Annotated in this window: 114 protein-coding genes (1 of these 114 cut by a window edge); 55 read left to right on the top strand and 59 right to left on the bottom strand. The window is 61.7% G+C overall.

What is annotated here, in order from left to right; translation table 11 throughout:
* From H7C86_RS18050 to H7C86_RS18035, 4 genes are all read left to right on the top strand, one after another.
* Window positions 1-401, top strand: the 3' portion of a protein-coding gene (locus H7C86_RS18050; RefSeq protein ID WP_220463464.1) for a DUF5682 family protein. 1786 nt of this gene lie to the left of the window's left edge; only the last 401 of its 2187 coding nucleotides appear in the window; its start codon lies off the left edge, out of view; the stop codon is at window positions 399-401.
* Window positions 398-1561: a VWA domain-containing protein gene (locus H7C86_RS18045; protein WP_046379481.1), complete on the top strand. Its 1164-nt coding sequence runs from the start codon at window positions 398-400 to the stop codon at window positions 1559-1561. The genes H7C86_RS18050 and H7C86_RS18045 overlap by 4 nt, the downstream gene beginning before the upstream one ends.
* Before the next feature lie 92 nt (window positions 1562-1653).
* Entirely contained in the window at window positions 1654-3276 is a 1623-nt protein-coding gene (locus tag H7C86_RS18040) for an MFS transporter (protein ID WP_020971136.1), read from the top strand.
* Between the two features lie 237 nt (window positions 3277-3513).
* On the top strand, window positions 3514-5850 hold the full coding sequence (locus tag H7C86_RS18035) for a bifunctional diguanylate cyclase/phosphodiesterase (RefSeq protein WP_021331710.1): 2337 nt from the start codon (window positions 3514-3516) through the stop codon (window positions 5848-5850).
* Between the two features lies 1 nt (window position 5851).
* On the opposite strand, the gene H7C86_RS18030 is transcribed toward H7C86_RS18035, so the two are convergent.
* Together H7C86_RS18030 and H7C86_RS18025 are read right to left on the bottom strand one after the other, a co-directional pair.
* Window positions 5852-6976 carry a GGDEF domain-containing protein gene (locus tag H7C86_RS18030; protein ID WP_249347384.1) on the bottom strand — a complete coding sequence of 375 codons (1125 nt, stop codon included), beginning with the start codon at window positions 6974-6976 and terminating at the stop codon, window positions 5852-5854.
* A gap of 287 nt (window positions 6977-7263) precedes the next feature.
* Entirely contained in the window at window positions 7264-8070 is an 807-nt protein-coding gene (locus H7C86_RS18025; RefSeq protein WP_182261957.1) for an alpha/beta fold hydrolase, read from the bottom strand.
* A gap of 75 nt (window positions 8071-8145) precedes the next feature.
* Here H7C86_RS18025 and H7C86_RS18020 point away from each other — a divergent pair, with 75 nt between their 5' ends.
* Window positions 8146-8907 (top strand): DUF2127 domain-containing protein, encoded by a 762-nt coding sequence (locus H7C86_RS18020; protein ID WP_182261956.1) that lies wholly within the window; start codon window positions 8146-8148, stop codon window positions 8905-8907.
* On the opposite strand, the gene H7C86_RS18015 is transcribed toward H7C86_RS18020, so the two are convergent.
* Together H7C86_RS18015 and H7C86_RS18010 are read right to left on the bottom strand one after the other, a co-directional pair.
* Window positions 8891-10030: a cation:proton antiporter gene (locus H7C86_RS18015; RefSeq protein ID WP_020909485.1), complete on the bottom strand. Its 1140-nt coding sequence runs from the start codon at window positions 10028-10030 to the stop codon at window positions 8891-8893. The genes H7C86_RS18020 and H7C86_RS18015 overlap by 17 nt on opposite strands.
* A gap of 7 nt (window positions 10031-10037) precedes the next feature.
* Window positions 10038-10499 carry a hypothetical protein gene (locus H7C86_RS18010; RefSeq protein ID WP_256063942.1) on the bottom strand — a complete coding sequence of 154 codons (462 nt, stop codon included), beginning with the start codon at window positions 10497-10499 and terminating at the stop codon, window positions 10038-10040.
* 149 nt (window positions 10500-10648) lie between these two features.
* Between H7C86_RS18010 and H7C86_RS18005 the strand changes: the two genes are divergently transcribed.
* Together H7C86_RS18005 and H7C86_RS18000 are read left to right on the top strand one after the other, a co-directional pair.
* Window positions 10649-11095 (top strand): cupredoxin domain-containing protein, encoded by a 447-nt coding sequence (locus H7C86_RS18005; protein WP_047890232.1) that lies wholly within the window; start codon window positions 10649-10651, stop codon window positions 11093-11095.
* Between the two features lie 82 nt (window positions 11096-11177).
* Complete coding sequence (locus H7C86_RS18000; protein WP_182261955.1) at window positions 11178-12968, top strand: CocE/NonD family hydrolase; 1791 nt, start codon at window positions 11178-11180, stop codon at window positions 12966-12968.
* Between the two features lie 18 nt (window positions 12969-12986).
* Here the strand turns inward: H7C86_RS18000 and paaI are convergent, their stop codons facing one another.
* From paaI to H7C86_RS17980, 4 genes are all read right to left on the bottom strand, one after another.
* Window positions 12987-13355 carry a hydroxyphenylacetyl-CoA thioesterase PaaI gene (gene paaI, locus H7C86_RS17995; RefSeq protein WP_044480147.1) on the bottom strand — a complete coding sequence of 123 codons (369 nt, stop codon included), beginning with the start codon at window positions 13353-13355 and terminating at the stop codon, window positions 12987-12989.
* A 66-nt stretch (window positions 13356-13421) separates the two neighbouring features.
* Entirely contained in the window at window positions 13422-13733 is a 312-nt protein-coding gene (locus H7C86_RS17990) for an EthD family reductase (protein WP_182261954.1), read from the bottom strand.
* Window positions 13734-13739: 6 nt separating this feature from the next.
* Window positions 13740-15782, bottom strand: a complete 2043-nt coding sequence (gene paaZ / locus H7C86_RS17985; protein WP_141488236.1) for a phenylacetic acid degradation bifunctional protein PaaZ — start codon at window positions 15780-15782, stop codon at window positions 13740-13742.
* Between the two features lie 88 nt (window positions 15783-15870).
* Entirely contained in the window at window positions 15871-16482 is a 612-nt protein-coding gene (locus H7C86_RS17980; RefSeq protein WP_019745762.1) for a TetR/AcrR family transcriptional regulator, read from the bottom strand.
* A gap of 107 nt (window positions 16483-16589) precedes the next feature.
* Here H7C86_RS17980 and H7C86_RS17975 point away from each other — a divergent pair, with 107 nt between their 5' ends.
* The 9 genes from H7C86_RS17975 (at window position 16590) to paaK (ending at window position 24242) form a co-directional block, all read left to right on the top strand.
* Window positions 16590-17318 (top strand): enoyl-CoA hydratase/isomerase family protein, encoded by a 729-nt coding sequence (locus H7C86_RS17975; RefSeq protein WP_031330720.1) that lies wholly within the window; start codon window positions 16590-16592, stop codon window positions 17316-17318.
* Window positions 17315-18172, top strand: a complete 858-nt coding sequence (locus H7C86_RS17970) for a 3-hydroxyacyl-CoA dehydrogenase family protein (protein ID WP_182261953.1) — start codon at window positions 17315-17317, stop codon at window positions 18170-18172. The genes H7C86_RS17975 and H7C86_RS17970 overlap by 4 nt, the downstream gene beginning before the upstream one ends.
* A 27-nt stretch (window positions 18173-18199) precedes the next feature.
* A complete protein-coding gene (locus tag H7C86_RS17965) occupies window positions 18200-18985 on the top strand; it encodes an enoyl-CoA hydratase/isomerase family protein (RefSeq protein ID WP_097386718.1) in 786 nt (261 codons plus the stop codon).
* Between the two features lie 92 nt (window positions 18986-19077).
* Window positions 19078-20046 (top strand): 1,2-phenylacetyl-CoA epoxidase subunit PaaA, encoded by a 969-nt coding sequence (gene paaA / locus H7C86_RS17960; protein ID WP_007730621.1) that lies wholly within the window; start codon window positions 19078-19080, stop codon window positions 20044-20046.
* On the top strand, window positions 20043-20360 hold the full coding sequence (gene paaB, locus H7C86_RS17955) for a 1,2-phenylacetyl-CoA epoxidase subunit PaaB (RefSeq protein WP_020909477.1): 318 nt from the start codon (window positions 20043-20045) through the stop codon (window positions 20358-20360). The genes paaA and paaB overlap by 4 nt, the downstream gene beginning before the upstream one ends.
* Before the next feature lie 28 nt (window positions 20361-20388).
* Complete coding sequence (gene paaC / locus H7C86_RS17950) at window positions 20389-21306, top strand: 1,2-phenylacetyl-CoA epoxidase subunit PaaC (RefSeq protein WP_007730623.1); 918 nt, start codon at window positions 20389-20391, stop codon at window positions 21304-21306.
* A 50-nt stretch (window positions 21307-21356) separates the two neighbouring features.
* Window positions 21357-21815, top strand: coding sequence for a 1,2-phenylacetyl-CoA epoxidase subunit PaaD (paaD, locus tag H7C86_RS17945; protein ID WP_044480149.1), 459 nt, complete (start codon window positions 21357-21359; stop codon window positions 21813-21815).
* 4 nt (window positions 21816-21819) lie between these two features.
* Window positions 21820-22899 (top strand): 1,2-phenylacetyl-CoA epoxidase subunit PaaE, encoded by a 1080-nt coding sequence (gene paaE / locus H7C86_RS17940; protein WP_182261952.1) that lies wholly within the window; start codon window positions 21820-21822, stop codon window positions 22897-22899.
* A gap of 41 nt (window positions 22900-22940) precedes the next feature.
* Complete coding sequence (paaK, locus tag H7C86_RS17935; protein WP_019745754.1) at window positions 22941-24242, top strand: phenylacetate--CoA ligase PaaK; 1302 nt, start codon at window positions 22941-22943, stop codon at window positions 24240-24242.
* Window positions 24243-24244: 2 nt separating this feature from the next.
* Here paaK and H7C86_RS17930 read toward each other — a convergent pair whose 3' ends face one another.
* The 11 genes from H7C86_RS17930 to H7C86_RS17880 all read right to left on the bottom strand — a co-directional run bounded on the left by H7C86_RS17930 (window position 24245) and on the right by H7C86_RS17880 (window position 33165).
* Entirely contained in the window at window positions 24245-24868 is a 624-nt protein-coding gene (locus H7C86_RS17930) for a LysE family translocator (protein WP_019745753.1), read from the bottom strand.
* A 92-nt stretch (window positions 24869-24960) separates the two neighbouring features.
* Window positions 24961-26154, bottom strand: coding sequence for a globin domain-containing protein (locus H7C86_RS17925; RefSeq protein ID WP_182261951.1), 1194 nt, complete (start codon window positions 26152-26154; stop codon window positions 24961-24963).
* Between the two features lie 32 nt (window positions 26155-26186).
* Window positions 26187-26636 (bottom strand): Rrf2 family transcriptional regulator, encoded by a 450-nt coding sequence (locus tag H7C86_RS17920; protein ID WP_060939846.1) that lies wholly within the window; start codon window positions 26634-26636, stop codon window positions 26187-26189.
* A 119-nt stretch (window positions 26637-26755) separates the two neighbouring features.
* Window positions 26756-27883 (bottom strand): galactokinase, encoded by a 1128-nt coding sequence (gene galK / locus H7C86_RS17915; RefSeq protein ID WP_182261950.1) that lies wholly within the window; start codon window positions 27881-27883, stop codon window positions 26756-26758.
* Entirely contained in the window at window positions 27883-28983 is a 1101-nt protein-coding gene (gene galT, locus H7C86_RS17910; RefSeq protein WP_182261949.1) for a galactose-1-phosphate uridylyltransferase, read from the bottom strand. Before galT ends, galK begins: the two co-directional genes overlap by 1 nt.
* On the bottom strand, window positions 28980-29606 hold the full coding sequence (locus H7C86_RS17905; RefSeq protein WP_020909470.1) for an SMI1/KNR4 family protein: 627 nt from the start codon (window positions 29604-29606) through the stop codon (window positions 28980-28982). Before H7C86_RS17905 ends, galT begins: the two co-directional genes overlap by 4 nt.
* Window positions 29607-29627: 21 nt before the next feature.
* Window positions 29628-30212 (bottom strand): TetR/AcrR family transcriptional regulator, encoded by a 585-nt coding sequence (locus H7C86_RS17900; RefSeq protein ID WP_019745748.1) that lies wholly within the window; start codon window positions 30210-30212, stop codon window positions 29628-29630.
* Window positions 30209-31258, bottom strand: a complete 1050-nt coding sequence (locus H7C86_RS17895; RefSeq protein WP_182261948.1) for a saccharopine dehydrogenase family protein — start codon at window positions 31256-31258, stop codon at window positions 30209-30211. Before H7C86_RS17895 ends, H7C86_RS17900 begins: the two co-directional genes overlap by 4 nt.
* Before the next feature lie 54 nt (window positions 31259-31312).
* Window positions 31313-31666, bottom strand: a complete 354-nt coding sequence (locus H7C86_RS17890; protein WP_020971115.1) for a VOC family protein — start codon at window positions 31664-31666, stop codon at window positions 31313-31315.
* A 106-nt stretch (window positions 31667-31772) separates the two neighbouring features.
* Window positions 31773-32507: a signal peptidase I gene (lepB, locus tag H7C86_RS17885; protein ID WP_182261947.1), complete on the bottom strand. Its 735-nt coding sequence runs from the start codon at window positions 32505-32507 to the stop codon at window positions 31773-31775.
* A gap of 85 nt (window positions 32508-32592) precedes the next feature.
* A complete protein-coding gene (locus H7C86_RS17880) occupies window positions 32593-33165 on the bottom strand; it encodes a transglycosylase family protein (RefSeq protein ID WP_092764842.1) in 573 nt (190 codons plus the stop codon).
* Between the two features lie 592 nt (window positions 33166-33757).
* Here H7C86_RS17880 and H7C86_RS17875 point away from each other — a divergent pair.
* Window positions 33758-35269 carry an anion permease gene (locus H7C86_RS17875; protein WP_041816313.1) on the top strand — a complete coding sequence of 504 codons (1512 nt, stop codon included), beginning with the start codon at window positions 33758-33760 and terminating at the stop codon, window positions 35267-35269.
* A 3-nt stretch (window positions 35270-35272) separates the two neighbouring features.
* On the opposite strand, the gene H7C86_RS17870 is transcribed toward H7C86_RS17875, so the two are convergent.
* The 3 genes from H7C86_RS17870 to H7C86_RS17860 are packed head-to-tail and all read right to left on the bottom strand — an operon-like array spanning window position 35273 to window position 38721.
* Window positions 35273-36022 carry a succinate dehydrogenase/fumarate reductase iron-sulfur subunit gene (locus H7C86_RS17870; protein WP_182261946.1) on the bottom strand — a complete coding sequence of 250 codons (750 nt, stop codon included), beginning with the start codon at window positions 36020-36022 and terminating at the stop codon, window positions 35273-35275.
* Window positions 36019-37971: a fumarate reductase/succinate dehydrogenase flavoprotein subunit gene (locus tag H7C86_RS17865; protein WP_182261945.1), complete on the bottom strand. Its 1953-nt coding sequence runs from the start codon at window positions 37969-37971 to the stop codon at window positions 36019-36021. Before H7C86_RS17865 ends, H7C86_RS17870 begins: the two co-directional genes overlap by 4 nt.
* Entirely contained in the window at window positions 37972-38721 is a 750-nt protein-coding gene (locus H7C86_RS17860; protein ID WP_182261944.1) for a succinate dehydrogenase cytochrome b subunit, read from the bottom strand.
* Window positions 38722-38877: 156 nt separating this feature from the next.
* Here H7C86_RS17860 and H7C86_RS17855 point away from each other — a divergent pair, with 156 nt between their 5' ends.
* Together H7C86_RS17855 and H7C86_RS17850 are read left to right on the top strand one after the other, a co-directional pair.
* Window positions 38878-40206 (top strand): lipase family protein, encoded by a 1329-nt coding sequence (locus tag H7C86_RS17855; RefSeq protein ID WP_182261943.1) that lies wholly within the window; start codon window positions 38878-38880, stop codon window positions 40204-40206.
* Window positions 40207-40208: 2 nt separating this feature from the next.
* Window positions 40209-41459, top strand: coding sequence for a Tat pathway signal protein (locus tag H7C86_RS17850; RefSeq protein ID WP_225989586.1), 1251 nt, complete (start codon window positions 40209-40211; stop codon window positions 41457-41459).
* A gap of 51 nt (window positions 41460-41510) precedes the next feature.
* Here H7C86_RS17850 and H7C86_RS17845 read toward each other — a convergent pair whose 3' ends face one another.
* Both H7C86_RS17845 and H7C86_RS17840 read right to left on the bottom strand, forming a co-directional pair.
* Window positions 41511-42887: an MFS transporter gene (locus tag H7C86_RS17845; protein WP_020971108.1), complete on the bottom strand. Its 1377-nt coding sequence runs from the start codon at window positions 42885-42887 to the stop codon at window positions 41511-41513.
* Window positions 42888-42939: 52 nt separating this feature from the next.
* Window positions 42940-43815, bottom strand: a complete 876-nt coding sequence (locus H7C86_RS17840; protein ID WP_182261942.1) for an SGNH/GDSL hydrolase family protein — start codon at window positions 43813-43815, stop codon at window positions 42940-42942.
* A 137-nt stretch (window positions 43816-43952) separates the two neighbouring features.
* On the opposite strand from H7C86_RS17840, the gene H7C86_RS17835 reads away from it, so the two are divergent.
* Complete coding sequence (locus tag H7C86_RS17835; RefSeq protein ID WP_182261941.1) at window positions 43953-45236, top strand: CdaR family transcriptional regulator; 1284 nt, start codon at window positions 43953-43955, stop codon at window positions 45234-45236.
* A gap of 465 nt (window positions 45237-45701) precedes the next feature.
* Entirely contained in the window at window positions 45702-46340 is a 639-nt protein-coding gene (locus H7C86_RS17830; RefSeq protein ID WP_153211440.1) for a YdcF family protein, read from the top strand.
* Window positions 46341-46413: 73 nt separating this feature from the next.
* On the opposite strand, the gene H7C86_RS17825 is transcribed toward H7C86_RS17830, so the two are convergent.
* The 4 genes from H7C86_RS17825 to H7C86_RS17810 form a co-directional block, all read right to left on the bottom strand.
* A complete protein-coding gene (locus H7C86_RS17825) occupies window positions 46414-48078 on the bottom strand; it encodes a DHA2 family efflux MFS transporter permease subunit (protein WP_372461249.1) in 1665 nt (554 codons plus the stop codon).
* Window positions 48079-48126: 48 nt separating this feature from the next.
* The gene (locus H7C86_RS17820) at window positions 48127-48585 is read right to left on the bottom strand and encodes a MarR family winged helix-turn-helix transcriptional regulator (protein ID WP_182261940.1); all 459 of its coding nucleotides are present in this window, start codon (window positions 48583-48585) and stop codon (window positions 48127-48129) included.
* Window positions 48586-48656: 71 nt separating this feature from the next.
* Complete coding sequence (locus H7C86_RS17815; protein ID WP_019745731.1) at window positions 48657-49088, bottom strand: MarR family winged helix-turn-helix transcriptional regulator; 432 nt, start codon at window positions 49086-49088, stop codon at window positions 48657-48659.
* A 145-nt stretch (window positions 49089-49233) separates the two neighbouring features.
* Window positions 49234-49902 carry a DsbA family protein gene (locus H7C86_RS17810; protein WP_182261939.1) on the bottom strand — a complete coding sequence of 223 codons (669 nt, stop codon included), beginning with the start codon at window positions 49900-49902 and terminating at the stop codon, window positions 49234-49236.
* Between the two features lie 139 nt (window positions 49903-50041).
* Between H7C86_RS17810 and H7C86_RS17805 the strand changes: the two genes are divergently transcribed.
* Window positions 50042-50869, top strand: coding sequence for an AraC family transcriptional regulator (locus H7C86_RS17805; protein WP_019745729.1), 828 nt, complete (start codon window positions 50042-50044; stop codon window positions 50867-50869).
* Here H7C86_RS17805 and H7C86_RS17800 read toward each other — a convergent pair.
* Window positions 50856-51851, bottom strand: coding sequence for an ABC transporter substrate-binding protein (locus H7C86_RS17800; RefSeq protein WP_019745728.1), 996 nt, complete (start codon window positions 51849-51851; stop codon window positions 50856-50858). The two genes, H7C86_RS17805 and H7C86_RS17800, sit on opposite strands and share 14 nt — an antisense overlap.
* A gap of 6 nt (window positions 51852-51857) precedes the next feature.
* Entirely contained in the window at window positions 51858-53252 is a 1395-nt protein-coding gene (locus tag H7C86_RS17795; protein WP_182261938.1) for an MFS transporter, read from the bottom strand.
* 119 nt (window positions 53253-53371) lie between these two features.
* Here H7C86_RS17795 and H7C86_RS17790 point away from each other — a divergent pair, with 119 nt between their 5' ends.
* Complete coding sequence (locus H7C86_RS17790; RefSeq protein WP_060937839.1) at window positions 53372-54034, top strand: TetR/AcrR family transcriptional regulator; 663 nt, start codon at window positions 53372-53374, stop codon at window positions 54032-54034.
* Between the two features lie 6 nt (window positions 54035-54040).
* Here the strand turns inward: H7C86_RS17790 and H7C86_RS17785 are convergent, their stop codons facing one another.
* Complete coding sequence (locus tag H7C86_RS17785) at window positions 54041-55261, bottom strand: SfnB family sulfur acquisition oxidoreductase (RefSeq protein WP_060937840.1); 1221 nt, start codon at window positions 55259-55261, stop codon at window positions 54041-54043.
* 98 nt (window positions 55262-55359) lie between these two features.
* Between H7C86_RS17785 and sfnG the strand changes: the two genes are divergently transcribed.
* Window positions 55360-56484, top strand: a complete 1125-nt coding sequence (gene sfnG / locus H7C86_RS17780; protein ID WP_182261937.1) for a dimethylsulfone monooxygenase SfnG — start codon at window positions 55360-55362, stop codon at window positions 56482-56484.
* Between the two features lie 12 nt (window positions 56485-56496).
* On the opposite strand, the gene H7C86_RS17775 is transcribed toward sfnG, so the two are convergent.
* Window positions 56497-58023: an aldehyde dehydrogenase family protein gene (locus H7C86_RS17775; protein WP_080909933.1), complete on the bottom strand. Its 1527-nt coding sequence runs from the start codon at window positions 58021-58023 to the stop codon at window positions 56497-56499.
* A 127-nt stretch (window positions 58024-58150) separates the two neighbouring features.
* On the opposite strand from H7C86_RS17775, the gene H7C86_RS17770 reads away from it, so the two are divergent.
* Entirely contained in the window at window positions 58151-59293 is a 1143-nt protein-coding gene (locus tag H7C86_RS17770; RefSeq protein ID WP_007730792.1) for an acyl-CoA dehydrogenase family protein, read from the top strand.
* A 9-nt stretch (window positions 59294-59302) separates the two neighbouring features.
* Complete coding sequence (locus H7C86_RS17765) at window positions 59303-59995, top strand: GntR family transcriptional regulator (RefSeq protein ID WP_019745722.1); 693 nt, start codon at window positions 59303-59305, stop codon at window positions 59993-59995.
* A gap of 9 nt (window positions 59996-60004) precedes the next feature.
* Here the strand turns inward: H7C86_RS17765 and H7C86_RS17760 are convergent, their stop codons facing one another.
* Window positions 60005-60625: a TetR/AcrR family transcriptional regulator gene (locus H7C86_RS17760; RefSeq protein ID WP_259349234.1), complete on the bottom strand. Its 621-nt coding sequence runs from the start codon at window positions 60623-60625 to the stop codon at window positions 60005-60007.
* A 116-nt stretch (window positions 60626-60741) separates the two neighbouring features.
* Here H7C86_RS17760 and H7C86_RS17755 point away from each other — a divergent pair, with 116 nt between their 5' ends.
* The 3 genes from H7C86_RS17755 to H7C86_RS17745 all read left to right on the top strand — a co-directional run bounded on the left by H7C86_RS17755 (window position 60742) and on the right by H7C86_RS17745 (window position 64187).
* Window positions 60742-61611 (top strand): oxygenase MpaB family protein, encoded by an 870-nt coding sequence (locus H7C86_RS17755; RefSeq protein WP_182261964.1) that lies wholly within the window; start codon window positions 60742-60744, stop codon window positions 61609-61611.
* 104 nt (window positions 61612-61715) lie between these two features.
* Window positions 61716-62855, top strand: a complete 1140-nt coding sequence (locus H7C86_RS17750) for a serine hydrolase domain-containing protein (RefSeq protein WP_020971091.1) — start codon at window positions 61716-61718, stop codon at window positions 62853-62855.
* Window positions 62856-63092: 237 nt separating this feature from the next.
* The gene (locus H7C86_RS17745; RefSeq protein WP_042953148.1) at window positions 63093-64187 is read left to right on the top strand and encodes a GGDEF domain-containing protein; all 1095 of its coding nucleotides are present in this window, start codon (window positions 63093-63095) and stop codon (window positions 64185-64187) included.
* 9 nt (window positions 64188-64196) lie between these two features.
* On the opposite strand, the gene H7C86_RS17740 is transcribed toward H7C86_RS17745, so the two are convergent.
* Window positions 64197-64409: a hypothetical protein gene (locus tag H7C86_RS17740; RefSeq protein ID WP_020971089.1), complete on the bottom strand. Its 213-nt coding sequence runs from the start codon at window positions 64407-64409 to the stop codon at window positions 64197-64199.
* A 32-nt stretch (window positions 64410-64441) separates the two neighbouring features.
* A complete protein-coding gene (locus H7C86_RS17735; RefSeq protein WP_069145434.1) occupies window positions 64442-65872 on the bottom strand; it encodes an MFS transporter in 1431 nt (476 codons plus the stop codon).
* 63 nt (window positions 65873-65935) lie between these two features.
* On the opposite strand from H7C86_RS17735, the gene soxR reads away from it, so the two are divergent.
* Window positions 65936-66376: a redox-sensitive transcriptional activator SoxR gene (gene soxR, locus H7C86_RS17730; protein WP_020909439.1), complete on the top strand. Its 441-nt coding sequence runs from the start codon at window positions 65936-65938 to the stop codon at window positions 66374-66376.
* Window positions 66377-66388: 12 nt separating this feature from the next.
* Here soxR and H7C86_RS17725 read toward each other — a convergent pair whose 3' ends face one another.
* The 15 genes from H7C86_RS17725 to H7C86_RS17655 form a co-directional block, all read right to left on the bottom strand.
* Window positions 66389-67195 (bottom strand): ABC transporter ATP-binding protein, encoded by an 807-nt coding sequence (locus H7C86_RS17725; RefSeq protein ID WP_020909438.1) that lies wholly within the window; start codon window positions 67193-67195, stop codon window positions 66389-66391.
* A 15-nt stretch (window positions 67196-67210) separates the two neighbouring features.
* Window positions 67211-67915, bottom strand: a complete 705-nt coding sequence (locus H7C86_RS17720) for a FadR/GntR family transcriptional regulator (RefSeq protein ID WP_182261935.1) — start codon at window positions 67913-67915, stop codon at window positions 67211-67213.
* Window positions 67916-68001: 86 nt separating this feature from the next.
* On the bottom strand, window positions 68002-69078 hold the full coding sequence (locus tag H7C86_RS17715; protein WP_182261934.1) for an alcohol dehydrogenase catalytic domain-containing protein: 1077 nt from the start codon (window positions 69076-69078) through the stop codon (window positions 68002-68004).
* A 1-nt stretch (window position 69079) separates the two neighbouring features.
* Window positions 69080-70600, bottom strand: coding sequence for an aldehyde dehydrogenase (locus H7C86_RS17710; RefSeq protein WP_182261933.1), 1521 nt, complete (start codon window positions 70598-70600; stop codon window positions 69080-69082).
* Window positions 70601-70602: 2 nt separating this feature from the next.
* Window positions 70603-71403 (bottom strand): alpha/beta fold hydrolase, encoded by an 801-nt coding sequence (locus tag H7C86_RS17705; protein WP_182261932.1) that lies wholly within the window; start codon window positions 71401-71403, stop codon window positions 70603-70605.
* Window positions 71400-72149 (bottom strand): alpha/beta fold hydrolase, encoded by a 750-nt coding sequence (locus tag H7C86_RS17700; protein WP_182261931.1) that lies wholly within the window; start codon window positions 72147-72149, stop codon window positions 71400-71402. The genes H7C86_RS17705 and H7C86_RS17700 overlap by 4 nt, the downstream gene beginning before the upstream one ends.
* On the bottom strand, window positions 72146-73651 hold the full coding sequence (locus H7C86_RS17695) for a carotenoid oxygenase family protein (RefSeq protein WP_182261930.1): 1506 nt from the start codon (window positions 73649-73651) through the stop codon (window positions 72146-72148). The genes H7C86_RS17700 and H7C86_RS17695 overlap by 4 nt, the downstream gene beginning before the upstream one ends.
* Window positions 73644-74729, bottom strand: coding sequence for a branched-chain amino acid ABC transporter permease (locus tag H7C86_RS17690; RefSeq protein WP_182261929.1), 1086 nt, complete (start codon window positions 74727-74729; stop codon window positions 73644-73646). Before H7C86_RS17690 ends, H7C86_RS17695 begins: the two co-directional genes overlap by 8 nt.
* Entirely contained in the window at window positions 74726-75670 is a 945-nt protein-coding gene (locus tag H7C86_RS17685; RefSeq protein ID WP_051730416.1) for a branched-chain amino acid ABC transporter permease, read from the bottom strand. The genes H7C86_RS17690 and H7C86_RS17685 overlap by 4 nt, the downstream gene beginning before the upstream one ends.
* Window position 75671: 1 nt before the next feature.
* The gene (locus H7C86_RS17680) at window positions 75672-76385 is read right to left on the bottom strand and encodes an ABC transporter ATP-binding protein (RefSeq protein ID WP_033233641.1); all 714 of its coding nucleotides are present in this window, start codon (window positions 76383-76385) and stop codon (window positions 75672-75674) included.
* Window positions 76382-77155, bottom strand: coding sequence for an ABC transporter ATP-binding protein (locus H7C86_RS17675; RefSeq protein WP_042446319.1), 774 nt, complete (start codon window positions 77153-77155; stop codon window positions 76382-76384). Before H7C86_RS17675 ends, H7C86_RS17680 begins: the two co-directional genes overlap by 4 nt.
* 25 nt (window positions 77156-77180) lie before the next feature.
* Window positions 77181-78521: an ABC transporter substrate-binding protein gene (locus H7C86_RS17670; protein WP_182261928.1), complete on the bottom strand. Its 1341-nt coding sequence runs from the start codon at window positions 78519-78521 to the stop codon at window positions 77181-77183.
* A gap of 243 nt (window positions 78522-78764) precedes the next feature.
* On the bottom strand, window positions 78765-79466 hold the full coding sequence (locus tag H7C86_RS17665) for a FadR/GntR family transcriptional regulator (RefSeq protein ID WP_051730415.1): 702 nt from the start codon (window positions 79464-79466) through the stop codon (window positions 78765-78767).
* Window positions 79467-79680: 214 nt separating this feature from the next.
* Window positions 79681-79848 (bottom strand): helix-turn-helix domain-containing protein, encoded by a 168-nt coding sequence (locus tag H7C86_RS37940; RefSeq protein WP_372461251.1) that lies wholly within the window; start codon window positions 79846-79848, stop codon window positions 79681-79683.
* Window positions 79845-80405 (bottom strand): QsdR family transcriptional regulator, encoded by a 561-nt coding sequence (locus H7C86_RS17655; protein WP_003943195.1) that lies wholly within the window; start codon window positions 80403-80405, stop codon window positions 79845-79847. Before H7C86_RS17655 ends, H7C86_RS37940 begins: the two co-directional genes overlap by 4 nt.
* Window positions 80406-80563: 158 nt before the next feature.
* Here H7C86_RS17655 and H7C86_RS17650 point away from each other — a divergent pair, with 158 nt between their 5' ends.
* The 6 genes from H7C86_RS17650 to H7C86_RS17625 all read left to right on the top strand — a co-directional run bounded on the left by H7C86_RS17650 (window position 80564) and on the right by H7C86_RS17625 (window position 86594).
* Complete coding sequence (locus tag H7C86_RS17650) at window positions 80564-81535, top strand: phosphotriesterase (RefSeq protein ID WP_019745711.1); 972 nt, start codon at window positions 80564-80566, stop codon at window positions 81533-81535.
* 3 nt (window positions 81536-81538) lie between these two features.
* The gene (locus H7C86_RS17645) at window positions 81539-83194 is read left to right on the top strand and encodes an AMP-binding protein (RefSeq protein ID WP_182261927.1); all 1656 of its coding nucleotides are present in this window, start codon (window positions 81539-81541) and stop codon (window positions 83192-83194) included.
* Between the two features lie 250 nt (window positions 83195-83444).
* Window positions 83445-84836, top strand: a complete 1392-nt coding sequence (locus H7C86_RS17640; RefSeq protein WP_019745709.1) for an MFS transporter — start codon at window positions 83445-83447, stop codon at window positions 84834-84836.
* A gap of 68 nt (window positions 84837-84904) precedes the next feature.
* On the top strand, window positions 84905-85579 hold the full coding sequence (locus H7C86_RS17635) for a TetR/AcrR family transcriptional regulator (RefSeq protein WP_182261926.1): 675 nt from the start codon (window positions 84905-84907) through the stop codon (window positions 85577-85579).
* 38 nt (window positions 85580-85617) lie between these two features.
* A complete protein-coding gene (locus H7C86_RS17630) occupies window positions 85618-86250 on the top strand; it encodes an HAD family phosphatase (RefSeq protein WP_030243853.1) in 633 nt (210 codons plus the stop codon).
* A 56-nt stretch (window positions 86251-86306) separates the two neighbouring features.
* Window positions 86307-86594, top strand: a complete 288-nt coding sequence (locus tag H7C86_RS17625; RefSeq protein ID WP_019745706.1) for a putative quinol monooxygenase — start codon at window positions 86307-86309, stop codon at window positions 86592-86594.
* A 52-nt stretch (window positions 86595-86646) separates the two neighbouring features.
* Here the strand turns inward: H7C86_RS17625 and H7C86_RS17620 are convergent, their stop codons facing one another.
* A complete protein-coding gene (locus tag H7C86_RS17620) occupies window positions 86647-88167 on the bottom strand; it encodes an AMP-binding protein (protein WP_092764811.1) in 1521 nt (506 codons plus the stop codon).
* A 104-nt stretch (window positions 88168-88271) separates the two neighbouring features.
* Between H7C86_RS17620 and H7C86_RS17615 the strand changes: the two genes are divergently transcribed.
* A complete protein-coding gene (locus tag H7C86_RS17615) occupies window positions 88272-88985 on the top strand; it encodes a TetR/AcrR family transcriptional regulator (protein ID WP_019745704.1) in 714 nt (237 codons plus the stop codon).
* Between the two features lie 75 nt (window positions 88986-89060).
* Here H7C86_RS17615 and H7C86_RS17610 read toward each other — a convergent pair whose 3' ends face one another.
* A complete protein-coding gene (locus H7C86_RS17610) occupies window positions 89061-89537 on the bottom strand; it encodes a MaoC family dehydratase (RefSeq protein WP_003942878.1) in 477 nt (158 codons plus the stop codon).
* Window positions 89538-89695: 158 nt separating this feature from the next.
* On the opposite strand from H7C86_RS17610, the gene H7C86_RS17605 reads away from it, so the two are divergent.
* The 12 genes from H7C86_RS17605 to H7C86_RS17550 all read left to right on the top strand — a co-directional run bounded on the left by H7C86_RS17605 (window position 89696) and on the right by H7C86_RS17550 (window position 101917).
* Complete coding sequence (locus H7C86_RS17605) at window positions 89696-90517, top strand: SDR family oxidoreductase (RefSeq protein ID WP_020909431.1); 822 nt, start codon at window positions 89696-89698, stop codon at window positions 90515-90517.
* The gene (locus H7C86_RS17600) at window positions 90514-91317 is read left to right on the top strand and encodes an enoyl-CoA hydratase-related protein (protein ID WP_019745702.1); all 804 of its coding nucleotides are present in this window, start codon (window positions 90514-90516) and stop codon (window positions 91315-91317) included. The genes H7C86_RS17605 and H7C86_RS17600 overlap by 4 nt, the downstream gene beginning before the upstream one ends.
* A complete protein-coding gene (locus tag H7C86_RS17595; protein ID WP_019745701.1) occupies window positions 91304-92524 on the top strand; it encodes an acyl-CoA dehydrogenase family protein in 1221 nt (406 codons plus the stop codon). The genes H7C86_RS17600 and H7C86_RS17595 overlap by 14 nt, the downstream gene beginning before the upstream one ends.
* A 1-nt stretch (window position 92525) precedes the next feature.
* Complete coding sequence (locus H7C86_RS17590; RefSeq protein WP_019745700.1) at window positions 92526-93308, top strand: SDR family oxidoreductase; 783 nt, start codon at window positions 92526-92528, stop codon at window positions 93306-93308.
* Window positions 93301-94335: a phosphotransferase family protein gene (locus H7C86_RS17585; RefSeq protein WP_029537145.1), complete on the top strand. Its 1035-nt coding sequence runs from the start codon at window positions 93301-93303 to the stop codon at window positions 94333-94335. The genes H7C86_RS17590 and H7C86_RS17585 overlap by 8 nt, the downstream gene beginning before the upstream one ends.
* Window positions 94336-94380: 45 nt before the next feature.
* Window positions 94381-95139, top strand: coding sequence for a 3-oxoacyl-ACP reductase FabG (fabG, locus tag H7C86_RS17580; RefSeq protein ID WP_020909429.1), 759 nt, complete (start codon window positions 94381-94383; stop codon window positions 95137-95139).
* A gap of 41 nt (window positions 95140-95180) precedes the next feature.
* On the top strand, window positions 95181-96374 hold the full coding sequence (locus H7C86_RS17575; protein WP_182261925.1) for an acyl-CoA dehydrogenase family protein: 1194 nt from the start codon (window positions 95181-95183) through the stop codon (window positions 96372-96374).
* Entirely contained in the window at window positions 96371-97468 is a 1098-nt protein-coding gene (locus H7C86_RS17570; protein WP_021345810.1) for an acyl-CoA dehydrogenase family protein, read from the top strand. Before H7C86_RS17575 ends, H7C86_RS17570 begins: the two co-directional genes overlap by 4 nt.
* Before the next feature lie 31 nt (window positions 97469-97499).
* On the top strand, window positions 97500-98483 hold the full coding sequence (locus H7C86_RS17565) for an NADPH:quinone oxidoreductase family protein (RefSeq protein ID WP_003943088.1): 984 nt from the start codon (window positions 97500-97502) through the stop codon (window positions 98481-98483).
* Between the two features lie 79 nt (window positions 98484-98562).
* Window positions 98563-99762 (top strand): acetyl-CoA C-acyltransferase, encoded by a 1200-nt coding sequence (locus H7C86_RS17560; protein WP_029256469.1) that lies wholly within the window; start codon window positions 98563-98565, stop codon window positions 99760-99762.
* The gene (locus H7C86_RS17555; RefSeq protein ID WP_020909426.1) at window positions 99759-100544 is read left to right on the top strand and encodes a RhlG family 3-oxoacyl-ACP reductase; all 786 of its coding nucleotides are present in this window, start codon (window positions 99759-99761) and stop codon (window positions 100542-100544) included. Before H7C86_RS17560 ends, H7C86_RS17555 begins: the two co-directional genes overlap by 4 nt.
* A 173-nt stretch (window positions 100545-100717) precedes the next feature.
* On the top strand, window positions 100718-101917 hold the full coding sequence (locus H7C86_RS17550; RefSeq protein WP_019745693.1) for a DUF4185 domain-containing protein: 1200 nt from the start codon (window positions 100718-100720) through the stop codon (window positions 101915-101917).
* Window positions 101918-101955: 38 nt separating this feature from the next.
* Here the strand turns inward: H7C86_RS17550 and H7C86_RS17545 are convergent, their stop codons facing one another.
* The 6 genes from H7C86_RS17545 to H7C86_RS17520 all read right to left on the bottom strand — a co-directional run bounded on the left by H7C86_RS17545 (window position 101956) and on the right by H7C86_RS17520 (window position 107291).
* Window positions 101956-103995, bottom strand: coding sequence for a YhgE/Pip domain-containing protein (locus H7C86_RS17545; protein WP_020971076.1), 2040 nt, complete (start codon window positions 103993-103995; stop codon window positions 101956-101958).
* A gap of 133 nt (window positions 103996-104128) precedes the next feature.
* Complete coding sequence (locus H7C86_RS17540) at window positions 104129-104725, bottom strand: SRPBCC domain-containing protein (protein WP_020909424.1); 597 nt, start codon at window positions 104723-104725, stop codon at window positions 104129-104131.
* Window positions 104722-105099: a helix-turn-helix transcriptional regulator gene (locus H7C86_RS17535; RefSeq protein WP_021345802.1), complete on the bottom strand. Its 378-nt coding sequence runs from the start codon at window positions 105097-105099 to the stop codon at window positions 104722-104724. The genes H7C86_RS17540 and H7C86_RS17535 overlap by 4 nt, the downstream gene beginning before the upstream one ends.
* A 62-nt stretch (window positions 105100-105161) precedes the next feature.
* Window positions 105162-105845, bottom strand: a complete 684-nt coding sequence (locus H7C86_RS17530; protein ID WP_019745689.1) for a GntR family transcriptional regulator — start codon at window positions 105843-105845, stop codon at window positions 105162-105164.
* Window positions 105846-105881: 36 nt separating this feature from the next.
* Window positions 105882-106658 carry an aspartate/glutamate racemase family protein gene (locus tag H7C86_RS17525; RefSeq protein WP_020971074.1) on the bottom strand — a complete coding sequence of 259 codons (777 nt, stop codon included), beginning with the start codon at window positions 106656-106658 and terminating at the stop codon, window positions 105882-105884.
* Between the two features lie 129 nt (window positions 106659-106787).
* A complete protein-coding gene (locus H7C86_RS17520) occupies window positions 106788-107291 on the bottom strand; it encodes a PASTA domain-containing protein (RefSeq protein ID WP_084325447.1) in 504 nt (167 codons plus the stop codon).
* A gap of 131 nt (window positions 107292-107422) precedes the next feature.
* On the opposite strand from H7C86_RS17520, the gene H7C86_RS37275 reads away from it, so the two are divergent.
* The 6 genes from H7C86_RS37275 to H7C86_RS17495 all read left to right on the top strand — a co-directional run bounded on the left by H7C86_RS37275 (window position 107423) and on the right by H7C86_RS17495 (window position 112561).
* A complete protein-coding gene (locus H7C86_RS37275) occupies window positions 107423-107917 on the top strand; it encodes a type 1 glutamine amidotransferase (protein ID WP_259349233.1) in 495 nt (164 codons plus the stop codon).
* Window positions 107918-107956: 39 nt separating this feature from the next.
* The gene (locus H7C86_RS37270) at window positions 107957-108127 is read left to right on the top strand and encodes a hypothetical protein (protein ID WP_259349232.1); all 171 of its coding nucleotides are present in this window, start codon (window positions 107957-107959) and stop codon (window positions 108125-108127) included.
* 119 nt (window positions 108128-108246) lie between these two features.
* The gene (locus H7C86_RS17510) at window positions 108247-109416 is read left to right on the top strand and encodes a DUF4185 domain-containing protein (RefSeq protein WP_019745686.1); all 1170 of its coding nucleotides are present in this window, start codon (window positions 108247-108249) and stop codon (window positions 109414-109416) included.
* 22 nt (window positions 109417-109438) lie between these two features.
* Window positions 109439-110701, top strand: coding sequence for a response regulator transcription factor family protein (locus H7C86_RS17505; protein WP_019745685.1), 1263 nt, complete (start codon window positions 109439-109441; stop codon window positions 110699-110701).
* A 148-nt stretch (window positions 110702-110849) separates the two neighbouring features.
* Window positions 110850-111938, top strand: coding sequence for an S-(hydroxymethyl)mycothiol dehydrogenase (locus tag H7C86_RS17500; protein WP_007730860.1), 1089 nt, complete (start codon window positions 110850-110852; stop codon window positions 111936-111938).
* Window positions 111935-112561 (top strand): MBL fold metallo-hydrolase, encoded by a 627-nt coding sequence (locus H7C86_RS17495; RefSeq protein ID WP_007730862.1) that lies wholly within the window; start codon window positions 111935-111937, stop codon window positions 112559-112561. Before H7C86_RS17500 ends, H7C86_RS17495 begins: the two co-directional genes overlap by 4 nt.
* Window positions 112562-112610: 49 nt before the next feature.
* Here the strand turns inward: H7C86_RS17495 and H7C86_RS17490 are convergent, their stop codons facing one another.
* The gene (locus tag H7C86_RS17490; RefSeq protein ID WP_182261924.1) at window positions 112611-113567 is read right to left on the bottom strand and encodes a phosphotransferase enzyme family protein; all 957 of its coding nucleotides are present in this window, start codon (window positions 113565-113567) and stop codon (window positions 112611-112613) included.
* Window positions 113568-114364: the final 797 nt, after the last annotated feature.

Genomic DNA, 114364 nt, shown 5'->3' with positions numbered 1-114364 from the left:
TACTCGTCGGACGGATGGTGCGGCTACTGCGCGACAGCGGTTCGATCACGGAAACCGCTGCAGCCCAGCGCTTGTCTCGGGCCCTGTCCGTGGGCAGCGCGCCGACCGCCAAAGCCGGGTGGGTCGACGGGTTTCTCGGCGGCGGAGGGCTTGTGCTCGTTCACGATCGAGCGTTGCTCACGCTGATCGACACGTGGGTCCGCCAACTTCGTGAGCAGGACTTCATCGACACGCTTCCGTTGCTTCGACGCACGTTCGGAGCCTTCGAGGCAGGGGAGCGTCGAGCGATCGGTCAGGCGGTCAGAGGTGGACGACGCGTCGAGACGACAGTGGAGACCGATACTCGACGCGGCCGAGCGGCAATGGCGGTCGTTGCCGAGATACTGGGAGCGCGCGTATGAGCGACGACGATCAGCGCCTTCGGCGCTGGAGATTGATGCTCGGGGAATCCGCCGAAGAATCGACGGGAGGGCTGGGCCAACCGGGCGACAGTCGAATGGATGCAGCTCTCGCAGCGCTCTACGACTCGTCCGGCCCGACCAAGGGGCGCCGCCGCTCAGCCGGATTGGGGGCGTCGGCGCCGTCCGTCGCCAGATGGCTCGGCGATATCCGGACGTACTTTCCCAGCACGGTGGTGCAGGTGATGCAGAAGGACGCAATCGACCGACTGGGTTTGGCGCAGTTGCTGCTCGAACCGGAACTGCTCGATGCCGTCGAGCCAGATGTACATCTGGTCGGGACGCTGCTGAGCCTCAACCAGGTCATGCCGGAGGCCAGCAAGGCCACTGCTCGAATGGTCGTCGGGAAGGTGGTTCGGGAAGTCGAAGAGCGAATCGCGCAGAAAACGAAGGCCGCGGTGACCGGGGCACTCAATCGTTCGGCCAGAACGTCGAATCCGAAGTTGCGTGACATCGACTGGGACCGAACCATCCGAGCAAATCTGTCGCACTACCTGCCGGAGTATCGAACCGTCGTCCCCGAGCGGCTCGTCGGATACGGCCGCAAGTCGAAATCTGTGCAGCGCGACGTGGTCCTGGCGATCGACCAATCGGGTTCGATGGCGTCCAGCGTCGTCTACGCGTCCGTGTTCGGCGCGGTGTTGGCGTCGATGCAAGCGCTGAAGACTTCGCTCGTGGTTTTCGACACCGCCGTCGTCGATCTGACGGACAAACTGTCCGACCCCGTCGACGTCCTGTTCGGGACCCAACTTGGTGGGGGCACGGACATCAACCGCGCAATCGCGTACAGCCAGTCGCTGATCTCGCGTCCTGCCGAGTCGATGTTTGTTCTGATCTCGGACCTCTACGAGGGCGGTATTCGGAACGAGATGCTGCGGCGCATGGCGGCCATGAAGAATGCCGGCGTTCAGGTTGTGGTTCTGCTGGCGCTCTCGGACGACGGCGCTCCATCGTTCGATCACGACAATGCAGCGGCGCTGAGTGCCCTCGGGATTCCCGCGTTTGCGTGCACGCCGGACAAGTTTCCGGAACTGCTCGCGGTCGCTCTGGAACGCGGCGACGTGTCGGCCTGGGCGGATCAACTCGCACTCGAACAGCGCTGACTCGAACGGCACTGACTCAAACAGCCTCGAACAGCCTCAAACAGCACTGACCGGTCTGCTTCGAAGACCTGAGCACCGGGTACACCCGCACGATGGGTGACGGACAGGTTGCTGGTTCGACTACGCAGGCGGGTTCGGGGCTGGTTCTCACGGTGTTGGCGAGCAGCCAGTTCCTGATGACCCTGGACAGCTCGGTCATGAATGTTTCGATGGCGACCGTCGCCGAGGACGTCGGCACGAGTATCACCGGCATTCAAACCGCGATCACGCTGTACACCCTGGTCATGGCGACTCTGATGATCACGGGTAGCAAAGTCGGTTCGATGATGGGCCGTCGCCGAGCCTTCGCACTCGGCTTGGTCATCTACGGCGCTGGTTCTCTGACGACTGCGCTCGCTCCGAATCTCGTGGTCCTGTTGATCGGTTGGTCGTTCCTCGAAGGCGTCGGCGCGGCGCTCATCATGCCCGCGATCGTTGCGCTCGTCGCCACCAACTTCCCGGCGGAGAAGCGTCCGGCGGCCTACGGCCTCGTCGCTGCAGCAGGCGCGATAGCCGTGGCAGTGGGGCCGCTGATCGGCGGCGCGGCGACGACATTTGCGTCGTGGCGTTACGTGTTCGTCGGCGAAGTCGTGATCGTCGTCCTGATCTTGCTGGTGCTCAGCAAGGTGGTCGACGTCCCACCGTCGAAGTCGCGCCTCGACTACTTCGGTTCGATCCTGTCCGTGGTGGGACTGGGAATGATCGTCTTCGGTGTGCTGCGTTCGAGCGAGTGGGGCTGGGTGCAGGCCAAACCTGGCGGGCCGCAGCTGGTGGGGTTGTCTCCGGTGGTGTGGCTGCTGATCGTCGGGCTCCTTGTCGTTTACGGATTCCTGCGATGGGAGGGGCGCCTGGCCGCTGCGGGGAAGGAGCCTCTGCTCGATCCGGCGATGCTGAGAAACCGCGAACTCAGTGGCGGGCTGTCGATGTTCTTCGCGCAGTTTCTGGTGCAGGCGGGCGTGTTCTTCGCGGTTCCTTTGTTCTTGTCCGTAGTTCTGGAGCTCAGCGCTCTCGAGACCGGAATTCGCATCCTGCCGTTGTCGGCGGCGCTCGTCGTGGCGGCGATCGGTATTCCGAAGCTACGGCCTACCGCGAACCCGCGACGCGTGGTCCGAGTCGGATTGTTGGTCATGGTCGTCGGCATTCTGATGCTCGTGGCAGGCATGGACCCCGGCGCCAATGCGGCGATCGTGATGATTCCCATGCTGTTCATGGGTTTCGGCTTGGGGTGCCTGTCTTCGCAGCTCGGAGCCGTCACGGTGTCCTCGGTCCCGGACGAACGCAGCACCGAGGTCGGCGGGTTGCAGAACACCGCCACCAACCTCGGCGCTTCCTTGGGAACTGCCCTGATCGGATCGGTTCTCATTGCCACTCTCACGACGTCGGCGATCGCCGGAATCGAAGACAATCCGGCGGTTCCGACATCGGTGCAGCAGCAAGCGAGCACCGACATGGCCTCGGGGGTGCCGTTCCTGTCGACGACGCAACTCCGATCCGCTCTCAGTGACGCCGGCGTCGCCGAGTCCACGGCGGATGCGATCGTGGACGTGAACGAAGAAGCCAGGCTGGACGCGTTGCGTGTCGCTTTTGCCGTGGCAGCGCTGCTCGCAATCGCCGCGTTGTTCCCGACCGCTCGAATCCCCCGCGTCGCGGTCGGCGACAAACGTGGTTCGAGCTAAGAATCAGCAATCGCGGATCGACCTGGACGATCGACGGAACGACCTCTGGATATAGTGATCTGCGCACAATCGATTCGTCAGATGGCTACCGTTGTGAAGGAAACAAGCAGCGAGTCTGAAACACTGACGTTTCACCGGATAAGGGTTCGGTGGGGAGCCAGGGGAGGTTCGGATGGCCAGGCGAGCGGATTCGACGCCCGCTGATGGCGCCTGCGCTGGTGTCGGGATGCCTCACTGATGAACCGTCTGAGTCGATTGAGTCGATTGAGTCGGCAAGATCCTGCTTCGGAGACCGACTGCAACAGCCTGTTTCGCCGTCAGATCGACGAGGCTGCGGCCGTCGCGCCGTTCGCCAATCTTGCGTACATGGCGAGTTTGGTCGTGATTCTGACCTACACCGTCCCGCCCGGACGTCAGACGCTCAGGTGGTTGGGCGGCGCCCTCATCTTTCTTGTCCTCGCGAATTCGATTCGAGTATGGATACCGCTTCGCTGGCGACCGTCGAAGCACACACCGCGCTACGACTACGTGGGTCTGCTCGTCGAAGTGATCGTTGTCGCGACCCTAGACGTCGCACTTTTTGCCCTGCTCTTTCACGACATGGACGTCTTCCGCGACTTGGTTCTGATCGCGACGATGGCAGGAATCATGGGCGCCGGGACCGTGACGTTCTCCAGTCTGAGATCGGTGAGCCTGACCTGGATCTACATTCACGGCCTCGGCGTCTTCACTGTTCTCATCGTCCACGCCGAACCCCACTTTCGCGTACTTGCGATTCAGTTGTGCATCTACATGTTTGCGCTCACCGTAGGGGCGGTCTATCTGTCGGCCTCGTTCCAGAGACGTTGTCTCGCAGAGTTTCAGGCGGAATCCGAGCGTCAGACGGTGGCGTTGTTGCTCGACGGTTTCGAAGGCGGTTCCCGCGACTGGCTGTGGGAGTGCGACACCAACGGCCGGTTCTCCCACACCTCGGCACGTCTCGCCGAGGTCGCAGGTATGACGGTGGACGAGTTGCAGCAACTCACCTTCGGGCAACTCCTCACCAGACTCCAGATCGCGTCGAGTCCGGAGGGGCGTGCGGCCGCGGCCCAGATGATCGACAAACTCGAATCGAGTGCCCCCTTCCGGGACACCGTCGTGCCGGTGCATGTCGACGGTAGGCGGCGCTGGTGGTCTCTTTCCGGTAATCCACGGGTCCTCGAATCCGGCGTGATTCTGGGTTGGCGCGGTGTCGGTTCCGACATCACGGAGAGGTATGTCCACGAGCAGGAGATCCTTCGGCTTGCGGCCACCGACTCGTTGACCGGGTTGCCGAACCGTCGTGCGTTCGGTGTGGCGCTCGAGGAAGCGATCAATTCTCGGGCGCCGGACAAGCAGGTTCTCGTCGGGATTCTCGACCTCGACAATTTCAAATCGGTCAACGACACCCTTGGACATCCGATCGGGGACCAATTACTTCTCGAAGTCACGAAACGCCTGCGCAAGGTCGTAGGTTCGGACATGTGCTCGCGGATGGGCGGCGACGAATTCGGGCTGATCGTCTGCACGTCGTCGCGCGACGATCCCGGGGTGATCTTCGATCGGTACCTGGAAGTGCTGCACGAACCATTCTTCGTCGAAGGCAATCGAATAGAAGTGCGGGCCACGATCGGTTACTCCAGCGCGCCCGAGGATTCAACAGACGCCGACGGATTGGTGATGCTGGCGGATCTGGCTCTGTACGAAGCGAAGTCGACGGGGCGCAATCGAGTAGGCAAGTTCTCGCCGCTGCTGCGGGCGAGGGCATCGGCGCGGGCGACTGCGCTCCACGAGCTGGACAGAGGGATCGAGGAAGGGCAGTTCGATCTCCACTATCAGCCTCAAGTCGATACTCAGACCGGTGAAGTGGTGGCCTTCGAGGCTCTTCTACGGTGGAACCATCCCAGCCGCGGCCTCATCGGGCCCAGCCAGTTCATCTCGGTGGCGGAGGAAACCGGAATGATCATTCCCCTCGGTGCGCAGGCAATGGCGATGGCGACCGCGGCTGCTGCGGGTTGGCCGACCGGAATCGGCGTCTCGGTCAACGTTTCACCAGTGCAGTTGGTGTCGCGAGAGTTCGGTGCGATGGTGAAGAAAGCTCTGACGGATTCGGGCTTGGCTCCGCATCTGCTGCAGCTCGAAATCACCGAGACAGGTGTTGTGGACGATCGCGCGATCCGGGATCTCTACAAGCTGCGTGAGCTCGGGGTTACCGTCGCACTCGACGATTTCGGGACCGGCTATTCTTCCTTCGCCACGCTCCAGAGACTTCCAATCGACGTTCTCAAGATCGATCGCATGCTGGTCACCGACTCGGACGATCCGAAGATGTCCGTGGTGAAGTCCATCGTCGAATTGGCCGCGGCCCTCGGTATGAAATCGTTGGCCGAGGGCGTCGAGACCATCGAGCAGTTCCGCCGCGTTCAGTGGGTCGGGTGTGACCTGGTCCAGGGCTATCACATCAGCAAGGCTCTGACCGCTGAGCGGGTCGATGTGTATCTTGCCGCCACGGACACGGAAACCGGGCGCAGCGTCCACCCACTTACGTGGCTGTGAATCAGATCTGAGCCGAGCGGATCGTATTACCGCCTGCCGCTTTCGCTTGATACATCATCGAATCCGCGACATTTGTCGCCGCCAGGATTGCGGAAGCACCGCCGCTCCACGCCTTCGATTCGGCGGTCATCATCACAGCTCCGACGCTCACCGTTGTGGGGATCGCGTCGGAACAATCCGACAGTGCCGCGTTTATCCCTTCGATCAACAGGATTGTCGATTCGGGATCACCGGCAATGACAGCCAGATATTCTTCTCCGCCCGTACGAGCGATGATTCCGTGTTCGCCGAGATGTGTGCTCAATCGGTTCGCGGTTCTTCTGATGACATGATCGCCTTCGGCATGACCGTGAAGATCATTCACCGTCTTGAATTTGTCGATATCGACGACGACGAAAGCGAGAGACGAAGAATCGTCTCGGGTGCTCTCGAAGAGATCGCCGACTGCTCCCTCCAGTCCCCGACGGTTGAACAGGCCAGTGAGGGGATCCCGGTCCGAATACTGGGCATCGCGGTAGAGAGTGCGCCAGGTCAGGTGCGCAAAAATGGGAACGAGTGTGACAGCTCCGAAAAGAACGGTGCCACGGGCCAGAAGCGTCGTGATATCGACGTCGCCTTCTAGATAGGCAAGAACAAAAACGGTAGTCGTGATGGTCGTCGACCAAACGACATGAGCGACAAGCCACCTTGCGCTGACAAAAAGAGTCGCAAAGGTTCCGGTGACGGCGAAGACGGTGCAACCGAACGTCGCGGACGAGCGATCCGGCACCAGAAGGACTGCGGCCGCGATCCCGAGATCTGCGAATATCCCGAAAGCAAGCAACCCCCGGCGTCCGGGGAATGGTTGTGTGAACCAGCATGCGGCGATTCCCACACACGTGCAGATCATGAAAATCGAAAGTGCTTTGCCGGGTGTGGTCGGCGGCGTATCCGGGCCGATCAATTTGTAGAACGCGGAGAGTCCGAAGATGATCGTCATCATTCCGAGCAAGGTTCGGAAGATCGGGATGATTGCTCGGCCGGATCTCTGGTGCTTTATCCACTCGTAGTCGTGTGGTTCGTTGAACCATTCGTGAAGTGTTTGCCAAGAACTGTGCCCTTCGGAGGCGATGACAGGGCTCGGCATGCTGTCCATTTTGCCTTGGATTCAGGTAAAGAGAAAATCTGTGTTCGACCGGTTCTACCGGTTCGATTTTTTTCGGGGAAGAGGTTCTCTTATCGAGTCGAGCGCTTACTCGATGCTTGTTTCAAGCCTTCTTCGAACTGCTGTGTGCGTTGTTCGAGGCGGTCGCGAACGATACGACTTTTCGCGTACGAGACCTTCTCACGCTGTAAGCGACGCGGATGCCTCCCAGTACGACCCAGAGTGGGCGAAATTTCGTTGGGACGGATAGCCGGATTTCAGAATTCCAGTTATTTCGCGAAACTGGCGAGGAACCGCTGCAACAGTGGGTTGTAGATCTCGGGTGCTTCCCAGAACGCTGCATGCCCGACTCCCGGGATCACGTGATACGTGCCCTCCCAGAGATTCGCGAAGGTCAACGACGCGACATAGGACGTGTTCACGAACGGGTCCTCGGCGCCGTCGATCACCGCGAGAGGCACAGACGCCATTGCAACCAGAGCCTTCTGATCCGATTCGCGGCCGGCGCCGAATGCGTCGAACATGATCTTGCGAGCGCGCCCGTCCGTGCGTATCGCGGCGTCGAGGGCAGACTGCTCGAAGGGAACGGCGGTCATCCGTGCGTAGAGTTCGGCTTCCTGCGCGGTGATGACCTCGGTGCCGCCGATGGACAATCCGTCGCCGGCATTGAATGCGTCGCCGAGCGTCTCGGGATTTGCCGGTGGCGTACCGGTGATGACGATTCCGGTGAGCCCGGGGAATTTCGCGATCAACTCGAGGGCGATGTGTCCGCCGAGCGACCACCCGACGACAACCGCTCGTTCGACGCCGAGTTCGGCCAGAACATCGACGATGGCGTCGGCGTAACCGTTCTGCGTGTACGCGGCTTCGGGTTCGCTCGCGTCCTCGGAGTCGCCGTGGCCGAGCAGGTCCAGAGTGATCATGCGGTAGTCGCCCGCCCAGCCGGCGTCGACCTGATGACGGAAGATGGAGCGGCTGGCCGAGTTTCCGTGGATGAAGACAACCGGGAAACCATCGGTGGCACTGTCGTCGACTGCCATGACGCCATGCCGGGTTTCGATCTTGGTGGTTGTCATCGGAATCCTCATCGTTCGAAGTGCACGGTCAGCGGGTATCCACGCTACCGGGCATATGCGGCATAGAGTTCACCCGTGGACTTCGCATTGCGCTCGTGCAGTTGGCACGGTCACGAGACCTACGCTCCGGACGAACCTGAGCTGCGGGATCGACTACATGTGGAGACAGCGGTAGGACAGGCTTGGCGGTGCCTACGTTGCGGCAACTTCGTCCCGGGAGCGCCGCGAGCGTACGGGCCGGCGGACGCCGCTCCCGAGGTTCCGCGGGGACGGCTGCTTCGCGACCGGTTGATCATGCGACTTCTTGCCACCGAGAGAATGTTCCGCGCTCTGGGGTTGGTTCTTCTGGCGATCGGGGTGTTCAAACTCAGATCGTCGAAGGGGCGCGTCGAGGACGCCTTCGAGAACGAATTGCCGTTGATCAGACCATTGGCCCGCCAGCTGGGTTGGAACATCGACGATTCCAAACTGGTCCATCACATCGAGCAGGCGTTTTCGTTGTCGGCGACGACGCTCACCTGGATCGCGGTCGGTCTGTTGGTCTACGCGGGCCTGCAAGTGATCGAGGCCGTCGGGCTGTGGATGGTCAAACGCTGGGGCGAGTACTTCGCAGTGGTGGCGACCAGCTTGTTCCTGCCCCTCGAAATCTACGAATTGACCGAGAAGATCACGTGGTTGAGGGCCGGGCTGCTGCTGGTGAACGTCGCCGCCGTCGTGTGGCTGATCTGGAGCAAGCGGCTATTCGGTGTCCGCGGCGGCGGCGCGGCGTATCACGCCGAACATTCGGAGGAGAGCCTGCTGACGGTGGAGCGGGCCGCGGTCAAACAGGCTTCGTGAGACCGGCTTTCGACGCGGCGGCACCAGCCAGTGTTGCTGCCCCGATCGTGATCATGGCGGCGAGGAGGATGGCTGCGGGTTCACCGTCGCCCATCACCCCCAATTGAGTGCCCACCGTCACTGCGGCAACCGGTACTCCCAGTTGTGCGGCGGACAGCACGCCGAGGGGGAGCGGGAGACCGAGGGCGCGTATCGCGGCGTGAACCACGAGAGTTGCTCCGCCCAAGACCAATCCGAGCCAGATGGCGGACGGATGAGTGACGAGGTCGCGCAGATTGATCGCCGCTCCCAACCAGACGAAGAAGAGGGGCGCGAAGAAGCCGTCGGTGATCGCGAAGAGTTGTTTGGCGAGGCGGCGGGGTTCACCGATCGCGGCCAGGACCAGTCCGAAGGCGAAGCCCGCGAGCATGATCGACACGTGAGTGCTGGAGGCCAGCGCTGCCAGAGAAAAGAGGATCACCAGATTGATCCGGAGTTCGAGTGCAAACTTTCGTTTCTCCGAGAACTTGTGGAGCTTGCGCCAATGGCCGGACCGGTGGAAGGCTCGCAGTACGAAGAACAAGGCAACCGCACACGCCGCCACCGCCAATGCGCCGACACCGGCACGAGGGGCATTGTCCGGATCGATCACCAGAGGCAGCGCGACAATGCAGACGGTGTCCGCGATCGCGACCTGGGCAGTCATCTGCAGAACCGAGGTTCCACCGAGCCCCAGCGAATCGACGATGGGGAGAATCAACGCCGCGGACGACGACGCGATCAGGACCGCGTACAGCGCGGCGTGACCGGTGCCGAATGCCGTCGCCGCACCGTAGCCGGCAACCACCGACAGCAGTCCGACGACAACCGAGCGAACGGCACCCTTGCCGATTGCCGCACGAACTGCCGGATCGCGGACCGGGACGTGTGAGCCGGCCACCATCATCGTGAGCGCGAACCCGATATCGGCCAGGAACGTGAAAGTCTGGTCCGAAGAGTCGAGCAGCCCGAAACCGGTGACACCGAAGACGACGCCCGCGGCAAGTTCGCCGACCACCACGGGGACATGCCAACTGACGCGAGCGCCGAGCAGCGGACCGAGGATGCCGGCCAGCGCGACGAGGGCAAGGATGCCGAAGGTCATCGACGACCTACGGCGTCACTGTCGAGGGAGCGATCTTTGCAGGGATGCCGGTGTTCTCGTCCACGTGGTAGCTCGCACAGACACGGTGGTAGCCGTCGGCGATTTGCGCCGGTACTCCGGCGCGGAAGTCTCCCTGCACCAGCAGGATCGGAGACAGCGCGATCCCCTTGCGGATCTTCAACAGGTCGGCAGCAACGTGCGGGTTGTCGACCGGGAGCAGGGGTAGCCCGGCGGCCCGCAGGATGTCCTTGGCCTTCTTCGAGACCAGCGTCGCCGTCTTGAGGGCGTACACGAGAGCTTGGACCTGAACCGGTGTCGCGCCCAACTGGAGGTAATCGCGGGCCGCCGGGTAGTCGTGCTCGTCCGGCAGGTCCTTCCAGAGAACGGCAGGAGCCTTCTCGGCTACCTTCGGCTCTGCTGTCTTGGGAGCCTTCGGCTGGGCTGCCTTCGACGTTTTGCTCTTGGCCATCTGTGCTGTTTCCTTCAGTGTCGGTCCGCGAGTGGAGCTGGTGCAGAAATCGTGCACTATCAGCGCAGCAGGCACCACATCGGAGCTGTTTGGCCCCCTAGGCGGCGGGTAATCAGCAGACTGCGGGGGAACGAGCAGGAGGCGAAGCAATGAAGCGGATTCTCGCAGTGCTCGCAGCGCTGATCCTGGCGGTGTTCGCACTGACCGCGTGCAGTGACAACAACGATTCGTCGGACAACGATTCGGCCGATCACGACGGCATGGCGATGACCAGCATGGCGATGACCAGCATGCCGACCAGTATGTCGATGCCGAGCATGCCTCTGGGTATGTCGACGCCGGGAGCGTCGTCGATGGGAATCGTGATCAGCGGTTTCGGATATTCGACGCCGGAGTCGGTGATGCCCGGACAGGTACTGACCATTCAGAACAACGACACCGTCGAGCACTCGGTCACGTCCGATACCGCAGGGTTGTTCAACGAGGACATCGAAGCGGGTGAGACCGAAACCATCACGGTGCCGAACGAGCCTGGAACGTACACATTCCACTGCACCTACCATCCGAGTATGCGCGGCACCTTGACGGTCAAGTAGAGGTCGGCCCCGTCCGGCGTAGCTTTTGCTGCGGAAACTTCGGCGGCGCGCACCCGATCAGGCTGGTGGAGAACAGATCCGGGTGTACGGTTTTCAGGTGCGCCGGAGAATAGCGATCAGTGTCGTCACGCTCGTGGTTTGTGCCCTCGGCTTTTCGCCGCCGGCGCTCGCGGATTCACCGAACGGCTCGTATTCGTCACAGCTGCTGTACTTCTCGGTCGATGTCGGGCCTGAACTCTCGACTCCGTGCACCGTCGTCGGTGAACTTTTTGTTCCCGACGGCGTCGATGCGGACAACCCAGCGCCCGCGATCCTGACCACCAACGGGTTCGGTGGTTCGTACAAGGACCAGATTCCCGCGCTGCAGAACTTCGCCGAGAACGGGTATGTCGGACTGACCTATTCGGGATTGGGTTTCGGTGGCTCGAGTTGCAAGATCACACTCGATTCTCCCGCGTACGACGGCGTCGCCGCCTCCCAGTTGGTCAGCTTCCTCGGCGGCCAAGAAGGGATTGCCTTCACGGATCAGGCTCTGACGCAGCCCTATCCGGCGCTCACCGCGGTGGTACAGGACTCCGTCGATCACCTCGGTGCACCGTCGACGAACGACCCGCGGGTCGGAATGACGGGTGGCTCCTACGGCGGCGGGATTCAATTCGCCGCCGCGAGTGTCGATCCCCGTATCGACACGATCATCCCCATGATCACCTGGAACGATCTCTCGTATTCCTTGGCGCCCAACAGCAAGGGAATCATCTCCGGTGTGTCGACAGCGGAGCCGGGAGCAGCGAAGGTGCTCTTTGCATCGCTGCTCTTCGGCGCGGGCATCGCGAATCCCGGAGTGGACGGCTACATCGCAGATCCCGCACGGCTACCCGGCTGCCCGAACTACGTCCCTTACATGTGCAACGCGATCGCCGAGGCGGTGGTGACCGGCGACATCGGACCGCAGGTAGTGAGTGAGCTCCGAGCGTCGTCGGTCTCGTCGTTCGTCGACCGGATCAACATTCCAGTACTGCTTGCTCAGGGACAACAGGACACCCTGTTCGATCTGAACGAGGCAACCGCGACTTACGACGCGCTGAAGGATCGTGGCGTCGATGCCAAGATGATCTGGCATTCGTGGGGGCACAGCCACTTGGCCGCTGCGCCCGGCGAATTCAGCTTTTCCGCTCCCGACGAAGACGCGCAATACGAAACCGGTCGCTTCATGGACTGGTTCGATCACTACCTCAAGGACGAGAACACGGAGACGGGACCGGAATTCGCGTATTTCCGTAACTGGATCGACTACGAGGGAAACGCGGCGCCGGCATACGCGACGTCCGACACCGTCGATGTCGGGACCGCCCGCGCCTTCCATCTGTCCGCTGACGGGGGACTGCTGCCGGACGGCACGCCGGTGATACCTGGTCCGAAGACGATCGTCACGGCACCGGGTGGGCTGCCGACGGGCATAGAGCCGCTCAATATCAATCCGGCCGGAAACATTCCGAATGCACAGATTCCGGGAACCGAGGCGCTCTGGACCACTGCGCCGATGACCGAGGCGATGGACGTGGTGGGAGCCCCCACTGTGACGCTGCGTGTTGCGGCGCCCGGACAGCCGGTGGTGTTCGCGAAACTCTACGACGTGGCCCCGGACGGAACTTCCTCGCTGATCAACGGACTGATTGCGCCCATACGCATCAGTGATCCGTCCCAGCCGGTCCCGGTGACGATGCCGGCGATAGTGCATCGATTCGAGCCAGGGCATTCCGTGCGTCTCGCGATCACCGGTGGCGACATCAGTTTCCGTGGGGGACTGCAAGGTATGCCGGTGACGATCTTTGCCGACGGTTCCGGCCCCCTCGAACTTCCCGTCGTGAGCTGAAACACCGTGGGCTGAATTTCAGCGAGAAATGGTTCGACTGTCGCCGCGGAACTCGGCCACGACGGTGTCGCCGTTGCGAACGGTCACGTCGTAGATCCCACTTCGACCGCCTCGTGCCTTCTCGGTGGCGATCGCGGTCAAGGTGTCGCCCAGACGGGTCGGACGTAGAAATCGGATGTCCGCGCGCGCTGCAACGGCTGAATCCTCGTAGCCGTTGCAGGCGAGCGCAAACGCGGTGTCCGCGAGCAGGAAAACATAACCGCCGTGTGTGATTCCGTGACCGTTCACCATGGTTTCGCCCACGGTGACGGTCACGGTTGCGCTACCGGGCGCCAGCTCGGAAATCTCGATACCGAGTGCCTGCGACGCCTGGTCCGCGTCGAACATCTCTCTGGCGGTGATGCTTCCTGTACTCACGAGACAACTCCTGTGGGATCGGAGAATTGCAGGGGTCTAGAGGACCGAGACAACTTCCTGGACGTACATGTCGACTGTGCCGGTGGCAAAGTTTGCGACATCTTTTCCAGCGGCGCCCATCTCCGGGGACTTCAGGCCGCTCTGCATCGTCTCGAGATCGGGAAACACCAGGTTGGCGACGGCGTAGAAGACTGGATCGGAGCCGTCAAGCGTCGAGCACTTGCTGAACGTGAAGTCCGAGAGCCCTGGCACTGCGCTGGCGAGCGGGACGTGGATCTCGTTGTAGTACTTGTCGAAAGCCTCCGGATCGGTGGGGCGTCCGTAACATACTGCTACTCGATAGGCCATGTGCTTTCAATTCCCTTCGGGGCGAGTCTTGGCTACCAGAGTCAGGACGTCGTATGTCGCGACCGGATCGTTGTCCTGGTTCGTCACCACGGCATCCCAACGAACCTCACCGTAGTCGGCGCTGCTGCGAGGTGTGATGGTCTTGGCTGTGAGGGTGACCGTCAGGCTGTCTTCGGCTTTCACCGGGGTCAGGAACCTGAGGCTGTCCACGCCGAAGTTCGCGAGAACCGGGCCGGGAGCCGGGTCGACGAACAGACCGGCAGCGAGTGAGACAACCAGATAGCCGTGTGCGACGATGCCGCCGAACAGCGGGTTCGCCGCTGCGGCCACCGGATCGGTGTGTGCGTAGAAGGTGTCACCGGTGAACTCTGCAAAATGATCGATGTCTGCGAGTGTGACCTGGCGCGGACCGCCGACAACGGTGTCGCCGATCTTCAACTCGGCGAGACTCTTTCGGAATGGATGTTCGGATCCGGTCGTGCGCGCTGACCCGGTGAACCAGCGCTCGCCGACCGCGGTGAGCACGTCGGGTGTGCCCTGCACGGCCGTCCGCTGCATGTGGTGTAGAACTCCGCGGATGCCACCCAGCTCCTCACCGCCGCCGGCACGGCCCGGACCGCCGTGTACGAGGACTGGAAGGGGAGAGCCGTGGCCGGTGGATTCCTTGGCATCGTCGCGGTTCAGGACGAGCACTCTGCCGTGAAAAGCTGCGAGGCCCAGCACCAGTCGACGTGCGATGTCGGTGTCGGCAGTGACCACCGAGGCGACGAGGCTTCCCTCGCCACGGGCCGCGAGTTCGATCGCATGATCGATGCCGTCGTATCCGATGACGGTGCTGACGGGTCCGAAGGCCTCCAGCTCGTGTACCTCGTGCGCATTCTCTTCCGCCCGGAGAAGGACAGGGGAAAGGAAGGCCCCTGACTGGCCGTCGGCACCGACCACGTCGACGTTGTCCGGGTCTCCGAATACGATAGTTGCCGACTTCGTCAGACCGCGAATGGATTTCAAGACTTCATCGCGCTGCTCGATGCTGGCGAGCGCACCCATCGTGACGCCGTCGGCATCGGGGTGTCCCACGACCACTTTGTTCAGTCGCTCGGATGCGGCATCGACAACGGCGTCGACCAGCGAGACCGGCACCAGGGCGCGCCGGATCGCCGTGCACTTCTGACCCGCCTTGACTGTCATTTCGGTGGCGAGTTGTTTGACGTACAAATCGAATTCGGGCGTTCCTGGTACGGCGTCCTCGCCAAGGATCGACGCGTTGAGTGAATCGGCCTCGGCATTGAAATGGACGCCCTTGCCGACGACGTTCGGGTGAGCACGCAGCGTTGCGGCGGTGTCGGCGGATCCGGTGAATGCCACTGAGTCCTGCCCGCCGAGGTGATCGAGGAGGCCCCGTGCACTACCGGAGAGCAGTTGGACGGAACCCTCCGGGAGCAAGCCTGATTCGATGATGCGCCGGAAGACGAGTTCGGTGAGATATGCCGTGGAACTGGCAGGTTTGACGATGGACGGCACACCCGCGATGAATGCCGGTGCCAGCTTCTCCAGGAAACCCCACACCGGGAAATTGAAGGCGTTGATCTGTACGGCGACGCCGCGGCGTGACGTATAGATGTGTTGCCCGAGGAAAGTTCCGCCCTTGCCCAGAGCTTCGACGTTTCCATCCAGAAAGACTGTGCTGTCGGGCAATTCGCGCCGAGCCTTGCTCGCGTAGCTCAGCAGGGTTCCGAATCCACCGTCGATGTCCACGCCGGAATCTCGCGTCGTCGCGCCGGTGGCAGTGGAGAGTGCGTAGAACTCGGCTTTTCCTGCCATCAACGTGAGGGCGAGAGCCTTGAGCGCGCCGGCACGTTCATGGAAGGTCATCGCAGACAGTGCAGGCCCGCCGACCTCGCGTGCGTACGTAACCATCTCGGCGAGGTCGACGCCGGTTGCGGAGATCCGGGCCACCTCTGATCCGTCCACTGCGCTCGGCAACGGGGTACCTGCGTCCGGTGCGGCGTACCAGCGACCGGCTACATAGCTTTCCAACAGTCTGCTCACGATAACTCCATCTCACCGTACGTTCGGTCGGTAATTACGATCGCCCGGTAACGCCGCGTTGTCAAGGATTCGGCAGAACTGCCTGGAATCAGGCCTTGCGAAGTCCGTCGAAAGTGACGGCGACGACCGCGTCGGCAATGTCGGAGACGGACTCGCCCGCTCGGGGTTTGTACCACTCGATCAGTGAGTTGACGGTGCCGAACATCAGCTTGCTGGCGAGGGCCGGTTCGATGTCCGGGCGCAGGTCTCCCTCCGCTGCGGCGGACGAGACGAGGCCTCCGACAAAGTTGTCGAATTCGCGTCGACGGGCGAGTGCGGCCCGCTCGACCGTCGTGTTGCCGCGGACGCGCAGGAGCAGGGTGACGTACGGAAGCTCTGCGACCAGCACCTCTACGCTGCGCCGGACCAGGTATTCGAGCCGGTCGATGTACGGACCGGTGGTGGCGCCTTCTTCGGTCGTGACCGCAAACAGGGCGTTGAGTGCACGCGAAAGTGCGAGTTCGAGAAGTTCCGACTTGCCGGACACGTGGTGGTAGATCGAGGACTTCGTGATGCCGAGCTTCTTGGCGAGCACCTCCATGCTGGCGCCGTCGTAGCCCTTGTCGTTGAACACCTTTACAGCCACGGCTAAGAGCGAATCGAGGTCGTAGCCGGGACGTCCGGGGAGGCCGGTGCGTCGAGTGGGGCGTGCCGTAGTCATGCCCCCATCTTCTCAGTTCGGGCAAAGCTGTGCACCAACCTCGTTTTCACCCTTGCCAAACGACCGAATGTTCGGTTATTAATGTAAGAGAGCGAGAAGGAGCGAATGTGAACACCCTGCACGTGGACGAGCGCGAGGATCGCGTCGTGGTCACCCTCGACAGGCCCGCGCAACGCAACGCGATCAACGCGGAAATGATCGACGAACTGCATCAGGTTTGTGGACGCCTCGAACGGGATCCGAAGCTGCTCCTGCTTGCCGGGCGCGGAGACCACTTCGCGGGCGGCGCTGACATCGCGGAGCTCCGAGCGCGCGGACGAGAGGAAGCGTTTGCGGGTATCAACCGGACCCTGTTCGACCGTATCGGAAAGCTCCCGCTGCCCACCGTGGCCGCCGTGAGCGGCTATGCGCTCGGCGGCGGGGCAGAGTTGACCTACGCCTGTGACATTCGCGTCGCGACAACGACGGCGGTCTTCGGTAATCCCGAGCCCAATCTCGGCATAATGGCAGCCGCCGGCGCCAGCTATCGGCTGCCGAAGCTCGTCGGAGTCTCGATCGCGAAGCAAGTGCTCCTCGGTGCCAGGAACCTCGACGCCGAGCAGGCGCTACGAGCGGGCCTGGTTGTCGAGGTGACCGAACCGAACTGCCATGTCGACGCAGCGCATCGGCTGCTCGACCGTATTTCCCGACTGTCCCCGCTGGCACTGCGATTGACGAAGATCATCGTCGACGCGCCGGGATCGCATCCGTTTGCCGACGACATCGCCCAAGCCGTCCTGTTCGAGAGTTCGGACAAGCGTGATCGCATGACGGCCTTCCTGGAGAAGAAATCATGACTGAAGCAGTTGCACCGAAGACCGTCGGAGTCATCGGCGGTGGACGTATGGGTGCAGGTATCGCCCAGGTGTTCGCCGGTCTCGGCGGGGCGGTCACCATCGCGGAGAGCGGCGACGCCGAGGCAGCGTTACAGCGTGTTTCCACCGGCCTCGACCGCGCCCACGAGCGAGGGAAACTCGGCGACCAGGATCCCGCGACGGTCCTCGCGCGCGTGAGCGTCGTAGGCGCAGTGAGCTCCTTACCCCCGTCGCTCGACCTGATCGTCGAGGCGGTCCCGGAAATTGCGGCCCTCAAGGTCGAGGTGCTCGCCGCTGCGGAAACCGTTGCCGGAGAACGCACCGTGATCGCCAGCAACACCAGTTCCATGTCGATCGCCGAACTCGGCGCAGCGCTGACGGATCCGAGCCGGTTCATCGGTATGCACTTCTTCAATCCAGTCCCGGCGTCGCTGTTGGTCGAGATCGTCCGGGCGCCTCAGACCCGCCCCGAGGTTGTCGACTCGGTACGGGCATGGGTGTCGATGCTCGGCAAGGCCGAGGTGCTCGTCAACGACTCACCTGGTTTTGCAACCAGCCGGCTTGGCGTCGGTCTCGGGCTCGAAGCCATCCGCATGCTCGAAGAAGGTGTGGCGGACGCGGAATCGATCGACCGGGCCATGGAATTGGGGTATCGGCATCCGATGGGGCCGCTGCGTTCGACAGATCTGGTCGGGTTGGATGTGCGGCTGGCGATCGCCGAACACCTCGCGAGCACTCTCGGTGATCGATTTACACCTCCAGCATTGTTGCGAGAGAAGGTGGCTCGCGGCGAGTTGGGGCACAAGACGGGACAGGGTTTTCACACATGGAGCTGAACCGAACTGCCTGCGAAAGGAACATCGATGACTGACGTGATCCGCTTGGAGATCGAGCGAGGTTTGGCGACAATTACTCTCGACCGACCTGAGGCCGCCAATGCCGTTAACGGCGAAATGAAGTCTCAGCTGCTCGAAACATTGCTGCAGGTCCGCGCGGACGCAGAGGTTCGAGCGGTGTTGATTCTCGCCGAAGGCAAGAACTTCTGCGTCGGTCAGGATCTGGGCGAGCACGCCGCAGCATTGGATGCTGATCCGGCGCACGCGATGGATACCGTCGCCGCGCACTACAACCCCATCGTCACGGCGCTGTCGACGCTCTCTGTCCCGGTAGTGGTGGGTATCGGTGGGGCCTGCGTCGGGGCCGGGTTGGGGATCGCGTTGGCCGGAGACATCCGTGTCGTGGGGGCTCGCGCGAGCTTTGCGACGGCATTCACCGGCATCGGTCTGGCCAGTGACTCCGGGCTCAGTCATGCGCTCGTGCACGCGCTCGGACCTAGCCGTGCCAGTGGCCTGATGTTGCTCGGCGACAAGTTCGACGCGCAGAGCGCACTGGAGTGGGGCTTGGTTCATCGCGTGGTGGCCGACGAGGACGTCGCAGCTGAGGCTCGGGTACTTGCCCGTCGACTTGCCGACGGACCCACCGCGGCCTTCGCTCACGTGAAATCGCTGATCCGTGCCGTTGCTCCTGGGCTTTCCCAGGCGCTGGAGGCGGAGGCGAACGCGCAGGTGGAGCTGGGTTCCACGGCAGATCATCAAGGCGCGGTCACGGCTTTCCTGTCGAAGCAGAAGCCGGTTTTCGAGGGCCGCTGATTTCTGGTGGGTCGAAAGATTCTCTTGTGCGCTGGGACACCTCGGTGCATACTAGTTACCAACCGATCATTCGGTAATAAAAGGTAGGTACGATGACCAACGTGGAAGCTCCACAAGACCTGCAGAACCTGTTCGACGAGACGATCGCGGCAGACCAGCGCATCGAGCCTCGCGACTGGATGCCGGACGGCTACCGCAAGACTCTGATTCGTCAGGTTGCCCAGCATGCCCACTCCGAGATCATCGGAATGCAGCCCGAGGGAAACTGGCTCACCCGTGCGCCTTCGTTGCGACGCAAGGCGATCTTGATGGCGAAGGTCCAGGACGAGGCCGGGCACGGTCTGTATCTCTACTCCGCGGCCGAGACGCTCGGTGCCGATCGTGGCGATCTGACCACCAAACTGATCGAGGGAAAGCAGAAGTACTCCTCGATCTTCAACTATCCGACGCTGACCTACGCCGACGTGGGTGTGATCGGCTGGCTGGTCGACGGAGCCGCTATCTGCAATCAGGTTCCGCTGTGCCGCAGCTCCTTCGGGCCGTATGCGCGCGCGATGATCCGGGTATGCAAGGAGGAATCGTTCCATCAGCGGCAAGGCTTCGAGTTGTTGGCGACGATGATGCGCGGCACGGAAGCTCAACGTGCGATGGTGCAGGAAGCCGTCGACCGATGGTGGTGGCCCGCTCTGATGATGTTCGGACCGCCGGACGACGAATCGCCGAACACCGAGCAGTCGATGAAGTGGCGCATCAAGCGGCACACGAACGACGAACTGCGGCAGCGATTCGTGGACATGTCGATACCGCAGGCCGAGATACTCGGTGTGACCTTCCCTGATCCCGACCTGCGCTGGAACCCCGAGCGTGGCGCACACGATTTCGGCGAGCCGGACTGGAGCGAATTCATGGATGTGGTCCGCGGCAACGGAGCGGCGAGCGTCGAGCGGATCACCAATCGGAAAGCCGCACACGACAACGGGGCCTGGGTTCGCGACGCCGCCTACGCCTTTGCACAGCGCGAGAGACTCGCGCACGATCGCACGACTGGGGAAACATCATGAGCGAGAACGATCAGGTACAGGGCGATCAGGTGCGGGGCGAATGGCCTTTGTACGAGGTATTTCTGAGGGGAAAGCGCGGACTGAACCACGTGCATGTCGGATCCCTGCGCGCGGCAGACGACCAGATGGCGCTACGCCACGCGCGCGACGTCTACACCAGACGTAACGAAGGCGTGAGTATCTGGGTCGTGCCATCCGCGAAAATCGTGGCTTCGAGTCCGGCAGAAAAGGATCCGTTCTTCGCGCCGAGCGGCGACAAGGTCTACCGGCACCCGACCTTCTACGACATTCCGGACTCCGTTCCGCACATGTGAGAATCACTTCGACTTCGAGGACCAACAGATGAACGATCACGACAGTGCCTACGACGGCCTGGTCGACGGTGACGGCCACGGTCAGTGGGCGTTCGGAACAAGCTTCGACGACCCCCTCGCCGGAGTCGACACCACGGTGCCCGGCGATGTCGATCTCGGTGCGCTGGCGCGCTACTGCCTCATGCTTGGCGACGACGCGCTCGTCAGTTCGCAACGACTCGCCGAATGGTCTACGCGAGCACCGGAACTCGAAGAAGAGGTAGCTCTCGCCAACGTCGGCCTGGACTTGATCGGGCAGGCCAGGCTGCTGCTGGCTCGCGCGGCAGCAGCCGATTCCACTGTGGTTCCGTTCATCTCGGATACGTCGCCGGTGCCGGCCGAAGATGCGCTCGCCTTCTTTCGTGATCAGTTCGGGTTCCGCAACGTGAGACTGGTGGAACTCGCCAACGGCGACTTCGCGCACACGGTCGTTCGGCTACTCGTGTTCTCGACCTGGCGGCTGGCGCTGTTCGATCGGCTGCGCATGTCGCGCGATCCGGTTCTCGCAGCTGTGGCGAACAAAGGTGTCAAGGAACTGACCTATCACCGCGACTACGCGGCAAGATGGGTCGTCACCTTGGGCGCCGGCACGGCAGAATCCAAGCGTCGGACGGCCGACGCCCTGCTCGAGATCTTCCCGTTCGTGGACGAACTCTTTGTTCCCACCCAGGACGAACTCGTTTTGGCAGAAGTTGGCGTCGGAGTGGATCCGCGTACTGTTCGGCCGGAGTTCGACGCTGTTCTTGCCCAGGTCCTCCATGCGGCCGAAATGGAAGAGCCCCCTTCACGTTTCTCCGGTTTCGTCGGCGGCCGCGGTGGACGTGCCGGACTGCACACCGGGGCGCTGGGACTACTTCTTGCCGAAATGCAGAGCGTCGCTCGGGAGCACCCGGAAGGGGTGTGGTGACCGTGGCTGCCACCACCGTCTCTTCCGCGCAGGAGATCGTCGCCTCGGTGATGGATCCGGAGATGCCACTGCTTACTCTGGCCGACCTCGGCGTCATCCGATCGGTCGACGTCGAAGCGAACTTCGTCTGTGTGACAATCACTCCCACCTATTCTGGGTGTCCCGCAATGGCGACGATGCGAGACGACATCGAGCACAAGCTGAACGATGCGGGATACGGCAGCGTCCAGATCAAGACTCAACTGTCGCCGCCTTGGAGTTCGGATTGGATCAGCGAAGAGGGGCTCGCGAAACTTCGGACGGCTGGGTACTCGGTGCCGGGGGCAGCGCCGCGCCGCACCTCGGGGCCGATCGCATTGACCTTGACGGCCAAGCCCCGCGACATCCTCTGCCCCCAGTGCGGTTCGGCAAACACCAGACTGAGTTCGGAATTCGGTGCGACCCTGTGCAAAGCGCTGTATCGCTGCCTCGACTGCCTCGAGCCGTTCGATCACGTGAAGGAGATCTGAACAGATGAGTACCGCAACGACGAACCGGAACAAACCCTTTCACCCGTTGACGGTTGCCGGTGTCGAATCACTGTGCGACGACGCAGTTGCCGTCACCTTCGACGTGCCTGCCGATATCGCCGATCAATTCGATTTCGGCGCCGGGCAGTCACTGACACTGCGGCGGATGATCGACGGCGTCGAACACCGGCGTTCCTACTCGATCTGTGCACCGGTAGGGGCGTCTCCACGTGTGGGGGTTCGCGAAGTAGCAGACGGACTCTTCTCCACCTGGTTGGTGCGCGACGTCAAGGCCGGGGATCAAATCGACGTCCAGGGCCCCTCGGGCAATTTTGTCGCCGATCCGGCATTGGGTGGACGGCACGTTCTGATCGCGGCGGGCTCTGGCATCACGCCTATGCTTTCCATCGCTGCAACACTTTTGGCGAACCCCGAGGCCGACGTCACCCTGCTGTACGGGAACAGGCGTACTCGTTCGGTGATGTTCGCCGAAGAAATCGCCGACCTGAAGGACCGGTACGGTGCACGCCTGGACGTCATTCACGTTCTCTCTCGCGAGCCGCGGGAGGTCGAGTTGTTCTCGGGCCGTCTCGACGCCGACCGGTTGCGTGAGATCTTCACCTCTCTCGTGCCGTGCGACCAAGTCGACGGCTTCTGGTTGTGTGGCCCCTTCGGGATGGTCAACGACGCCCAGGAAGTGCTGGTCGGCTTGGGAATTGCCAAGGATCGCATCCATCACGAGCTGTTCTACGTCGACGACGTCGCTCCGCCGGTCGCAGTGCATCGTGAGCGCGGAATTGCCGGACCGAGCAGCGAGGTGACTATTACTCTCGACGGTCGATCGACCACCGCGACGTTGCCACGCGACCAGTCGATTCTCGATGCGGCTGAACAGTACCGCTCGGATCTGCCCTTTGCCTGCAAGGGCGGAGTGTGCGGAACCTGCCGCGCCAAGGTCACCTGCGGTGATGTCGAGATGCGCAGGAACTACGCACTCGAAGACTACGAAGTCGACGCGGGTTTCGTGCTGACCTGCCAGACCTTTCCTGTCGGTGAACAGATAACAGTCGATTTCGACGCCTGACCGCCCGCACAGCGCCCTCACTGAGCCCACCGGAGACAATCATGACCGAACTCGCCACTGCTACTTCGCAAGAAATCGAATTTGCCAGCCGGGACCGCATTTCGACGCTCCAACTCGAGCGGATGCAATGGTCACTGATGCACGCATACACCAATGTTCCGCACTACCGCAAAGCTTTCGACGACGCCGGCGTCCACCCGAGCGACTTGAAGGATCTGAGCGATCTCGCGAAGTTCCCCTTCACCACCAAAGCGGATCTGCGTGAGAACTATCCGTTCAAGATGTTTGCGGTGCCCCAGGACAAGGTCTCGCGAATTCACGCGTCTTCGGGGACCACCGGCCGCCCGACGGTGGTGGGGTACACGAGCAACGACCTGAACAACTGGGCCGATCTCATCGCGCGCAGTCTCTCGGCCGGCGGCGTGCGGTCTTCGGACAAGGTGCACGTGGCTTACGGGTACGGTCTGTTCACCGGCGGGTTGGGAGCACACTACGGTGCGGAGCGTTTGGGCTGCACGGTCATTCCCATGTCCGGTGGCATGACCGAGCGGCAGATCCAACTGATCGAGGACTTCGAACCCGACGCGATCATGGTGACGCCGTCGTACATGTTGACCATCGTGGATGCGATGATCAAGAAGGGTATTGATCCTTCGAAAACCTCGCTGCGGGTTGGAGTTTTCGGAGCGGAGCCGTGGACCGAACAGATGCGTACCGAGCTCGAACAACAACTCGACATGCACGCCGTCGACATCTACGGACTCTCCGAGATCATGGGCCCGGGCGTGGCAATGGAATGTGTGGAAACCAAAGACGGGCTCCATATCTGGGAAGACCACTTCTACCCGGAGATCATCGACCCGGTCACGGGTGAGGTGCTGCCGGACGGAGAGGAAGGTGAGCTCGTTTTCACCTCGCTCACCAAGGAAGCGCTGCCTATCATTCGCTACCGAACCAGGGACCTGACCCGTCTGTTGCCCGGGACGGCGCGCTCGATGCGACGGATGCAGAAGGTCACCGGCCGGACCGACGACATGATCATCCTGCGTGGGGTCAATCTGTTCCCCACACAGATCGAAGAACTGATCCTGACGGTCCCCGCCCTCGCGCCTCAATTCCAGTGTGTGCTGGAGCGTCCGGGTCGTATGGACACCCTGACAGTTCGCGTCGAGGCTCGCCCAGACGCGGCAATTTCGGACCATGCGGCAGCGTCGTCTGCATTGCAGAAGCTGGTGAAGAACAAGATCGGTGTCACGGTCGAGGTAAACGTTCTCGAACCCGGCGGACTCGAACGCTCGATCGGTAAAGCGCGTCGGCTGATCGACCAACGCCCGAAGGACTGAAATTACTCCAGGGCCATGCGGGTGGCGAAGATTCCGAGAATGCCACCAGCTAGCCACTTCTGAGCCCGCATCCACACCGGGCGTGCCACGAGGAAGGTCGACACGGCCGCCGCACAGCACACGATCAACGCGTTGACGGTGACTGCGACCAGGATCTGCACGCCGCCGAGTACGAGTGCCTGTTGCCAGACCGGGCCCGCAGTGGGATCGACGAACTGGGGGATCAGGGCCGCGTACATCAGCGCAATCTTGGGATTGAGCAGATTGGTGGTCAACCCCATCCCGAACAGACGGCCGCTACCGTGGCGGTCGACTTCGCCCACCTCGAAGGCGGACTTCCCACCTGGTCGGAGCGTAGACCAGGCGAGATAGGCCAGATACAGGGCGCCGCCGATTTTCACCGCGGTGAACACCGTGGGTACGGCGAAGAGAACCGCTGTCAGTCCAGCGCACGTGGCGGCGAGGTAGACCAGGAAACCGGTTGCGACTCCGCCGAGCGAGATCAAGCCTGCCCGGCGGCCCTGGCTGATGCTGCGTGACACCAGGTAGATCATGTTGGGGCCCGGTGTCAGAACCATCGCCAGGGCTATCAGCGCGACTCCCGTCATCGACGCTGACGTGATCATGTCGGTCTCCCACTACTCGGTACGTATGTTTCGTCGAGTACACAAGGGATTACCGTGGCGCGCCAAGGTCCAGTTCGCAGGCAGTGGTCCGCTCAGGTGTTGGCCCAGCTGTCGGGCCCGAAGACCTCGTAGTGGATATTCTTTGCCGGAACATCCCTTTCGAGCAACGATGCGCGCATCGCCAACATGAACGGCATCGGCCCGCAGAGGAAGGCTTGGGTATCGGGCTCCACTGCAATGTCTTGCAAATCCGCCCGTCCTTCGTGAACCGATCCGAACGCCACGTGCGTGCCGAGATCCTCGTACCAACGATGCAAAGTTGCGGCGGGAATCTTGTCGACGAGTGTGCTGAGTTCTGCTCGGTGCGCATGATCGGCGATGGATCGATCCGCATGAATGACAGAGACCGAACGCTCGGCGCCGGTGTCCACGAGATGATTGAGCATCCCGATCATCGGTGTGCAACCGATTCCGGCCGATGCGAGTAGGAGAGGTGAGTTGTCATCCGGCATGGTGAGATCACCGAAAGGCGTGGTGACGGAGAGTTCCTGCCCTTCGAATACGTTGTTGTAGAGGAAGTTCGACACTTCGCCATCAGGAGTGCCGGAGATTCGCTTGACGCTGATCCGCCAGTCTGCGCTGCTCGGTATCGAACACAGGCTGTATTGGCGGATCTGGCGAGCGCCGTCGGGCAGCGTAACCCCGACCGAAAGATACTGTCCGGGTGCGAAGGTGGGGAGTGCACTGCCGTCTAGCGAAGTGAGCGTCAGGGAGACGGTATCGGCGGACTGAAGAACTCGTTCGCTGATCCTGACCGTGCGCCAGACGTCACCGGCGTCGACGCCGGCGAGTTGGTAGAGGCCACGCTCCATCGTGATGAGGGTTTCCGCCATCAGCCAGTAGACTTCGTCCCAGGCTGCTGCGACGTCGGGAGTGACTGCATCGCCTAGTATTTCGACGATCGCGGCAAAGAGGTGTTCGTGCACGATTGCGTACTGGTCGGGCGTGATTCCCAGCGACGCGTGCTTGTGCGCGATGCGTGAGAGTATGAGATCGACCTTGGCGCTGTCCGGCTCGAGCTGAAGCGTCGCGAATGCCGCGATGGCGCCGGCGAGAGCCTTCTGCTGTTCGCCCTGTTTCTGATTGCCGCGATTGAACAAATCACGTTCGAGTTCAGGATGTGCGTCGAACATCCTGCGGTAGAACAGGGTTGTGATATCGCCGATGGCGGCGCCGACCACGGGAAGGGTGGCGCGAATGACCTCGGTTGACTGTGGGGAAAGCATGAGCTGCTCCGTTCGGTCGAAATTGACGTTGATCAGCTTGCTTCGTCGCTCCGAGTGGTGAGGCGAAGCAGAACAGTTTTGGACGGCTGCCGGATGACGTCTTCGATCGTGACCGCGTCGAGCGAGACGAAAAACGCTTCCTGCGCTTCTCGCAAAGCGCTCCGAAGGAGGCAGCCGCCGCGCAGTGGGCACGGTTTGTCGCCTTCGCAGTCGACGACTTCACCCGACCCTTCGAGGCGTCTGGCCAGCCAGCCGATGGTGGCGGTGCGGCCGAGTTCGGTGATGGAAAGCCCACCGCCGCGACCACGCCTGGTTGTGACGATGCCCAACTCGCCGAGCCGCGTAACCACCTTGGTGGCATGGGAGTACGACACGTTGAGCTGCTGCGCAATTACCCGGGTACTGGGGGAGGCATCGGCGTCGAGTACGGCCAACCGCATGACGACGCGCAATCCCAGATCGGTGAACTGCGTCAGTTGCATGACCTGAACCTACATAATTCGCATCTGAGATGACTATTTATGTGAGGGGGATCTCGAGGTGCCCCAACCAGGGCGAACGGTACGTTCGGCGCCTCCAGTGCGCTGAACGTGCCGTTCGCTCAGAGGCGGGCGGCCGAACCCCCGGCAACGACGCCGAGAAAGTGGGGTGCTCGCCAACCCCGCGCCGCAAAGTCGCGGCTCACCGAAGCGATGACCTCCGCATGACTTCCTTCCGGAACCAACGCGATGGCCGAACCTCCGAATCCGCCGCCGGTCATCCGCGCACCGATCGCGCCGCCGCGTCGTGCTGCGGCAACGGCGACGTCGAGTTCTTCACACGAGACCTCGAAGTCGTCGCGCAACGACGCGTGAGAATTGTCGAACAGCTCGCCGACGTCGCTGAATCTGTTGCTGCGCAGAAGCTCTGCGGTCTTCCGTGTCCGTTCGATCTCGGTCACGACGTGCCGTGCCCGCGCCCGGAGGATCGGGTCTCGCACTGTCTCGGCTTGGTCTGCAGAAGCCTCTCGCAAGCTGCCGACGCCGAGAGCTGCTGCTGCATCGACGCATTGAGAGCGTCGCAACCCGTACTGTCCGTCTGCGAGCGAGTGTTTGACCCGAGTGTCGATGACGATCAGTTCGTACCCCGCACCGTGGAGTTCGAAAGGGATGGGTTCGGTGGATCCGTCCAGGCAGTCCAACAGGAGCGCGGTCGAGGGTCGGGCAAAGAGGGCAATGGTTTGATCCATCCCGCCGGTCGGTGCGCCGACGCCGTTCTCCGCCTGGATGCATATCTGTACCAGCTCTTCGCGGGTGAATGGTGAATCGTGAAGTTCATTGACGGCCAACGCAACCGAACAGGTGAGGGCGGCGGAACTCGACAGCCCGGCCCCGACCGGTACCGACGAGTCGACTGCCAGATCGATTCCTCCGAGCGGGAGGCCTCGGCGCGCAAGAGACCACAGAACGGCTGTGGGGTAGGCGGCCCATCCTGCTGCGATGTCGCCGATGGGCCCGGTGTATGTCTCGTCGGATTGCCGACTGTGCACGCGGACGACCCCGTCGCTGCGCAGTGCGACGGCAACCAGCGTTCGCTGCTCGAGAGCGACCGGTAGGCACAATCCACCGTTGTAGTCCGTGTGTTCACCGATCAGGTTGACTCGACCGGGTGCCGCCCAGGCTCCGGTTGCCGGATAGCCATAGGAGTCGCGAAACTGTTGGAGCATAGATGGTTTCGAGACGGTATCCACTATTTCAACTCCCGTAGGCGGGCCGCGACTGCCTCGGGAATGGTGTCGTTCACCCAGGCGCCCATGGCGGACTCGGACCCGGCGAGGTATTTGAGCTTGCCTGGTGCGCGCAAGATCGAGAACAGCTGAAGATGCAGTCGACCCAGAGGTCGGTCGATGCGGACGGGAGCTTGGTGCCAGGCCGCGATGTACGGTACCCGATCGACGCCCGGATAGAAGCGATCGATACGGCGCAGGAGATCTTGGTAAACGACCGCAAGCTCTTCGCGCTCTTGGTCGTTCAACGAGGGAAGGTCCGGGACGTCTCGGTGCGGTGCCAGGTGAATCTCGATGGGCCATCGTGCGGCGGTCGGGACGTAGGCGCTCCAGTGATCGCCGTCGTAGATCAACCGGGTCCCGTCCTCGCGCTCGAACGCCAGAACATCGGCGAGCAGTGAGCGACCGGTGCGCTCGAAGTGTTTGTCCGCCTGCGTCAACATCGATCGGGTGCGTGACGTGACATACGGGTATGCGTAGATCTGTCCGTGTGGATGGGTGAGTGTCACCCCGATCTCTTCGCCGCGGTTCTCGAAGCAGAACACCTGTTCCACAACCGGATCCGCCGACAACTCCTCGGTCCGAGAGATCCATGCACCCACAATCGTACGCATGCGTTCGAGTGGAAGCTCGGCGACGGACGCCGTGTGATCGCTTGAGAAACACATCACTTCGCAGTGGCCGACAGCTGGGCGATCACCCACACCGTCTCCGGGACCGTCAATGGCTTCCTCGGGTGCCGCGGCAAAGCTCGGAAACCGATTCTCGAACACCGCGACGTCGTAGTCTCCGTCGGGTATCTCTGTGGGCGTGCGGGTTTCGTTGGTCGGGCACAATGGACATTCGGCGGCGGAGGGGAGATGTGTCCGTGTCATGCGATGCGAAGCCATGGTGATCCACTCCCCGGTGAGAACGTCGAACCTCATCCGAGACGAGTGGTCGAGAGCCGGCAATTCGCGGGAATCTCGCGCAGAGTGGGCGCGGGTACGGCCGGCATCGTCGAAGTAGAAGATCTGGCGCCCGTCGGCGAGGGTACGACGGGTCGGATCCTGCTTGAGTGTCATGCGTCGACTTCCCATTCCAGAACACCCTTGCTGACAACGGGTTTCCACACTCCGATCGTGGATCCTGTTTCCAGTGCTGCGGCATGGGCGCCCAACATGACCGAGATGGACGCCCAGATCGGACCGCCGTTGTCAGTGGCGTCCGACGCATACTCGGTCACACAATGATGGAGTGCGCCGTTGCGTGTGTCCACGAAGTAGTGGTACTCGTCCAGTCCGGCAAAGGGAACGAACGAGGGGATGAACATGGTTGCGGCAGTGCCTGCGTCGCGTTGATCGTGTCGATCCATCTCGTCCTCGGCGTAGAGGTCCGGATTCTCGTAGATCGTCTCGTCCCACGTTTCGAGCAGAGTGAGACGAACTTCGGTTGCGACGTCGATGGGGTAGAAGAACTTGTCGGGAAGCACGCTGCCGAGAAAGAGCCCGGTCCGGTCGTCGTGGGTCAGGCTGCCGTTGTGCACCCGATACAGTTCGCGAAGTTCCTGGGGCCACGTGACGCCGGTCGACGCTTCGAATTCCTCGATAACGGCGTCACCGAGCCCTGGCTGAAACGCTGCAGCCGTCACCGGTGCGTGTGTACGGCACCACGCTTCGATTCGGCTCCATTCGTTTGCAACGCTCATGGGCTTTACGATACGTCCGAGTCAGGACCCGTGAATCAGGTACTGCAGTGTGTCCACGAGCTTTCGGTCCGAAGCCTCGGACTTTCGGCCGGTGATTCCCGATCGGAGAATTGCGGAACCCTCGAGCAGGCTCACGATGGTCTGCGCTGCCGCGCCCAGGTCCGCCGCATCCAGATCCGGTTGTGCACACGCAACAGCGCGCTCTACGTGTGCGATGTACTGCGCGTAGAAGTCTCGAACCACGACCGCCACTTCTTGGTCCGCCGCCGCAATGGCCCATACTTCGACGTACAGACGCACCGTGGCCTGGTCGTCCTGTTCTCCGAGCAGGACGCCGATGAAGTGTTCGGATTCCTCACGGGAAAGACTCTGATCAGTATCCGTGACGACGGCAAGGCGATCCAGTGAGCGGGTCAATGCCCGTGACATGACTGCGCGGATGAGATCTGCACGGGTGGGGTAGTAGTGCTGCAGGTGCCCCACCCGCACTCCGGCTGCGGCTGCGAAATCGCGCATCGCCGAGTTGGCATTGCCCTGTGTGGCGAGGACCTGTTCTGCTGCGTCGAGAAGTGCTTCCGCGCGGGCGGCGCCCTTGGAGGGGGTCATGCCCGCAATACTGCCACCCCGAAGCTCTCCAACTCGGAGACGGTGCGGCGCGGGTTCGGAAGCGACTCGGGGAAAGCGACTCCAGGCTGGGCATCGTCGGCCAAGGCTTGTCTGACGGCAAGTGCGCCGCCCACCGCGGTGAGGTGAGCTTGGCCCTGCGGGTCGACGATTGTTGCGCTTGTCGTGCCGCTCGGGCCGGTGACGTCGATGCGTACTTGCGCGCTCCCGCCCTTGCCAGGCGAGTACAGGAGTCCGCGTCGTAGCGGTGTGAAGCGGTCGCCGCGACCCCAACGGAACAGACCCACCTTCTTGGCGGCGAGCAGCGCAGTTGTGGATGCCTGCGAACTGAAACCTATTCGAGTGCTGGCAGTTTCGGCGCCCAGGGTCATGGGGAACGTGAATTGTTCCGGAGTGTCGATTCTTCCGACCTTGGTGCGCGATCCGGGGAAGTCGACCCAGCGTGTATCCGTCAACGGGCTGACGGTGATCGGGTTTCCTTGCTGCATCACCTCGAAATCCTGGCCGAGGCGATCAATGAAGTCGACGGAGTCGAGCCCGGCAATGTCGTTGACGTCGTAGCGAATCGAGACGTCGATCGTGCTCGCGCCACCCAGTTCCTCGGCCAGCGCTGCGGCGACGATATTGGTTACTCCGCCCATCCATCCAGACGACAGGTACACCGGTGCGCTCGGCGACTTCTGACCCGCCAGAGTGGCGGCGCGAGCGACGCGGGATGTCCAGCGGGTGATGTCCACGTAGGGAATTCCGGCCTCGACGGCGGCGGACAGAACACGATCGTGGGGATCGTTGACCGTCGACACGACCGCGCGTACGGACGCGTCGAAGGGCGTCGGGTCGAGGAGGTCCCAGCGGCGGACGGAAGCGCCGTGACGGCTGGCCAGTTCGTTGCCGCGCTCGGGGGTGCGTCCGGTGAGGAGTAGTGGGAAGTCGGGGGCGAGCAAGGCGGTCAGGGCGCTGCCTACGGTTCCGTATCCGCCTGCCACGAGGATCGGGCCGTCGGCTGAATACTGCAATGAATCGGTCATGCGCTCAACTCTAGGTCAAATGACCTAAAACGTCGAATGGAGTCTTTCCAGTGCTCAGTCCCGGTGTCGCACGATGTTGACGACGTTGCCGTCGGGTGCCCGGACGAGGAATCGGCGAACACCCCACTCTTCGGTCGTAATGGGGTGCACGATTTCGTAGCCGAGCCTTCGGGCCTCTTCGTAGGCGCCGTCGACGTCGTCCGTGTGGACGGAGATGACCGAGTCCTCGGCTGCAGTGGCGTCGTGCGTGACGAGTTGTACGTTCGCGCCGGTGTCGGGAGAGGTGTAGCGAGCGACCCACCCCATGTTGAACTCTTCGGTGCTCAGGCCGAGATAGTCGGAGTAGAAACTCTTGGCGGCTCCGACATCGGCGACTTTGAGATTGGCGGTGATGCGTCGTGCACGCATGTGGTTCTCCTACCCTCGGCAACAGATGTGCTCGATGATCGTCCGAAAGCGGAGTCATGTCGACTGTGCCGTCCGAAGATGCGGGCTACCTGGCTGATTCGATCTGTCACTGCGGATCGAACGAGCTCACAGTTCCCCACCGGGAGAAGGGAAGGACGATCAATTGAACCTTGCCGATGACATTGTCGATCGGCACCGTTCCACTGCGTTCGTCATCGAGATGGAAACGTGAATCCTTCGAATGGGCGCGGTTGTCGCCCATCACCCACAGGTTCCCGTCCGGAACGGTAATCGGACCGAAATATATTCCCTGACAGGGGATACCGTTACCTGAGATGCGATTGTCGACGTACGGCTCGGTCAGCGGCTTGTCGTTCACTCGAAGCCCCTCTTCCTCGGACAGGCACTGCACGGTTTGCCCACCGACCGCGCTTACCCGCTTCACGAGATCGTTCTCGTCCGGCGGGACCAAACCGACGATGGATCCGAGACCTTGAAGTGCCCGGACCACCGAGTTGTCCGATCGAATGGATTGATACTCGTCGTTCCAGGATTCGGGTCCCTTGAACACGACCACATCCCCAGGTTGCGGATCCCCGAATCTATAGCTGATCCGGTCGACAAAAATCTTGTCTCCCGTGCAGCCGGTGCATCCGTGAAGCGTCGGTTCCATGGACTCCGACGGGATCAGAAATATGCGTCCGACGAAGTTCTGGATGACAACACTCAGGACAAGTGCGACGACAACGAGGATGAGAATGTCACGCCACGGTGGACGTTTTCTCGGGTGATCAGCCGTCGTCGATTCAGTCGAGTCTTCGTGGGCGTCGGATTCCGTCACATTCCCGACAATAGATGGCGCAACCAGTCGGCGGCCCGATACCGACGTTCTCGATTCGAGGGTCTACTTTGTCGGCCGATTTGCTTCAGAATTGGATCACATCACCCACACGGATCTGGTCGGGATCGGCAATCCACGCATTCATGACCCAAACATCCTGCCAACGAATACCTTTCGCAGCGGCAAGGTTGAACAACGTATCGCCCTCGGAGACTGTTGCCGTGTTTCCCACTGTGCCAGGCTCGGCCGCGGCCGACGCTACCGGCGAGGGAGTCGGGGAGGTCGAATCATGGGTAGTGCCGCCCCAACCTAGGTAAGCACCGCATACCGGCCACGCGCCGATGCCCTGAGCTGACAGGGTTGCTTCCGCGGCCGCGACTTGATCGGCTGTCGACGCCAAGTCGGCGCGAGTCGGTGCACCTGCCGGTTTGTATGCATCCCACGTCGACTGCGTGAATTGAAGTCCGCCGTAGAAGCCGTTGCCGGTGTTGATGTTCCAGTCGCCGGAACTCTCGCACATGGCCACCTGCGACCAGTCGTGCGCACTGGCTACGCCGGTGTTGACGATTGCACCGCCGATTGTCAGAACGCCTGCTCCTGCGGCTATCGTGACGAATCGTTTGGTGTGTGAACGTTTGTTTTTCCGGTGGTTTCCCATGATATTTTCCTTGATCGGTCTGAGGGAATGCGATCTCGGCTAGGCGTGCGGCTCGAGTGTTCTGCTGCATATCGCGGTAGACGAAATCGTCAGTGCTGAAATGTGATTGAGGTGGACAGACTGCGAAGGCCTCGTCTCCAGATTGCAGTTCGGAGGCGTGACTAGATTCGCGGTCCCACACGCTTGCCGACAACGGCTCAATTACCCGGTTACATACCTGTTTTGCGGACCGATACAAAACGTCGGTGTACTCGGTGCTGAGCGGAAACAGGTAGTTGAACAGGCCATTCGACCCATGTGCAGACGAGCGCCGATTGGCATGCTGAAACAACACCGAAACAGAGTCTCTCCGAGATTCAAGCTTGCGGCACGCCGGCGCCTCCTGTTGATCGATTGGCGCACCCTTATGAGGGAGATGTGTCGCGCCCCGGGCCGCTGTCTGCGCCCCGGGATGAGCCCTCCTGCGGAATCCAGAGAATCGGATACCGCAGGAGGGCATTCTCTCGACCTTCGATTGACCGCACGAAAACCGGACGTTTGGGGGACAATGATCTGGGGCGATCACCTGGGGCGAGAAGTCGAGGAGATGTACATGTCCGAGGCCAAATCCGAAAGCACCGAGTCTCTCGCTGGAACGACACCGCCGGCAAAGACACCGCCGGCCAACACACCGCCGACGGAGCCGTCGAAACAATCGGTGCTCAGGCGGTACTACCCGGCTGCGGTGCCCGTCATCCTCGGCTTGATCATCTATTTCATGCCGGTTCCGGACGGTGTGGACCCCAAGGGCATACACATGCTCGGAATCTTCGTCGGCACCATCGTGGCGTTGATTTTGCAACCACTGCCGACGGGTTCGGTGGCGCTGGTGGGCCTGTCGATCGCCATGATCACCCAGACGGAGACGCCGACAGAAGCGTTGTCCGGCTTCAGTAACACCACGATCTGGCTGATCGTCGCGTCGTTCTTCATCGCCGAGGGCTTTCTGGTCACTGGGCTCGGCAAACGGGTTGCACTCATGTTCGTGACCAAACTCGGCAAGTCGAGCCTCGGATTGTCGTACGGAATGGCGTTGACGGACTTGATACTTGCTCCGGCGACACCGTCGAACACCGCCCGCGCCGGTGGCGTCGTCTATCCGATCATCGTCTCACTGAGCAAGTTGGAGGACTCCAATCCCGAGCCCGAGGACTCTCGCAAGAAGCTCGGAGCATATCTGCTGCTCACGTCGCTGCAAGTCAACGTCGTGACCTCCGCGATGTTCATCACCGCCATGGCGGGTAACCCCGTCGCCGTCGATGCGGCTGCCAAGATCGGCATCGACATCTCGTGGGGCAAATGGGCGCTGGCAGCATCGGTTCCGGGAATTGCGAGTCTCATCGCGATCCCGTGGGTGATGTCGAAGATCTTCCCGCCCACGATGTTGAAGACTCCGAAAGCGCCCGAGCAAGCCAGGGAGGAACTGCGCAAGGCAGGTCCGATCAGCCGCAACGAGAAGATCATGGCCGCCACCTTCGTTCTGCTGCTGGTGCTCTGGTGCCTGGGCTCGCAGCTCAACGTCAATGCCACTACAACAGCATTTGTCGGAATCGGCATCCTGTTGGTGACCAAGGTGCTGACGTGGAACAACCTGGTGCACGACACCGGGGCGTGGCAGACGCTCGTGTTCTTTGCCGTGCTGGTCGGTATGGCAAGCCATCTCGAAGAACTCGGCGTGATCTCGTGGATCGGAACCCAGGTCTCCTCGAGCGTCGACGGTTTGCCGTGGATCTGGGCTTTTGCGATCCTGACCTTGGTGTACTTCTACGCGCACTATCTGTTTGCGTCGAACACCGCGCAGATCGTCGCGATGTACGCGGTGTTTCTCGGCGCGGCGGTGGCAACCGGTGCACCGCCGCTGTTCTCAGCCCTGGTATTCGGCTTCATCGGCAGCCTGTTCGGCGGTATCTCGCACTACGCGTCCGGTCCGGCCGGAGTGATCTACGGTTCCGGATACATCAAGACCTCGGAATGGTTCCGTATCGGTTTCGTGATGAGCGTCGTGATCATCCTGATCTGGACGATCATCGGCGGCGCGTGGATGAAGCTGATCGGCGCCTGGTGAGGCTCAGTTGTCCTTGCGCCGCAATCCGAATCGGATCGATTCCTTGTTGACAGCGGCAATCGCGGTCAGCGGTATCTCCGCGGGACACACTTCTGCACATTCACCGTAGGTCGAGCACGGCCCGAAATCGGCCTCCATCTGGTGTGACATCGCTCGGGCCCGCTTGCCACGTTCGTTGCGGCCCTGCGTGACGAGGGACAGGTGGGTCAGTTTGGACCCGGTGAAGAGGTGCGCGGCACCGTTGGGGCAGGCTGCCACGCAAGCGCCGCAGCCGATGCACGCGGCGAAATCCAGTGCAGCTTCGGCACTTTGATGCGAGAGTGGCTGACTGTCCGCGTCCGGTGCAGTTCCCGCATTGACCGATACATAGCCACCGGCTTCGAGGACCCGGTCGAGAGCCGAACGATCGACCACGAGGTCGCGGACCACCGGAAAAGCGGCGGAGCGGAACGGTTCCAGTTTGATTCGGTCACCGTCGGAGAAGTTGCGCAGGTGCTGACGGCACGTGGGAGTGTTCGCAACCGGCCCATGGGGAACGTCGTCGACCGTGATGCCGCAGGACCCACAGATCCCTTCTCGGCAGTCGGAATCGAAGGCGATGGGTTCGTTGCCGCTCTCCACGAGTTGGTCGTTGAGTCGGTCGAGAAGTTCCAGCAGTGACATCTCCACTGTCGCGTCGTTTACTTGGTAGGTGTCGAATGCACCGGACGAGTCCGGTCCGGATTGGCGCCACACGTCCACGGTGATTTTCATACGTAGTTCCTCGTCTGCAGTGGAACAGCGGTGAAGGACAACGGCTCGTCGTGTCGAATGTGTCTGCCGTCCTTGGCGGTTTCCCACGCGGAGACGAAGCACCAGTCCTGATCGTTTCGCTGTGCTTCGCCGTCGGGAGTTTGATGTTCGGCCCGAAAGTGCGCTCCACAGGACTCGTCACGATCGAGAGCATCGACGCACATCAGTTCGGCGAGTTCGAGGAAATCGGCTACCCTGCCGGCCCTTTCCAGCTCCTGGTTGAACTGGTTTCCGCTGCCGGCGACTCGTAGGTTCGACCAGAAATCGCCTCGTAATGCTCGGATTTCGGAGATGGCCTTGGTCAAGCCTTCGGCCGTTCGGGTGACACCGCAACCCGCATAGAGGATCTCGCCCAGTTGTCGATGAAACCTGTCGGGGCCGTGTGTTCCGCCGACCGAGAGCAGCAGGTCCACCCGACCGCTCACGTCACTGAGCGTTGCCGTCACAGCGGGATCGGAAAGTTCGAGAGGTGCTGATCCGAGCAGCGGCGCAAGATAATTCGGAATCGCGTACGGGAGGGTGAACCAGCCGTCGACGCAGGCCGAGAGCAACGAATTGGCGCCGAGGCGGTTGGCCCCGTGGTATCCCCACCCTGCCTCGCCACCGACGAACAAGCCGGGGATGGAGGTCATCTGGTCGTAGTCGTTCCACAGTCCTCCCATGGTGAAGTGGGCTCCGGGGGCGATGCGCATCGGCACCGTATAGGGGTCTTCGCTGGTGGCGTCGCGATACATCGAGAACAGATTTCCGTATCTCTCCTCGATGGTCTTGCGGCCGAGCCGTGCCAATGCGTCGCGGAAATCCAGGTACACACTGTTTTTCAGAGGGCCGACGCCGTGACCGGAGTCGATTTGCTCGCGGGCGGCCCGTGAAGAGACGTCGCGGGGAGAGAGGTTCCCGAACGCCGGATATTTGCGCTCGAGGTAGTAGTCGCGCTCATTTTCGGGAATGTCGCCTGGTTCGCGATCGTCTCCGGGCTTGGCCGGTACCCAGATCCGGCCGTCGTTGCGTAGTGATTCGCTCATCAGAATGGTTTTCGACTGCCACTCGGAGTTGACGGGAAGTGCCGTCGGATGGAATTGGATGAACGAGGGTGAGGCAATCAGCGCGCCGCGTCGGTGCGCTCGCCATGCGGCGGTGGCGTTGGAGTTCTTCGCAAGTGTGGACTTGTGGAACACGGTGCCGTACCCACCGGAGGCCAGCACGACGGCATGGCCTGTGGTGGCGCCGATCTCACCGGTCACGAGATCGCGTGTGACTATCCCTTGTGCTCGGCCGTCCGAAACGATGAGATCGAGCATCTCGGTTCGGGTGTGGAGGTTGACCGTTCCGGCTGCGATCTGACGTTGCAGTGCCTGCGACGACGCTATCTGCAGCTGCTGGCCTGTCTGCCCGCGCGTGTAGTACGTGCGCGACACCTGTACGCCGCCGAAGGATCGGGTAGCGAGAGTGCCGCCGTACTCACGGGCGAACGGTGCTCCGATGGCATTCATGTGATCGATGACGCGTACGGATTCCTCTGCGAGTCGGAAGCAGTCGGCCTCGCGGCCGCGGAAATCGCCGCCCTTGACGGTGTCCTTCACGAAGCGGGCGAGACTGTCGTTGTCCACCTTTCGGGCACGAGCGGCGTTGATGCCGCCCTGCGCGGCGACGCTGTGTGCACGGCGCGGTGCATCGTGGAAGGTGAAGGATTCGACGTGGTAGCCCAGTTCACCAAGTGAGGCGGCGCAGGCCGCGCCGGCGAGTCCGGTACCGACGACGATGACCGTGAACTTGCGCCGGTTGAGCGGGCTGACGAGCTTGTAGTCGAGTTTGCGAGTGGGCCAGGCTGTCTCCGGATCGCCGGCTGGGACCTTACCGTCCACCGGCGTCCCGATGCTGCGCAGAATGTCGAGTTCGAAGCTGTTCACTTATGACGCTCCTGTCTTCGAGATGACGCCGGTCATCACCGCGATGGGGATCGACATGTTTCCGACCATCACGACGAGCGCAAAGATTCCGGAGAGTGCAACGGCAATCTGGCGCAGCCGTTGGCCGGTCACGCCGAGATCGTTGACCGCACTCCAGAGTCCGTGCGCGAGATGCATTGCCAGCAGAGCCATCGCGACGATGTAGAACGACGCCACCAGTGGACGCTCGAAGCTGGCGATCAGGTTGTCGTATGCGTAACTCTGCGTGCGCGTGGCTGCTTCGTACTCGGCGCTGCCGATGGGTCGGGTTCCGGTCGTGAGGTCGAGTATGTGGAAGATGACGAACAGCAGCAGCACTGCTCCGGTGACGGGCATTGTGCGCGCGGTAAAGGACTTGATTCCCAAGCTTTTACGTCGAAACTTCCCTCGAGCTCGGCGGCCACGGACGGTGAGCAACCAGGCGCACCAGACGTGTGCGACCAATGACGCGAGCAAGACGATGCGAAGAATCCACAGAAGTCCCTCGTATGGCAGGAACGGTTTGAAGACTGTGCGAAGCCAGTGTGCGTAGTCGTCGAAGTGATCGGCCCCGGTGTAGACCTTCAGGTTTCCGATCATGTGGACGAGCACGAAAGCGGCGAAGATCAGTCCCGTCACGGCCATCAGAATTTTGCACGTGATATTGGACGGCCGCGGTCGAGCGCGAGGTGAATCGCCGGTAGCTCGCGATACACGGGTCGGAGCACTCACAGACAAACCTCCCACGCCAGACTTGCCGGACAGGTGCCGTCAGCCTAAGCCCGATCGAGGTTTTCGGCCAACGGATCGGTGCCCGACTTGTCTGTTAATGCAGGTGAATGGGAGTGTAGGGGTGCTCATTACCCGAAAGTAAGGAACCTGTGAACGATGTTTGACTCGACGTGGCGACGGTGGTCATGGCGCGCCGGAACGGCATCGGCCCTGGCAGTGGCCTTGTTTGCGGTGGGGTCGCCGGCTGGTGCGCAGGAGACCGTCGACCTGGCCGACGTGTTCAACCCGTTGGTCGTGAAGGCACTTCAAGGCGCTGATATCTCTACCGAATTGACGCCACTCGGACTCTCGTCCGACGATCCGTGGTTCGACGAGCCCGAAATCGAGCCCGGCACCGCCCCCGGAACTCTTCTCAAAGCGCGTCAGGTCAGTGTTCAGGTCTACCAGGTCCGCCCGGACGTGGTCTCGGCTCACCAACTCATGTACACAACCACTGATCACTTCGGTCGCCAGGTGATCAGTACCGGAATTCTGATGATCCCCGAGGACGGAACTGCGCCAGGCGATCGCAAGATCATCGGATATGCCGAAGCGAACGACAGCCTGGGGGCGAACTGCGCACCAAGTCACCAGTGGACCGGCGGCAATCAGAGCGACCCGGCGATGTTCTCGGCTCTCGGCCCGGTGGCCCAGATGTTCGGTCACGGCTGGGCAGTGATGATGAGCGACGTCGGCAACGACGGCGACACTGCTCCCCATCCGTTCTCGATCGGACAGTTCTCGGGCAAGGCAACGCTCGACGGCATTCGGGCAGCACTCGCGCTTCCGGAGGCCGGTCTCGAATCAGACACCCCTGTCGGCATCTACGGTGTCGCCGGCGGCGGTGTCGCAGCGGGCTTTGCCGCAGAACAGGCGCATGACTACGCGCCGGAACTGAACGTACAGGCCAGCGCCATCCAGGCGATGATGATCGACCCGGCAACATTCGAGGAGACGGCGGCCGGTGGGATCGGTTCCGGCTTCGTCTTCTCGAGCATTCTCGGATTCGACGCGGGCTACCCCGACGTTCGGCTCGACGATCATCTCACTCCGATCGGTCACAACGTCGCCGCAGCATTCCGCGCGTCCTGCCAGGCGCTCTACCTCGGACTCCCGTTCGTTCTCTTCGACGTCCTGCTCACCAACCCGGCGCCCCGAACGATCCCGGCACTGGCCGCGGCGTACGCGGACAACACGTTGGGAAAGCAGGCGCCGGCCTCGAAGCTTCTGATTTCTTCCTGTGAGGACGACTTCCTCGTTCCCTTCAGTGAGGCAGAGCAATTGGCGCAGACATATCGAGCAGACGGCGGCGACGTGGACCTGCTCCCGTCGCAGTGCGGGCCGCTCGATTACGTGACCAACCTGTACAAGACGGTGACCGATCAGCTGGGTATGCAGGACATCGCCTGGCTGGCGAAGACGTTCGACGAAGCCGAAGGGAAATGAGTATGCGGAAGTCTTTGACCCGCAGGGATTTCGCGCGCACAGTTCTCGTCGCTTCGGCAGGCATCGGCGGTGCGGTCGTACTGGGAGGCCGGGCATCCGCGGGTACTGGTGAACTCGACAGGTACCTCGACCTGGAAGCGGTGAACGCAAACGCCGAAGCCGCGGGGGGTCTGCATCCTTCACTGCCGTCGGATTCCGCGACGCTGCGGAGTTTGGTCGATACCGCCCGAGCATCGGGAGTGGCTCCGCACCGCTATCAGACACTGCTCAAGCAGTACTGGCTCGCAGTCGGGACGGAGTCGGCAGGTATCGATCTCGCTTCGTGGACTCCGTTCGACGGTGTGCACGCGAATCTCGGAAACCTCACCAACACTTTCCAGTTCTACGAGCGACTGCAGCTCGAGCATCAAGAACTGCAGTGGGCAGGCATGGGCGGAATGGTCGGGCCCGCTTTTGCCGGTGGACTCCTCGACTTGGACTACGGGCGGGTTGTGCTGGAAGTTCAAGCAATCAGCGAAGCAATGGCACTGGTGTGGCGAGAGATCGACCGCATTGGGTCGCCGGTCGCAACGTCGATGGGAGCACCCGAGGACGTTGCGGCGCTGCTCCAGGTCGGCCACGACATCCGCCCCGAGGACGTGATGTGGTTCCAGGGGAAAGTGATTGCGATGAGCAAACACATCTTCTCGGATCTGATTCCCATGCACATGGCGTGGGTTCACGACGGTGTCGACGGCATCGCCGAACTCGATCGGGCAGGGCTGCTCGACGAGAATGCCCGTATCGCGTGGGACAACATTGCTTCGGGGACACCGGAGTCGGTCTTCGACGGCAATGTGCGTCTGCTGCGCCGTGAGCAGTACCAGTCGGTGGGTGATCAGTGGGACGAGGCGAAGGCCTACCGCGGCAGCGTCGGTCGCTCGTTGACCTACCTGACCACCTTCGCCGCATCACCGTCCATGCCTGGCGTCGTACCGCCGCGTGAGTCGAACCCGCTCTCGTTCGCGGTGGGCAATGCCGTTGTGCAAACACCGCTTCCGGACTTCAACTGGGCGGACCGGGACGGTCGTTGGACCTACATCAACGGTCAGCTGCTCCCGGTCTACAACAACCTGATGAACAATCAACCGGAACTGTGGCGAGCGACGCTGGCAGCGCCCGTCTCCGTTCGGATAACCGAGCAGAGAATGATCGCTCGCTTGCCGGACATGTTGCGGTCCATGCTGGCAACTCTGGCGATCACGGTCAACTGAACTCGGCGGTGGCGGGGCCTCGGGGCCCCGCCACCGCCGTGAACTCCTGGGTCAGGCCTGGCTCAGCTCCGCTTGCATACGCGCGGCGTCCTTGCCGACAGTGCGAGTGGCCAGGTAGATGAATACCGCAGTGAGCGCCAACATGATCGGCACGAGATACATGGCGGAGTTCAACCCGTCGCCGGCGTACTGAGCCAACTTCCCGGTACCGGCATCGGCAAGCGCACGCTTGGCGAACCAGTCCGAAATCGCGCCCACGGCAACTGGTCCCGAGAATCCGCCGAGAAGATACATGGCAGCGAAGAACAACGCCGTCGCAGTGCCTCGGAGCCTGGGAACCACGACGTCGTGAATGGCAGGGTAGACGCTGATGTAGAAGCCGTAGGCCAACAACCACCCGGCCGAGAACAAGAGCGTGAACATCACGACGTTCCCGCCGTGCTGCAACAGTGCCAGTGCCGTCAAAGGTGCTGCCAATGCCGAGGTTCCGACACCGATCATCAACCGTGCGCGCGGTGAGCGTGCGCTGGCCTTGTCAGCGTAGCGAGCGCCGAGAAGCAATCCGATCAGGCCCGTGATTCCGACGATGATGCCGGTGACCGATGCCGCAGCAGTCAGTTTCAGGTGGTACTGGCGCATCAGAAGCGGGACGACAAACGAATTCACTGCGTAGGCGGCGAAGTTGAACGTCAGTCCGGCAAGGATGAGCCAACGAAGCGTGGGAATTGCGAGCAGACGACGGATCGGACGGGTGATCGGTGCCTGTGAAACAGCGGCTGCGCGGGCCTCCGGACTTTCGGAACCACCACGAACCGGATCTGCCATGCGGTAGAGCACGACTGCCAGCAGGACACCGGGAATCGCCGCGAGGAAGAACGGTGCACGCCAGCTGTCGAATGCCTCGGCGATCTTGCCGACGGTGAAGTAGGCGAGCATGAGGCCAATCGGCAAACCGAGCATGAAGACACCAAGTGCGCGTGAACGTCGTTCTGCCGGGTAGATATCACCGATCATCGAGTTGGCTGCAGGTGTGAAGGTCGCTTCGCCCACACCGACGCCTAGACGCGCGAGGATGAACAGCACATAGCTGCCGGCGGCACCGGTTGCTGCCGTCAGTCCGCTCCACACCAGGAGTCCGATCCCGATGATCTTGGGACGGTTCTTCGTGTCGGCCAACCGGCCCAGAGGCAGCCCTGCGACTGCGTAGACGAGGGTGAATGCAGAGGTGATCAATCCCAATTGCAAGTCGCTGAGCGAAAACTCGTTCTTGATCGGTTCGGCAACGACCGAGGGGATCGCCCGGTCGAAGAAGTTGAGCATGTTTGCGAGAAACAGTGCGACGAGTGTGCCGCCGAGAAGTTTGTCGCGTGTTCCGACAGGGGCGCCGTCGATGGACGGCAGCGGCGGAGCGTCTCGTTGAATTGACATGATTGTTCCACCCTTTTCGCGAGTGCTGAATGAATTGTGTTGGGGGAGAAGCTCAGGACAGAGCGTCGGCGACGGTTTTGCCGATCGCCTGCATCCCGGCCGCAGTGGGATGCAGTGGAACCGCCGGCTGGGTAGGGACGATTCCGGTGTAGTAAGCAGTGGCCGGGTCAGTGCAGATGTCATGCCCGGCAGTGGCTTCGGTGATGTCGATGTACTCGACGCCGTGACGGGCCGCCGTTGCTGCCATGACCGTGTTGCCGTAGTCGATCACACTCTGGAGATAGTCGGCGTCGCGCGGCCAGAACGGCTGGGTGCCGGGGCATCCGTCGGCGGCGATGTATGTTCCGTATCCGATCACGACGATGCGCGCCGAGGGCGCTCGGTCGCGAACCGATTCGAGCATGGAACTCCAACCTGCGGAGGCATTTTCGACCAACTGTCGCTGTTGATCGACGCCGCCTGCGGTGAACTTGTCACGGCAGGACGTTCCGGTGGGTTCGGGGAGCGGGTTTACGCAGCTCAGAACTGTCGGGAACAACGAGATGTCGTTGGCGCCGATTGTGATGGTGACGAGGTCGGTATCGGGCCCCAATGCTGTTTCCTGCGCCGGTACTTGACCGGAGAACGTCGTTTGTGCGGTGTCCGTGACGTTGGCGGATCGCGCCGACGAGCAGGTCACATCCGTGAGGTGGGCGCCGAGTCTTTGCGCCACCACGGAAGGGTAGTTGTCCAGTGATCGTAGGCAGCCCGGCGCCGATGAATCTTGTTCGGTGACCAGCGGGCCGGCCGCCGCGGAATCGCCGAGAGCGACGTATTGGATGGGGCTGGCATGCGTTTCGGCATGTGACACACCGGTCCCGAGTGCCGCGATCGAACCGGCAGCCACGACGCCTGCCAGAATGGCTGCGCTGTGCGTTTTCCACGTCACTCGAGGCTCCTATTTGGTCGAAGGTGGGACTTCCAGGTACGCCGCTGATTGTGAATTCGAGAGTGGCGTGGGTTACATAGTGATAGGAAAAAGGCAGGTCGGCCTTGTGGTGGCAATTCAATTCTGTGGAGGGTTTTGTGTCAGGAAACAAAGATCTGCCGTTCGAACCGATAGTGGTTGGCGGCAGATCTCTGGCCGACCGATTGGCGCAACGCACCCATCCGCTGGTCAATGCGACGGTCGATCTGGTCCACCGCGACGTCACCTTCTACCGCTTGCTTCCGGACGAGGCGTTGCGTAACGACGTGACGACCATCGTGAGGCGAAATTTGGAACTGTTCATTTCGATGCTCCGGACGGGCGCAGATCTGGCGCCCGAGTTGCTCGCCGACATCAGCGAATCGGCTCGTCAACGGGCGCAGGAATTGGTTCCGCTCAGTGAGGTGCTGCGCGCATATCACCTGGCAGCAGGGTTGTGGTGGGAGACGATCAGCGAATGGGCGGTCCCGGAAGACGGTGTTGCACTTGCCCGCACCGGACGACTCTTGAATGCTTACACCGCGGCCTCCACGTCCGCGGTTCTTGCCGGCTACGGTTCCGACCACGCCACCCAGACGGACGAGGATTCGGCGCGAAGGTCCCTGTTCGTAGCACTTTCGACGGGTGTCGACGTGGATCGGGTCTCCGACGAGGTGGGGATCAGGTTGGCGCGCCTGTACTGGGTGGTGGCTCTGCACGTCGAGCGGAATGACGACGAGTCCTCGACCGAGGTGGACACTGCCGTCGCCGAGCGGAGGAAGGTGCGCCACCTGCAACGAGAGCTCGATCAGGTGGGGCGTGACAAAGCCCTCGGGGTGCTCGGGAGCAGCGGCGGAGCCGTACTGATTCCCATTGTGGAATCGGAACCCGCAGAGGGAAACTGGGCGTCGAGTCCGCAGTATTTGTCATTGTGTCGACGTTTGGGTGATCTCGAGAAGGTCATCGGTGCATCGACGGTAGCCGCCGTACATGTCGCGGCACCGGCCGCAGTACCCGTAGCGGTCACGCAGGCGCGCGAGGTCCTGAACGTTGCCCGAAAGTACGGACGTACCAGTGGAGTCGTCCGTCTCGCGGACGTTGCGGTCGAGTATCAACTGACCCGCCCGAGCGCTGCGTTACCGATCCTCGCAGATGTGTTGTTGCCGTTGGAGTCCGATACTGCGGTGCTGGAGACACTCGAATCTTTCATCGACTCCGGATTCGATCGAGCCGCCACCGCCCGGCAGCTACACGTGCATCCGAACACAGTTGTGTATCGCCTACGTAAGGTGAGTTCCCTGACTGGACTTGACCTGTCGTCTCCGAAGGATCTTGTGCAAGTCACCATGGCGCTGGGAGCGCGTCGCGCAATCGGTATGGAGGCGGACTCTTCCCAAACGTGATGCGTCTGTGGTTCTCGGTGAACGAGCCGGAGGGCTGGCGATCGGGTGGGGAGATATGGCCAGGCGCCGTATGTCGGGCCACCCACACACGGTTCGGGTGGTCCGCCCGTCGACGACCCGGCAGAGCGGGTCGGTTTCGCGAACCCTGAATTGATCTTGACACCTTGGTCGGGACGGGGCGGGCGGGAACACCTGGATGCAACATCGTGATCTGTAACAACGAATTGTTGCCGTTCAGCGTTGTCAACCTTCTCGGTGACTCTGCTGCTCAGATAGGTAATGCGGCGGGCGCGTCGATTCGAGATGCTGGTAGATGAAGGTTTCGAAGCCGAATCGTTGTCAAAACTTCATGTTTAGTCTGTGTGACGGTAAGTCAACAGTAAAAGTCGCCCAAATCACACAATTCAGACAAAACGTTCGTTACCGTGTGCTGGACAACCGACGATTTTTTGGGGGTTCTGCCACATGGCAAATGTTCGCAGGTCTGTGACGAAGGGATTGATTGCTGCTTCGGTGATCGCCGCAGCTGGCGTGGGCCTTTCGCCGGCGACAGCGAGCGCCGACATCACACCGACCACGGTCGTCAACGGTATCTTGTCGACTGTCGGCGGCTGCCAGACGCCGGTGCGGTCTCTCATCCTTGCGTGCACGAGTGCTGAGACGCTGACGCGCCAGTCGCCCGTGCTGCTCGACCTCAACCCGGTGGGTACCAACATCGTCGTCTTGGGCGCCGGCCTCTTCGACGACGGCACGATGCGTCCGATGCTGGTCGACCGACTTCAGGCGGCGCTGCAGCTGGCTCGTCAGTACCCGCAGTCTCCGATCATCACGAGCGGTGGGGCCCCGAAGGCCGGAGTGACGGAAGCCAGGGCGATGCGCGAGTGGCTCGTCGCCAACGGCGTCGACCCGGGCCGGATCACCGAAGAAGGAACGTCGTGGTCCACAGTGGAGAACGCGCTCAACTCTGCGCGGATTCTCGCCGATCGAGGAGCAACGGGCGTGGTTGTGGTTTCGAGCGCCAATCACGTGGAACGCGCGATGGTGGACTTCCGGGTTGCAGTTCTCGGCCGGATCCCGGTCGCAGGCGTGATCGCTGCGACCTGACGCACCCAGCTGCCCATACAGTTCCGCGTACCGCCGGAATCACCCGGACGGTACGCGGAACTGTTTGTGGGTGCTACTTGCGTCGTTGAAACTCGTCGTCACCTTCGGTCAGAAGCGCAAGTTCGGCATCGACGGCGTCGGAATCGATCTCACCGGGAACGGCGATCTTCGCCAGGAGTTGCTCGTCACCACTTTCCGTCCGAAGCGCCTTCTCCCTGATGAAGGCGATCGCGATCAGACTCAACAGAGCCAGGATTCCGGCGATGAGGAAGACCCGTGCGGTGGCATCGCCGTACGCAGCGCGGACCACATCCTGGATCGCTTCGGGTAGTTCGTTGAGGTTCGACAGCCCTGCGCCGGACCCTCCGGACGCACTCAGATCGACCCCGATTGCGCTGAGGCCCTTGGTCGTCAGATCTGCAACGTGAGTGGAGAGCACTGCTCCGAGGACGGACACGCCTGCCGCGCCGCCGAGTGAGCGGAAGAACGAGACCGTCGAACTTGCGGTGCCGAGATCGCTAGGCGCGACGGTGTTCTGAACTGCGAGAACAAGATTCTGCATCACCATGCCCATCCCGGCGCCGAGCACGAAGAGGAACAGTCCGACCCAGAACATCGGCGTCGCGTGATCGATGGTCGAGAGGAGGAAGAAGCCTGCCGACATTGCGACGGCACCGGCGATCAGGAAGCCCTTCCAGCGCCCGAACTTCGTGATCATTGCCCCGGACAGGCCGGCGGAGAGCATGGAACCGATCACCATGGGCAGTGTCAGAAGACCTGCGGCAGTGGGAGAGTAGCCGCGGGCAATCTGGAAGTACTGACCCAAGAACACTGCTCCGCCGAACATTGCGACGCCGACGGCGATGCTTGCCAGCGTCGCCAGCGTGGTAGTCCGATCTCGGAAGAGGCGGAGCGGAATGATGGGTTCCTTGACCTTGTTTTCCACCCACAGCGCTGCGGCGAGCAGCACCACGCCGAGTCCGACGAGGAAGAACGACATCGCAGAAGCCCACTCGAAGTTCTTACCTGCCAAAGTGACCCAGATCAAAAGAGTGCTGACACCGGCGGCAATGAGGGTTGCACCGACGTAGTCGATGCTGACGTCCTTCTTGACGATCGGGAGGTTCAACGTACGCTGCACGACGATCAATGCGATGACTGCCAGCGGCACGCCGACGAAGAACGTCCAGCGCCAGCCGAGCCAACTAGTGTCCACGATCAGGCCGCCGATCAGTGGGCCGGCGACTGTCGCGACGGACATGACGGCTGCGATCGGTCCCTGGTATCGGCCACGCTCACGCGGGCTGAACATCGCCGCGATCACGATGATCACGAGGGCTTGCAATCCGCCGAGGCCCAGTCCCTGAACAGCGCGGAAACCGATCAGCATGCCGACCGATTGCGACATGCCCGCAAGGATCGAGCTGATCGTGAACAGCGTGATGGACAGCTGGACCAACAGCTTCTTACTCACCAGATCCGAGAACTTGCCCCAAATGGGAGTTGTTGCGGTGGAAGCCAACAGCGTTGCCGTCACGACCCAGGTGTACTGATCCTGGGTGCCGTGTAGTTCGGTGATGATGGTGGGGAGTGCATTCGAGACGATCGTCGACGACAGGAATGCGACGAACATGCCGAGTAGGAGCCCGACAAGTGCCTCGATCTTCTGCTTGTGGGTCATCGGCGCATCGGTCGATGACTGAGATGGTGGAACGTCGGTAGACGTGAAAGAACTCATGAATGTCCTTGTATCGGAGAATGATTCGGTCTGATCGTGCAGCGTCGGTCAGTGCGCCGCGTGGGACTCTGGGCAGGTCGAGCGTCGTAGTCGATCGAGTGCACATTCGACGTCGACGGCGTCCTCTTCGGTCCATCCGTCGAGATGGTCGATGAGTCGCTGCGCCTGGGCGCGGCGATGGAAGACCAGGGTCCGGACGCCGAGTGGAGTCAAGGACAGGAGCGATGCCCGTCCGTCGTCCGGGTCCGGTCGCCGCTGAATGTATCCACAAGATTCGGCGTGTGTGATCTGTCTGCTCAGCGTCGAAACTGTCACTCTCAACTTTTCCGCCAGATCCGTCGATCTCGTGGAATCTGCGGCCGACAACTGCGAGAGGAGGGCGCCCAGTGGGTCCGGCAACATGTCGGGGGACAGTTGGCGTGAGCCGGTCGACGAAACCTCGCGGTGGCGCCGGACGAGGGCGCGAAGGTTGTCGAGGATTGCCTCGGCACTGTCGTGAGTGATCACGGCCACCTCCTCGAATAGTTGATATTTGCAACTATAGATCAAGTTGGTTGCACTGCACAACTACTTTGTTGTCAGTCCTCGGAACTGCCCAGTCGGTGCAGCAAGGCCGTCAGCGTGGTGATGTCGTCAGTTTCCCATTTTGCGAGTCGGGCGCGCCAACGATCGATCTGATGATTGCGGATCGTCGTGAGCTTCGTCCGAGCCTCAGGGGTCAGGGTCACCAGCTTCGCGCGAGCGTCGTCGGGGTCGGGGATCCGTTCCACCAGGCCTAGCCGAGCTGCGGCATCAATTTGCCTGGTCAGGGTGGACTTCTCGATATCGAGCGTGGAGATCAGGTCGGACATCCGCACGGCATCGGAACGGTTCAGGATGACAAGAACCGGGTAAAGCGCCGGATCGAGTTTGGGATGAATTGCACGCGCATAGGTGCGCGCCTGGGCGCGTCCTCGTTGCCACATGTCGGCAAGTTCCATCTCCAGGCCCGTGATCGGATCTGAAACCACTGTCGTTCCCCTTTGGTGCGATTCGTTCGGTGTTCATCAAACCAGAAGGGGGGCCGGAGTGATTTGGGTGAAGTCACGCTGAGCGAAAGGTACGTTCGGCGTACTGAAGGCGCTGAACGTACCTTTCGCTCGGAAAGTGGGTGGGTCAAGCCACCTCATACGCCCGCACGCACGTGTTCAGGTCGCGGGTGAGATCGGCCGCTGTACTGGTCGGAGAACCGAATTTCACGACGGACCCGTCGCTGCCGTGGAACAACAGTGTCGGAAACGAAGTGGCGCCGAGCCTGCGTGCCCGGACGAAATCGGCGCGGGCGGCGTCCTTCGAATCTGCGGTGAACAGGGAAGACACTGCGGCAGATGGGTCGAGCCCGAGCGATTTCGCTATGGCGCGGTAGGTCTCGGGATCGGAGAGGCTGCGACCGTCTCGGTAGAACGCGGTCTGCATGGCCTCCGCGATGTCGAGTGCGCGTGTCGGATCCTGTGTGCGAAGCGCGGCGAGTCCGATCGCAGCATCCGTCGAATTCATGACGAACCGCCCGTCAGACACCAGTTGTGAATATCCGTCACCGAAAACGGCGCCGGTCTGGGCTGCGATGGTGGCGTTGGCTGATTTCAGGTACGGAGCCGAAGACATGGGTGCGACGCGGTCACCGGTGAACAGACCACCGCTGACCACGGACAAGTCGATGGAATCGGCATTCTGACGGACGAACTCCGTCAACGCAGGGCCGAAGCCGAAACACCACCCGCAATAGGCGTCGAAGACGTAGGTGAGTTGCGTCGTGCCTGCTGTTTTCGAGCCTGTCGATTGCACTGTTGATTCCTATCCGAGCGCGAACTGATTGATACTCTGACGGTATGTCGCATTCGGGTATTCGGTCACGGTGAAGATGAGTCCCGAACTAGTGAAAAACAGACAAGTACCCGTCCGGGACGTCGGGTACGCGTCTTCGGTGGCTGACGCGACCGAGATCGAAGTACTCAGCCTGGACACCATTCGCATCAACGGGGGTAGTGCAGAGTTCGTCGGCCCCCAACGCCCGCAGTTTCACTTACTCGCACTGGTGACCGAGGGTTCGGCACTACACACCATCGACTTCGTCAACTACGCGGTGAGCCCGGGGACCGTGTTCTGGGTCAGACCGGGGCAGGTGCAACAGTGGGGGCGAATCCAGGATTTCGAGGCGATGGTTGTTCTGTTCACACCCTCGTCGCTCGATGCCGTCAGCCAGCAGTTGTTGGACGGGAACGCTCACAGTCGGCAGGCAGCGTGGCAGTTGTCCGGCGAGAACCTCGAGACCATCAGCACGGGTATGAAACACCTGAACTTGAATTACGGTTGTCCGGATACTTCTGCGCCGGTCGTTCGCGCGGCCATTCTGCGGCACACGTTGACAGCAATTCTGTTGAAACTGACCCACCTCGGTGGACAGGAACAGAGTTCCGTGCTGGCACACAATGACGTGTTCGAAAGGTTTCATGCCGTTGTCGAACGTGACTTCGCCACGGTCCGTTCGGTTTCGGAGTACGCCAACAAGATCGGGTACTCCGAGAAGACTGTATTGCGGGCTACCCGAGCTGCTGCCGGAATGACGGCAAAGCAGTACATAGATCAGCGTGTGGTGCTCGAAGCGAAACGTCTGCTGTCTTTCGGCACGGACACGGTCACCCAGGTGGCGTCGAAGCTGGGGTTCGACGATTCTGCGAACTTCACAAAATTCTTCGCCACCCGGGTGGGTGTTTCTCCGCTGACCTTCCGTCAGGACGTCAGAGCGCGCTGAACGCCGCCCATCGTGCGTCGGCGCTGTCGAGGGTTCCGATGCTGTTCTGCCCCTTGCCATGTGCGATGCCGTCCAGATCCTGGATGATCCAGTAGATGGCAAAAGGATGGCTGCCGAACCAGAGATCACCGCTGACGTCCAATGCGTGCGCCGGGTCGGGTGTCAGGTTGTCGAACAGTGGAGTGTTTCGCACGATGGATGCGTCGTACTGCTGCCCGGAGAGTACGGCGACGGTCTGTGCCGCATGCTCGGGTAGGAGTTCAGGTGAGACGGGCGAAATCGTGCCGGTGTCTTGATTGTTGGTCGCGTTGACTTCCGATACCGGCCTGGTGAATCCGGCCTCGGTGACCAGTGTGGAGATGGGAGTGGTCGGTGGCACAGTGAACAGGTTTCCGCTGTAGCCGAGAAGGATCGCAAGGCTCTGGCCGGCAGCCGCGGACTTGACGTCTTCGAGGCCGGATTCCAGCTTTCCGATCATGGCGGTTGCTTCGCTGCCTCGATCGAGCTGTGCCCCAGCTTGTTCGAGCACATCACGCCACGGCGCCGAGTACGGGAGGACCAAGGTTGGCGCCACGGAATTGATCTGCGCGAACAGGCTCGGTAGTGGACCGGCATTGCTCATCAGGATCTCATCGGGTTCGACGGACGCGATCTCTTCGACGGCGGGGTTGGCGAAGAAAGTCGGCTTGTCGAGAACTTCGACGCCCTGCTCACGCAGAATCGACTTGGCGACGTCCGATCGCAGGGTGCTGTAGACGACGGTGGGCTTCACGCCGAGTGCGAGTGCACTCAGCCCCGCGTACTCGTCGAGCGCGAGAATGCGCTGCGGTGAGGCCGGAACTTCGACGGTGCCGAGTTCGTGTGTGACGGAGCGAGTTGCAGAAGCGGTTTCGGACTCGGCGGAGCTGCTGCACGCGCTTGCGCCGGCAACGGTGAGGAGAAGCGCCGAGACGATGCCGAATGCGGTTCGGGTGGTGAACATCTGAGGTCAACGATCCATTCGTGGGAAGAAGAAGGACAGGAGGGTGCCGGCCAGCAGTAGGCCGGAGCAGACGAAGAGGGCTTGGGAGTATCCGGAAACCAGTGCTTCGGTCGGTGCGCTGTCCGAGTGCGCCGTCGAGGAAGCGGCGACGCTCACGAGAACGGCTAGTCCGAGTGAACCGCCGATCTGACGCGATGTGCTCAGTAGCCCTGATGCCATGCCGACTTCTTCGGGGGGAGCGTCGGCGGTGGCGACGTTACTGAGCGGCATGAACGACAGACCGATGCCGATGCTTGCCAGAAGCGAAGGCACCAGGATGACGGCCCAGAAGGGACTGTCGAGGTTCATGGTCGAAAACATGAAAGTCCCGATTGCGGCGACTGCTGTTCCGACTACGAGCAGCGGTCGAACTCCGTAGCGCGGAAGGAGTTTGGTGGACGCGAGGATGCCGATCACCAGGCCGAAGCAGAAAGGCAGGAAAGCCAGACCGGTGGTGGTCGGTGAATAGCCCAGCCCGCGTTGCAGGAAGAGTGAGACGAAGAAGAACGCGCTGAATTGGGCCGCACACACCAGGCACATGATGGCGTTGGCCAGTCCGATTCGGGGTCGAAGCAGGGTGGACAGTCGTACCAGTGGTGTGGCGCAGCGGCTTTCGGCTACGACAAAGGCAGTCAGCAGGACGACCGTGAGTGCGAATCCACCCAGCACGTAACCCGAAGTCCAGGAATGTGATTCCGTGGCGATCACTGTGCCGACAAGGGCGGTGATTCCGGCCGTCGCCAAGATGGCTCCGGGGAGATCGAGGGAGCCACCTCGGGCGGCTTGGCCGGCGGGCAGGCCACGGGCACCTGCGACCGCGGCGATCAGGGCCACCGGTGCGCCGGCGAACATCACCCATCGCCAACTGAGCCCTTCGGTCAAAATGCCGCTCAAGACGACACCGAGTGCGCCGCCCAGTGCTGATGACATTGCGCCGATGCCGAATGCCTTGGCCCTGGCGCGTCCGGTGGGAAAGGCCTGACTGAGGGCGGCGAGCCCGGCCGGCGCGATCAGTGCAGCGCCGACGCCTTGAAGCGCCCGAGCTCCGACAAGCATTTCGGCGGACACGGAGAAGGTGCCGACGATGCTGACGAGGGCGAACAGGAGAAGCCCGGAAACCAGAACTCGACGAGTGCCCATCACGTCGCACAGACGACCGCCGAGAAGCAGCAGTCCACCGAAGGCGAGGGCGTACGCGTTGACGACCCAGGACAGCCCGGCGTCGGAAAAGTTCAGCGATTCCTGGATGTCTGGCAGTGCGACGTTGATGACCGACATGTCGAAGGCCACCAGGAACTGCGCTGCCGCGGCGGCTGTGAGGACCAGAGCCGGTGCGGCTACCGCTCGAGTTGTTGTTGTCATTGCAGGTACCTAATTTGTATACGCGTTCTCATAAGTAGTTAGGTCTACCTTGCTGACGACTGAGATGCAAGGGGTTCCCCGGGCGAGAGCGTCGTAGCAGGGGCGCGCACAATCGACGGATGGCCGAAAAGATGGAACCGAGATCACCGCGGCTCGGACGTCCCCCGACGATCACGTCGGAGCAGATAGTCGACGAGGCGAAACGGCAACTCCAGTCCGGCGGCGCCGACGCGTTGAGCATGCGCGCGTTGGCGAAATCGCTCGGCACCACGCCGATGGCGCTGTACCGGCACGTGGGCGACAAGGAACAGCTGATCAGCGCGGTTCTCGATGTGTACTCGCAAGATCTCGGCGCGCTGATCCTGCCGCAGGATCAGGTCGAACGGCTTCGCACGATCTTCACCGCGATCTTCGAAACGCTGGCATCGGAGCGCTGGATCATCGAGTTGCTTCAGCGAGGTGGGCGCGGCGGGGGCGGCGCTGTGGTCTTGGTCGATCGGGCAATGGCCGCTTGTGTCGAACTCGGGATGTCGCCGCGCCGCGCACTGTTGGTCTATCGAGCGCTGTGGAACTACACACTCGGTGCACTGCTCAACATCTACGACACCACCACACGACCGGAAGGCAGTGTGTCACCTCTCGCGGTCAAGATCCGAGAAATCGGTCCCGAGAAACTGCCGGTACTCAGTGAGGTGCTCGAGGACTGGCCGGGAGGGACGACGACTGAGAGTTACCTGGAAGGTCTCGAGGTCTTGATCAGCGGATACACAAATTCCGACTGAGAGTGTTTACAGCAGCCCGTGCCTCGGTGGGATTGTCCCCGACAGCGTCCAGCGGCCGATGTGTTGGACCTTCCACCTCGTCGGATCGTGCAGGGTGTGTGTGCGTGCGTCACGCCAGAATCGCGAGAGGTTCGCTGATTCGCCCGCGCTTCTGGTGCCACCGATCTCGAACAGCGTGCTCGTGGCCGCCAATGACGCTCTGGCACCGACCACTTTGGCAGTTGCAGCGTCGATGGATGCTCGGGCCGTGGAGTCCTCGGTGGGATTACGACGCGCCACGTCGATCGATCGCGCCGCTTCCGCCAAGAGGGATCTGGCAGCGCGAACCTCGATTGCCGCTTCGCCGGCGAGTTGAACGAGCAGTGGATCCTCCACCGCTGTATCGACTTTCGCCTCGAAGAAGGGCCGCGCCTTTGCCGCGAGTTTCACGGATTCGCGCAATGCGGCCGACGCGATGCCGGTGTCGATCGCCGCGTGCAGAATCTGGGCCTGTGCTCCGTAGGTGGTCGGGTGAGTGAACAACGATGTGAAGGGTACGACGTTGAACCGCGGCACCGACACGGATTCGAGTGTCACGGTTCCGCTCGCAGTTGTCTTCTGCCCCATGCCGTCCCAGTCGTCGACGATCGACAGTCCGGGAGTATTCCGGGGTAGGTAGACCGCGGATTTCACCTGTGCGCCGGTCTCGGTGAACTGATCCGCATTGGCGGCACGTACCACGATCCAATCTGCGAAAAGTGCTCCTGTGCAATAGAATTTTCGACCTTCGAGCACAAAGTCTTCCCCGTCGGGGGTGAGAGTGGTGCCGTCGATGTCGATGGTCTTGTTGCCGCGCTCGCTCTGGGCGTTGGCGAACTGCTTACCCGACAATGCTTCGGCGTAGAAGAACTGCTTCTGCTCGTTAGACCCCTGGTACCGGAGCGCTTCCAGGAAAGTGAAGTGGCTGTGCGGAATCTGCGCGATGCTGGGATCGCCCTCGGCGAGTAGGCGGAAGACCTCGGCCAACGTCTCGGTGCTCGCGTCGATGCCACCGAACCCCTTCGGCACCGAGAGCCCCAGCAGACCGGACTGCGCCAGGGTGCGAACCTCGTCGTGGGGAAGGAGGCGCTGCGCATCGCGGACGCCGGCACCTGCCGCGAACTCGTCGGACAGCTGTGACGCTACCGAGAGCGCCTCGTCTTCACTGGTGATGCGGTGCGCGATCTCCTGAATGTCCACAGCAGTCATGCTGCCACCGTTTCACAGTCGCAGCACCCACCCAACACTTACAACCTGTGTGATCGCTACCCTGGAAACCCCCGGGAACTGCATGTTTGCTGGATTTCATGTCTACTGAACGTATCGCCGACGAGATCAAGTTCGCCTACTGGGTGCCCAATGTCAGTGGTGGTCTGGTCACCTCCGACATCGAGCAGCGGACCAGCTGGGACTACGAGTACAACAAGAAGTTGGCGCAGACCGCCGAGAACAACGGCTTCGAGTACGCCCTGAGTCAGGTTCGTTACGAGGCGAGCTACGGGGCCGAGTTCCAGCACGAATCCACGAGTTTCAGCCTTGCGCTGCTCCTGGCCACCGAGAAGCTCAAGGTCATCGCCGCCGTGCATCCCGGACTCTGGCAGCCGGCAGTGTTGGCGAAACTGGGCGCTACCGCTGACCACCTGTCGAACGGTCGATTCGCCGTCAACGTCGTCAGTGGTTGGTTCAAGGACGAGTTCACTCATCTGGGCGAGCCGTGGCTCGAGCACGACGAGCGCTATCGGCGTAGCGCCGAGTTCCTTCAGGTTCTTCGGAAGATCTGGACCGAGGACGACGTCGATTTCCGCGGCGACTTCTACCGCATTCACGACTTCACGTTGAAGCCTAAGCCTCTGAACACTCCGGAGCGACCCAATCCCGAACTGTTCCAAGGTGGTAACTCGGCGGCAGCCCGTGTGAACGCCGGTCGCTATTCGGATTGGTACTTCAGTAACGGCAAGGACTACGACGGCGTCACCGAACAGTTGGTCGACGTCCGCCGTGTTGCTCGCGAGAACGATCGTGAGGTCAAGTTCGGGCTCAACGGGTTCATCATCGCCCGCGACACCGAGGCCGAAGCAAAAGACACGCTGCGAGAAATTATCGCCAAAGCGAACCGTCCCGCAGTCGAGGGTTTCAAGAATGCAGTCCAACAGGCCGGCGCGTCGACCTCGTCCAAGGACGGGATGTGGGCAGATTCGACGTTCGAGGACTTGGTTCAGTACAACGACGGCTTCCGCTCACAACTGATCGGCACGCCGGAACAGATCGCCCATCGGATCGTCGAATATCACCGTCGCGGTGTCGATCTGATTCTCGGCGGATTCCTGCACTTCCAGGAAGAGATCGAGTACTTCGGGGCCAAGGTGCTCCCGCTGGTTCGTGAACTCGAAGCAGCCGACAGTGACGAGCAGGTGCTCGTCACCGCCGGCTGATCGCCTGGCCTCTCAGGACTTTGCGTGGCGCTTCGCCAGCATCCAACGAGAGATCTTCATGTCCCGAGCTTTTCGCTCGATGGTCAGCAGGTCCAACGGAGCGCTGAATTTCTGAACGGCCAGTGATTTCACACTGCTGAACTCACGCAGCCCATCGGCTCCGTGGATACGCCCGAACCCGGAATCGCCGACCCCGCCGAATGGCAGGGCGGCGATTCCGGCGAATCCGAGAACCGAATTGACCGTGACGACACCGCATTCGAGCTTCTCGGCAATCGCTCGACCCTTCGACGAACTCTTGGTGAACACCGAGGCGCCCAAGCCGTACTTCGACGCATTGGCACGCTCGATCCCCTCGTTCATGTCGGCGACCTTGTTCACCACGACGCTCGGGCCGAACGTTTCCTCGGTGATCGCCGTGGAATCCTCCGGAACATCCGTCAGGATGATCGGATCGATGAACGGACCGTTGAACGAATCAAGTCCGCCGAGTACAGCTTTCGCGCCGCGACTGAGAGCGTCTTCGATCTGGCCTCGGACTATCGCAGTCTGCTTTCCCAGCGTCATCGGCCCGTAGGTCGAGCTGTCGGTGGCGCCGGCGTGGGCGTCCCGAAGCGCGGCGGTGAGCTTGGACAAGAAGGCGTCGTACACGGGCGCTGCGACGTAGATTCGTTCGACGCCGGCACAGGTTTGTCCGCCGTTGCCCACTGCCCCGAATGCAGCGAAGCTCACGGCCGCATCGAGGTTGGCGTCGGAGTCCACCAGCATGGCGTCCTTGCCGCCGCATTCGGCGACCAGGGGAGTGAGGGTGTCCGCGCAGGCGGCCATCACGCGCTTTGCGGTAGCCGTCGAGCCGGTGAATGCGATCTTGTCGACACCGGACGAACACAGAAGTGCACCGGTTTTTCCGTCACCGGTAATGGTCTGCAGGACAGGGTGTCCGGGCGCGGCGATGTTCCACAGCCGAGCCAATTCGACGCCGACGCCTGGTGAGAGTTCGCTCGGTTTGAAGACGACGGCGTTGCCGGCGGCCAGTGCGTAGCCGATCGACCCCATCGGTGTGTACAGCGGATAGTTCCAGGGGCCGATCACACCGACGACGCCCATCGGCCGGTAGCCGACGGATGCAGACTGGTTGGCGCTGATCAGTCCTGCACCGACGCGTCTGCGGCGCAATACTTTCTGTGCGTTGCGTGCCGCCCAGTCGAGATGTTCGACGGCCAGCATGACTTCGAGAAGGGCGTCGTCGCTGGGTTTTCCGGTCTCGGCGGAAATGATCGCCGCCATCGATTCGGCGTGAGTGGCGATCGCGGCGCGGAAATTACCGAGCACCTTCCGGCGGCCTTGGAATCCGAGTTGATCCCACCACTTCGACGCCGTGCGTGCTGAGGCGACCGCTTTCTCGATCTCTTGCTGATCTGCAATGGGGTGCTGCGCGACCACGGAATCGTTGCGAGGGTCGAGGCTCGCGAAGGTGTGATCGTCCGATTTCGGATCTGTCGACGTGGACGTGCTCTGGCGGCCGAGCTGTTCTGTCATGTTCTTCAGATCCTCCACATGTCGGTGCATCACATATATGTGATGTGATTTACTGTGCTGGTAGTCACAGTATGCGTCGGACCGAGCTCCGACAAGCCTCCAGCCTCATCTCACTCGGGAGTTTTCGATGTACATGGATTTCACGCAGGAGCAGTCTGATTTCGCCAAGTCGGTAGCGTCGTTCTGCAAGAAGGAAAGTGGTACCCGTGAGCAGCGAGACCTGCTGACCGATCATGGCGCCCATAACCACAACCAGGCGTTCTACGAGAAGATGGCGGAATTGGGTTGGCTCGGGCTGACTGTCCCGGAGGAATACGGCGGATCTGCCGGAAGTACGGTCGACCTGTGCATCTTCCTGGAGGAAGCAGCCAAGGGCATGGCGCCGATCGGTGGACTGGGCCCGACCGTCATCACCGGGGCTGCATACGAGAAGTTCGGCAGTCCGGCCCAGAAGGAGGCAGTGCTCGGCGGGATCGTCCGTGGCGCGTCGCAGTCGATCTCGATGTCCGAACCCGAAGCAGGCTCCGACGTGGGAAATTTGAGTTGCCGCGCCGAGAAGGTCGACGGTGGGTGGCTGATCAACGGCCAGAAGACGTGGTGTTCCAACGCGCACTTCGCCGAGAACATCCTTCTGGTGGCTCGCACATCCCGAGGTGAAGGCAAGCATGAGGGCCTGACGATGTTCCATGTCCCGGCCGACATCTCCGGATTGAAGATCAGTGGAATCGACACCATGGGCGGCAAGGAGGTCAACGATCTCTACTTCACCGACACATTCCTGCCCGAGGACGCGGTGGTTGGGGAAGTCGGCAACGGCTGGCGTCAACTCATGGCCGGACTCAACATCGAACGCCTCATCCTCGCGGCGATGATGCTCGGGACCGCGCAGCGCGCTTTCGACGACACCCTCGAATTCGTCACCACGCGTAAGCAGTTCGGCCGTCCGGTCGGATCGTTTCAGGCGCTTCGCCACCGGATCGCGGATCTCGCCACGGAGATCGAATGCGGCCGTCTGCTGGTCTACAGCGTTGCCCGAATGGTCGACGCCAACCCGACCAAGATGTTCCCGCGGGAAGCGTCGATGGCCAAGCTGAAGCTGACCGAGACCGCCAAGAAGGTCGCGCTCGAGGGGATGCAGATGATGGGTGGGTACGGTTACGCGACTGAGTTCGACATGGAGCACCATGTGCGAAAGACTCTTGTGTCCTCCATTTATGGTGGTACCAACGAGATTCAGCGAGACATCATCGGCAAAACGTACGGACTGTGAGGATCGGTTGTGGCAACGTCTGCACGCACTCGGAGGGCGACATCTGAGCTGAGGAGACGGCCACAGTTGTCGGAGGACGTGGCCAACCACGTTCGTAACCTGATCATGTCCGGCGCTGTGCGTCCGGGCGAGTTCGTCAGATTGGACGAAACCGCAGCCGACCTCGGTGTCAGCGTCACGCCGGTGCGAGAAGCCCTCGTCGCATTGCGCGGCGAGGGAATGGTCGAGTTGGTTCCGCATCGCGGCTATCTCGTCTCGCCCCTCAGTCGCCAAGACATCGAAGACATCTTCTGGTTGCAGGGGCAGATCGCAGTCAAGCTGGCTTTGCGGGCGATGGACACCATCACAGCTGATCAACTGGTGGAACTCACGGAACTCAACGCCGATTTGCGAGCGGCAGTCGACGCTTCGGATGCAGCTGCGATCGAGCAGTGCGAATTCGAATTCCACCGCTTGATCAATCGCGCTGCGGGTGGTGCGAAGCTGGCATGGTTCCTGTTCGGCGCGATTCGGTACACCCCTGCTCGTCTCTACGCGACGGATCCAGGCTGGGGTGAGCTTGCGGTATCGAGCCACGACGCTTTGATCGAGGCGTTCGAGAAGCACGATCGAGAACAGGTGGACGCGCAGATGAGTCTGCAGTTCTCCGACGGCGCTGCTCGACTTCTCGCTCACCTCGACAACATCGGGATCTGGGACTGAATCAGGAGCTCAAGACGGAGGTAGGGCGGGAGCGAGCAGGATCGCTGCACATTCGGCGACCAGTTCTTCTTCCGTCACGTCGATGTATCCGTCCAGCCATGCACTGAGGGTCTGCGCCAGGCCGCCGACCAGGAAGGTTGCTGTCAGCGTCAAGTGGCCGCTGTCGTTCAATCGGTAGAAGGTCTTGGCGTTGGCGGCCAGGAGACCGATGAATATCGTCGTCGACGCTCGCCGTTTCTCGGCCAGGGCCGGGCTCGTCAGGGCGCTGGAGAACAGTAGACGTCCGCGACGGGGATCCTGCGCGATCGTGCGGACGATGTTCGCGATTCCGGCGAGCGCCTTGCCTCGTTCGGTCTCGGCGGCGTCCACCGCGGCCTGGGTTGAAACGGCGATGTCCGTGATGACGGTGTCGTAGACGGCCGACATCAGAGCATCACGATCGGTGAAGCTCTCGTAGAAGTACCTCGCCGCGACACCGGCCTTCTTGCACACTCCGCGGACCGTCAGTTCGGGCTCGGCGGAGCCCATGAGTTCCAGACCGGCCTCGATCAGCGTCTCTCGTCGTTGGGCTACGCGGAGCGCGCCGTCGACGCCACCGTACGAACGCGGTTGGTCATTCATGAAGACCATCTTTGCATCCCGAGATTGCTTGACATCTCGGCATTTCGGCGTTTCACTCATCTGAGAACATGCGTTCGCAGATGTCGACTCGAAGGGGTTCTGCCATGACGGTGAGTAGGGATTCGATGGACGGGCGCGAGGAAGCGGTGGCAGGCGGCATCGGAGCGGTCGGCGTCCAGGCGGTCGACATCGACGCCGAGGTCGAAAAGGCGATGTCCGGGCTCGGACTGTTGGCCGCAGGCGCCAACGTCATCATGCAGTTGGCGCGCCCGGCGGTGGGGTACGGCGTGTACGAGAGCAAGGTCGAGACGGGTCGGTTGGATCGGCATCCGGTGAAGCGAACCCGGACGACGCTGACGTATCTCGCCGTCGCGAGCCTGGCGACGGACGAAGAAAAGAAGCTGTACCGACGCGCAGTCAACGGCTCTCACAAGCACGTTCGCTCCGATGAGAACAGCGCGGTCGAATACAACGCGTTCGATCCCGAGCTGCAGTTGTGGGTAGCCGCCTGCCTGTACCGAGGCTTCGAGGACGTCTACAAAATCTTGTACGGGGATCTCGATCCGCTCACCCAGGATGCGTTCTATCAGCGAAGCGCCACGTTCGGTACAACCCTTCAGATGCGACGCGACATGTGGCCGGCGGACCGGGATGCGTTCGAGGTCTACTGGAACGAGAACCTCGGCAAGGTGGCGATCGACGAGACGATTCGTGAGCATCTCTACGGGATCGCGTCGGCGACCTTCACGCCGAAGCTGTTGCATCCCGTGGTCGGTCCGCTCAACCGATTTGTCACCACCGGGTTCCTGCCCCAGGCCTTTCGTGAGGAAATGCGGCTCCCGTGGTCAGCGCGTCAGCAGCGCAACTTCGACCGATCCATGCGGGTCGCCGCGCTGGTCAATCGGTTCAGCCCGAAGATTCTGCGGATGTTCCCCTACAACTTCTATCTCTGGGATCTGCGTCGGCGCATCGCCAAGGGAATCCCGTTGGTCTGAGCCGACTCTGACACTTGAAGTGATTGACACCACAGGTAAATCGGACACATACTCAACCCAGTTGAAGTTGACGTCAAGTTTTAACTTTCCTGTGGAGGCTGTCAGTGGCGAACATCGAAGGCGTATGTGACCAGCGATTCTCTGGCTTGAAGGAGGCGCTGGCACGCAATCTCGATTCCGGCGAGGACGTCGGGGCAGCGATCGCACTGACGATCGACGGCGAATCCGTCGTCGACATGTGGGGCGGTTGGGTCGACGTCGAGCACACTGCTCCTTGGGCCCGCGACACAGTCACCAACGTCTGGTCCTGCAGCAAGACCGTGACCGCACTGGCCGCGCTCATGCTCGTCGACCGCGGGTTGCTGGATCTCGATGCCCCGGTCGCGCAGTACTGGCCCGAGTTCGCAGCAGCGGGTAAGGACCGTATTCAGGTCCGGCAACTGTTGTCGCACACATCAGGCGTTTCGGGGTGGGATCAACCGTTCACCTTGGAGAACATTTGCGACGACGCGTACGCCACAGCCCGGTTGGCGACGCAGGCTCCGTGGTGGGAGCCGGGTACCGCATCCGGATATCACGCCCTCAACTACGGCCACCTGATCGGCGAGGTCGTCAGGCGCATCGACGGTCGAACCCTCGGCCGCTTCATCGACGAGGAAATAGCCGGTCCGCTCGATGCTGATTTCCGCCTGGGCTTGCCGAAGTCCGAATACGGGCGAGTCTCGAATGTGATTGCGCCACCGCCGTTGCCGATCGACATCGCGGCACTCGGGATGGACAACATCATGGTGAAGACCTTCACCGCGCCGCCGGCCGACGCGACAGGTTCGTGGACCGACGGGTGGCGAGCCGCCGAGATCGGTGCGGCCAACGGTCATTCGAATGCGAGGGCGCTCGCAAGGATCCAATCGGTGATTGCGTGCGGTGGCAAGGTCGGTGACGTTCGCCTGCTGTCGGAGGAAACGATCGACAAGATCTTCGAGGAGCAGTCGTACGGGGTCGACCTCGTCCTCGGTGTGCCGGTCCGCTTCGGCGTCGGATTCGGATTGCCGACGCCGGAGTCCGTCCCGTTCATTCCGGAGGGGCGAATCTGCTTCTGGGGAGGTTGGGGTGGCTCGCAGATCATCATCGACACCGAGAAGCGCATGACCTTCTCGTACGTGATGAACAAGATGGGGCCGGGCCTGCTCGGTTCCGAGAGATCGGCGCAGTACGTATCGGCTGCCTACGACGCACTGAGCTGATCGATGTGACTGCGTTTGATCGAGATGACAGGGAGGGCGAAGCGCTACTCAAATCCTTGCTGAGTAGTAGCCGAGGGGGCTGGGTATAGGCCCGATTGCTAATCCGGCGGAACGGTTGGTTTGTCTGCTGCAGCTGACTATGCTGCCGGATATGCCAGTGTGCTCCGGGGGGAAATCAGCTTGTCCGCTACGTCGAAGTGTGCCCGAAAGTTGCAGACCTGCATCGGCTGACCGGCGATGAAGGGTTTCGTCGAAGTTGTCATGCGCTGGTGGCAGTTGCCGGACCAGTTCCATAGTTTCAGCAGGTACCTCGAAGACCGCGGGTTCTTGACTTCCTGCCGGGCGCTGGTCGGCGGAACGGCACTCTGGATGGGGTTGGTGTTGCTGTCGGCGCGATTCAGTGACGTCGGTCCGCAAGGTACGTTCTGGCGAGCGGTCAATCTCATGGTCATAGTCCTGTGCGTCGGCGCGGCCCTGATCTGGTGGTTGTTTCCGCCGACGCCGCTGTGGTCGTACACCTTTGTCGTGGGTTCCGACGTTGCGATTGCGGCGGCCGCCGCAACCGACTCGGAACCGATGGGACGGCTCATCGCGTGCGTCGTGTTTGCGTCGATCGGCGGCTATATTGCGTTCTTCCACAATCCGAAACTCCAAGTCGGTCACTTGGTCTTCGCCTCGATTGTCACGGTGCTTTCGGGGTGGACTTTGTTGTTCGGACCAGCAGCGGACGTCGGCTTGGGGTTGGCGAAAATCGCGGTCGTGATGGCCACCATCATTGTGATTCCCGTGGTGTCCCAAATGGTTCTGGCAGTTCTGGGATCCGACGCCACTACTTCCGACATCGACCCGTTGACCGGTCTGCTCAACCGTCGCGGACTTTCGCGTCGTGTGAAGGATCTGATGGGGCCTCCGGTGACCGAGGCCGACGCGGTTCTCGTAGTGGTGATCGATCTCGACCGATTCAAGACGATCAACGACGTTTACGGCCACGACGTTGGGGACAGCACGATCCTGCGAACGGCGCTGCGTATTCGCCTGTGGACAACCAAAGCTGCACTGACCGCCCGCGTGGGCGGTGACGAGTTCGTCGTGGTCGAGCGGGTGCCGGTCAGCGTGATAGCGAGGCTGGAAGGACAGATCCGCTCGGCAATGGACGGGGCGACCGATGATCCACCGACGAGCGCGAGCATCGGAATGGCGGTCCGCACCGCGCCCCGGCATCCGGGTGAGTCCGTCGACGAAGTCTTTGCCGAACTCTTCCGCGTCGCGGACACGGTGATGTACGAAGCGAAGCGCGAAGGTGGCAACCAGGTTCGGGCGAGCCTGGTCTGATGTGAGAGCTCAGTCGGCGAAGCTCAGGCCGCGTTCGGCGAGTGCTTCACGCAGAATCCTCAGAGCCTTCGGTCCCATCCCGTGCAGAGCGCCGAGTTCCTTCTCGGACACGGACGTCAATTGCGCGAGATGGGTGTAGCCCGCTCCGATCAGCGCGCGCTGTGCGGGAGCTCCCGTTTTCGGGAAGTCGGTTTCCACTGTGCCCGGATCCGGTTCTGTCACTGGCCAACTCCTCCGTGTGGGTTTTCCACAGTTTAGCGAGCGTCGTGAACGATTTCGGGGCTGTCGATTTTGTCGGGCGTTCGCGGAAGCGCGCGAGCTGCCACGGCAATGCCGATGATCGCGATAGCGGCGAAGGTGAGGAGAAGCAATTGCGCAGAACGAAGCGTCGACGGTTCGCCTATGTTCACCAGCACTCCGGCCAGGGCTGCGCCGAAGGCATTGGCGATCAGCTGAACGGTGTTGATGGCAGCGGAGGCACGCGCACCTTCTCCGGGATCGGTGACCGCGGTCATCGCACCGACTGCAAGATGGGGCCAGGCGATGCCGATTCCGACGCCGGCGACCAGCAGTCCGATCACCCACGCGACCATCGCACCGGCGCCGGCGTGCTCCGTGAGAAATGCTGCCATGATGCCCAACCCGATCGCGACGAGGATCGGACCGCTGACAACGATTCGTCGCACGATACGAGGGGTAGTCGCCGAGGCGCTCGGGATTTCGCCGAGAGTCCAGCCGAGAGCGAGTGCGGCCCCGAGGAATCCGGCCGCGAGCGGTGCCAGTCCGGCAAGTCGTTGGCCGAAGAGTGGAATGAACGTCTCGACGGTCGACGCAACAGCGAGGACGACGATGGTCAGGTACACCCATTTGAGCGACGACGCGTTGAACGTCGATGGCGGTAGTACGCCGTGGCGCGAGCGACGGTCAGCGGCGACAAAGGCGATCAGTAGCAGCACAGCGACGAGAACCATTGCTGCGGTCACTGCGAGGTTGGACAGAATTCCGGCAACGCTGACCAGCAAGGCTGCCGCAGTCAGCAATGCCAGGGAGAGGACCGGCACCGGGCTACTGGTCGTGCTGCCCGGTTCATGTGCCGGTAGCGCGCTGGGGACGAGAGCTGCGACTGCGATCGTCGCGACAACCAGAACGCCGAAAGCCCATCGCCAGGCTCCGAATTGAGCAAAGACGCCGCCGATTGCAGGGCCGGCGAAGGTGCCGACTCCCCACATTGCCGAAACCAGCGCGGCCCCGCGGGTCCACAGATGTCTGGGGAGCGCGGCATTGATGACGGCGTAACCGAGACCAGCCAGCAGGCCACCTCCCGAACCCTGGATCGTGCGGCCGACCAACAGCAATTCCATGGTCGGGCTGACCGCACAGACGACGGTGCCGAGCGCGAAGATCGCGAGGCCGATCAGGTAGGCCCCGCGCGGTCCCCTGGCGGCGAGGACGTTGGTGACCAACATCGAGGAGATGACGGAAGCGATGAGGAAGACCGTCGCGGTCCAGGCGTAGTACTGCTGACCGCCGATGTCGTCGATGGCAGTCGGAAGCAGGCTGGTCGTCAGGTAGACGTTGGTCGCGTACAGCGCGACGCCGCCTGCGAGGACGGTAGCGGTGCCGAGGTATCGACCGCTCAGGAGCTGCCGCCAGGTTCCGGCGGGAGCATCGGTGGGGGAGTGCATGTTGTCGAAGGTAGAATCTCAAGTGCGCTTCAGGTCAATGTCGCGCAGCCATTGGGAGGCAGAATGATCCGTAAGAGTGACGAACTTCTCTCGATCGGTGAGGTATCGGCGCGCACCGGCGTCGCCGTGTCGGCGGTGCGCTACTACGAAACACTCGGTCTGGTTCCTGCGGAGCGGACGGCAGGAAATATGAGGAAGTTCCCGCGCCACTCGATCCGGCGGGTGTCGCTGATCCAGTTGGCAGTCAGGTTCGGGATACCTCTGGCCGAAGTCGCCGAAGTATTCGGGTCGTTGCCGCAGGGGCGAACGCCGACGAAGAAGGACTGGCGCAAGATTTCGACGGAGTGGAATCAGCGCCTCGAGGATCGCAAGCAGGCCATCAGCCGGATGCAGGACGAACTGACGGGCTGTATCGGCTGTGGGTGTCTGTCACTCAAGACATGCAACCTGCTCAACCCTGGAGACGAACTGGGCCGGGAGGGGCCCGGCGCCAGACGTCTCTGAAACTACTGTCGGTCACACTCTTTCGCGTGGCCGCGACTGAGCATTCCACCGACCACCACGACGCTCGATCTCGATGGGATGCGAGAAGCACTCGCTGATGTTCTGGGTGGTGATCACATTCTCGGCGAGGCCGCTGGCGGTCACGACGCCGTCCTTGATCAGGAGAGCATGTGTGGTGGTGCTCGGAATCTCTTCGATGTGATGCGTCACGAGGATGCTGGCAAGTGACGGGTTCTGATTGCGGAGATCGTCCAGAGCCGTCAAGAGCTGTTCGCGCGCAGCAAGATCGAGCCCGGTCGCCGGTTCGTCGAGCAGGAGCAGGCGTGGTTCCACCATGAGTGCACGGGCGATCAGGGCTCGCCCCCGTTCGCCCTGGGACAAGTTGGGCCACAGTGCGTCCGAACGCGGACTCATCCCGAGTAGATCGATCAGTGCGTCGGCATGAGCCTCTTGCTCCGGCGTCGGTGACCACCGCGGCATTACCTCGGTGGTGTTGGTGAGGCCGGTGATCACGACGTTGCGGACGGTGATCGGAATTCCGATCGTGTGACGCGGGTTCACGTGCCCGATGTCCATCCGCAGTTCCCTCATGTCGACTCGGCCCAGCTTGTGCCCGAGGACGTAAACGGAACCGCGAGTCGGGTGGGCGGTTGCTCCGAGAAGGCTCAGGAGGGTGCTCTTGCCTGCACCGTTCGCGCCGAGGAGTACCCAGTGTTGCCCGGGTTCGATCGAAATGTTGATGTCTTTCAACAAGTATCGGCCGTCGCGGACGAGATCCACGTGTTCGGTCGACAGAACTGTGCCGTTGGGGTGTTGCACGAGAACTAACCTCTCTTAGGCGTCGAGCACACGCAACCGCCGTAAGACGGTGTCGATATTTGCTCGGGTTGCCGCTACCGCGGCTTCTGGGTCGGCGTCTTGAAGGGCCTCGACCAACTGATCATGGGCATGTGAGGTGTCGGGGACGCCGGCCTCGTGGGCCATCATCTCGACGAGGGATTCACGAAGGAGTGGACGCACCGACGTGAACAGCGAGAGTAGAACCGCGTTTCCGGACAACCGAACGACTTCGGTGTGGAAGTCGAGGTCGACGTCGACGAACTTTTCAACGTCCCCCTCGAAATGACTGTGTCGCATGGTCAGTCGCCGCCGCAGGCCGTCGAGGTCCTCGGGTTGTACCCGCTCCGCGGCCAGTCTGGCGGCCTCGATCTCGAGTGCGCGACGGACTTCGAAGACCTCCAGGATGCGTGAGCGTCGAAGCAGTTTGGTGAATTCGTCGACGTGCTCGAGTTCGGACGCGGCAGCCACGAAGGTGCCGACGCCGTGTCGGACTTCGAGTAGCCCGTCGCGAGCGAGGAGGCGGATTGCCTCGCGAATCGAGGAACGCCCGACGCCGAGTTCGACGGCAAGGGCCGCCTCGCTCGGAATTCGCTGCGTCGGCAACCACTCCGATTGGCGGATCTTCGACCGGAAGATCTGTTCTATTTGCGGCACCAGAGGACCGCTGCGCAGTACGAAACCACTGTGGTCGTCGGACATTGCTACCTCTCGAGTCGAATGGGCCTATGGTAGCAAGTCATCGGACGTCTGAAGACTAACCCCGGGTGACTGTGCCGGAAGCGCACTCACATCATCACGATGGATCGGAGGACTTCTCCCCGGCGTAGACGCTCGTAGGCCTCGGCTGCGCCGTCGAGATCGACAATTTCACTCCGATACTTCTCTAGTGGAAAGCTGCCCTCGGACACCAGCCGAGCGATCCTCGGAAAGTCGCGGCTCGGGACACAATCACCCCAGTGCGAGACGTGATATTCGAGTCGCTTGAGAAAGACAGGGCGCAACGCAACAGCGCTGATTTCGTCGGATCGAGGTGCCCCTGGCGCGACGATCCGACCGCCGGGACGCGTCAGCGCAATCGCCTGTTGTAGTGGTCCGTCGCCGCCGACCGCGTCGATGACGATGTCGAAGCTCGACAACAGCTCCGGTCGCCGGGCCCAGTGCGCACCGTCGACGGTGACATCGGCGCCGAACTCCGATGCAAATGCACGTTTGGCGGGTTCGAAGTCGAAGGCCGTGACGTGGGCGGCCCCGGCCGCCTGTGCGCCGGCGATCGCGCTGAGTCCGACCCCACCACAACCGATGACTGCGACCCTGTCACCGGCAGTGACCTCACCGGTGTTGACCGCTGCGCCGAATCCGGTTGGCACCCCACAGCCGAGAAGCGCACTCAAACCAGCATCGAGAGAGAGTGGGCGTAAGGCGACGTGCTGCCTGTTCATCAGGACCAACTCGGCGAGGCCGCCGGCCCCGAGGACCGGTGTCAGCTCTGTGCCGTCGGGTAGGCGGGGAGCCCGATGGCGCGGCATCTTGTTCACGCAGCGGACACCGCGACCTCGCTTGCAGTCGACACACTCGCCGCACGACACGATCAGCGCCACCACCACTTGATCGCCCACCGTGAGGTCCACGACTTCTGGACCGATCTCGTGGACCACGCCGCTGATCTCATGCCCCACGAGATACGGATAGTCCACCCCGGACGAGCCGTCCATGTAGTGAAGATCGCTGTGGCACAGCCCGCACGCGGTGACTTTGATCAGCACCTCGTCGGCCTGAGGTGCCGGCACCTCGATCTCGACGATTCGAAGTGGCTGATCGGGTCCGGTGGTGACTGCGCCTCGGCATCGGTGGTAGTGCGACATGTCAGCGGCCTCCCATGGGAATTACTGTTCCAGTTGATGATTCGGACATGATGACCGTTTTGATCGCCGTGTAGGCGAGCATTCCGTCCTCCCCCTTTTCAGTGCCGAATCCTGATGACTTGCGCCCACCGATAGTGGATTCCGGTCCGGCGGCGGCGGCATAGGAGTTGATCCAGAAGTAGCCCGTCTCGATGCGTCGGGCCACGGTGAGGGCCTTCGCGAGGTCGCTGGTCCAGCATCCACCGGCGAGGCCGTATTCGGACGTATTGGCGATATCTATCGCGTGGTTCGTGTCGGTGAATCTCTGCACCGTCACGACCGGACCGAAAGTCTCCTCCCGCAGGATCGCCAGATCGGTGAGGTCGCCGACGTCGATCACCGTCGGCAGAAAGTACCCAGACTCGGGAGTTGCTCCGGTGGGTGAATCGCCACCGCACAAGACTTTTGCACCTGCTTCTTCCGCGTCTCGCACGATGCTGCGGACTCGGGAGACGTCCTGGGCGGTGATCAACGATCCGATATCGCTGTTCGGGTCGAACGGATCACCGACTCGCAGTGAACGAGTCTTGGCCACAAGCGATTCGATGAAACGATCGGCGATATTCTCCTGTACGAGAATTCTCGATCCGGAGAAACATCGTTGTCCGGAGTTGCGGAAGATCGCGCCGACGGACCCCTCGACCGCACTGTCGAACGGTGCGTCGTCGAAGATGATGTTCGCAGACTTGCCGCCCAACTCGAGGAGAACGCGTTTGAGTCCGGCCACCGAATCGGATCCGACGCGCGCCCCGACGGTGCTGCTTCCGGTGAAAGAGGCCATGTCCACCTCCGGCGACGAGACCAATGCGGTCCCGACGTCCGCGAATCCCTGCACGATGTTGACCACTCCGTTCGGCAGGCCGGCCTCGACGAGGTATTCGGCAAATGCGATTGCAGCCAGCGGACTCTTCTCCGGCGACTTGACCACAACGGTGTTGCCCATCGCGATGGCGGCAGCGATCTTCATCGCGCAGAACATCAATGGTGCATTGAAGGGCATGAAGATGGCCACGACGCCCACAGGTTCACGCCATGTCATCTCCACGTACCCGTCACCGAGCGGCAGGGTGGAGCCCCTCATCCTGCTTGCCCACCCTGCCGCCGACTTGGTCAACGAGGTCGAATTGACCACGTCGAAACTTGCTTCCGGTGAGGTCTTTCCGTTGTCGAGGGTGACCAATGCCGTCAGCCGGTCCATGTCGCGAAGCATTGTGTCCGCGGCGCGGTCCAGGATGGCGGCACGTGTCGTCGCAGAACTGTCCGCCCAGGCAGGAAAGGCTTGACGCGCTGCGCTCACTGCATCCGATACCTGACCTGGTGACGAGGATCGGACTTCGGCGATCTGAGTGCCGGTTGCCGGAAACACGTCGGAGAATATCTGGCCGCCGCCGTCGACGAACATGCCGTCGATCAGCGTGTGCACGCGAGGGAGTCGGGCCGTTTCGACGGCGCGGGCGAAGACTGTCGGATCCGATTGCAGCATAGTCAGTTCTCCTTCGGGAGTCGTCTGCCCAAGAAGTCCAGTAGGTGTCCGTGGAATTCGTCGGGGCGTTCCGCGAAACCGTAGTGTCCAACGCCCTCGAGTTCGTGAATTTCGGAATCCTCGATGCGCTCGGCCATCGCCCGCATACCGGCGACCGGACAGGCCGTGTCCACGGTTCCCGCCAGGAGCAAGGTCGGGACCGCCAGATTGTCGAGAGCCTCACGGCCGTCGTACGACGCGATAGCGCGGATCGAATTGGCGAAGGTACCGGTTCGCATGGCGAGGATGGCTTCGCGGACCTTGTCCACGAGCGGTCCGGAGGCAGTCGGCCCCATCATCGAATCGAGCAATGGACGCACATACTCTGCGACGGTCTGTCCGTTCTCGATCGGTTCGAGCCGTTCGGCCAGGTATCGCTTCTGGTCTTCCGGAGTGCGCGAAGCAAAACCCGCTGATGCTCCGGACAGGACAACAGCATCGACGAGTGGTTCGTTGTTGGCGGTCAAGGGTGCGATGAGCGCGCCCATGGAGTGGCCGAGCAGGACGTTGACGGCCGTAGCTTCTGACTGAACCAGCGACGTCGCTGCTGCGGAGAACGTCGTGATGGACGGAGTCTGCGCTGGCGGGGTCATGCCGTATCCGGGACAATTCCAGACGACGACTCGGTAGCCTGCATCAGCGAGAACCGTTGCAGTATTAGCGAAATAGCTGCCGTCGCCGTAGGCTCCGTGAAGCATGAATACGGTGGTTGTCCCGCTTCCGTGGACGGTGTAGTCGATGGTGCCGGTGTATGCGGCGATCATTTCTCTCCTGGGTGTGTGTCGGTGGTATCCACGGAGTGGTGTGTGTCGGTGGTATCCACGGAGTCGATCCACTTCGTCAGTGCCCGGGCGAGCGCCTCGGGTTCCTCCGCGGGCAACATGTGGGCAGCGTGGGGAATGCCGGCGAAGGTCGCCCCTACTCGATCGGCAAGAGCCTGCTGTTCGCCTGGTGGTACAACAAGGTCGGATTCTGCGGCAATCACGGCAAGCGGAACTTCAGTGGCGAGTAGCAGCTCAGTCCGGTCGGGGCGAGAGGCTATCGCGGCACTGTGCGCGCTGTATCGCTGAGGACCGTAAGCACGCACTCCGCGGAGCCGTTCCGTCAAGACATCGGGATCTTCGGCGTTGTCCGCGTGGAATACGAGATCGACGCGGCCCATCGCGAAGTTCTCGAATTCACCGGCCAACGCACGTTCTGCCTTGTCCAATCGGGCCGTTGCGGTGGCTTCGTCATCGGTTCCCTGTGGCGTGTTCACCAGTGCCACCCCGGAAATGCGCTCCGGGCAGTACTCGAGAAGCGCCATGGCGACCACTCCTCCGAAGGAATGCCCGACAAGGAAGAACTGATCGGGTAGATCGACTGCGAGTGCTGCGGCGATCTTGTCGACATCACCGATTGCGGGAACATTCACGGCTGTTGCGCGCAGTGTTGTCGGAAGTGCGTTGATTACACGGTCCCAGACCAAGGCGTCGTTATTGAGCCCCGGGACAAAAACGATGTCTGTCATCGTGCTGCGCGCCCTTCGCCGGCGATACGGTCACCTTCGACCCAGCAGGAATGGGTGCCCACTGAAATCCGTTCGGGGAGAATGACCGTGCACACCGGATCGCCGGTCAGATCGTCTGCACGATAGATAACGCATTCGGAGCGATCCTGAATCAAGTCGGTGATGAAAACTATGCAGTAGCCGTCGTCTTCTGCGCTAGAACCTGCCGGACGCGCGATTGCGGGCTCACTGCCCCATCGGCCAGGCCCGAATTCCAGGCGGACGGCATTTCCGGTGTGCAGGTCGTAACGTTTGAGGCCGTTCAGATGCCATTCGCCCTTTTCGAACAAGGCGTTGTACGAGTACCGGTACGGGCGTCCGACCACGTCGTTGCTGATGACGGGGAACTCACTCACTTCGTCGTCGAGGGGAAACTCTCTGACCTCTCCGGTGACCATGTTGAACATCCAGCGATAGAGATGCGCGCCGGTGGGATGCATGTCGACGTTTCTACGGATACGGGCGTAGATCGCGTGGGCATCTTCTTCAACTCCGACAGGAGGTTTCACAAGGTTGTCCCAGATGCATCCATCCTGTACTACCCAGTCGCCGTCTTCGAAACAATTGGACAGATGCATGACCCAGCAGGGCTTTGCTTCGAACCAACGAACATCGGCGCTGGTTCCGTAGCGGGGGATAACACCGAATCGCGCTGGAATGTCGTCGTGGAACGAACCTTTGTGGATTCCTTTCTTCAGTAGTTCCTCGTCGAAGAAGTACGGCAGGTCGTGGAGAATCGAATAGTGCTCGGTCATACCGAGGTCGTGGGGCCATCGTGGGCCGGGTAGTTCGATCGGCACGTAGTGAACGAGATTGTCTGCCTTGTTGACTACTCCGTAGTTCATGAACGGAGCCTTCTGTGGATAATTGAAGAACGTCATCTCGCCGGTGGCGTTGTCCACCTTGTAGTGCGACGACAATCCGTCGGGGACAAGTTTCGCCCAATTCTTGTTTGGACCAAGGGTTTCCAGGGTGTCCGGGCTCAAACACCAAGGCTCACTTCCTTGCGACATCGTGGCAATCAGATGACCGGCGTGGGCGATGACGTCGGTACCGGCATTGTCCTTCATCGACCCCATCGATCCCCAGCCTCGACGTTGGTACTCCTGAGGCTGGAGAATTCCCGGCCACAGAGCCTTCTTTGCCCCCTGCTCGGCCAAGAACCCTGTGGTACGGACGAAGGCGTTCCGGTACTCGCATGTGCCGTCACGAAAGCGAATGGCGTGAAGCATGCCGTCGCCGTCGAATGGATGATAGATCCCGGTAGGTGTGGTTGCGTTGTTGTGTGTGTTGCGGACGTAGATGCCATCCAATTCTTCCGGGATGGAACCGATGATCGTCAGTTCGTCGCCGCTGACGGCGTATTCCTTGCCCTGTGGTCTCCACGCGCCGCGGAGCCACGGATTCTCTTGGTCTTCTTCGGCAGGAACGCTGATGAACAGTGTGTCGTTGACGTCATACATGAGCGCCTCCTCGGGACTCGGTCGGTACGGTAGCGGGGGCGATGCCAGGCCGTGTGGAATCGTGATCGGCGGGTATGGGACGGCGTCGCTTCGTGATTCGTGAGTACAGAGCCGCTGCGCCGCCGGCGATACCGGTGGGCATCAAGAACATCAAGGCCACGAGCAGGGCGCCATAGATCATGTTCGCGCCCGATCCGCCGATCAGGTCTGCGGTGTACGTCGGTAGGAAAGCGAGAACCAGGCCGCCGATCAACGGTCCGATCAGCGTGCCGGATCCGCCGATTAGCAGACCGGTCAAGAGCTGAATTCCCAAGAAGACACCAAACGTCTCGGGCGCGACGACACCGGTGACGAGCACGAACATGGACCCACCCACCGCCGCGAATGCGGCGCTGACGGCAAATGCGATGGTCTTCTGTCGGGAAAGATTGATTCCACTTGTGGCTGCTGCTGTTTCGTTGTCACGGATGGCCGTCAGTGTTCGGGCCGGTCCGTACTTTGCAAAGTTGCGGCAGATGAGAATGCCGATGCCTGTCACTGCCGCGACAACAACAAAATTGATCGAAGTCTGTGTGATGAAGTCGGGTACGCCGTCGGGAATGACCCAGGCAGAGTGAAGCAGTTTGCCGTTCACTCCACCGGTCAGCGATCCGAATCGTGTGATCAGCAAGGGAAATACCACCGCGAAGCTCAGGGTGACTAGTCCGAGGTAGTGCCCTTTCAGTCGAAGGGCTGGAAGGCCGGCGACTATTCCGACGACAAATCCGATGAGTGCGCCGACGGGTAGGGTAGCGATAATCGACAGTCCGTGATCGGTCACCAAGATGGTGCTGGTGTAAGCGCCGATACCGAAGAATGCGCTGTGGCCCAAGGAAATTTGCCCGGCATATCCGGAGACAAGGTTGAGTCCGAGGATGGCCAATGCATATGCCAGCGCAGTCGCCAACTGGAGTATCTTTGCGTCGGGGACGAACACCACCGCGCCCAGTACTGCGATGAGGTAGACGAGAGTCCCGACGATCAGTGTCCGTCGTGAACTCGGTGCGCGCAATGACGAGGGAAATGCGGTCGCGGTCATACTCGCGCAACCTCCTTGCGGCCGAAGAGGCCTTGTGGGCGAACAGTGAGGACCACCAGGAGCATGACCAGCGCAAGTGCCAATCCGGACTGGGCTCCGATAGCGGGAAATATCGAAGGCACAACGGATTCCACAAGTCCAACCAGCAATCCACCCACCACGGCCCCGCCAAAGCTGTCGAAGCCGCCGACACATGCCGCAGTGAATCCGTAGATCAGGACGTTGGCCATCATCGTGAAACTCAGCGCGCTTGCAGCTTGTGACGTCATAACGCCTGCAAGAGTTCCCGGCACAGCGGCTAGAGCCCACCCGAGTGCGAAGGTTGCAGCCACGGGAATTCCCACGAGGGCGGCAGACGATCGGTTCGAGATGACGGCGCGATATGCCAATCCGAGTTTGGTCTTGGAGAGCAACAGCCAGAGGAACACCAGCAGAGCAGCCAGCGTCAGCCAGATGCCTATGGTGATGTAGCTCAGTGTGAATGGTGGAGTTCCATCGAGAACGGTGATCCGGTCGTCGACACCGTCGGGGAACGGAGCAAGTGGCGTTTTGTTGTCGACGCCCCACACCACCCCGCCGAAAGCGTTGGCAAAGAGGAAGAGTCCGAGGACAGCGATCAATGCCGCTGCGTGTCCGCGCTTTTCGAGTGGCCGCATGATGAAGTACTGAATCGCCGCACTGGCAACTGCGGAGATCACCATCGAGGCGATGATCGCGACCCAGATCGGAAGTCCAGCAGCGATCAAACTGAACGACAGCAATGCCGAGAGCATTGCAAATTCACCTTGCGCGAAGTTGAGGTGGCCGGTGGTGCGAAACACTGTGACCAGTGCTATGGCCAACAGTGCGTACAAAGCTCCGTTGGACAATCCGGTCGACACCGTTGTCAAGATGCTTGCCGGATCACTTCCGGCCGCGAGAATGCTTGTGGAAGTAGTCATGTCATAACCCCAGATAGGCTTGGCGGACACCGTCGTGGCTCTGCAGTTCGGTGGCCGATCCGGACAGCACGGTGTGACCGGCTTCGAGGACGTAGCCGCGGTCTGCGATTGCAAGGGCCAGTTCCGCGCTTTGTTCGACCACAAGCATCGACGTGTTCAAATCCTTGTTGATCGTGGAGAGGAGATTGAAGAGCTCTTGGACGACCAGCGGTGCGAGCCCGAGAGACGGTTCGTCTAGTAGGAGCAAGCGGGGGCGGGACATCATTGCCCTGGCGACAGCGAGCATCTGTTGCTCGCCTCCGCTCAACGTTCCGGATTTCTGCTCACGACGCTCGGCCAACCGTGGAAACCGTTCGAACCACATCGCGATGTCGGCACTGATCTCGGCTCGGCCTTTTCGCAGATACGCGCCGGCGTACAGGTTGTCGAGAACCGTCAGGTCCTTGAAAGTCCCTCGGCCTTGCGGAACCATCGCAACGCCGCGGCGAACGATGCTGCGAGTCGACTTTCCGACTAGTTCTGTGCCGTCGAAAATTGCGCTGCCAGAGGTCGACACGAGGCTGCACAGCGCACGCAACGTGGTTGTCTTCCCGGCGCCGTTTGCGCCGAGTAGAACGACGATCTCACCCTGCTCGACAGAAAGATCGACGCCGTGCAGTACCGGTAACTGTCCGTATCGTGCAGAGAGTCCACGAACTTCGAGAAAGCTGCTCATTGTCCCCACTTTCCTAGATACGCTTCGATCACGCGCGGGTCGCTTGTGACGTCCTTCGGAAGGCCGTCGGCGATCTTTCGGCCACGATCGAGCACGACAACGTGGTCACACACGCTTGTCACCATTCCCATGTGGTGCTCGACGAGAAGCACTGTGAGGTCGAGTCGCTCCTTGATCTGCGACAGATCAGCTGCAAGTTCGTGAACTTCGCTGTGGATCAACCCGTTTGCAGGCTCGTCCAGTAGCAAAATTCTCGGATCGGACGCCAACGCTCGAGCAAGCTCAACCCGTTTCAGTGTTCCGATCGGCAGATCTGCTGCCATGGACCCTGCCAGATGTGACAGTCCCAAATCTTCGAGGATTGCGAAGGCCTTTTCCTGAGATTGCATTTCGCGTGCCCTGGCACCGATTCCGACCGCTGTGCGGATCCAGCTTGCTTTCTGCTCGAGGCGCACGCCGACAGTGACGTTGTCGAGTACGGACAGTGAAGGAAATAATGCAATTTCCTGGAACGTGCGGGCGACGCCGAGTTCCGGAATCCTGTGAACGGGTACGGCGAGGAGGTCCAGTTCGCCGAACAATTCGATGGAACCGCTACTGGGTTGATAAATGCGGCTCATGATGTTGAATGCGCTGGTCTTGCCGGCCCCGTTTGGGCCGATGAGACCGCAAATACTCTGGGGCGCAACGTCGAAGGAGAGCTTGTCCAAAGCCTGGATTCCACCGAACGACAGTGAGAGGTCGGTAATGGCGAGGGCGGGAGCGTTCATGGCATGTCCTGAAATTCCGGTGGGATCAGGGTGCAGACGCGGTGACGTCTACACCGGTCGGCTCCCACGATTTGGTGGACGCGTCGTACGCGAGCATCGAACCGTCCCCGACGGGGAATGGAACGTCACCGTTGATGACCGTTCGGGAGTCGGGGAAGTTCAGTGGCAGTACCGTGTCAGTGGACCAGACTGCATTGATCAGATTGATCCGGTTCAAACCACCCTCTGCGGATGCCGCGCGCTGGAGTTGCTCGACGAGGAGCGCCGCGAACCGGTATCCGTCTGCCACGTAGGTCGAGCGTGGATCGTAGGAGGGTTGGTACTTCTGCATGGCCTCCAAGTACTCCCTCATGCTGGGTTCTGTTGCAGCAGTAGGATCGGCCGGGTCGAGAGAGCTCCGTACGGTCAGCAATCCGTCCGCGAGTTCACCCAGTGGCTCAAAGAATTGTGTGGTGTCGCGGCAGGAGGGCGGCACCACGATCGGTCCGCCGAATCCTGCTCGACGGGCGGCAGAGACGAGTTGGTTGCAGAATGCCCCACTTGTTGCCGCAACGATGGCATCAGGCGATTTCGCCAACATTTCGGTTACCTGATTGCTCATGGAGACGGCAGTCGAGTCGTGTGACTGCGAAGCGACGATCTCCACGGATGTTCCCTCGATGCCCCGAGTGAATGCTTCGTCGAGGGCCTTGCCGGTGTCCGAATTCCATACCAGTTCTGCAACTTTTGCACCGGAAGGAAACTTCTTGTCGATGAACTCAGCGGTGGCTTCGCCCCAGGCGTCGTACGGGAGGAAGCTCGATGTCGACCACGGGTGGTTAGCTGGATCGTAGAACGAATGATCGCCTGTTGATGCGTAAAGTTGTGGTACGCAATTTGTTTCATACATTTGTCGGGTGGCGAGGTTCTGTGGGGTGCCCAGCTGAAAGATCGTGGCGAACACGTTGTCCTGTTCGATCAAGGCTTTCACGTTGGCCACCGCACGGGCGGGGTCGAGCGCGTCGTCCTTGGCGTTGAGCGTTACCTTGTGCCCGTCGACACCGCCGTCGGCATTGATCTTGTCGAAGTAGGCATTGATTCCACCGAGCGACAGCGCGGACGAGGCGCCGGAACCTGATTGGGCGAGTGAGGTTCCGATTACGATGTCGGCTCCAGTGGAGAGTGATTCACTAGCTCCTGCAGGGCATTTCGTCGTGTCGATCGTCACCTTGCCGGCGGTGATCTCGCCGCCGCCCGACGTTGCCTGCGTGCCGCTTGTCGAGCAGCCTGTGAGGGCCAGACCGAGGACAACAGGAGCGGCGAAGTACGAGATCCGTCGACGGGACGCACCTCGTCGAGTGTTCGAGAATGAGGATGAAATGGGCATGAAAAGTCTCGCTTTCACTGATTCGCGGGAGATGACGCGACGTCGGCAGATGAAGGCGCCAGGACGCTCCCGGTGACCGCACAACTGCTGCGGGTGCAACGGGTAATCGGGTGACCGCGAATTCAGGCGCGGATACCGAGTTTCGAGCGGGAGAGCTACAGGGGCGACCTGCTCAGATCTGGCAGATGTGGTCGAACCCTCGCGCGGCTGGCTTGGATTATCTTCTCGTGTAGTGCTTCTGAACTAGATCTGATCGGTTTCGGAGGTATCTGCGGCTCGGGCGAGACGCAGGATCGAGAGAATATGGTCGGTCATCAATCGGCTGGCCTCTGTGCCGTCGCCGGATTCGATTGCTGCATAGATCCGTTCGTGGTCCAGGTGCCACCACGGATTGGTTTCGGGATCGTGTTCATTGAGCCTGGTGATCCCTCGCGGGCCCGTGGTCAGAGATCGCATGATGCCGCTGAGGACCGGGTTCTTGGTCATTCGAACCAGTTCCTCGTGAAACCCGAAGACATCTTCGGTTTCACCGTCTGCTGTGTGTGCGTGCATTGCTCGGTGCAGAGAGGCAAGGTCGCGTTCTGTGCGCCTCTCAGCTGCTGTCGAGGCGATGAAGGGTTCGATACCCAGTCTGGCTTCGACAACGTCGGTCAGCGAGCGGTTTCCTTCGAACAGCATGTCGGATACGCGAATGACTGCCGCATCCGACGGCCGTTCGGTGAGAAATACTCCTGAGCCGTGTCTTGTTTCGATCATTCCGACCGCTTCGAGTGACGAAAGAGCTTGTCGCAGTGAATGGCGTGACACGCCCAACGTGGCGGCAAGTTCTCTCTCGGGCGGCAGAGCGGTGCCTGGCGAGAAGCGTCCTCCCCGGATCATGTCCTGGAGGTGATCGCGAACCTGGTCATGTACCGGGATGCGCTTGATCTCGAACGGCTTGCTCATCTTCGTATTGTCTCCGATCGCGGTGAACCGGTGGGCGCACGGTGGACCCGAGGCGAGTGTTTGATTGGTTGAACCAATCTGAAATGAGATTAGGCTCACAGATGGACCCAGTCAAGGGTTGGCTCGAATTTCGTCCGTCAGTGGCGGTTATCGACTGGTCGGAAGGTGTAGACGACGCCGGGTATTCGCATTGTTCATCGAGTCATGGTGCAGGCTAGGTACAGCGAGATTGCGGTGCTCGATCGTCGATGGCGCGTTCCATCTTCTGCAGTCGGTAGGTCAAAGTGTTGCGGTGGATATGAACGCGCTGTGCTGCGGAGGTGCTGTTGAACGCAGATTCTCGCCAATTCGATCGCGGCGGCGTTGACCTGGCATGGGTCAGTTGCGGGTGACGCCGAGGAGCAGTGCGATCAGGTCGAGGGCCGTCTCGATCTCCGCCTTTTCCCGCCCGAGTAGAGGGGCGTAGAGGTGTACGTCGCAGATGCGAACGAGAGCTTCGCCCAGCACTTGCGGCGAGAGCGTGATCGTCAGTTGGCCGGCGTCGACCTGGGACTGCAAGATTTCGGCGGTGATGGAGGCGGAGATCGATTCGATGGAGCCGGGCATCATCGCGAGTTTGATGAACACCATTGGTTCGCGTTTGGTCAGCGCTCGCAGTTCGGTCGACGATTCCACCGACCGCATGACGCGTCCGAAGACGTCGAGGATGTACTCCGGACCTTGCCCCGACGCCTGTGACATCGCCTTCCGGTATGTCCGTTCGGTGGCCTCGGCCAGCACTGTTCCGAGCAGTTCGTCGCGATTGCCGACCCAGCGGTAGAGCGTCGCGCGGCCTACTCCGAGACGTTCGGCGAGCAGTGACATGTCGAGTGGTTCCTCCGCGAGGTACATGCTCGCGGCGGTGTCGATCGCGCGTCGGCGTTCGAGGTCGGTAGGCATCGGGACATTCTCTCCGGTTGTCCGGTACTGCACAATTTCGGCGGTCGAACAGAGGTGGGCTTCGGGTGGGTCGAACCTATTGACGAACCAAGCGACGTGAGACACACTAGCTCATTGTCTCACGTTAGTGATGGCGATCACAGTCAGGGGTTCGATCGATGAGTTCAGTACAAACCGTTCGTGGGCCGGTGGACACAGCCGATCTGGGAAAGGTGTTGATGCACGAGCATGTCTTCGTTCTGGGGGAGGAGATGCGTCAGAACTATCCCGACTACCCGGAGCCTTGGGACGAGGAGGCTCGAGTAGCCGATGCGGTGACCAAGCTGTCCGAACTGAAGTCGCGAGGGATCAGCACGATCGTCGATCCCACGGTCATCGGACTCGGTCGCTACATCCCGCGTATTGCGCGGATCAACGAGCAGGTCGATCTCAACATCATCGTCGCCACCGGCGTCTACACGTACAACGACATTCCGTTCCAATTCCATTACACCGGTCCAGGTTTGCTGTTCGACGTGCGCGAGCCGATGGTTGATCTATTTGTGAAGGACATCAAGGACGGCATTGCCGGCACAGACATCCGCGCGTCATTCCTCAAGTGCGCCATCGAAGAACCTGGTCTGACTCCCGGTGTCGAGCGTGTGATGCGAGCGGTCGGTCAGGCGCAGGTCGAAACCGGGGTACCGATCACGGTTCACACGAACCCGCACACGGAATCGGGCCTCGTTGCGCAGAAGGTTCTGGCCGAGGAAGGTGCAGATCTGAGCAAGGTCGTCATCGGGCACTCGGGTGATTCGACCGACCTGGACTACCTGTGTGCACTTGCCGATGCGGGTTCGCTACTCGGGATGGACCGTTTCGGTCTCGATGTTCTGCTGCCGTTCGAGGAGCGGGTGAACACTGTCGTGGAACTGGCCCGCCGTGGCTATGCCGAGAAAATGGTTCTGGCACATGATGCCTCGTGCTTCATCGACTGGTTCTCGAGTGAGGCCAAGGCGGCCGCAGTACCGAACTGGAACTTCACCCACATCAGCGATCAGGTCATTCCCACGCTGCTCGAGCGCGGCGTCACCGAGGATCAGATCAACACCATGCTGGTGGATAATCCACGTCGGTACTTCGAGAGCTGAGTTATGACCAACGTGTACGAGCTCAAGCCGTGGCTCGCCAACTACGACGCCGACACTCCGCCGAACGTGGACATCGAGCATGCCAACGCCCTCGCGATGTTCCGTGCGTCGCTGGAGCGCGATCGCACCGCCCCGATCATCAGGTACTTCGACAGGACCGTCAGCTTTGCCGAGCTCGACGAGATGTCGGACGCGCTTGCCGTAGCCCTCGCCGTGGACGGAATCGGGTTCGGCGACAGAGTTTCCTTTGTCCTGCAGAATGTTCCGCAGTTCGTCATCGCGACGGTCGCAGTCTGGAAACTCGGCGCTGTCGTCGTTCCGGTCAATCCGATGTACCGGGACCGTGAGCTGTCCACAGTACTCGCGGACAGCGGAGCGGTAGCAGTCATCTGTCTCGAGTCCTCGGCCGAGACCGTGGCGACTGCGTCCGATGGCACCGAAGTGCGACGGGTCATCACCACGTCGGAACGGGATTTTCAGTCGCGTGACGATGAACGGATCTTCGGTTCGGCGTCCAGGATTCGTCATGATGGATTTCCGGACCTACTGGAACTGATCGGGGCTCATCGAGGGCAGAAGCCCGAGAAGGTCGATCTGTCCCCGGAAGACCTTGCCTACCTTCCTTATACGTCGGGGACGACCGGCCCGCCGAAGGGGTCGATGAACACGCACTCAAATGTCGTGTTCGCAGCGCAGATCTATCGGGACTGGTTGGGGCTGCGCCCCGGCGGCGCGATGTTCGCGGTGGCGCCACTGTTCCATATCACCGGGTTGATCGGGCACGTCGCGGCTCCACTCCTGGCCGGCGCGCCCACGATTCTGACCTGCCGATTCCATCCCATCGTTGCAGCGGAGTCGATTTCGGAGCATCGGGCTACCGCGATCATCGGAGCGATCACGGTATTCATCGCGTGGACGGACAGCGCCGCAGTCTCGAAGGAATCGTTGAGCTCTCTCGAGTCGGTGTATTCAGGTGGCGCGCCGATCCCGCACGCGGCGTTGGAAGCGTTCCGGGCGAAGTTCGGTCACTACATTCACAACGGCTACGGGCTGACCGAGACGAACAGCCCGGCGATCGTGGTGCCGAATTCGCGTGAAGCGCCGGTAGATCCGGCGTCGGGGGCCGTTGCTGTCGGCGTTCCGGTATCGAATACGTACGCCGAGGTGGTGGACGAGAACGACAGGCCGGTACAGATCGGGGAGTACGGCGAGATCGTGGTCTCCGGTCCCCAGGTTGCACTCGGATACTGGAACAAGCCGGACGAGACCGCACATGCGATGCCGGACGGGCGTTTTCACACCGGCGACATCGGATTCATGGACGGCGACGGTTGGTTTTACATCGTCGACCGGATGAAGGATCAGATAAATGCCTCGGGCTTCAAAGTGTGGCCACGCGAAGTGGAAGATGTTCTCTACGAACACCCTGCCGTACGAGAGGCTGCCGTCGTCGGTGTCATGGATCCGTATCGCGGCGAAACCGTGAAGGCCTTCGTGTCTTTCAAGGACGGTGCCGAGGCGACCACCGAGGATCTGGTCGAGTTCTGCAAGGAAAGGCTTGCAGCATACAAGTATCCACGCATCGTCGAGGTCATGAATGACCTGCCGAAAACAGTGAGCGGCAAGATTCTTCGTCGTGAACTGCGGGTACCGAACTAGATCTGCCTGACAAACGAATTGCCGGCCGCCGACAAGGTGAGCCGGCCATTCGTCGTGGTGATCGGCGAGCATCGATAGGGGATTTAGTCCCTTATGCGGCAATGCATTTCAGTGATTGACATCACTCTTTTTGTATCGCAGACTGATCGCAACGCCACAGAGTTGAAGTTGGTGTCAGTTTCTACTTCTGGCCCGGTTTCACTTCTCAACTCCCGGCGCGACGAGCGTCCGACCCATCGAGGAGTAACCCATGACGAGATCGGCAGTGGATTCGAACACGCAGGCAGGGGGCCTGTCCGATCAGGAACGGAAGAAGAAGAAAGCGCACCGCAAACTTCTCGGCGCGGGACTGCTCGGCAGTTCCATCGAGTGGTACGACTTCTTCTTGTACGGAACGGCTGCGGCACTGGTCTTTCCTCATGTGTTCTTCCCCGATTCATCCGCACTGATGGGCACATTGCTCTCGTTCAGTACGTTCTGGGCCGGCTTCGTTGCCCGCCCCATCGGCGGTTTGGTCGCCGGACACTTCGGCGACAAGTACGGACGCAAGCCCGCCGTCGTCACCTGCCTGTTGCTGATGGCTGTCGCGACATTCCTGATCGGCGCGATTCCGAGTGCGTCGGCAATCGGCGTCGTCGCTCCGATTCTTCTGGTGACACTGCGATTCATCCAAGGTCTCGCCTGCGGTGGCCAGTGGGGCGGAATCGTCCTTCTCCTCACCGAATCCGCGAGTCCCAAGAAGCGTGGATTCTCAGGCACTTTCGGTCAGATGGGTGTCTCGTTCGGTGTAGTGCTGGGCAACCTGGTCTTCCTCGTCGCGACCGCGACCATTTCCAACGAAGCATTCCTGAGCTGGGGTTGGCGGGTTCCGTTCTTCGCCAGCGCGCTGCTCTTCCCCGTGGTTCTGTACATCCAGACGAAGGTCGAGGACACGCCGGAATTCCTCGAGTTGCAGGAAGACGCCAAGAAGAACCAAAAGGACGTCGTCGTTCAGGCTCCACTGGCGCAGGCGCTCAAGGATCACTGGCGCAAGATCCTGCTTGGCTGCGGACTTCTGGCCGCCACCAATGCACTGTTCTACATCAGCATTGCCGGCGTACTCAGCTACGGCACAACCGAACTGGGGTTGAAGCGGAACTCGCTGCTCATCATCTCGCTCCTGAGCGCGTTGCTGACAGTCGGGGTGGTGCTGTGGTCCGGGAAGATGTCCGACAAGATCGGTCGTCGTCCGATGATCCTGATCGGCGCCGCGGCGATCGTGGTCTGGGCATTCCCGTACTTCTGGTTGATCAACACCAAGTCCCTGCCGCTGTTCTTCATCGCAGTCACGGTCGGCAGCGTGTTCCAGTCGATGACCTACGGGCCTATCGCGGCATACATGGGTGAACTGTTCGCACCCAACGTGCGCTACTCGGCAGCATCGTTGGCCTACCAGTTGGCTGCGATCACGGTCAGCGGCGGCACCCCGTTCATCATGACAGCACTTATCGCGAAGACCGGAACCACGACATGGGTTGCCGTGTTCGTGGCACTCATGGGCTTGGTGACCTTCTTCAGCGCTTGGGTGCTGAAAGAGACCAACCCGAAGGAAGTTCGGGACGATCCGAACGCAATTCCGGGCGCGCACCTCTACGCCAGGTAATACCTTCGGTCTCGAACAGACGCCCGCTATCGGTCACCGGTAGCGGGCGTCTGACGTATAACTGGAGCATGGCTGCAGCACGCACAGGCTCCGAAGATGCTTCGTCGACAGTGTCACGGGAACTCCCCTCCACTCAGCGTGGTTTGCGTACGCGTCGAGCGTTGATCGATGCGGCTCGCACCGTCTTCGAACGGACAGGTTATCTGGACTCGCGTCTGATCGACATCACGGTGGAGGCGCAGTGCTCGGCCGGTACGTTCTACACCTACTTCGCAAGCAAGGAGGAGATCTTCGCGGCTGTGATGGAGCTGGCGCGCGAAGACATGATGCATCCGGGCATGCCGCACACTCCGAAAGGCGCGGATCCCGCTGAGGTCATCGCGGCGAGCAACCGCGCGTACCTCGAGGCGTACCGACGTAACGCGAAGCTGATGGGACTGCTCGAGCAGGTCGCAAGCATCGATCCGGAGTTCCGGGTTCTCCGCCTCGAGCGTGCTGACGCGTTTGTTCGACGCAACGCGCGCAGTATCGAGAAGCTGCAGAAAGCCGGTCTGGCGGACGCGAACCTGGATCCGTTACTGACGTCTCGGGCACTCTCCGGGATGATCAGTCGACTTGCGTTCGGGTACTTCGTATCCCGCGGCGGCGAGGACGGCGCCGCCGGAGTGACCTTCGATGGTCTGCTCGATACGGTCAACCGGTTGTGGATCAACACTTTACAATTCTCGCTGCGCCAAATCTGATGTTGACGCCGGGTTCATGTTTGGTGTCTGATGGAGCAATGACACCTACGCGTACGGCAGTGCTCGTCGATTTCGGTGGAGTTCTCACCTCCAGTGTTCTTCAGGCCTTCGAAGATTTCGGGGCCTCGCTTGGGGGAGACCCACGGCTTCCGTTGACCCTGCTCTCCCGCGACGACGTCTCGAAGAGGCTGCTCTCCGATCACGAATCCGGAAAGATCGACCAGGAGGCCTTCGAGGCCGGATTCGGAGAACGTCTACGAGCGCACGGCGCAGTCGTCGACAGTGCTGGATTGGTCGACCGTATGCAAGCCGGGCTGATTCGAGACGAGGAGATGGTGCGTCTGCTCGCAGACGTGCGGGCGGCGGGACACCCTGTTGCGCTCGTGTCCAATGCTTTCGGGCGTGATTGTTATGCGGGATTTGTCCTCGAGGACCTGGCCGACGAAGTGGTGATCTCCTCGGAAGTCGGGATTCGTAAGCCCTCTCGTCAGATCTATACCATCGCGTGTGAGCGCCTGGGCGTCGCGCCCGAAGATGCCGTGATGATCGACGATCTGCAACAGAATCTCGACGGTGCGGCACGATTGGGGATCGCCGGCATTCTCCACACCGACGCGGAAAGCACTCGCAGGCAATTGGCATCGACGTTCGGACTACTGCCCACGCAGTGAAACTGTAGGTTTCTCGGTAACACTCGAATACTGCTGGAACACTTTTGGAGGAACGAATGATTGCTGTCATCGCGGATATCACCGTCAAGGACGGAAGCGGCGAGCAGTTCGAAGCCGTAATCGCCGAACTTGCGGAGAAGGTGCGCACGGAGGAGCCCGGAACGGTTCTGTATCAACTGATCCGATCGAAAACGGATGCGAATTCCTACAAGTTCATGGAGTTGTATCAGGACGGTGCTGCCATCAAGGCTCACGGAACGTCCGAGCATTTCCAGGCTGCAGGAAAGGCGATGGCACCCTTCCTCGCCGGCGCCCCGCAGATCGAGTACTTCGACGCTCTCTGAGTGAGTGAACAGGTGAGCCCCGGCGAAATCTCGCCGGGGCTCACCTGTGTTTTCAGTTCTGCTTCTGGGCGAGGAGTTCGGTTCGGTCGATCGATCGCTTGAGGATCTTTCCCGTCGAACCCTTCGGGAGTGCGTCGATGAACTGGACGACTCGGGGAATCTTGTAGGCGGAGAGACGTTCCCGAGCCCACGAAGTGACGGCGTCTGCTTCGAGGTCGGAGCCTGGACGCACGGCCACCACTGCGGCAACTTCCTCCCCGTAGTAGTCGTCGGGTATGCCGATCACTGCGGCTTCGATGATGTCGGGGTGCTGGTAGAGCACCTCTTCGACCTCGCCCGGATAGACGTTGTATCCACCACGGATGATGAGGTCCTTCACTCGGTCGACGATGCGAAGGTCCCCGTCGGGATCGGTCTCACCGAGGTCTCCGGTGCGGAACCATCCGTCGTCGGAAAGAACGGCGGCGGTGTCTTCAGGGCGCTTCCAGTAACCCTTCATGACCGTCGGTCCTTTGATGAACACCTCGCCCACGGTGCCTGCCTCGCAGACATTTCCGTCGTGATCACGCACCTCGACCTCGGTGCGCGGTACGGCGCGGCCGGTGTATCCGATCTTTGCGACGCGGTCGATGCTGTTGAAAGTCCCGAACGCGCTCGTCTCGGTGAGGCCGTAGCCCTCGAGGATCGTGCAGTTGAACCGTGCTTCGAAGGCGCGAGCGACTTCACCGGGAAGTGATGCGCCACCGGAGATTGCGATCCTGAGTTGTTCGAAGTCGGAGCTGTCCACGTCGGCGGCGGCGTGCAGCATGGCATTCCACATGGTGGGGACACCGGCCATGATGGTGAGCTTGTCCCGGCGGACCAGGTCGAGCATGGCAGCGGGGTCGAACCGGGCGAGCAGGGACAGTGATCCGCCGCCGGTGAAGGTTGCCATCATGACCGAACCCTGGCCGAAGATATGGAAGAGCGGCAGTCCGGTTCCGGTGCGGTCCGAAGGGTTTCCGCGGCTGCTCTCGGCGCCGATCTCACCGGCGGACAACAAATTCCCGACGGTCAGCTGAGCGCCCTTCGGGCGTCCGGTGGTGCCGGAGGTGTAGAGAATCGCCGTTGTGTCTGCTGCGTCACGGTCGACCACAGTTGCGGGTGCATGATCGGCCTTCGCCGATTCTTCGGTGAGTGTCCACACCGGGACACCGCGCGCACTCCCTGCATCCTGGACTGCGGGACCGAGCTGATGCCACGCGATGGCCAGGGAAATCTCCGCGTCGTCCAGAACGTACTCGACTTCGGGTTGCGCCGACATCGTGTTGATCGGCACCACGACACAACCTGCGGCCTGAATTCCCATGTACGCCACGACGAATTCCGCTACCGACGGTGCCGCTAGGAGAACCCGATCGCCTACGCTCAACCCGGCATCGCGAATGCGGCCGGCGAACGCCAGGGACGCGTCGTGGAGCTGCCGGTAAGTCCAGTGTTCATCCGTGCCGCGGATCGCAGTGCTGTTTCGAATTGCGATGTTGTCCGGAGTGACTTCCGCGTGACGGGTCACCGGGTCGAGAACGCTAACCATGGTTCTGCCTTTCGGGAGGAATCGACCGATTGTGTGTCCTGGGTCTCACCAGAGCGTACACTTGAATCCGGCGTCAACATCGAGTCTGCTGGGATTGTCCCGAAATGATGTTGGCTCGGAAGGATGGGGAGCGCACCGTGCTCGATGACGAATCGCGAATTGCCGCCCTGCCGGTGGCTCCGCCTGCGCTGCTCCGAGATCGGCCCACCACCGAGCGGGGAACCCGCACGCGCGCAGCGCTGATTGCCGCTGCCCGGACGGTATTCGAGCGTAGTGGCTATCTCGATGCCCGTCTGATCGACATCGCCAAAGAAGCCGGCTGCGCGACGGGATCGTTCTACACCTACTTCGCGAACAAGGAAGAGGTCTTCGCCGCCGTCCTCGAGGTCGCGCGAGACGACATGATGCACCCGGGCATGGGACGCGTTGCGGGCGCAGACGATCCGTACGCCGTGCTCGAGGCAAGTAATCGAGCGTATCTGGCGGCGTATCAACGCAATGCGAAATTGATGGGGCTCATGGAGCAGGTTGCTCACATCGACCCGGAGTTCCGAAAGTTCCGCAGCGAGCGTGCCAATGCGTTCATACGCCGTAATGCCCGCGGGATTGCAGATCTGCAGAGTCGTGGTATCGCGGACACGACGCTGGATCCAATGACAGCGTCAATTGCTCTGTCCGGCATGGTGAGTCGGCTCGCCTACAGTCTGTTCACCCTCCATGAGGGTGAGGTGGACGGGCGTTCGCCGGAGTTCGATCAGATTGTCGCCACGGTGACAGACCTGTGGGCTAACGCGCTGAAGTTCCCTGACCGATCCTGAAGCGGCAGGTCGCCCCGGCCGTATCGACGTTCGAGCGGCCGGGACGTGCCGAGTCTTGTTTCAGCTTTTCTCTGTTCAGCTTTTCTCGACGACGCGAGCGACGGATTCGGCCACGACGACTGGCTTGTCGGAACCTTCGCGCTCAACCACCTGGCTCATCTTCACCTGGATTCCGCCGGGCAACTGCTCCGCGGACACGACGGTTGCACGCATGCGGACCCGGGATCCCACGGGAACCGGAGCGGGGAAGCGAACCTTGTCGTAGCCGTAATTGAGGCTGTGCGCGAAGCCGTCGAAGTGGATGAGTTGGTAGGAGAACTGTGGGCCCAGCGAGAGGCTGAAGAGTCCGTGCGCGATGGTGCTGCCGAGCGGGCTCGATGCGGCTCGTTCCGGGTCGACGTGAATCCACTGATGATCGTTTGTGGCTTCGGCGAACGCGTTGATGCGCTCCTGGGTGATGTCGTACCACTCCGTCGGGCCAAGTTCCTGGCCGATGAGCTTCTCGAGCTCGGCGAAGGTGGACGGGCGGACGGGCAATTGGTTTTCAGTCATCGTTGATCCCTTTACTCGCAGTTCAGGAGGACGGAACGGGCCGTTCGGGTGACCGTCGCGATTCGACGGTTGAAACTGACGCCGGATTCAACTATACATGAGGGGAGACGTGGATCACTGTCAGCGCGTAGGTATGACGCAAGCGAGAGGAATCGCTCATGAAGGTTGCCCAGAAGGTAGCAATTGTCACCGGTGGCGGCGGGGGGATCGGCGGTGCGTTGGCGCAGCGACTGGCCGCAGAGGGCGCTCGCGTCGTAGTAGCCGACCTCGACGGGGCGGCAGCTTCGGCAGTGGCAGAGGCGATCAACATGGAGCATCCCGGCGCAGCAGTGTCTGCGGGTGGCGACGTCTCCGACGAGACGGTCATTGCGGGCCTCATCGCGCAGGCGGAAAAGGAATTCGGCCCGGTCGACCTCTACTTCGCCAATGCCGGCGTCACCGGAGGCATGGGCCTCGACATCAGTGAGGACGTCTGGGACACGACGATCGACGTCAACGTTCGCGCCCACATTCGTGCCGCCAGGCTCCTCGTCCCTGGTTGGACCGAGCGCGGGGAAGGCTACTTCATCAGCACTGCCTCTGCTGCCGGCTTGCTCAGTCAGGTCGGGTCCGCCGCGTACTCGGTGACCAAACATGCCGCGGTCGCGTTTGCCGAGTGGCTCTCGATCACCTACGGAGATCAGGGCGTTCGCGTCAGTTGCCTGTGTCCGATGGGTGTCAACACCAAGCTTCTCTACGAAGGCGAGAACTCCGGCGATCCGGTCGGCAAGGCCGCAACCGGGGCCGTGCTTGCGGCAGGTAATGTTCTCGAGCCTGCTGAATGCGCCGAAATCGTTCTTGCCGCAGTAGATGCCGAGGAATTCCTCATCCTTCCGCACAAGAACGTTCTGGACATGTACCGGCAGAAGGGCGCCGACTACGACCGTTGGCTGCGCGGGATGCGCCGGTATCAGGCGTCGCTGCTCGCGGGAACGCGATGACCGAGGAACTCGTCCTCTCCGAGCAGAGAGGAGCGGTGCTGGTCCTGACATTCAATCGGCCCCGCGTTCTCAACGCGTGGACCAACGAGCTCGAAGATCAGTACTACGACCTTTTGGCCGCAGCAGACGAAGATCCCAGTGTCCGAGCAATTGTTGTCACCGGCTCCGGTCGAGGATTCTGCTCGGGGGCTGACCTCGGCAATTTGAAGAACGTCGGCGACGTCTCCGAAAGTGATCTTGTCCGACCACGGGACCGTGATTTCCCGACCACCGTTCGCAAGCCGCTGATCGCTGCCGTCAACGGCGTCGCCGCAGGGCTCGGAATGGTCGAGGCTCTGTACTGTGACGTTCGTTTCGGTTCGAGCGCAACGCGATTCACTACCGCGTTCGCGCGTCGAGGCCTGATTGCGGAGTACGGCATCTCCTGGATGTTGCCCCGCTTGGTCGGTCACAGTCGAGCAGTCGATCTTCTGCTTTCCAGCCGGATGGTGGATGCCGACGAGGCGTACCGTATCGGTTTGATCGACCACCTGGTCAGCGGCGGTGACGTTCTGGATGCGGCGATTGCTTACGCCGAGGACATCGCGGCCAACTGCTCGCCGACGTCCCTCTCCGTCATCAAGTCTCAGATGAGTGCCGACGCGCACTCGACCTTCACCGATTCCGCCAGGCGTGCGGAATCGCTGATGCTGAATGCATTTCACGGCCCGGATGTCGTCGAGGGCGTCAACAGCCATCTCGAACATCGAGCCCCCAATTTTCCTTCCCTCTCTGTCAGGAGTTCACATGTCAGTGTTTGAGTTCTCGGATCGCACCAAGAAGTACCAGGCCGAACTGCTCGATTTCATGGACAAGCACGTTTACCCGGCCGAAGCGGTCTACGAAGAGCAGATGCGTGAGTCCGGTAACCCGCACTTCCAGCCGCCGATCATCGACGACTTGAAGAAGGAAGCCAAGGCGCGCGGGCTGTGGAACCTCTTTCACCCGCATCCCGAATGGGGCCCCGGCCTGACCAACCTGGAATACGCACCGCTCGCGGAGATCATGGGCCGCAGCCACCTGGCTTCCGAGGCCACCAACTGCGCCGCTCCGGACACGGGAAACATGGAGGTGCTCACGCTCTTCGGCACCGACGAGCACAAGGAGAAGTACCTCAAGCCGCTTCTCGAAGGCGAAATCCGTTCTGCTTTCGCGATGACCGAGCCCGAGGTTGCCAGTTCCGACGCCACCAACATCCAGCTTCGTATGGACCGTGACGGCGACGAGTACGTACTGAACGGCCGTAAGTGGTTCGCTTCCAACGCTTTGCACCAGAACTGCAAGGTTCTGATCGTCATGGGCAAGACCGACTTCAATGCCGCCACCCACCGTCAGCAGTCGATGATGGTCGTTCCGATCGATGCTCCCGGCGTCACGATCCTGCGCAACTTGCCGGTCTTCGGCTACCAGGACCGCGAAGGACACGGCGAGATCACTTTCGAGGACGTGCGCGTCCCGGCCAAGGACATTCTCGCCGGCGAGGGCGAAGGATTCGCGATCAGCCAGGCCCGCCTCGGCCCCGGCCGCATCCACCACTGCATGCGTGCAATCGGAATGGCCGAGCGCGCACTGGAACTGATGTGCAAGCGCGCATCCACCCGCATCACCTTCGGAAAGCCCGTCAGCGACAACGCGAATATCCAGGACTGGATCGCCGAGGCTCGTATCGACATCGAGATGGTTCGACTCCTCACGCTCAAGGCCGCACACATGATGGACACGGTGGGCAACAAGGAAGCGCGCACCGAGATCGCAGCCATCAAGGTTGCAGCGCCGAACATCGCGCTCAAGATCATCGACCGCGCCATCCAGGTTCACGGCGGCGGCGGCGTCACGGACGACTTCCCGCTCGCGATGGCTTACGCCCACATGCGCACCCTTCGCCTGGCTGACGGCCCGGACGAGGTGCACAAGCGCGCCATCGCCAAGCAGGAACTGCGCAAGTACCGCGAAGTCAAGGCGAACTGACATGGCAGGACTGGATCTCACCGGTAAGACGGCAATCGTCACAGGCGCATCGCGGGGCATCGGCCTCGCGACCGCACAGGCGATTGCGGCGGCGGGCGGAAACGTCGTACTGACTTCGCGCTCACAGGAATCCGCAGATGCGGCTGCCGCGCAGGTGAACGGCAACGCGATCGGCGTCGGCGCTCACGCGACGGACGAGGATGCTGCCAGCAAGTGCGTCGAGCAGACGATCGAGCGTTTCGGCAGTCTCGACATCTTGGTGAACAACGCGGGCACCAACCCGTCGTTCGGGCCGATCATCAACCAGGATCACTCGCGCTTCGCCAAGACCTTCGACGTCAACGTGTGGGCTCCAGTCCTGTGGACCGGCCTGGCAGCGCGGGCCTGGATGGGCGAGCACGGTGGTTCCGTGGTCAACACCGCCTCGATCGGCGGCATGGCGTTCGAGGCCGGGATCGGTACGTACAACGCGTCGAAGGCTGCTCTGATCCACATCACCAAGCAGTTGGCGCTCGAACTGTCACCGAAGATTCGTGTCAACGCCGTTGCTCCGGGAGTGGTGAGAACCAAACTCGCCGAAGCTCTGTGGAAAGAACATGAAGAAGCGGTGTCCGCGTCGACCGCTCTCGGACGCATCGGTGAACCCGAGGACGTGGCCGCTGCCATCGCCTTCCTGGTTTCGGATGCAGCCCAGTGGATCACCGGCGAGATCATGACCATCGACGGTGGCCAGTTGTTGGGTGACGCACTCCCGTTCCGGCAGGGAGCGTCCGTCGGTGGCTAGCGTCGGAGTAGTGGGACTCGATACCGAAGCGGTCACCGGGTGGATAGCAGGCCTGGGGATCGACTTCACCGGGCCGTTGTCCTTCGATCGAATCGGTCTGGGGCAGTCGAATCTCACGTACCTGGTTCGCGATCAAGACGGCAATCGCTGGGTGCTACGACGCCCACCGCTGGGGCACCTGCTGGCCTCGGCTCACGACGTGGCGCGCGAAGCTCGAATCCTGAGCGCTCTCGAATCCACCGACGTGCCTTCGCCGCGAGTATTCGGGTTGACCGAGGATCCAGCCGTCACCGAAGTTCCGCTGCTCCTCATGGAATTCGTGGACGGCGAAGTGGTGGACCGAATGCCTCTTGCTGAGGCGTTGTCGGAAGATCGTCGCCGGGCAATCGGAATCTCGCTCGCTCAGACGCTGGCGAAGATACACGCCGTCGACCTCGGGAAGGCCGGTCTCGACGACCTGGCAAGCCACAAGCCTTACGCTGCACGGCAGCTGAAGCGCTGGGGCGGACAGTGGGAACAGTCGAAGACGCGGGAATGTCCTGACCTGGACGATCTCACCCGACGTCTCATTGCAGCTCAGCCGGCTCACACCGAAACCACGTTGGTGCACGGCGACTTTCACCTACGCAACGTGATCACCTCCGCTGAGAACGGCGAAGTTGTCGCGGCCCTCGACTGGGAACTCTGCACACTCGGTGATCCGTTGGCCGATGTCGGAAGCTTGTTGGCGTACTGGCCGGCGGCAGGGGAGGACACTGGTGGCGATTTCCCGGCGTCAGCGCTCCCGGGATTCCCTTCGCGAGAGGAGATCTCCCGGATCTATCTCGAGGCCACCGGACGGGATCCGGCTGCGCTGAAGTTCTGGCACACCTTGGGGCTGTGGAAGATCGCCGTGATCGCCGAGGGCGTGATGCGTCGCGCCCGCGACGAACCGCAGAATGCCGCCGAGAGCGGAACTCCCACCGTGGAACGTATTGACGCCTTGGTAGCCAAAGCCAGGGAAATTGCAGATCAGGCCGGGATCTGACGAGATCGTCCGGTGTCCGTCGAATCACGAAATTATGGAGGGCCAGTGAGCCAGGAACGTAGAACCGCAATTGTCACGGGTGCAGCACGCGGAATCGGTGCGGCAGTGGCCAAGCGACTGTCGGAAGACGGCTTTGCCGTTGCCGTGCTGGACCTCGACGAAGCAGCGTGTGCCGGAACCGTCGACGCGATCAAGGCCGCAGGCGGCCAAGCACTGGCCGTGGGCGCTGACGTCTCCGACGAGGCTTCGGTTGCTGCAGCGGTGGATCGTGTGGCCGCAGAACTCGGTGCACCTACCGTGCTGATCAACAATGCCGGCATCACTCGCGACAACCTTCTGTTCAAGATGAGCGTCGCCGAGTGGGATTCGGTGATGAACGTCCATCTGCGCGGAGCGTTCCTCATGTCGCGTGCGGTGCAGAAGTACATGGTGGAAGCGAAGTTCGGCCGCATCGTGAACCTCTCGAGCACGTCGGCTCTCGGCAACCGCGGACAGGTCAACTACTCCGCAGCCAAGGCCGGCATGCAGGGATTCACCAAGACATTGGCCTTCGAATTGGGCAAGTTCGGCGTCACCGCCAACGCCATTGCCCCCGGATTCATCGAAACCGAGATGACCGCCGCAACGGCAGAGCGCATGGGAGTCGGCTTCGAGGACTTCAAGACCGCTGCCGCTTCGCAGATTCCGGTCAACCGCGTCGGTCAGCCCGAGGACATCGCGCACACCGCGTCGTTCTTCGTCAGTGAAGGCGCGGGCTTCGTTTCCGGTCAGGTCGTCTACGTCGCCGGTGGACCGAAGGACTGACCGTCCGCTCACCGCTCACCGCTCGAACCGAAGGAATGGGCATGGCTTTCGACGAAGAGGCAGTATCGCGTGATCTCACCGAAAAGGTGAACACGCTTCTCGCGGAGAACGATCCGAACAGTGTGTCGGTATCGGATTTCCTCGGCGCACGATTCGACGCCGGACTGGCGTGGGTTCATTTCCCCGAAGGTCATGGGGGACTCGGTGTACCGCAGAGCTTTCAGCGTCAGGTGAACGCTCAGCTGGAGGCCGCCGGCGCACCCGGCCCGGCCACCGGCAAGAACGGGATCGGACTCGGCATGGCGGCACCGACCATCGCCGCCTTCGGTACCGAGGAGCAGAAGCAGAAGTTCCTGCGCCCGTTGTGGACTGCGGAGACGGTCTACTGCCAGCTGTTCAGTGAACCGGGCGCAGGGTCGGACCTCGCGGCCGTCGCTACCCGCGCCGTCCGCGACGGCGACGACTGGATAGTCAACGGGCAGAAGGTATGGACGTCGGGCGCGCAGAATGCGCAGCTGGCGATTCTCGTGGCCAGGACCGATCCGTCACGTTCCAAGCATGCGGGTCTGAGCTACTTCATCTGCGACATGACCGACCCGGGCGTCGATGTCCGGCCGCTGCGTCAGATCACCGGCGAGGCCGAATTCAACGAGGTATTCCTCACGGACGTCCGGATTCCGGACGCCAATCGCCTCGGAGCCGAATGCCAGGGGTGGAAGGTTGCGACCACCACCCTGAACAACGAGCGTGTTGCCATCGGTTCGGGCGCACCGCGTGAGGGAGGCATGATCGGAAAGGTCGCTCAGGCCTGGCGTGACGAGCCCGAGCTGCGTAATCCGGCAATGCACGACGAGTTGATGCGGCTCTGGACCGAATCCGAAGTTGCGCGTCTGACCGGTGAGCGACTGCGCCAGCAGCTCGCCGCCGGCCAGCCCGGCCCCGAAGGCTCGGGAATGAAGCTCGCGTTTGCCGGTTTGGCCCAGCAGATTTCGGGTTTCGACCTCGAGCTGCACGGCGAAGCCGGTCTGCGCTACGACGACTGGACGCTGCGTCGACCGGATTCCGTCGACTTCACCGGGCGTGAACCCGGATACCGGTACCTGCGAGCCAAGGGCAATTCGATCGAGGGCGGAACGTCGGAGATCCTGCGCAACGTCATCGCAGAACGCGTACTCGGGTTGCCGCCCGAGCATCGCGTCGACAAGGACATCGCCTGGAAGGACTTACCCCGATGAGCGCCGATCTGCTGTACTCCGAGACCGAACAAGATCTGCGAGCCAGCGTCAGACGACTGCTGAGCGAGCGGGCCGGCGCCGACACCGTGGTCACGGCGTACGACGACGTGTCCGCCGACTTCACCGGGCTGTGGAAGTCGCTGGCGTCGGAACTCGGTTTGGCGGGACTGCTGGTACCCGAGGAACTGGGCGGGGCAGGTGCGTCGACGCGTGAGGCGGCGGTCGTGATGGAGGAGATCGGACGTGCGGTCGCTCCCGTTCCGTTCTTCACCAGCGCGGTGCTGGCGACGACGGCGTTGCTGAAGGCCGGCGAGACCGAGGTGCTCGGTCAATTGGCAGCGGGGGATTCGACGGCTGCTCTGGTCGTCCCGTTGTCCACTGCACCAGGAACTTTCACACCTACTGTCAAGGTAACGGCGAGTGGACTCGTCGGCAGCGTCACGACGGTTGCCGGCGTCGCCGAGTCCGATGTTCTTGTTGTTCCGGTTGCCGGTGAGAGCGGCCTTGAGCTGCACACCGTTCGGATCGCCGACGCTACCGTCACGCCGGTTCTGTCCCTGGACATGACGCGCCGATTGGCGGACGTCGAGTTCTCGGGTTCGTCGTCGGTCCGTGTCGACAGCGGCAATGCGGCGCAAGCGGTCGAGGAAGCGTTGCTCTGCGGAAGCGCACTTCTGGCGTCCGAACAGTTCGCTGTAGCTCAGTGGTGCCTCGAAACGACTCTCGCGTATGTGAAGGAGCGCAAGCAGTTCGGCCGGGCGATCGGTTCGTACCAGGCGATCAAGCACCGCCTCGCCGATCTCTGGCTCGAAGTCAGCTCCTCGGGAGCGGCAGCACGATATGCGGCGGACACCTATGCGCGCGGCGACGCCGATGCGGCGATCGCAGCGACGGTGGCCCAGGCATTCTGCAGCGGCGTCGCGGTTCATGCTGCGGAGGAATGCGTCCAACTTCATGGTGGTATCGGAATGACGTGGGAGTATCCGGCGCACCTGTACCTCAAACGGGCGAAGAGCGATCAGCTGTCGCTGGGAACCGCGTATCAGCATCGGGCACGCCTCGCCGAGTTGGTCGACCTCCCGATCTCGTCCTGAAACTCACCCACTATCTGTCTGGAGAATTGCTGTGAAGGCTTGGCGCGTCAACGAACTCGGTCAACCCCGCGATGTGCTCGCGTTGGAGGAGACCGCGGATCCCACCCCGAATGCGACGGAGATGTTGGTCAAGGTGCTGGCGGCTCCGGCCAACTTCCCCGACGTCCTCATGTGCCGGGGTGAGTACCAGATCAAGCCGCCGCTGCCCTTCACACCCGGTGTCGAACTGTGTGGTGAAGTGGTCTCGGTCGGTGAATCGGTGACCAAGTTCGCAGTGGGGGACCGGGTGATCGGTAATCCGAGTCTGCCGTCCGGCGGATTCGCCGAGTACTCGGTACTGGATCAGAACAACACGTTCCCGGCGCCGTCGGCTCTCGACGACGCGGAAGCATCCGCTCTGAGCATCGGCTATCAGACAGCGTGGTTCGCTCTGCATCGCCGCACCCAACTGCTCGAGGGTGAGACGTTGTTGGTCCACGCTGCTGCGGGTGGTGTCGGTAGTGCGGCAGTGCAACTCGGCAAGGCGGCAGGCGCCAAGGTCATCGGTGTCGTCGGCGGCCCGGACAAGGCCGAGTACGCGCGCAAGCTCGGCGCAGACCTCGTCGTAGACCGTCACAGTGAGGACTTCGTGGCAGCGGTCAAGGAGTTCACTGGCGGCAAGGGCGCCGACGTGGTCTTCGATCCGGTCGGCGGCGACGCCTACGCGAAGTCCACCAAGTGCATCGCCTTCGAGGGACGGATCGTCATCATCGGCTTCGCCGGTGGCACGATCCCGCAGCCGGCACTCAATCACGCTCTCATCAAGAACTATTCGATCATCGGACTGCACTGGGGGCTGTACAAGGCCTACAACCAGCAGGCCATCGACGACTGCCACGTCGAGCTCACCAGGCTCGCCGATGCCGGCTTGGTCAAACCACTGATCAGTGAGCGGCTGTCGTTGACGGACGTTGCCGACGGTATCGGTCGCCTCGGCGACGGCACCACTGTCGGTCGCGTCGTGTTCCAGCCCTGATTCTTGCTGTGCGCCTTTATTAACCCCCGGCGGTTAATAAAGGCGCACAGCACTTCGTGTTCGACGAAAGGTTTCCCCGATGAGGCAAGCTGTCATCGTTTCCACCGCCCGTACCCCGATCGGTAAGGCGTACCGCGGCGCGTTCAACAACACTCAGGCTCAAGAGCTTGCTGCACATGCCATTTCGAATGCAGTTCAGCGCGCGGGCCTCGAGGGCGGCGAGGTCGAGGACGTCATCCTCGGCGCCGCGCTGCAGCAGGGATCTTCCGGCGGCAACGTCGCACGGCAAGCGGTGCTGCGGGCCGGGCTTCCGGACTCGGTTTCCGGAATGACGATCGATCGTCAGTGCTCGTCCGGGCTCATGGCCATCGCGACCGCAGCAAAGCAGATCGTGGACGACGGAATGCAGATCGCGGTCGGCGGCGGAGTCGAATCGATCTCGTTGGTCCAGAACGATCATATGAACAACTTCCGCGCGGCTGATCCGTGGCTGAAGGAAAACAAGCCGTCGATCTACATGCCGATGCTGCACACGGCCGAGATCGTCGCCGAGCGCTACGGAGTGACCCGCGAGCAGCAGGACGAGTTCGCGCTCGTCTCGCAGCAGCGAACCGCAGCAGCTCAGAACGCAGGTCGGTTCGATCTCGAGATCGTCCCGCTGCCCTCGATCAAGCAGGTGCAGGACAAGGAGACGGGTGAGATCCGCAGCGAGTCCGTGACGCTGACCCTGGACGAAGGCAACCGCGCTTCCACCACATTGGAAGGGCTGTCGAGTTTGCGACCGGTTCTGGCCGACGGGACTGTCAGTGCGCATTCCTCCATCACTGCGGGCAACTCGTCTCAGCTCTCGGACGGTGCCTCCGCTTCGGTGCTGATGGAGGCAGGCGAGGCGGAACGCCGCGGGTTGGCTCCTCTCGGTATCTACCGTGGGATGGCTGTCGCGGGTTGTGCTCCCGACGAGATGGGCATCGGACCGGTGTTCGCGATTCCGCGTCTGCTGGATCTTCACGGACTGAAGGTCGACGACATCGATCTCTGGGAACTCAACGAGGCCTTCGCCTCTCAGGCCCTGTACTGCCGCGACAAGCTCGGGATCGATCCCGAGAAGTACAACGTCGACGGCGGCGGTATCTCCGTCGGCCATCCGTACGGAATGACGGGTGCTCGTCTGGTCGGCCATGCTCTTCTTGAAGGAAAACGGCGCGGAGCCAAGCTCGTGGTGGTGACCATGTGCATCGGCGGCGGCATGGGTGCTGCCGGGCTTTTCGAGGTCGCATGAGCTTGATCGAGGGACTGTTCGACGTCAGTGGCAAGACCGTTGTGGTCACCGGTGGATCACGCGGCATCGGATACATGATCGCTCGTGGATTTGTCGAAGGCGGAGCGACGGTCGTCATTTCGGCCCGAAAAGCCGAAGCCTGTGACGAAGCCGCGCGAGAGCTTTCGGAGTTCGGCACCTGCATCTCGCATCCGGCCGATCTGTCCACGGACGAGGGGATCGAGAGCCTCGCTGCGAAGGTCGCCGAGATTTCGCCGACGCTCGACGTACTGGTCAACAACGCCGGTGCCACGTGGGGAGCTCCCGTCGACGATTTTCCGGCTGCCGGCTTCGACAAGATTTTCGACATCAATGTCAAGGCAATCTTCCTCTTGACGCAGAAGCTGTTGCCGCAGCTGCGTTCTGCGGCCACTGCGGAAGATCCCGCGCGCGTGATCAATATCGGATCGATCGACGGACTCGTGGTGTCGGGGTCGGAGAACTTCTCGTACGGAGCCAGTAAGGCTGCGGTGCACATGTTGACGCGCAAGCTCGCGGCAACGCTTGCGGGGGAACAGATCACGGTCAATGCCATTGCGCCGGGCCCGTTCCCGTCGAAGATGATGGCATTCCTCCTCGAGGACGAGCAAAGTGCAAAGGCCGTGGCGGACTCGGTCCCGTTGGGCAGGGTCGGAACTCCCCAGGATGCTGCAGGTCTTGCCATTTTCCTGGCTTCACGTGCCGGGGCTTATCTGACCGGCGCGGTGATTCCACTCGACGGCGGTGCGAGCGGAGCGCGCTGACCTACTGACTGATCTTCTCTGTCCGAAAAGGCCTGAAAGTCTGAACTACTATGACTTTCAGGCCTTTTCGCGTCTTTGTCTGATTGGGTTATCTGTGACTGCAGTTGCTAGATTGTCCGAGGTTCGGGGGGAACGACGACGACAACACCAACAATCCCGGCCATGGGGGAGTCATGTTTCGCGCGGGGAGATCGTTGGGGGTGTTCGGGGTAGTTGCTGCTCTGGCAGCTGCTGCCGTCACGGCGGTGGCTTCGCCGGCGATGGCTGCGCCGGGATGCGTCGGAGTCAGTGGCGTCGGTAGTAGTGGAGGTCCGGCCAATGCGGCGCCGTGGCTCAACGGCAACACCGGAGGGTTGCCAGGTCTGTCCGGTCGTACTACCGCGATCGAAAAGATCACCGGCACATACAGTCCCAACAAGACGGTTGATCGCTTCAATGTCCTGGGAACCGACCTGGGCATCATGTGGGACAACGGTGCGGGGCAGATTCTGACCGCTTTCGGCGATACCACCGGGCTCAGTCGTAACCCCACCTGCGACGGTTTGGTGGGCGAGTGGCGAAGTAATGTGCTCTTCCGCAGCTCGGATCGGGTACTCGCCGACGGGATGCGCATCGACAGCGCGCCGAAGGACGGTACCGGTCAGGCGCGTGAGATCATCTCCGGTCTGAAGATTCCGGGCGTCGAGGCTTCCAGTATCCCCACGAGCGGCATAGCAGTGAACGGTGTGCAGTATCTGAGCTACATGTCGGTGCGCAACTGGGGCGAGGCCGGGCAGTGGAGTACAAACTACTCACAGATTGCCACCTCCTCGGACAACGGCGAGACGTGGACCATGCGTCCGGAGACGCTGCGCCCCAACATCGGTGGGGTTCTTCCCGCGGGTGTCGCCCCCGTCGCCGGTAGCGAGAACTTCCAGATGAGCTCGATGGTGAAGGACGGCGGGTTCGTCTACAACTACGGAACCCCCGCGGGACGATCCGGCGAGGTTCGACTTTCTCGCGTGCCCGAGGGGGCGATCCTCGATCTTTCCGCCTACGAGTACTGGAACGGAAACGGCTGGATCCGAGCTGATCCCGCTGCGGCCGTACCCGTCATGGGCGGCCGCATCGGGGAGATCTCCGTTCAGTACAACGAGTTCCTCGGCAAGTTCGTGGCGATGTACGCCGACGCGTTCAGTTCGATCGTGATGCGAACCGCTCCCAGTCCGGTCGGTCCGTGGACGGCACCGGAAACATTGGTCAATCTGGTCGAGGTTCCCGGTATCTACGCTGCATACATCCACCCGTGGTCCAGTGGTTCGGATCTGTACTTCCTTGCCACCACGTGGGCCGACTACAACGTCATGTTGATGCGTACGACGCTCGTTCGCTGATCCGACTCACGTTTGCGCTGACTCAGGTTTGCGCCGAGTTACATTTGCGTTGGTTGGAGGTACACGATCTCCTCGGTGATCGGCGCGTCGTCATCGGCGTCGGTCGGCGGTTCTTGTCGGCGGCGCCACCAGATGGTGAACAGGACGGCTCCGATCACCAAGGCAGCCAGAGCGATTACCGCCACCCAGAATTTCGGGCCGTAGTATCCGACAAGGACCATGCGCATGGCGTTGCGCGCCCACGTGAGTGGCATCAGGGCGTGCAGCCACTGCAGAACCGTCGGCATCTGTTCGATGGGGTACACCGCGCCGAAGGCGAAGATCTGAATCATCAAGGCGCCCAAAGCGATGAAGGTTCCGTTGACGGCTCCGAACACAACGGTGAAGAGCCTGCCCGAGCTGACCGCGGCGGCACCCACCAGGATCATCACTGCGATCATCGCCAGAACACTAGGTGGTTCGACGTTTGCCACGGTCAGTGACACCACCGACAACACGAGCGCCGCGACCAAGGTGACCAGGGCGGGAATGCGGTAGCGGCGCAGCCCCTCACGCACCACGCTGGTGTGCGAGTTCAGTGAACGTCCGCGTCGTGGACGGACGACGAACCACGTGAGAATTCCGCACAGGAACAGTGCCACCGAGATTACGGCAGGGACGGCTCCCGGTCCGAAACCGGCTGCGGGATAGTTGTTCCGCGCGTCGACGGCAACCGGGGACGAGAGCAGATTGGCAGTGGTGGCGCGTTCGTCGTCCGAGAACTGCGGCACCTGGGCGGCGCCGTCGGACAAACCGGTGGCGAGTTCTGCGCTGCCCGCGTCGAGCTCGCCGACGCCGGCCGATAGCTGCCCGAGACCGTCACGGAGCGCAATACTTCCGGTGTCCAACTGCCCGAGGCCGGTGGAGAGTTCCTGTGCGCCGGTAGCGAGTTGGCCTGCGCCGTCGGACAGTTGGCCTAGTCCCGTGTTGAGTTCACCTGCACCGGCCGCCGCGGCAAGAAGCCCGCCACGGTAGTCGCTGCTCGGATCGGTGAGTTGGCGCGAGATCTCCCGCGCACCGTCGCGAAGCTGGCCGAGCTGACCGATCACGTCGTCGTCCGACGGTTGTGCAGTCAGGGAAGCCCGCAGTCCACCCAGGGCTTCGACGAGTCCGGCGGAGACCGGATCGGCCGAGTTTCGAAGCATCGACGTGAGGGCGTCGATCTGACCGACGACGGCGTCCGAGGACCCCGCGAGGTCGAGTACCGGGGTGGTGACCATGTCGACCACTTCGCTGATCTGACGGGCGCCTGCGCCGAGTTCGTCGGTTCCCCCGACCAACTGGTTGAGTCCGCTGCTCAGCTCGCCCGAGCCTGCAGCAGCTTCGTTCGCTCCAGCAGCCAGCTCGCCGGCTCCGGCGGCCAGCTCCTTGCCGCCTTGATTCGCTTCACCCATGCCGGTGGCGAGTTCCTTGCTTCCGGCGTAGAGCTCGTTGGTTCCGGCGAGTGCCTCGGAGGATCCGTCGGAGAGTTGTTGCGCGCCAGCGGCTGCTTCACCGAATCCTGTTCCGAGTTCACCCAACCCGACCAGCACCTGGTCGATGGACTGCTCGCCGATCGACTCGGAGACCGCCGAGCGCACCTGAGCGATGATGCTTTCACCGACCGGGCCGGCGACCAGACTGTTGTAATCGTTGTACAAGACGTCGAGTTCGGCCTTGCGGCCCGAACCCGATGCGGCACTGGCCACGTCTGCGCTGAAAGTCTTGGGAATGACGACCGAGAAGTAGTAGGTGCCGTCGTTGACGCCGTCGGCGGCTTCCTGTTCCGAGACGACCTTCCATGCAACGTCTCCGCTCTCGACGAGCGCGGCAACAACTTCATCGCCGGCTTGCAGACGTGTTCCGTCGAGTTCTGTGCCGGCATCGGCGTTGACGATGGCGACGGGCAAGCGGTTGACCGTGTCGCCCGGATCCCACAGTGCCCACATGTAGAACGCCGCAATCGACAGCGGTGCGATGACGAGGACAGCGAGAACTGTCCGGATGATGTGCGTGCGTCGCGTCGTGGCCGCGTTGTCGACTACGGGTTGTGGCGCCATGTGGAGCTCTCTTCTCGTGGACCGAAGCAGTTGTGGCACGAAAGAAAGCCACCAAAACTGCTGGACATACGTCCAGCTCGGTCACGATACAAAGCAAACGGCCATCCTGTGACCGTTTTCGAAGAATTGGGCGTTATCGGCCGCCGTGCTCTGCCTCGATCTTTGCCCACTCCCACCCGCGGAAGTTGGCCAGACGAAGCTCCTCTGCTTCGTCGAAGGTGTACCACTCGGTGCTCGGCGCATCGGGGAGAGTGCCGCGCAAGTATTCGCCCAGGTAGTGAAGTGGGCCTTCCCAGCCGGTTCCGACGCCGTAGCAGCCGGTGTCCGGGTCGTTGCGGAAGACATCGGCGACGGAGGCGTGCTCCAACTCGAGCCAGGTGGCGTCGGGGCCGTCTGCAGTCAGCCGGATCTCGACCTGATCGCTGTATCCGCGATCGCCGGGCGGTGTCCACTGCAGTCGCAGCAGGTGTGGGGCGTCGCAGGCCAGGATCTCGCCACTTGCCTGGCCTTCGAAGGCGTACGAGCCGCCCACCTGGAAGTCTCCGCTCACCGGAAGGAAGAAACGGTTGATGCGGTCAGGGGTCGTGATGGCGTCCCAGACGTCGTCGACCGACGCGTTGTAGCGGCGCTTGAGTACGGCAGTTCGAGCCGCACCTTCTGCGATGTCGCGGTTGCCCATGCTCCGCTCCACCGCGGTGAGGCTGGTGTCCTGGTTCGCGATCTCGGTCATTGTGAGTCTCCTTCGTCGGAAGAATTCGATTGTGAAGATCTGCTCCGCTCGGAGCCGCGTCGTTTCCCTCGTGCGAGTTCTGTGGCCAATGCGTCGAGAGGACCGCTCCAGAACTGCCGGAATCCGTCGAGCCAATGGTCCACTTCTTGCAATGGCGCGGGCTCGACGGCATAGAGACGCCTGGTGCCTTCGCTGCGGACTGTGGCGAATCCGTTTTCTCGGAGCACTCGCAGGTGCCCGGACGCGGTCGGTTGCGAGATTCCGAACTCCGCTGCCACGACTTCGGCGATCTGACCCGCCGAGCGCTCGCCGCTGGACAGGATCTCCATGATTCTTCGCCGAACTGGGTCTCCGAGAACGTCGAACGCATGCACCAGTCATTTATATCGGCAATGGCCAATATAGGCAAGCGCCGAAACTTGTATTCGGGCGTCGGTCAGTCCGAGAGCGCGAACTCGTCGGCGTCGAAGAGTTCACCGATCAGCCCGCCGAGATGGCGTCGATGTTCGGCCGACAGTGTCGCTGCCGCCTCGGCATCGTGGTCTGCGCACAGCTCGATCAGCTTGTTGTGATGGTCGACGGAGTCCTGGCTGCCGAGAAGGCTCGAGAACTTGCGGTAGTAGATGCGGTGAATTTGTGGGTGAACCTGGTGAATCAGCTTCTTCAACAGCGGATTTGCCGCAGCGTCGATGATGACGCTGTGTAGGCGATCGTCCGCGGTCAGCGCTCGGCCTATGTCGTTTCGCTTGACGGCAGCGGCGAAGTCTTTGTTGGCGGAGCGCATCGCCCCGATCATCTCGTCGGTGAGGTTCGGTACAGCGGTGACGACGGCCAGTTGGTCGAGAGCTTCGATGACTGCGAGTGTTGCCTCGACGTCGCCGCGGTCGAGGGTGGTGATGCGCGTGTACGCACCGGGCTTCGCTTCCACGAGTCCGGTGTCGACCAGCCTTGCGAGCGCTTCGCGGACCGGAGTTCTGCTCAATCCCAGATACTCGGCGAGTTCGCTGTCCTTGATCTTCGAGCCCGGCGCCAGTTCACCGGTGACGATCGCTTCGCGAATGCGTTCGAGAGCGATGTCGCTCATTCGTGCTCGCTCAACCGGTTTACCGCCACGCAACATACTGGATATCGTACTCTGCACGTTGCTTGTCGCAGGTCAGCCCAGGTCGGCCAACGACGCGTGTTTCCGGGCATCCGCAACGCGTAGGAGCAGCGCGCGGGCGAGAATTGTTGCCGGATCGATGATCTGACAGGTTGTGGCGTCGGCGGGCAGTCCGAGCGGAATCTCGGTGCATCCGGCCACGACGACCTGCGCGCCCGATTCGACGAGAAGATCGGCGGCCCTGACGAGTTTGTCGGTGGTCTCGTCTCCGACGTTGCCACTCTTGATTGCTCGGATCGCCGGCATCACCAGTTCGTCCTGGATCGCAGGTCCTGGCACCAGGACGTCAATCGAGTATTCCGACAGCCATTGTTGATACAACCCGGTGCGGACCGTCCCCGTGGTGGCCAACAGTCCGACGGATGTGACGGCGGGTGAGAGCGTCCGGATGTGCCGAGCAACTTCGTCGATCATGTGGACGACGGGAAGTCCCAGTTGGGATGAGATGGCGGGCAGGAAGGCGTGGGCGGTATTGCATGGGATGGCGAGCGTCGTTGCGCCCGACTCTCGGAGGACGCGCGCACCTCGGAGCAGCCAGGGGGTGGGGTCCGGGCCGTCCTCGGTGAGTGCCAATGTCCGGTCGGGAACCGTGGGATCGGCCCAGATGACAACTTTGGGGTGCTCCTGATCCGTCGAACCTGGCGTCAGGGCAACGAGTTTGGAGTAGAAGTCCGCAGTAGCGGCCGGCCCCATGCCTCCGAGTATTCCGATGACGGGTTCGCTCATGCCCGCCGGAGAGTTGGCGCTCTGCCGTATTCGTTGCACCTTCATGTTGCAATCCAACCTTTCGCATCCAATATATTGGATACTCGTAATGTTGACTACAGTGAAGGAGGTTGAAGGTAGTTGTCAAGTAGGGCGCGGCGTTCCCGGAATTGCGAAGTTCGAGATCTCGCTCGATCAACAGGGGTTGGGTTCGCCGATCTTGACGGCTGAGAGCACGGCTTCGATTTCCCCGAAAGGGCTTCCGGCAGAAGGTGTCTGATCGACAACAATCCAGTTGGAATCGACCAGTTGGCGTCGACCCGCGCCAGTTGCGTCAGCACTTCTGGAGAAGAAGACTCCGGCCGATTGAATGGTGTCCTGCGCGTCTTGAAGATTCATACACACGACATTGGGCATGATCGCAGGAGTTGCAGCGGGCGTCACTTCTGCGGTGACTGGGGTGGTGGCCAGTGGAGTATTCGTCGGACCGGCCACCGAGGTGGTCAATGGAGCCTTAGTCGTCGTGGGTTGAGTTGTCGAGGTTGCAGTGGTGGTCGCGGTGGATGTTGATTCGGCCTCGCTGTCGGTGCTTGTCCCTGAGCATGCGGCAAGAGACGCCAAGGCGAATGCGCTGAGTGCGATGCGAACGGCAGTTGAGGACGGGCGAATCGATGTCGAAAAGAGGTGTGATGCGCGCACAGACGTTCCTTGTCGGTAAAGGGGCGATGAAAGGGGAGATTCGAGCGCAGAGCACATCCGACGCCGTCGATGTGCCTTATGTCGAATAGAACCATAGGCTTTCGGCACCGGATTCGAGAGGAATTGCCTACATGCATTTTCTGGAACTACGACACGCGCAGTGTGAACCCCCAGCGGCGTATTCGCCTGTCCTGGAGAGCTACGGAGATGTGCAGACCGTTCTTCTGGGTACCGACCCGCTTCCCGCCCATCGACGGTTCGACGCCGTGATCGTGATGGGCGGGCCGATGGGCGTCGGCGATCAGGGCGAGGTCGAGTGGTTGGCATCCGAGATCGAATACATTCGCGATCTGGTCGAGAACGACGTCCCGGTGTGGGGAGTGTGTCTGGGTTCGCAGTTGCTCGCCGCGGCGCTGGGTGCTCGCGTCTACACGGGCGCTGTGCCCGAAGTCGGAGTTGAGGAGATCACCTTGACTGTCGAGGGCCGGCAAGATCCCGTGTGGGGAGATCTGCCCTCCACATTTCCTGCAATGCAATGGCATTCGGATACCTTCGACATTCCGAACGGCGCGGTGCGGCTCGCTGGTTCTGCCAAGTATCCGAATCAACTCTTCCGATACAAGTAGAGTTACGCCGTTCAGTTTCACCTCGAAGCGTCCTCCGAGGTGGCGCGCGAATGGATGGAACTGGCCGAGTACCGCGACTCGCTGCATGCTTCGCTGGGAGCGGACGGTCCGCGCGTCTTCATGCAGCAGTTGGGTGCTGCCGAGTCTCAGGGGCTCGAGATTGCCGCAGCGGTGATGGAGAAGTGGTTGAAATCGATCTCTCTTGAATAAGGCCGTTTTGTCCTGATTGACCGATTTACCTGTTACCTTGTGTTGTCGTGGGTGGATGAACCGATCCGGTCGAGCAAGACACCTCGTAGAGTCCGGATCTCCCCCGCGAAAGGGGAGCGATGCGCCGGATACGGAAGATATCGACAGCTGCAGTGACGTGTGTACTCGCGTCGACCGCGGTCTTGGGGGCGACCCAGGCTCATGCATCCCCGTGGGATTGCAACGTCACCGGCAGCTTGGATCAATCAGGTGGGCCGACCAATCCGATTCCCTGGCTCAACGGAACGGACGGGAAACTTCCGGAACTGCAGGGCCGCACCTCGGCGGTCGAGTACATCACCGGCGCGCTCAGCCCCAACCAAACCGTCGAGCGTTTCAATGTTCTCGGCACGGATCTCGGCATCATGTGGGACAACGGCGCAGGTCAGGTCCTGACAGCCTTCGGTGACACTGTCGGAATCGGATCTGACCCCCTGTGCTCCGGGGTGGTCGGTGACTGGCGCAGCAACGTCCTGTTCCGTAGCTCGGACGGAAATCTGTCCGACGGCATGAACATCGACTCCTCACCGACCGACCGGCCGAATCACTCACGCGAGATCATCGGAAGTCTGAAAGTCACCGGCGTCGAAACCAGCAGCATTCCGACGACGGGTATCTCGGTTGGCGGCGTTCAGTACGTCAACTACATGTCGATTCGTTCGTGGGGAGGGTCGGGCGAGTGGGTCACCAACTTCTCGCAGATCGCGTCCTCGCACGACAACGGTGAGACCTGGCAGGTCGAACCGGCCTCGTCCCGGCCCAATCTGCCGTTGACGGGTAACGACAACTTCCAGATGGGTTCCTTCGTCAAAGACGGTGGTTACGTCTACAACTTCGGTACCCCCGCGGGACGTTTCGGCGAGGGGCGCCTCTCGCGGGTCAAGGAAGCCTCCATCGCGGACGTCGCGGCGTACGAATACTGGGACGGAAAAGCATGGGTCCCCAACAATCCCGCTGCCGCTGCAGTAGTTCTCGACGGGGATGTCAGCGAACTGTCGGTGCAGTACAACGACTATCTCGGCAAGTTCGTCGCGATGTACTCCAACGAGTGGGGAGCGCTGGTGCTGCGGACGGCGTCGGACCTGACCGGCCCGTGGAGTGCGCCCGACGTAGTGATCGGCACCGACGAGGTTCCGGGACTCTACGGCGCGTACATGCACCCCTGGTCACAGGGGCAGGACCTCTACTTTCTCGCCACCACCTGGTCCGACTACAACGTGATGCTCATGAAGACCACGCTGCACCAGTGAACCGGATGGTTATCGTTGAACGGTGAGCACCACCGACAATGCGCTACTGATCACCGCCCTTCGAGACGTGTTGGTGGGACCACTACCCGAAATCGGCCGACGATTTTCGACGTTGATCGCGGACATGGCGCCGCACACTTCCCTGGTGATCTTCACCCGTGAATGCACCGGTAGGCCGCGCAAGGTCGCCGGGGATCCAGCCGTCGTCGATCGTGTGACCATCGCCGAACTCGACCGTATCCGTACGGATCTCACTGTCGGACAGATCTTTCGGGGAAAATGCGCTGTCGCCGGCCGGGACCGTGAAGTGCTTGCGATGCTTGATCGAACCGATACGCTTCTCGTTTTGACACCGCACCCCGTACCGGTGAAGACAGCATCCCTCGAATTGATCCAGGCACTGTTCGCAGTGACTGCAACCGGAATTCAGCTCCAGGTCCGGAACGCGAGCCCGGCATATCTCGCCGAGTCACGGGCAGCGTCGTCGGAGCGTGCACGCACCGTGGCGGAGATGACGGAGGTGCATGCGGCCACCCTCGAGACGATGCTGGCGACGCTGCGCTCGGCGGATCTCGACGACACACGTGCGCGAACCTCGGCCAGGGAGACTGCGGCCTCGGCTCTGATCGGCCTGCGTTCAGCCGTCGACGTGCACCGCGAATTGGCCGAAGAGTCGACCACCACGGCTTTTGCGCGGATGCGTGGGGAATTGCGTTCGCTGCTCAAGCATCGGGAAATCGCGTTGGAGTTGGTGGAGCCACCCGTCGACGGGCGTGGGTTACCCGGTGAAGTGGCGCACGGCGCGCGCGCGGTCGTCCGCGGCGCGGTCTTGGCGTTGTCGGATCAGCAGATGCTCTCGCGTATCCGGGTGGCCTGGACGCTCGACGCGGCTTCACTCTCGATCGACATTCGCGACGACGGCGGTGGTGAAGCCGACGTGGTTGACGTGGAACGCCAATTACGTTCGAGGGTAGAGACTTTGGGTGGAACCGTCGAATCCGAGTCGACGCCCGGGTGGGGGAACCGGATCAGCGCAACCATCCCGCTCGACGCCCCCGTCGCCCTACCGAACCGCGACGTCCTCACCGAACTGGCTCCGCGGGAGTTCGAGGTACTCGAGCATCTGGTGGCCGGACGGCGCAACAAGGCGATCTCGGAGCGCCTCGGCGTCAGCGAGAGCACAGTCAAGTTTCATGTTGCCGGGGTCCTGCGGAAATTGGGCGTCGAGAGTCGGGGTGCGGCGGCCGCCGCGGGCGCGGAGGCCGGCGTGAAGCCTGCACCCTAGTCCTTTCGGCCAGGTCGGTCAGTCAGTTCGACCAGGGTTGCGGGCACCTGCTTCGGGCTAACCTTTGAACGAGTGCACATATCGCAATGTGAAAACACGGCGCCATGTGACGACACGTCCTCAATCGCACGAAGCCAGGAGCAAAGCCATGCCACAGCAGGTACGCGGCGTCATCGCCCGATCCAAGGGTGCCCCCGTCGAAATCGTCCCCATCACGATTCCCGATCCCGGTGCCAACGAGGTAGTGGTCGCCATTGCAGCGTGCGGTGTGTGCCACACCGACCTGACCTACCGCGACGGCGGAATCAACGACGAGTACCCGTTCCTGCTCGGGCACGAGGCGTCGGGCATCGTCGAGAGCGTCGGCCCCGGTGTCACTCACGTCGAGGTGGGCGACTTCGTCGTCCTCAACTGGCGTGCCGTGTGCGGGCAGTGTCGTGCGTGTAAGCGTGGCCGCCCGCAGTACTGCTTCGACACGTTCAACGCCGAGCAGAAGATGACGCTCGAAGACGGCACCGAACTGACGCCGGCACTCGGCATCGGCGCATTCGCAGACAAGACGCTGGTTCACGAAGGCCAGTGCACCAAGGTCGACGCCTCGGCCGATCCGGCTGTCGTCGGACTGCTCGGTTGCGGTGTCATGGCCGGCATGGGTGCCGCGATGAACACCGGCAACGTCGGACGCGGTGATTCAGTGGCCGTGATCGGGTGTGGCGGCGTCGGCGACGCAGCGATCATGGGTTCACGCCTGGCCGGTGCCAATACCATCATCGCCATCGACCGGGATCCGCGAAAGCTGGAGTGGGCCACGGAACTTGGTGCCACACACACGATCAATGCCACCGAGGTCGACGACGTCGTCGAGGCAGTCCAGGAGCTGACCGGAGGTTTCGGTGCCGACGTGGTTGTCGACGCAGTCGGTCGCCCGGAGACCTGGAAGCAGGCGTTCTACGCCCGCGACCTCGCGGGAACTGTAGTGCTGGTGGGTGTTCCGACGCCGGACATGAAGCTGGAAATGCCGCTGGTGGACTTCTTCTCACGCGGCGGAGCCCTCAAGTCGTCGTGGTACGGCGATTGCCTGCCCGAGCGTGACTTCCCCGTTCTGGTCGACCTGTACCAGCAGGGGCGTCTGCCGCTCGAGAAGTTCGTCAGTGAGCGCATCAAGCTCGACGAGGTGGAGAAGGCATTCGAGACGATGCACCGCGGCGAGGTCCTCCGTTCGGTGGTGGTCCTGTGACATTGCGAGTCGATCGTGTCGTCACCTCGGGCACGTTCAGCCTCGACGGCGGAACGTGGGACGTCGACAACAACATCTGGCTGATCGGTGACGACAACGAAGTGGTGATCGTCGACGCAGCTCACACCGCGCAGCCGATCATCGACGCTGTCGGCGGACGCAAGGTGATCGGAATCGTCTGCACCCACGGTCACAACGATCACGTCACCGTTGCGCCGGAGCTGGCCGAGAAGCTCGACGCTCCGATCTACCTGAACCCGGCCGACGATGTCCTCTGGGAGATGACTCACCCCGGGGTGAAGCATCTGAGCTTGGAAGATGATCAGCGTATTGCTGTGGCGGGCACGGATATTCTGGCCATCCACACACCCGGCCATTCGCCGGGGTCGACGTGCCTCTACCTGCCGGAGGCCGGCGAACTGTTCAGCGGCGACACCTTGTTCTCCGGTGGTCCCGGTGCTACCGGGCGGTCGTACTCCGACTTCCCGACCATCATCGGGTCCATTCGCGACAAGCTGTTCGCGCTCCCCGCCGAGACCAAGGTTCACACCGGTCACGGCGACGGCACGACGATCGGTACCGAGGCGCCGCATCTCGAAGAATGGATCCGCGCCGGATCCTGATGTGATCAGAAGTGAAGTGGGGACGCCGGTACCGGCGTCCCCACTTTTGTCACAACGCTGATGCCCAACCGGCGGTGTCGTTCTCACCCGGGATTGCCATCAGGCCGTGCCACAGTTCGAGGATCTCGAACCATTCTGTCTCGGATCGGCTGAGGGGACGTACAGATTCGTAGCCGGCGCGCAGGCTCTGCCGTACCGCGATCGGTGTCGGTCGCCAATCGGTGAACAGGGTGCCCAGATAGACGCTTGCCTTGGCCAGGTCGCTCACCCGGTGGTCGATCACCACGTCGTCGAAGTCGAGTACTCCGGTGGTCCGAGAGTTTCGAGTCAAGATGTTGGCTGCGCGGAAGTCGTTGTGTACCAGTTGAGTTTGGTCATCGAGCTCGGACGCACGCGCCAGGAGGCCCACGAGCCTACGCGTTGCCTCAGACGCGAACCCGCGGTCGAAATTCTCGAGCCAACCACCGATGCGCTCCTTCAACCCGGTGCTGCGCGACGAGAAAACCGATCCGTCGACATGGGTGGCGCCGAGCGTTCGGTGTATTTCTGCCAGACATGCTCCTGCCGAACGGACCGCCGCGTGGTCCTGTACGTTCAACCAATCTCCCGCCAACTCCGGCAGTACGGTGAATGACACTGCGCACGAAGGCCCTTCCAGTGTTTCCCGGTCCAATCCGTTCAGGGAAGTGATTGGCGACGGAACGGGCACGCCCTGCGCGGCGAGTGCGCTCAGCAGGCGCGTCGACGCCTCCAGGTTCTCGAAGCGCTCTGTGGCGCGCGACCACTTCACCACCAGCCCACCTCGGTCGCTCGCAACCCACACAATCGCGTTCTGGTCACTGATCGCCATTCGCGAGCACTCGAGGGCCGTCAATCCCCAAGTCTGCTCGAGTACCGCCGAGACCCAATGGGTGGCTGCGCCAAAGCTGTTGAATCCGAATCGCTCCTCCAGAGCGGCTTCCGGCTCCACCGACTCCCAGAGCATGGACAACCCGAGTGGCAACATGCTGTCCGACTCTAGTGCGGTGGAGGATATCTGAGTAACGTGTCGTGCTTTGCCATTCCTGGCTAACGAATAAGTTTGGGGTTCGACGAAAGAGCCTGGCAGATCATACTTTAACACTAGTTTGGCTGGCACTTTCGAATGATCTTTTGTGACTGTAGTCGGTCTGCCTCAAAAAAACTGATATCTGTTCTAGTGTGGCTCTGCGGTGACGAACGGAAAGTGGAATCAGGTTTTTACGAAGTCTTGATTCCATGAAGCCTGTGAACTTCGGGCGTCGTGGTGCGGTGCAATCGACACAGGCTCATGTTGCTGCGAGCTGAGAATCTGACACGGCGAATGGCGCGTGTCGCGGAACGAGAGGTAGGAGCGCACGATGTCAGCTGACCTTCTGGCTGCACTGAGGACCCTGATTACCGGGGTGGCACCCATTCTTGGGGGCTCAATAGACATTTTGAACACGATGTCTACCAACGACTATTCGAACGAAGGGTGAGCGGTATGGAATCCGTCGCAGAGGCGACGTCATCGTTGGGCGAGACAGTTGCCCAGATGCTGCCGACATTGTTTTTCATGTTGATTCAACGTCCACTCGAACTTTCGATGGGCTTCTGAGGGGAAGGTAAGGCATGTCGCTTCAGCCAATTATGAGTGATTCTTTGGGGCTTGCTGCAATGGTGTGGCCTGCTCTCTCTGAATACCTCACCGCATTTCTGATCTCTCTATCCTGAGAAGGAGTACAAAGTGAACCGTGCCGGGTTTCTTGCCGCTCCTATGCTGGCGACATCTCCGGCTGGAGA

The organism is Rhodococcus sp. UFZ-B548 (assembly GCF_903819475.1).
In the GTDB taxonomy this organism is placed as follows: domain Bacteria; phylum Actinomycetota; class Actinomycetes; order Mycobacteriales; family Mycobacteriaceae; genus Rhodococcus_F; species Rhodococcus_F erythropolis.
Note: the sequence above shows the minus strand (reverse complement) of the source record. Positions and strands in the feature narration are given on the sequence as shown.

Excerpts from the sequence above, each read along its gene's own strand:
- H7C86_RS18045 (WP_046379481.1), top strand. The coding sequence starts at position 398 with ATGAGCGACGACGATCAGCGCCTTCGGCGCTGGAGATTGATGCTCGGG.
- H7C86_RS18040 (WP_020971136.1), top strand. The coding sequence starts at position 1,654 with ATGGGTGACGGACAGGTTGCTGGTTCGACTACGCAGGCGGGTTCGGGG.
- H7C86_RS18035 (WP_021331710.1), top strand. The coding sequence starts at position 3,514 with ATGAACCGTCTGAGTCGATTGAGTCGATTGAGTCGGCAAGATCCTGCT.
- H7C86_RS18030 (WP_249347384.1), bottom strand. The coding sequence starts at position 6,976 with ATGCCGAGCCCTGTCATCGCCTCCGAAGGGCACAGTTCTTGGCAAACA.
- H7C86_RS18025 (WP_182261957.1), bottom strand. The coding sequence starts at position 8,070 with ATGACAACCACCAAGATCGAAACCCGGCATGGCGTCATGGCAGTCGAC.
- H7C86_RS18015 (WP_020909485.1), bottom strand. The coding sequence starts at position 10,030 with ATGACCTTCGGCATCCTTGCCCTCGTCGCGCTGGCCGGCATCCTCGGT.
- H7C86_RS18010 (WP_256063942.1), bottom strand. The coding sequence starts at position 10,499 with ATGGCCAAGAGCAAAACGTCGAAGGCAGCCCAGCCGAAGGCTCCCAAG.
- H7C86_RS18005 (WP_047890232.1), top strand. The coding sequence starts at position 10,649 with ATGAAGCGGATTCTCGCAGTGCTCGCAGCGCTGATCCTGGCGGTGTTC.
- paaI (WP_044480147.1), bottom strand. The coding sequence starts at position 13,355 with ATGTTCGACGCGGACCAGGCGTCGCAGGCACTCGGTATCGAGATTTCC.
- H7C86_RS17990 (WP_182261954.1), bottom strand. The coding sequence starts at position 13,733 with ATGGCCTATCGAGTAGCAGTATGTTACGGACGCCCCACCGATCCGGAG.
- H7C86_RS17980 (WP_019745762.1), bottom strand. The coding sequence starts at position 16,482 with ATGACTACGGCACGCCCCACTCGACGCACCGGCCTCCCCGGACGTCCC.
- H7C86_RS17970 (WP_182261953.1), top strand. The coding sequence starts at position 17,315 with ATGACTGAAGCAGTTGCACCGAAGACCGTCGGAGTCATCGGCGGTGGA.
- H7C86_RS17965 (WP_097386718.1), top strand. The coding sequence starts at position 18,200 with ATGACTGACGTGATCCGCTTGGAGATCGAGCGAGGTTTGGCGACAATT.
- paaA (WP_007730621.1), top strand. The coding sequence starts at position 19,078 with ATGACCAACGTGGAAGCTCCACAAGACCTGCAGAACCTGTTCGACGAG.
- paaB (WP_020909477.1), top strand. The coding sequence starts at position 20,043 with ATGAGCGAGAACGATCAGGTACAGGGCGATCAGGTGCGGGGCGAATGG.
- paaC (WP_007730623.1), top strand. The coding sequence starts at position 20,389 with ATGAACGATCACGACAGTGCCTACGACGGCCTGGTCGACGGTGACGGC.
- paaD (WP_044480149.1), top strand. The coding sequence starts at position 21,357 with ATGGATCCGGAGATGCCACTGCTTACTCTGGCCGACCTCGGCGTCATC.
- paaE (WP_182261952.1), top strand. The coding sequence starts at position 21,820 with ATGAGTACCGCAACGACGAACCGGAACAAACCCTTTCACCCGTTGACG.
- paaK (WP_019745754.1), top strand. The coding sequence starts at position 22,941 with ATGACCGAACTCGCCACTGCTACTTCGCAAGAAATCGAATTTGCCAGC.
- H7C86_RS17930 (WP_019745753.1), bottom strand. The coding sequence starts at position 24,868 with ATGATCACGTCAGCGTCGATGACGGGAGTCGCGCTGATAGCCCTGGCG.
- H7C86_RS17925 (WP_182261951.1), bottom strand. The coding sequence starts at position 26,154 with ATGCTTTCCCCACAGTCAACCGAGGTCATTCGCGCCACCCTTCCCGTG.
- H7C86_RS17920 (WP_060939846.1), bottom strand. The coding sequence starts at position 26,636 with ATGCAACTGACGCAGTTCACCGATCTGGGATTGCGCGTCGTCATGCGG.
- galT (WP_182261949.1), bottom strand. The coding sequence starts at position 28,983 with ATGACACTCAAGCAGGATCCGACCCGTCGTACCCTCGCCGACGGGCGC.
- H7C86_RS17905 (WP_020909470.1), bottom strand. The coding sequence starts at position 29,606 with ATGAGCGTTGCAAACGAATGGAGCCGAATCGAAGCGTGGTGCCGTACA.
- H7C86_RS17900 (WP_019745748.1), bottom strand. The coding sequence starts at position 30,212 with ATGACCCCCTCCAAGGGCGCCGCCCGCGCGGAAGCACTTCTCGACGCA.
- H7C86_RS17895 (WP_182261948.1), bottom strand. The coding sequence starts at position 31,258 with ATGACCGATTCATTGCAGTATTCAGCCGACGGCCCGATCCTCGTGGCA.
- H7C86_RS17890 (WP_020971115.1), bottom strand. The coding sequence starts at position 31,666 with ATGCGTGCACGACGCATCACCGCCAATCTCAAAGTCGCCGATGTCGGA.
- H7C86_RS17880 (WP_092764842.1), bottom strand. The coding sequence starts at position 33,165 with ATGGGAAACCACCGGAAAAACAAACGTTCACACACCAAACGATTCGTC.
- H7C86_RS17875 (WP_041816313.1), top strand. The coding sequence starts at position 33,758 with ATGTCCGAGGCCAAATCCGAAAGCACCGAGTCTCTCGCTGGAACGACA.
- H7C86_RS17870 (WP_182261946.1), bottom strand. The coding sequence starts at position 36,022 with ATGAAAATCACCGTGGACGTGTGGCGCCAATCCGGACCGGACTCGTCC.
- H7C86_RS17855 (WP_182261943.1), top strand. The coding sequence starts at position 38,878 with ATGTTTGACTCGACGTGGCGACGGTGGTCATGGCGCGCCGGAACGGCA.
- H7C86_RS17850 (WP_225989586.1), top strand. The coding sequence starts at position 40,209 with ATGCGGAAGTCTTTGACCCGCAGGGATTTCGCGCGCACAGTTCTCGTC.
- H7C86_RS17845 (WP_020971108.1), bottom strand. The coding sequence starts at position 42,887 with ATGTCAATTCAACGAGACGCTCCGCCGCTGCCGTCCATCGACGGCGCC.
- H7C86_RS17830 (WP_153211440.1), top strand. The coding sequence starts at position 45,702 with ATGGCAAATGTTCGCAGGTCTGTGACGAAGGGATTGATTGCTGCTTCG.
- H7C86_RS17825 (WP_372461249.1), bottom strand. The coding sequence starts at position 48,078 with ATGAGTTCTTTCACGTCTACCGACGTTCCACCATCTCAGTCATCGACC.
- H7C86_RS17800 (WP_019745728.1), bottom strand. The coding sequence starts at position 51,851 with ATGTTCACCACCCGAACCGCATTCGGCATCGTCTCGGCGCTTCTCCTC.
- H7C86_RS17795 (WP_182261938.1), bottom strand. The coding sequence starts at position 53,252 with ATGACAACAACAACTCGAGCGGTAGCCGCACCGGCTCTGGTCCTCACA.
- H7C86_RS17790 (WP_060937839.1), top strand. The coding sequence starts at position 53,372 with ATGGCCGAAAAGATGGAACCGAGATCACCGCGGCTCGGACGTCCCCCG.
- H7C86_RS17785 (WP_060937840.1), bottom strand. The coding sequence starts at position 55,261 with ATGACTGCTGTGGACATTCAGGAGATCGCGCACCGCATCACCAGTGAA.
- sfnG (WP_182261937.1), top strand. The coding sequence starts at position 55,360 with ATGTCTACTGAACGTATCGCCGACGAGATCAAGTTCGCCTACTGGGTG.
- H7C86_RS17775 (WP_080909933.1), bottom strand. The coding sequence starts at position 58,023 with ATGACAGAACAGCTCGGCCGCCAGAGCACGTCCACGTCGACAGATCCG.
- H7C86_RS17770 (WP_007730792.1), top strand. The coding sequence starts at position 58,151 with ATGTACATGGATTTCACGCAGGAGCAGTCTGATTTCGCCAAGTCGGTA.
- H7C86_RS17760 (WP_259349234.1), bottom strand. The coding sequence starts at position 60,625 with ATGGTCTTCATGAATGACCAACCGCGTTCGTACGGTGGCGTCGACGGC.
- H7C86_RS17755 (WP_182261964.1), top strand. The coding sequence starts at position 60,742 with ATGGACGGGCGCGAGGAAGCGGTGGCAGGCGGCATCGGAGCGGTCGGC.
- H7C86_RS17745 (WP_042953148.1), top strand. The coding sequence starts at position 63,093 with ATGAAGGGTTTCGTCGAAGTTGTCATGCGCTGGTGGCAGTTGCCGGAC.
- H7C86_RS17735 (WP_069145434.1), bottom strand. The coding sequence starts at position 65,872 with ATGCACTCCCCCACCGATGCTCCCGCCGGAACCTGGCGGCAGCTCCTG.
- soxR (WP_020909439.1), top strand. The coding sequence starts at position 65,936 with ATGATCCGTAAGAGTGACGAACTTCTCTCGATCGGTGAGGTATCGGCG.
- H7C86_RS17720 (WP_182261935.1), bottom strand. The coding sequence starts at position 67,915 with ATGTCCGACGACCACAGTGGTTTCGTACTGCGCAGCGGTCCTCTGGTG.
- H7C86_RS17715 (WP_182261934.1), bottom strand. The coding sequence starts at position 69,078 with ATGTCGCACTACCACCGATGCCGAGGCGCAGTCACCACCGGACCCGAT.
- H7C86_RS17710 (WP_182261933.1), bottom strand. The coding sequence starts at position 70,600 with ATGCTGCAATCGGATCCGACAGTCTTCGCCCGCGCCGTCGAAACGGCC.
- H7C86_RS17705 (WP_182261932.1), bottom strand. The coding sequence starts at position 71,403 with ATGATCGCCGCATACACCGGCACCATCGACTACACCGTCCACGGAAGC.
- H7C86_RS17700 (WP_182261931.1), bottom strand. The coding sequence starts at position 72,149 with ATGACAGACATCGTTTTTGTCCCGGGGCTCAATAACGACGCCTTGGTC.
- H7C86_RS17695 (WP_182261930.1), bottom strand. The coding sequence starts at position 73,651 with ATGTATGACGTCAACGACACACTGTTCATCAGCGTTCCTGCCGAAGAA.
- H7C86_RS17690 (WP_182261929.1), bottom strand. The coding sequence starts at position 74,729 with ATGACCGCGACCGCATTTCCCTCGTCATTGCGCGCACCGAGTTCACGA.
- H7C86_RS17685 (WP_051730416.1), bottom strand. The coding sequence starts at position 75,670 with ATGACTACTTCCACAAGCATTCTCGCGGCCGGAAGTGATCCGGCAAGC.
- H7C86_RS17680 (WP_033233641.1), bottom strand. The coding sequence starts at position 76,385 with ATGAGCAGCTTTCTCGAAGTTCGTGGACTCTCTGCACGATACGGACAG.
- H7C86_RS17675 (WP_042446319.1), bottom strand. The coding sequence starts at position 77,155 with ATGAACGCTCCCGCCCTCGCCATTACCGACCTCTCACTGTCGTTCGGT.
- H7C86_RS17670 (WP_182261928.1), bottom strand. The coding sequence starts at position 78,521 with ATGCCCATTTCATCCTCATTCTCGAACACTCGACGAGGTGCGTCCCGT.
- H7C86_RS17665 (WP_051730415.1), bottom strand. The coding sequence starts at position 79,466 with ATGAGCAAGCCGTTCGAGATCAAGCGCATCCCGGTACATGACCAGGTT.
- H7C86_RS17655 (WP_003943195.1), bottom strand. The coding sequence starts at position 80,405 with ATGCCTACCGACCTCGAACGCCGACGCGCGATCGACACCGCCGCGAGC.
- H7C86_RS17650 (WP_019745711.1), top strand. The coding sequence starts at position 80,564 with ATGAGTTCAGTACAAACCGTTCGTGGGCCGGTGGACACAGCCGATCTG.
- H7C86_RS17645 (WP_182261927.1), top strand. The coding sequence starts at position 81,539 with ATGACCAACGTGTACGAGCTCAAGCCGTGGCTCGCCAACTACGACGCC.
- H7C86_RS17640 (WP_019745709.1), top strand. The coding sequence starts at position 83,445 with ATGACGAGATCGGCAGTGGATTCGAACACGCAGGCAGGGGGCCTGTCC.
- H7C86_RS17635 (WP_182261926.1), top strand. The coding sequence starts at position 84,905 with ATGGCTGCAGCACGCACAGGCTCCGAAGATGCTTCGTCGACAGTGTCA.
- H7C86_RS17630 (WP_030243853.1), top strand. The coding sequence starts at position 85,618 with ATGACACCTACGCGTACGGCAGTGCTCGTCGATTTCGGTGGAGTTCTC.
- H7C86_RS17625 (WP_019745706.1), top strand. The coding sequence starts at position 86,307 with ATGATTGCTGTCATCGCGGATATCACCGTCAAGGACGGAAGCGGCGAG.
- H7C86_RS17620 (WP_092764811.1), bottom strand. The coding sequence starts at position 88,167 with ATGGTTAGCGTTCTCGACCCGGTGACCCGTCACGCGGAAGTCACTCCG.
- H7C86_RS17615 (WP_019745704.1), top strand. The coding sequence starts at position 88,272 with ATGATGTTGGCTCGGAAGGATGGGGAGCGCACCGTGCTCGATGACGAA.
- H7C86_RS17610 (WP_003942878.1), bottom strand. The coding sequence starts at position 89,537 with ATGACTGAAAACCAATTGCCCGTCCGCCCGTCCACCTTCGCCGAGCTC.
- H7C86_RS17605 (WP_020909431.1), top strand. The coding sequence starts at position 89,696 with ATGAAGGTTGCCCAGAAGGTAGCAATTGTCACCGGTGGCGGCGGGGGG.
- H7C86_RS17600 (WP_019745702.1), top strand. The coding sequence starts at position 90,514 with ATGACCGAGGAACTCGTCCTCTCCGAGCAGAGAGGAGCGGTGCTGGTC.
- H7C86_RS17595 (WP_019745701.1), top strand. The coding sequence starts at position 91,304 with ATGTCAGTGTTTGAGTTCTCGGATCGCACCAAGAAGTACCAGGCCGAA.
- H7C86_RS17590 (WP_019745700.1), top strand. The coding sequence starts at position 92,526 with ATGGCAGGACTGGATCTCACCGGTAAGACGGCAATCGTCACAGGCGCA.
- H7C86_RS17575 (WP_182261925.1), top strand. The coding sequence starts at position 95,181 with ATGGCTTTCGACGAAGAGGCAGTATCGCGTGATCTCACCGAAAAGGTG.
- H7C86_RS17570 (WP_021345810.1), top strand. The coding sequence starts at position 96,371 with ATGAGCGCCGATCTGCTGTACTCCGAGACCGAACAAGATCTGCGAGCC.
- H7C86_RS17560 (WP_029256469.1), top strand. The coding sequence starts at position 98,563 with ATGAGGCAAGCTGTCATCGTTTCCACCGCCCGTACCCCGATCGGTAAG.
- H7C86_RS17555 (WP_020909426.1), top strand. The coding sequence starts at position 99,759 with ATGAGCTTGATCGAGGGACTGTTCGACGTCAGTGGCAAGACCGTTGTG.
- H7C86_RS17550 (WP_019745693.1), top strand. The coding sequence starts at position 100,718 with ATGTTTCGCGCGGGGAGATCGTTGGGGGTGTTCGGGGTAGTTGCTGCT.
- H7C86_RS17545 (WP_020971076.1), bottom strand. The coding sequence starts at position 103,995 with ATGGCGCCACAACCCGTAGTCGACAACGCGGCCACGACGCGACGCACG.
- H7C86_RS17540 (WP_020909424.1), bottom strand. The coding sequence starts at position 104,725 with ATGACCGAGATCGCGAACCAGGACACCAGCCTCACCGCGGTGGAGCGG.
- H7C86_RS17530 (WP_019745689.1), bottom strand. The coding sequence starts at position 105,845 with ATGTTGCGTGGCGGTAAACCGGTTGAGCGAGCACGAATGAGCGACATC.
- H7C86_RS17525 (WP_020971074.1), bottom strand. The coding sequence starts at position 106,658 with ATGAAGGTGCAACGAATACGGCAGAGCGCCAACTCTCCGGCGGGCATG.
- H7C86_RS37275 (WP_259349233.1), top strand. The coding sequence starts at position 107,423 with ATGCATTTTCTGGAACTACGACACGCGCAGTGTGAACCCCCAGCGGCG.
- H7C86_RS17510 (WP_019745686.1), top strand. The coding sequence starts at position 108,247 with ATGCGCCGGATACGGAAGATATCGACAGCTGCAGTGACGTGTGTACTC.
- H7C86_RS17500 (WP_007730860.1), top strand. The coding sequence starts at position 110,850 with ATGCCACAGCAGGTACGCGGCGTCATCGCCCGATCCAAGGGTGCCCCC.
- H7C86_RS17490 (WP_182261924.1), bottom strand. The coding sequence starts at position 113,567 with ATGTTGCCACTCGGGTTGTCCATGCTCTGGGAGTCGGTGGAGCCGGAA.